This window comes from Mycobacterium sp. 852002-51057_SCH5723018 (genome assembly GCF_001667035.1).
Classification (GTDB): domain Bacteria; phylum Actinomycetota; class Actinomycetes; order Mycobacteriales; family Mycobacteriaceae; genus Mycobacterium.
On sequence record NZ_LZIR01000012.1, the window covers coordinates 1 to 115,343 of the forward strand.

Below are 115,343 nucleotides of genomic sequence, written 5' to 3' on the forward strand. Positions count from 1 at the left end.
TCTCTTTGTGTGCTCCCCCCCCCCGGTGGTGGTGTCACCCCCTTTTTCTCCCTACCCGGGGGGGGGGGGGGGGTGCGCCCCCCCCCCCCCCGCGACCCTGGTGAAGCTCACGATTGCCCAGGACAAGCGCTTGCAGCGGTCCATCTTCAAGTCGCTGTCTGCGAGGGATATGGCAGGCCCTGAGACAGCTGCCGCGTTGAACAGCGTGCCTTCCTAGATGGAGTGGTGCGCAACCATTATGTGATTCAGTCAACACGCTCGCCGCCGTCGAGCCGCCGCTGTGTTGAACCGGTAATTCGTCGGGGACCGTCGGCCTTGAAGCCGCTGTCGTCGACAGTCACGAACTCGAGGGGTTAACGAGCTTGCCGGTGAATGTCTTTTATCCACCAAGTGATCCTTCGCTCGAGGCGATCGCTCGCCAGCTCGGTGAGAAGTGGCTACCCCGGTCGCAAGGGGGCATGGTGAAATCGCGCCGAATCCCGTTCCGGGGGATGACTTTTCGGAGTATCGGTGCGGCCCGTAGATCATCGAGCGGGCCGTCCGCGAGATCCGAGAGGGCATCGGCGGCCCAACTGAGCTTGCCGCCGCAATCGTTCCGCGTGGCCTGTCGCGATCGCGACACATAATCGGTTGCGAAGACACGCCGGCGAGGCTCGCAACGGTTTATGTCTGGCGCAGCGCGCGCCAAAGACGAAACCGCCCGCCCGGCAATCAAACCGGGCGGGCGTCGTCGTCTAGCGGCCTACACGTCGTAGTAGAGCGCGAACTCGTACGGGTGCGGCCGGATCTGGACCGGCAGGATCTCGTTCTCGCGCTTGAAGCTGATCCACGTCTCGATCAGGTCGGGCGTGAATACGCCTCCCTCGGTGAGGTATTCGTGGTCGGCTTCGAGCCGGTCGATGACCGCGGACAGCTGGGTGGGCGCCTGCGGGATGTTGGCGGCCTCTTCCGGCGGCAGCTCGTAGAGGTCTTTGTCGACCGGCGCCTGCGGCTCGATCTTGTTCTTGATGCCGTCGAGCCCGGCCATCAGCATGGCCGAGAACGCCAGGTACGGGTTGCCCGACGAGTCGGGGCAACGGAACTCGAGCCGCTTGGCCTTCGGGTTGCTGCCGGTGATCGGGATGCGCACGCACGCAGAGCGGTTGCGCTGGCTGTAAACGAGATTGATCGGGGCCTCGAAGCCGGGAACCAAACGCTTGTAGGAGTTCACCGTCGGGTTGGTGAACGCCAGCAGCGACGGCGCGTGGTGCAGCAGACCGCCGATGTAGTGGCGGGCGGTATCCGACAGGCCGGCGTAGCCGGTCTCGTCGTACATCAGCGGGCTGCCGTCTTTCCACAGCGACTGGTGGGTGTGCATCCCGGAACCGTTGTCGCCGAACAGCGGCTTGGGCATGAAGGTGACGGTCTTTCCCGCCTGCCACGCGGTGTTCTTGACGATGTATTTGTACAACTGCATGTCGTCGGCCGCGTGGAGCAGCGTGTTGAACTTGTAGTTGATCTCGGCCTGCCCGCCGCTGCCCACCTCGTGGTGGCCCTTCTCCAGGCTGAAGCCGTTCTCGATCAGGTTGTGCAGCATCCTGCTGCGCAGGTCGACGTAATGATCGACGGGGGCGACCGGGAAGTAGCCACCCTTGGGGCGGACCTTGTAACCGCGGTTGGGGCTGCCGTCATTCTCGTTCGGCTCACCGGTGTTCCACCACCCGGAGATCGCGTCCACCTCGTAGAACGAGCCGTTGGTGCGCGAATCGAAGCTCACCGAGTCGAAGATGTAGAACTCGGCTTCGGCGCCGAAGTAGGCGGTGTCGGCGACCCCGGTGCTGATCAGGTAGTTCTCCGCCTTGCGCGCAATGTTGCGCGGGTCGCGCGAGTAGGGCTCGAGGGTGAACGGGTCGTGCACGAAGAAGTTCAGGTTAAGCGTCTTGGCTTCAGTGAACAGGTCGATACGCGCGGTTTCCGGGTCGGGCAGCAGGAGCATGTCGGACTCGTGGATCGATTGGAACCCGCGAATCGACGAGCCGTCGAAGGCCAACCCGTCCTCGAAAACGCTTTCGTCGAAGAACGACACCGGAATCGTGAAGTGCTGCATGATGCCTGGCAAGTCACAGAACCGGACATCGACAAACTCGACGTCTTCGTCCTTGGCGAGTTTGAAGACGTCGTCGGGCGTCATTTCCGTCACAGAGTGCTCCTTTACTTGGTGATCCGCGGCCTGACGCTATGGAGCTGATGTTGCCCGCCAGTCAACCCGATGTTGCGCAGAGGTTACGTGACCACGCGTCCCGCATCGGATCCCGGGTTGCTGGTGGGCTCTATTGTGGGGCCATGGACGGCAAGATCGTATCTGGTCCGGGGCACCCGCGCACCGCCTGGTCCCGCCTGCATATCGAGCCGGCGCCGCAGTCCGGCCGGACGGTCGGAAGCGCCCGATGACCGGGGGTTTGCCGGAGTCGCGATCGACCTATCCCGGCGAGCGGCTTGGGTTGCCCGAAAGCGGCTCGGGATCCCCGGCGCCGATGGGTCGCCGGCTGGCCGCGCTGATGATCGACTGGCTGATCGCCTACGGCCTGGCGGCTCTCGCCATGGCGTTCGGCGCCTTCTCCGACCGGATGCTGGCCACCGCGGTGCTGGTCGTCTGGCTGGTGCTCGGCGTGGTGGCGGTGCGGCTGTTCAGCTTCACGCCCGGGCAGTTGGCACTCGGCCTGCAGGTGGCGGACGTGGACGGGCGTTTGCCGGTGGGGGTCGGCCGTCTGGCGGTGCGGGGGTTGCTGATCGCGGCGGTCGTTCCCGCGCTGTTCACGGACTCCGACGGCCGCGGCATCCACGATCGGCTGACCGGGACGGCGGTGCTGCGCCGCTGAATCCGATGGCCGCGACCCGCTTCGCCCGGCGGCGACCCGCTGCGCGCGGGCGTTACCTGCGCCGCACCGTGCGCTGCACCCCGCGCATCTTGCCGGCGTTGGGCAGCGGCCCCTTCGGCAGGACGGCGGCTCCGGCCCGTGACCCCAGAGCGGCCAGCCGCGACTCCAGCGTGTCCATCTGCTTGACGGTGATGTTGTGCGGCAGGCGGTTGAGATGGCGCTCCAGCTTGCCCAGCGGGACCTCACCCTCGCCGTTGCCGACGATGACGTCGTAGATCGGCGCCTCGCCGACCAGCCGGGCGGTGCGCTTCTTCTCCTGGGCCAGCAGGGGTTTGACGCGGGCCGCCGATCCCTCGCCGACCAGGATGACGCCGGGTCGGCCGAGCACCCGATGCACCGCGTCGAAGTGGCCGGTCGCGGCGACGCCGGGGGTCACCCGCCACTTGCCGCGCAGGTTGTCCAGCACCCACGCCGCGGCGCCGGTCTGGCCTTCGGCCTTGCTGAAGACCGACCGCTGGGCCCGGCGGCTGAAGATGATGAACGTGACCAGGCCGCCCACCAGGACGCCGAGCGGGATGATCGTGATCATGGTGAGCCCGCCGGCCCACACGCCCACGGCCACCGAGATGCCCACGATCAGCACGAAGGCGCCGATCATGTACGGCAGCAGGCGCTTGTCCTCCTGACGCTGCATGTTGAAGGCCTGCCACAACTGGGCGCGGCGCTCCCGCGCGGCGGCCTTGCGGGCGGCCTTCGCCTGCGCCGTGGCGGCCTTGTTCTCGGCGGTCTTGCGGGGTTTAGCCATAGTCAATAAGGATACGTATGCGCGAAGGTGGCTACGGTGCCGCGGCGCGGCTGCGGGCGGCCTGCTCGTAGAGCCGTCCCGCCCGGTACGACGACCGCACCAGCGGCCCGGCCAGCACTCCGGAAAACCCGAGTCCCTCGGCATGCCGCGCGAACTCGACGAACTCCTCGGGCCGCACCCAGCGCTCGACCGGGTGGTGGCGCGTCGATGGCCGCAGGTACTGGGTGATGGTGACGATGTCGCAGCCGGCGCCGCGCAGGTCGGCCAGCGCGGTGCGCACCTCGTCGGGGGTTTCGCCCAGCCCGAGGATCAGGTTGCTCTTGGTGACCAGCCCGAAGTCGCGCGCGGCGGTGAGCACGCCCAGGCTGCGCCCGTAGGTGAAGGCGGGCCGGATCCGCTTGAAGATGCGCGGCACGGTTTCGACGTTGTGCGCCAACACTTCCGGGCGGGACTCGAATACCTCGGCCAGCCGCGCGGGCTCGCCGTTGAAATCGGGAATCAACAATTCGACGCCGGTCGACGGATTGAGCTCCTTGATGGCGCGCACCGTCTCGGCGTACAGCCACGCACCGCCGTCGGGCAGGTCGTCGCGGGCGACGCCGGTGACCGTGGCGTAACGCAGCCCCATCGTTCGCACGCTCTCGGCGACCCGGCGGGGCTCGTCGCGGTCCAGCGCGGCGGGCTTTCCGGTGTCGATCTGGCAGAAGTCGCAGCGACGGGTGCACTGGTCGCCGCCGATCAGGAAGGTGGCCTCGCGGTCCTCCCAGCATTCGAAGATGTTGGGGCAGCCGGCCTCTTCGCAGACCGTGTGCAGGCCCTCCCGCCGGACCAGGCTTTTCAGCTCGGTGTACTCCGGGCCCATCCGGGCCCGCGTCTTGATCCACGGCGGCTTGCGCTCGATCGGGGTCTGCGCGTTGCGCACCTCCAGGCGCAGCAGTTTGCGTCCTTCGGGTGCCGCTGTCACATGGTCGATGCTACGCGGGCGACGGAATGTTCCCGCACTGGAAGGACGCCGTCCAGCGCGTCGCAGACGGCGCCGGCGACGGACGCCCGGACGTCGTCGACAGTGATGGTGCGCTGCAACTCGTCGGACAGCGACGTCACCCCGGCGTCGCTGATGCCGCACGGCACGATGGCGGCGTACGCGCCGAGATCGCAGTCACAGTTGAGGGCGAACCCGTGCAGCGTTGTGGCCCGCGACACCCGCACGCCGATGGCGGCGACCTTGCGCGCCGGCCGCCCACCACTACCCGGCACCCAGACTCCCGACCGGCCATCCACCCGGATCGTGTCCAGGCCCAGCTCGCCGCACACCTTGATCAGCGACTCCTCAAGGCGCCGAACGTAATTCACCACGTCGAGCGGTTCGGCCAGCCCGATGATCGGGTAGCCGACCAGCTGCCCGGGACCGTGCCAGGTGATCTTGCCGCCGCGATCGGTGTCGACAACGGGAGTTCCATCCACCGGTCGTTCGTGCGGCTCGGTGCGCCGGCCGGCGGTGTAGACCGCGGGGTGCTCCAGGAGCAGCAGAGTGTCGGGTCCGCCGGCCACCCGGGCGTCGGCCAGGTCGCGCTGCAGGTGCCAGGCGGTGCGGTAGTCGACGCTCCCCAATTGGCGGACGTCGATCTCGGTCGACTGTGACCGGATAGGAGACCGGATGGAAGGGCTCACGTTCGTGACGGTACTCGGCCGGCCCCGGCCCGGCGATGCGACGTCGGCGGTTAGGGGCTAGTCGTGATCGCGCCGGGCGGTGGCGTACTCGAGCGCCTCGCCAATCGTGTTGTGGTGGAACTGGAAACCGGCGCGCTCGAGCGCCGACGGGATGGCGCGCTGACCGGTGAGCAGCCCCTCGTCGGCGAACTCTCCGAGCAGGCCCCGCACCGCGAACCCGGGCAGCGTCCACGGGGTCGGGCGGTTGATCGCCCGCCCGAACGCGGTGGTGAACTCGGCGTTGGTGACCGGCGCCGGCCCGGTCATGTTCACCGGGCCCGACAGCGACGGGTGTGAGATCGCGAACAGCAGCGCCCGCACCTCGTCCTCGAGGCTGATCCACGACATGTATTGACGGCCACTGCCCAGCCGCGCGCCCAGGCCCGACGAAAAAAGCGGTCGCAGGCGGCGCAGCGCCCCACCCGACCGCGCCAGCACCAGGCCGGTGCGGGCCAGCACCACCCGGGCGCCGGCGTATTGGGCGGGCAGCGTCGCGGCTTCCCAGTCTTCGCACAGCTGGGCCAGGAAACCGCTTCCGGCCCGGTCGTTTTCGTCGACGACGCGGTCCTTGGTGTTCCCGTAATAGCCGATGGCGCTGGCGTTGATCAGGGTTTCGACCCCGGCCTCGGCGACGGCGTTGGCCAGCACCTCGGTGGGCGCGATGCGGCTGTCGCGCAGGCTCTGCTTGAAGGCACCCGACCACCGGCGCTGGCCGATGTTGACGCCGCACAGGTTGACGACGGCGTCGATGTCGGCCAGCGCGTCGGCATCGAACTCGCCGCTCTCCGGATTCCAGTGCAGTTCCTCGGAATTCGCCGGCGCGCGGCGCACGATGCGCAACACCGGGTGGTCGGCCGCCCGCAATGCCGCGGCCAAGGCCGAGCCGATCAGGCCGGACGAACCCGCGATGGCGATGACGGCCTTCGGCACAGTTTTCCAAGCCCCCTAAAGCCCCAAGTCGGCCTCGAACGCTCCCTCTTCGAGCCGGTGCTTGATCGTGGTGAGGAAACGTCCGGCGTCGGCGCCGTCGATCAGCCGGTGGTCATACGTCAGCGGCAGGTAGCACACCGAGCGGACCCCGATGGATTCGTTGCCGAACTCATCGACCACCACGCGCGGCCGTTTGACGATCGCTCCGGTGCCCAGCATGGCGGCCTGTGGCGGAACCAGGATCGGGGTGTCGAACAGTGCGCCCTGGCTGCCGATGTTGGTGATGGTGAAGGTGCCGCCGGACAGCTCGTCGGGCTTGAGGTTGCCCGACCGGGCGCGCGCGGCGATGTCGGCGATCGCGCGGGCCAGCCCCGCCAGCGACAGGTCACCGGCGTTGTGGATGACCGGCGACAGCAGACCCTGGTCGGTGTCCACCGCGAAGCCCAGGTGCTCGGCGTCGTAGTAGGTGATCTCCTTGGAGTCCTCGTTGTAGCTGGCGTTGACGTTGGGGTGAATCTTGAGGGCGTCGATCACCGCGCGGGCGATGAACGGCAGGTAGGTCAGGTTCACCCCCTCGCGCTCGGCGAACGCGCCCTTGGCCCTGGCCCGCAACCCGACGATCTTGGTCATGTCGACCTCGTGGGTCTGGGTGAGCTGGGCCGTGGCCTGCAGCGACTCGCGCGTCTTGGCCGCGGTGATCTGGCGGATCCGGGTGGCCTTCTGGGTGGTGCCCCGCAGGTGTGCCAGCGCCGGAGTCGGAGTTGGTGCCGCGGCGGGGGCGGGCCTGCGGCCGTCGACGGCCGGCGCGGCGGCGGGTGCCGGTGCGGCCGGCGGCGCTTTCTTGGCTTCTTCTCGCTTCTGCGCGGCGGCGAGCACGTCCTGCTTGCGGATGCGACCGCCCACCCCGGTGCCGGTGACCTGCGCGAGGTCGATTTTGTTTTCCGTGGCCAGCTTTCGCACCAGCGGGGTGACATACGGTGCGCCGTCGGGCCCGGATTCCGCCGCCGGCCGGGCCGGCGCGGGTTGGGCCTCCGCCGCGGGCGCCGGCTCCGCCTTGGGCTCGGGCTCCGGTTCCGGCTTGGGCTCCGGGGCGGGCTTGGCGGCCGGCTCGGGCTTGGGTTCTGGTTTGGGTTCCGGCTCGGGCTCGGGCTTGGGAGCCGGCTTGGAAGCCGGCGTTGCGCCGGCCTGTGAACCGGCGCCGATGCGGGCCAGCTCGCCGCCGACCGGCACGGTGACGTCTTCTTCGGCGGTGATGGCCACCAGCACGCCCGCCACCGGTGACGGGATCTCGGTGTCCACCTTGTCGGTGGAGACTTCCACCAGCGGCTCGTCCACCTGGACCGAATCCCCGACCTTCTTGAGCCAGCGCGTCACGGTGCCCTCGGCCACCGACTCGCCGAGCTCTGGCATCAGCACCGGCTGCCCGTCACCCGAATCGCCGCCCGACGCTTGGGGGGCCGGCGCCGCGGGTTCGGGCTCGGGTTGGGCCTCGGGTTCGGGTTCCGGCTGGGGTTCCGGTTCGCTGGGCGCCTCGGACCGGCTCGCGGCTTCGGGCTGGCCCTGGGACTCCTCACCGGCGTCGCCGATGACGGCCAGGTCGCCGCCGACCTCGACGGTGTCGTCCTCCTGGGCGATGATCTTGGTCAGCACACCCGCGGCCGGCGACGGGATTTCGGTGTCGACCTTGTCGGTGGACACCTCGACAAGCGGCTCGTCAAGTTCGACCGTGTCGCCTTCCTGCTTGAGCCAGCGCGTGACCGTCCCTTCGGTGACGCTCTCACCGAGTGCCGGCATCTGGACGGAGAAGGCCATCTCTTTTGACTCCTCGATCGCTCATGGGTCGGGGCGGGTCGAACAATCCAAAACTATCCTGTCACTGCGCGTTCGTCGGCACGCATCCAGGGCGGACCGGGTGAGGGCGCCGTTGCGGCCCGAACATGCTTGCTACGGTGTGGCCACTGCACGCCAGAACGCGGAGGCCCGATGCCGGCAACACCACAGAAACCCGAGCAGTTCGTCGACAGCACCGACGGCACGCGCATCGCGGTCTACGAAGAGGGCAACCCCGACGGCCCGACCGTCGTCCTGGTGCACGGCTTCCCCGACTCGCACGTGCTGTGGGACGGCGTCGTGCCGCTGCTGGCCGAGCGGTTTCGCGTCATCCGCTACGACAACCGCGGCGTCGGGATGTCGTCGGTGCCCAAAGGAGTGTCCGCCTACACCATGGCCCGGTTCGCCGACGACTTCGAGGCGGTGATCTCCGAGCTGAGCCCCGGCCAGCCGGTGCACGTGCTGGCCCACGACTGGGGTTCGGTCGGCGTGTGGGAGTACCTGACCCGCCCGGGCGCCGGGGACCGGGTGGCCTCGTTCACGTCGGTGTCCGGCCCGAGCCAGGACCAACTCGTCGACTACATCTTCGGCGGTCTGCGCCGGCCCTGGCGCCCGCGGACGTTCGCCCGGGCGCTCAGCCAGGCGCTGCGGCTGAGCTACATGGTGTTGTTGTCGATCCCGGTGCTGGCGCCGCTGGTGCTGCGGCTGACGCTGTCGATCCCGGCGGTCCGGCGCAAGGCGGTCGACAACATCCCGGAGGACAAGATCCATCACTCCGCCACGTTGGCAAGGGACGCCGCCCATTCGGTAAAGACTTACCCTGCCAACTACTTTCGCTCGTTTACCCGGAAGCGCCCGATTCATGTGGTCGACGTGCCGGTGCAGCTCATCGTCAACACAAAAGACCCCTACGTGCGGCCCTACGGGTATGACGTCACGTCGCGGTGGGTGCCGCGGCTGTGGCGACGCGACATCAAGGCGGGTCACTTCTCCCCGATGTCGCACCCCCAGGTGATGGCGGCTGCGGTGCACGACTTCGCCGACCTGGCCGAGGGCAGGCTGCCGAGCCGCGCGATGTTGCGCGCCCAGGTCGGGCGTCCGCGCGAGGAGTTCGGCGACACCCTGGTGGCGGTGACCGGCGCCGGCAGCGGGATCGGCCGCGAGACCGCGTTCGCCTTCGCCCGGGCGGGCGCCGAGCTGGTGGTCAGCGACATCGACGAGGCCACCGTCAAGGAGACCGCCGCCGAGATCGCCGCCCATGGCGGCGTCGCGCACCCGTACGTGCTCGACGTGTCGGACGCCGACGCGGTCGAGGCGTTCGCCGAACGGATCAGCGCCGCGCACGGCGTCCCCGACATCGTCGTCAACAATGCCGGCATCGGCCATGCCGGGGGGTTCCTGGACACCCCGGCCGAGGAGTTCGACCGGGTGCTCGACATCAACCTGGGCGGTGTGGTCAACGGCTGCCGGTCTTTTGGCCGGCGTCTGGTCGATCGCGGCACCGGCGGCCACATCGTCAACGTGGCGTCGATGGCCGCCTATGTTCCGCTGCAGTCGCTGAGCGCCTACTGCACCTCCAAGGCCGCGACCTACATGTTCTCCGACTGCCTGCGGGCCGAACTTGATGCCGCCGACGTCGGGCTGACCACGATCTGCCCGGGTGTCATCAACACCAACATCGTCAACTCCACCCGGTTCTACGCGCCCGCGGGCAAGGCCGAGACGATCGACGGCCGGCGGGGCCAGCTGGACAGGTTGTTCGCGCTGCGCCACTATGGCCCGGAAAAGGTCGCCAAGGCGATCCTGTCGGCGGTCAAGAAGAACAAGCCGATCCGACCGGTCGCACCGGAGGCCTACGCGATCTACGGCGTTTCCCGCGTGGCGCCGCAGGCGCTGCGCAGCACCGCGCGGATCAAGGTGATCTGAACCGCCCTAGACCGTCCGCGATCCCGTCGGTCGTCGCACCACCAGGGCACCACCGATCGCCAGGACCCCGATGACCGCCAGCGGGATGGTCCACGAGCGCCGGCCGTTGACCGACGATTGGCATTGCGCCACAAAGTCGGTGTGCGGGATGACTTGGTTCAGGATCGGAATGTTGGAGCCGTTCTTTTCGTTGGCGCTCCGCGCGCTCGACAAGTCCATGGCGATTCCGTTCCCGCACGACACGGAATTGCCGTTGTTGTCCGATACCGACACCGGCACCAGCAACCCGATGACGCCGGCCAGCAAGAGCACGGCACCCACCGCGATGATCAACCGTCGCACCGTCACTGTCTGCCTCCCGTCGAATGCCAATCGTGTAACGGCCTAATAGCCACTGGCCACGCCCCCTAAACCGAGGATCGGCGCGGCCGGCATCTGTCGCGGGCCGATCCGACGCATGGTTTCCACCGGCCGGGGTACCCGTGGGCATCAGGCGGTGCGAAAGGATTCTCAATGACTGCGACCCGACAGATGGCTGCGATCCGCGAGGTGAGGGCGTCCCGCCAGCAGATCTGGGACGCAATGGCCGACGGATGGACATATTCGCAGTGGGTGGTGGGCAACAGCCGGACCCGTGCGGTGGACCCGAATTGGCCAAAGCCCGGTTCGGCCATCAAGCACTCCGTCGGGGTGTGGCCGCTGGTTATCAGCGACCAGACGGTGGTCGAAAGTTGCACGCCCGGTGAAGAACTCGTTCTCCGCGCAGGTCTCGGACGGCTCGGTGCCGCACGGATAACGCTGCGGCTCAGCGACCTTCCGGATGGCGGATGCCGGATCGAAATGATCGAGGTTCCGGTCGAGGGACCGATCAAGCTCATCCCCGACCAGCTGGCCTTGGCCGCTGTGTATCCGCGCAATCGCGAATGCCTGTTGCGGTTGACCGCGCTCGCCGAACGCCTCGAGCCGAGCCAGGTCAAATAGGACATGGCCGCCGAGACGGTCGACGCCGTCGTCATCGGGGCCGGACACCACGGGCTTGTCGCGGCGTCGATGCTCGCCGACGCGGGGTGGGACGTGCTGGTGCTCGAGGCGCAGCCCGAGCCCGGCGGCGCCGTGCGCAGCGCAGAACTGACCCCGGGTTACATCACCGACTTGTTCAGCTCCTTTTACCCGATGACGGTGGCCTCTCCGGCGATCGCGGCGCTGCGGCTGGAGGACCACGGGCTGCGGTGGTCGCGCGCGCCGGCGGTGGTGGGTCACCCCCGCACCGCGACCGACGATGATCCGCCCATCATCTACCCTGACCCCGCCCGCACCGCAGCGGAATTGGCACGCCGCGAACCCGCCGATGGCGAAAACTGGTGGCGCGTAGTGGAATTGTGGAACAAGATCCGTTCGCCGCTGCTGGACGCCATGCTGGCGCCGTTTCCGCCGGTGGGCCCGATGCTGCGGCTGCTGCTCAAACTCGGTACGGCCGAGGCGGTTCGGCTCGCGCGGCTGCTGGTGCAGCCCGCCAACACCATGGCCAGACAGTTGTTCGCCGGTGAGGCTCCGCGAGTATTGTTGCTGGGCAACGCAATGCACGCCGACGTCCCGCCGGACGCGCCCGTCAGCGGCGCGATGGGCTTCCTGATGACGATGCTCGCCCAGGACTGCGGCTGGCCGGTGCCCGTCGGCGGTTCCGGCCAACTGACGGCCGCTCTCGTGGGCCGCGCGCGCTCCGCCGGCGCGCGAATCGAGTGCAACCAGAACGTTTCCCGCATTCAGGTGCAAGGCGGGCGGGCGGTCGGCGTGACGACGACCGCGGGTCGCACGGTGCGGGCGCGGCGGGCCATCGTGGCGGACGTCACGGCGCCGCGGCTGTTTTGCGATATGCTGCCCGCGGATTCGGTTCCGGCGGGCATGCTTCGCGAGCTAGAGCGCTACGACTGGGACCCGCCGGTGGTCAAGGTCAACTACGCGCTGAACGGACCCATCCCGTGGCGGGCGGAGAGCCTGCGGAAGGTCGGCACCGTCCATTTGGGTGCCGACGGTGACGGACTGGTGCGCTGGATGGCCGACCTGAGCACCCGAGTGGTGCCGCAGCACCCCTTCATGTTGTTGGGTCAGACCACCACCGCGGACCCGAGCAGATCACCGGCGGGCACCGAAAGCGTCTGGGCCTACACGCATTTGCCGCGCTACGTCGCCGACGACGCGTCGGCCGAGCAGCTCGCGAAATCGGTGGATCAGGTGATCGAAGAACACGCTCCCGGCTTCGGTTCGGCGGTGATCGACCGGTTCGTGCAACGCCCGTCTGATCTGGAAGCCAGCGACGCCAACCTGCACCTGGGCGCGCTCAACGGCGGGACCGCGCAGCTGCAGCAGATGCTGATCTTCCGACCGGTGTCCGGGATGGGGCGCGCCGAAACCCCGGTCGAGGGGCTGTATCTGGGCAGCGCGTCGGCGACGCCCGGAGGGTCCGTGCACGGCGCGTGCGGGCGCAACGCGGCCAACGCCGCGCTGGCCGCCGCCGGTGTGACCGGCTGGCCGCGCCGCAAGCTGAGCCGAACCGTGATCTCGCTGCTGACGAAGTGACGCCCGGCGGTTACCCGTTGCTCGCGATGTCTTCGAGCACGGCGAACATGGTTCGGGTGGGTACGCCGCTGGCGCCCTTGGGCGTGTAACCCCATGGGCTGCCTGTGTTGTAGGCCGGGCCGGCCACGTCGATATGCGCCCAGCCCACGCCGTCGGCGACGAACTCGCGCAGGAACACCCCGGCCACCAGCATGCCGGCGAAGCGCTGACTGCTGATGTTGGCCAGGTCGGCCACGGTGGACTTCAGGTCGTCCTTGAGCTCGTCGGGCAGCGGCATCGGCCAGCCGTTCTCGCCCACCCGCTGCGATATCGCGGCGACGCGGTCGCGGAACTCGTCGCTGCCCATCACACCGGGTACCCGGGCGCCCAGCGCCACCGTCTGTGCACCGGTCAGGGTGGAGGTCTCGATCAGGTAGTCCGGGTTGTCCTCGCAGGCCCGGACGATGGCGTCGGCCAGGATTAGCCGGCCCTCGGCGTCGGTGTTGAGCACCTCGACCGTGGTGCCGCCGTACTGGGTCAGCACGTCGCCCGGGCGCTGCGCGGTCGCCGACGGCATGTTCTCGGCGATCGGCACCGTGGCGATCACGTCGATGGGCAGCTCTCGCTGGGCGGCCAGCGCGACGGTCGCAATGACCGCGGCGGCGCCGGCCATGTCCGAGGTCATGTAGTGCATCGACGCCGCCGGCTTGATCGAGATGCCGCCGGTGTCGAACGTGACGCCCTTGCCGACCAGCGCCACGCGCTTTGCCTGCTTGGGCTTCTTGGCGAGCCGCGAGCCCCGGTGGGTCAGCCTCACCAACCGCGGTGGGCGCGACGAGCCCTGGCCCACGCCGATGATCCCGCCGTAGCCGGATTTCTGCAGCGCCTTTTCGTCGAGCACCTCGACCTCGAGACCGACGGATTCGCCCAAAGCCTTTGCCCGCCTTGCTAATTCGGCTGGAAATAGATGGCTCGGGGGAGTGTTGACCAAGTCACGCGCGGTGGCGCCCGCGGTCGCCACGGCCGCAGCGTGCGCGGTTTGGTTCTTGGCCTCCTTGGCTGCCCTGGTTTCGGAGGCCAGCACCGTGATCTTGCGCAGCCCTTTGTCTTTCGGGGCGGTCTTGTCGGTGCGGAACGCGGTGAACCGGTAGCTGCCCAGGATCAGCCCCTCGACGGCGGCCGAGCGGACGTCTTCACCGGATTCACCGGGCAGCTCGGTCAGCGTCGTGATCACCGCCTCGGCGCCGCCCAGCGACCGCGCCGCCACGCCGGCCGCCCGACGGATGACGTCTGCCGGCCACTCGGATCGCGGCTTACCAAGACCGATCGTCAGCACACTGGCCACCGGCAGCGACGCCACCACCAACCGGTGTATCTGCTCGCTGCCACCGGTGGCCTCCAGCGCCCGCAGGCCAGCCTCGATCTCGGCGACCGCGTCGGCGGGCAGGAACGGCTCGCCGGCCGCGACAACCGCGCCCGGCCGGTCGTCCTCGCCGGTCGAGACGACCGGCACCAGCAATACCGCGGTGTCCGTGCCGCGTTTGGGCAGCGACGTGGCGACGTTGACGGTGGGGGAGTGGTAGCCCGGTTCGGTGGTCACGGCACACCACCCTAGTCACCGGGTGCGGGGCATTCTGGGAGTGTCTCTGTCGCCGTCCCCGACGTGCAGATCGAAGGCGGTCACCGGATCGTCAAACCCCTTGAGGGTCAACGGGACCTGGGCGAGCGCGGGCCAGTGGGGCAATTCGTCGCGGAACTCGGCCGCGGCCAGGACCTGCCCGGGTGCCGCGGCCGCCACCAGCCGGGCGGCCAGGTTGACCGGGATGCCGAAGTAGTCGCCGTTGATGGCCAGCACCGTCCCGTGCGCCAGCCCGGCGCGCACCTGCAGCCCCTCCTCGCGTGCCCGCGGATGGCCGACCAGGTCGAGCGCCGCCTTCGCCAGCCCCGCGGGCGACGAGCACACCCACATCACGGCGTCGCCGATGAACTTCACCACCCGCCCGCCGGCGGCGTGCACGACATCGGCGACGGTGGCGCCGAATTCGGTGAGCAGGTTCGACAGTTCCGCCGGGGTGAGCGCTTGGGTCAGCGCGGTGAAGCTGGACAGATCCGCAAAACCGACGCCGCACACCACGGTCGCCGACGTGCCGAGAAGGACGCCCTCGAAGTAGGTTCGGGCGCTGGTCAGGTGGTGGCGGTGCACGACATCGATCAGGGTCCCGAGACGCGGGATGAACTCGGCGACCGAGCGATATGCCTGCGCCGTGGCCAGCTCATCGTGGGTGTAGTTCATCTGGATGTCCGGCGTCCCGGCGCGGATCAATGTCCCCTCGGCCTCCGCCAGGCGGGCCATCGCGGCGCCGAGCACTCGCAGCAGTCCGAGCGCGCCGTCCTCGCCCACCACCGCCTTGATCCCGACCCACGTCGAGAGGGCGTCGACGTCGGCCTGGCTCAGCGCGGGAACGTCGGGACCGGCGACGGTCAGGCCGAGCAAGGCCCAGGCCCGTGCCACGTCGTCGGCGGACAGGCCGAGTTCCTCGGCCGCGGACTGCACGGTGTAGACGGGTCGTCCCGACCAGGCCAGGACATCACCGGCAAGCCCGAACAGCCGGCCGCGGCGTTCGGCCTCGACCATCTCGTCGACGGTGAAGCCGAGCCCGGCCAGGTACTTGATCAGGTCGGCCCGCTCGCGCGGGTTGGCGATTCCCGCGGCCTCAAGCTCGTCAAAGTCGAGCGGATCGGACACCTACCCAAGTGTGCCAGCAGCCGGCGACATTAGGGTGAGTCGTCGTGACCGACGACTTACAGCATGGACCGCTGGAAGACCGCCATCGCGACCTGGGCGCAAACTTCGCCGAGTTCAGCGGCTGGCTGATGCCGGTCTCCTATGTCGGCACCGTCAGCGAGCACAACGCCACCCGCAACGCGGTCGCGCTGTTCGACGTCAGCCACCTCGGCAAGGCGTTGGTCCGCGGGCCCGGCGCCGCGGCATTCGTCAACTCCGCACTCACCAACGACCTGGGCCGCATCGGTCCGGGCAAAGCTCAATACACGCTGTGCTGCACCGAATCCGGCGGCGTCATCGACGACCTGATCGCCTACTACGTCGGCGACGACGAGATCTTCCTGGTGCCCAACGCCGCCAACACCGCCGCGGTGGTCGAGGCGCTGCGCGCGGCCGCCCCGGCCGCCCTGACGATCACCAACGAGCACCGCTCTTATGCGGTGCTCGCCGTGCAGGGCCCGCAGTCGGCCGACGTGCTCGGCGAGTTGGGCCTGCCGACCGACATGGACTACATGGGCTACGCCGACGCCTCCTATCAAGGGGTGCCGGTCCGGGTGTGCCGCACCGGATACACCGGCGAGCACGGCTACGAGCTGCTGCCGCCCTGGGACTCCGCGGGCGTGGTGTTCGACGCGCTGATCGCGGGGGTGACCGCGGCCGGGGGCGAGCCCGCCGGCCTGGGCGCCCGCGACACGCTGCGCACCGAGATGGGCTATCCGCTGCACGGCCACGAACTTTCGCTCGACATCTCGCCGCTGCAGGCCCGTTGCGGATGGGCGGTCGGCTGGAAGAAGGAGGCGTTCTTCGGCCGCGACGCGCTGCTGGCCGAAAAGGAGGCGGGGCCGCGGCGGTTGTTGCGCGGGCTGCGGATGCTCGGCCGCGGCGTGTTGCGTTCCGGGCTGACGGTGCTGGCCGGGGGCACCCCGGTGGGGGTCACCACGTCGGGAACGTTCTCTCCGACGCTGCAGGCCGGCATCGGGCTGGCGCTGATCGACACCGACGCCGGCGTCGACGACGGCCAGCACGTCACCGTCGACGTTCGCGGCCGTTCCGTCGAGTGCGAGGTGGTCCGCCCGCCGTTCGTCGCCGTGAAAACGCGCTAGCCGCCACCGGTTCGCGCGGAAAAACCCGTGGCACGCGGATATACAATCGGCCCCATGACCAGCGGCTCACCCGAGTTCACTGTTCTACGTGCGTCTAATCCCGCCACCGACGCCGAACGTGAATCAATCCTGGCCGAGCCCGGTTTCGGCAAGTACTTCACCGACCACATGGTGTCCATCGACTACGCCGAGGGCCGGGGCTGGCACAACGCCCGGGTCATCCCCTACGGCCCGATCGAGCTGGATCCGTCGGCCATCATCCTGCACTACGCGCAGGGAATCTTCGAGGGGCTCAAGGCCTACCGCTGGGCGGACGGCTCGATCGTGTCGTTTCGCGCCGAGGCCAACGCGGCCCGACTGCGGTCGTCGGCGCGGCGGCTCGCGATTCCCGAACTGCCCGAAAACCTGTTCATCGAATCCCTTTGCCAGCTGATCGCCGTCGACAAGGCCTGGGTGCCGCGCGCCGGCGGCGAAGACGCGCTGTACCTGCGGCCGTTCATCTTTGCCACCGAGCCCGGACTGGGCGTGCGGCCCGCCAAGGAATACCGCTACCTGCTGATCGCCTCGCCGGCCGGCGCCTACTTCAAGGGCGGCATCAACCCCGTCACCGTGTGGGTGTCGACGGAGTACGTGCGGGCCAGCCCCGGCGGCACCGGCGCGGCCAAGTTCGGCGGCAACTACGCCGCCTCGCTGCTGGCTCAGGCCCAAGCGGCCGAAAACGGTTGCGAGCAAGTGGTATGGCTGGACGCCGTCGAACGCCGCTTCGTCGAAGAGATGGGCGGGATGAACCTGTTCTTCGTGCTCGGCAGCGGCGGATCGTCGCGGCTGGTCACCCCGGAGCTGTCCGGCTCGCTGCTGCCCGGCATCACACGGGATTCCTTGCTGCAGTTGGCGATTGACGCCGGATTTTCCGTCGAGGAACGCAAGATCGACATCGACGAGTGGCAGAAGAAGGCCGCCGCGGGGGAGATCACCGAGGTGTTCGCCTGCGGCACCGCCGCCGTCATCACTCCCATTTCGCGGGTCAAGTACGGCGACGCCGAGTTCACCATCGCCGACGGCCAACCTGGCGAGGTGAGCATGGCGCTACGCGACACATTGACCGGCATCCAGCGGGGCACCTTCGCCGACACCCACGGCTGGATGGCGCGGCTGGGCTGAATGCCCTTGACGACGTAGCGATGTTCGGGCGGCGGAGCTCGGGCGAACACAGCGCCGGTCGCCGGGTGGCCCCGGCGATCGTGGCGGCGACCGCGACGGCTTGGGCGGCGGTGTATTTCGTCGTCGAGTTGGTCAGGATGCGCCGTGGCGAGCCCGGCTACCTCGACCTACAGGTATATCGCGCCGGTGGCCACGCGCTGCTGACCGGAAACTCGGTTTACGCCGCCGATTTCGCGTCGGTCAACCATTCGCCGAACGGGTTGCCGTTCACTTATCCGCCGTTCTCGGCGCTGACGTTCGTTGCGCTGGCGTTGTTGCCGGCCACGGCCGCGGCGGTCTTGATGGTCGTCCTCAACGCCGCCGCCTGCGTCGTCCTGCTCGGCCTGGTGCTGACCGCGGTGCACGGCACGTGGCGCCGGCCGCCGGTGCCGATACCGGCGCGCGCGGCAACCGCCGTGCTGACCGCCGCGCTGGCGTTCGTGGTGAGCGTGCCGGTCCAGGCCAACTTCACCTACGGGCAGCTGGACCTGATACTGGCGGCCGCGGTCGCGCTCGAGATCCTGCCGCCGTCGGTGCCGTGGCCGCGCGGACTGCTGGTCGGCCTCGCCGCGGCGATCAAGCTCACGCCCGCGGTGTTCGTGGGTTACTTCCTGGTGACCCGGCAATGGCGGGCCCTGGCCGTGTCGCTGGCTGCCGCCGCATCGGCGGTGGCTCTGGGTTGGCTCGCGGACCCGGCGGACACCGTGCGCTATTTCACGTCGACGGTCTTCGACGCGGGACGGATCGGCCGGCTGTCGTTCCACTCCAACCAGTCCTTGCGCGGCGTCATCGAGCGCATCCCCACGCTCGATGCTTCGCGCGGCGTGCTCGTGGTGGCGCTGACCGTCGGGGTGCTCGCGCTGGCCGTCGCCGCCATCGAGGTGAGCCGGCGTTGTCACGACACGGTGGCCGCCGTGCTGTCCGCCGCGTTCCTCGGCCTGCTGTGCTCCCCGGTTTCGTGGGGTCATCAATGGGTGTGGTTGTCGGCGGCGGCGGTGTACTTCCTGATGCGCTGGACGGTGGCCGGCGGCGTGGGCAACGTTGTCGCCGGTCTCGCCGTTGCCCTGCTGACCCTCGCCCCGCCGTGGATGCTGTTGCCTCACGACGGCGGTCGGGAGCGAGGCTGGAACGGGATCGAGCAGCTGCTCGGCAGCGCGTGGGCGCTCACCGCGCTCGCGTTGCTGGTCCGTTTCGCGGTGCCGCGCGGGGCGGCGGCCCGGTCAGCCCAGCCGCACCAGCGCCGCCAGCGCGACCGCCGCCACCGTCGTGGCCGATTCGATCGCGGCGCCGAGGACGTCGCCGGTGATGCCGCCGAACCGGCGCACACAATGCGCCACCAGGGCGGCCCCGCAGCACAGCGCCAATAGGATCGCGACCGGTCCCTGCCACGGCCGAGGACCCGCCGCCGCCGATGCGGCGAGCAGCGCCGCGACCCAGGCCGCCACCACGGGCGCGGGCTGACTCCCGGCGACCCGGGCACCCAGCGCGCTGCCCTCGGCCGCCGGCACCGACCGGCGGCAGGCCAGCACCGCGGCGACCCGGCCGGCAAACACCGCGAGGACGATTCCCGCCGGCCGCAGCGCCGAGAACGCCAGCCCCTGCACCACGATCACCAGCACGACCGCCGCCACGCCGAACGGTCCGGTCGACCCGTCGCGCATCACCGCGAGCGCGCGCTGCGGCGGGCCGTAACAGCCCAGCCCGTCGGCCGTGTCGGCGACGCCGTCGATGTGCAGCCCGCGGGTCACCAGCAGCAGCGCCGCCACGGCCAGCAGCCCAGACAGCGGACTCGACGGGCCGAAAAGCGCTGCGCCACACCACGTGACGGCCGCCGCCAACGCTCCCAGCGTGGCGCCGACCACGGGGAGCGCGGCCATCGCGCCGCTCCCCATCGGGGAGTTCGCGGACCCCGGGACGGGCAGGACCGTTCCAAAAGCGAAAGCCGTTGCCACCGAACGCATCACGACGACGACGGGGACGGGCCGGCCACGCCGGCGTCTTCGAAGGTGGTCATCTCCGACAGCGCCGCCACCGCGGCCCGCAGCACCGGCAGCGCCACCGCCGCGCCGGTTCCCTCGCCCAGCCGCATGCGCAGGTCCAGGATCGGGTCCAGCTCGAGGGCCGCCAGCGCCAGCTCATGCGCCGGCTCGGTGGACCGGTGACCGGCCTGCCACCACTGTCGTGCGCCGGGCGCCAGCCGGTCTGCCACCAGCGCGGCGGCGGTCACCGCCAGCCCGTCGAGAAGCAGCGGCGTGCGCCGCACGGCGGCCTGCGCGCAAAAGCCCGCCAACGCGGCCAAATCCGCGCCGCCGCAGCAGCGGAGCAGCGCGACCGGGTCGGGCAACACCGGTCGCGCCCGAAACAGGGCATCGCGCACCGCGGCCGTCTTGCGGGCCCATCCCGCGTCGTCGATCCCGGTGCCCGAGCCGACCACCGTGACCGGCTCGGCGTTTGTCAGCGCAGCCACCAAAACCGCTGCGGGAGTGGTGTTTCCGATGCCCATGTCGCCCGCGATGAGCAGGTCGGCGCCGGCGTCGACCTCCTCGTCGGCGATGGCCCGGCCCGCCGCGATGGCGGCGACGGTCTCCCCGTCGGTCAGCGCGTCCTGCACCGCGATGTCCCCGCTGCCGCGCCGCACCTTGTGGGCGCCGGTCGACTCCGAGGCCGCGTCGGCGTCGACCGCCAGGTCCGCGACGCGCACCGTCGCGCCGGCGACGTCGGCCAGAACGTTGATCGCCGCCCCGCCGGCGTCGATGTTGGCGACCATCTGGGCGGTCACCTCCGCGGGGTATGCCGACACCCCGGACCGCGCCACGCCGTGGTCACCCGCGAAGACCACCACCCGCGCGCGCTCGAATTGCCTTGGCGGACAATGCCCTTGACAGGACGCGACCCATACCGACAGGTCCTCGAGGCGGCCCAGGGCCCGTCGCGGTTTGGTCAGCGTGTCCTGGCGGGCCCGGGCGGCCGCGGCGGCGCCCGCATCGGGCGGCGACACCGGCGCGAATTCCATCACGTTCCCGACGGCATCGGCTTGATCGGTACCGCCTGCCCGGCCACCACCAGCACCACCCGGTCGCACACCGCGGCGACGCGCTGGTTGAGGCTGCCCAGTTCGTCGGCGAACCGGCGCCCGGACGCCGTGGCGGGCAGCACGGTCAGCCCGACTTCCGGGCTGACCAGCACTAGCGGGGAGCCGAATTCGCGCACCGCGGCGAGCATGTCATCGACCGGACCCGCCACCGATCCGCCGTCCCACGCGTGGTGGCGGTCCAGCGTGGCGGTCAGCCAGCCGCCGAGGTCGTCGACGAGCGTCGGGGTGCCGGGGGACTGAAGCAATTGGCTTGCGATGTCGTGCGTTTCGACCGTCGACCAATGGTCGGGGCGCCGGTTGCGGTGCCGCGCGACTCGGTCCGACCAGGCCGCGTCGCCGTCGTCGGCCGGCCAGGGGGCCAGGTAACAAACCGGCTGTCCGGGCGGCAGCGACTCGGCGATGGCCTCCTCCGCCCACCGGGACTTGCCCGACCTGATCCCGCCCAGCACCAGGGTGCGCACCCGGATCAGGCGGCCTTCGGACGCCGCTTAACCGACACTGCTGCCGCGCTCGACTTGCGGCCGGGGTGCCCGCATCCGGCGTATCTGGGAAGCCCGGCCGGCGGCGTAAAGACCCAGCTTCCAACGGCTTTCGGTGTTGTCTGGGAACTTCGCGTCGACCAGCCTGCTCACCTTGCGGCCCAGGATCAGCCCGTCGACACCCATCACCACCATCAGCACCAACATCGCCGGAGAGGCGTACAACTGCAGCTGCGGCACGGCGAACATGCCGAACATCAGGCCCAGCGTCGCCGGCATGAACAGGCCCAGGACGTTGCGCCGGGAATCCACCACGTCGCGCGCATAGCGCCGGATCGGACCCTGGTCGCGCGCCATCAGGTACGCCTCGTCGCCGGCCATCATGCGGTCCCGGCGATCCGTCATCCGGGCCCGGCCGGCGGTCCGTTCGGCTCGGCGTTCCTCGCGGCTGAGTTTGGGGCCGGACAGTGATTTGCGCCGCGCCCGCGCCTCGGATGCCGTCATCGGGGCCGGCGCGATCGGGCCCTTCCGTGCGTTGCGCCGGGCCTCGTTGCGCTTGGGGGTGGGGCGGCCCTTGGGGCCGGTCCGGCGAGACCCGCGGGCCCCGGTGTCCGCGGAATCGGCGGCGTCGACCGCCGCCTGCGCCGCCCCTTCGGGGTCGTCGTCGCGGCCCTTCTTGCGGCCCATTAGCTTCACAGTGGCCAGGTTACTTCCCGGATGAGCTGCCCCGTCACGGCCCCGCGGTGGGGTGTTATCTGTCATGTGCCAGCGCGCCGATTGGACCTACTCTGGACTGTAATGAATGGCTACCTGTGATGGACGACGGTCACGATGGCCGCGGATGACGGCGGCCTCGCACCCGGCCGTCTGCGGTTGCCGGCCATGCAGGTATTGGTCGCCCCGGATTGCTACGGGGAAAGCTTGTCGGCCGTGGAAGCGGCCGCCGTCATCGCGACCGGCTGGAATCGATCGCGCCCGGGCGATCGGTTCACCGTCGCCCCGCAGTCCGACGGCGGCCCGGGCTTCGTCGAGGTGCTGGCCAGTCGGCTGGGAAAGAAGCGGCGGTCGCGGGTGTGCGGGCCGCTGGACACCACGGTGAGCGCCGAGTGGGTGTTCGACCGGGCCTCGGCGACCGCGTATTTGGAGGTGGCTCAGGCGTGCGGCCTGACGCTGCTGGACGGTCCGCCCACCGCGGAAACCGCGCTGGCGGCCCACAGCAGGGGAGTGGGGCAGCTGATCGCCGAGGCGCTGCGGGCCGGGGCGAAGCAGATCGTGGTCGGGCTGGGTGGCAGCGCCTGCACCGACGGCGGCCAGGGCATGATCGGCGAGCTCGGCGGCTTCGACGCCGCGCGGCGAGAACTGACGAACGTCGACCTGGTCGCCGCCTCGGACACCGAATATCCGCTGGTGGGACCGTGGGGCGCGGCGCGGGTGTTCGGGCCGCAGAAGGGCGCGGACACGGCTGCCGTCGCGGCGCTCGAAGTCCGGCTCGAGGCGTGGGCGCTGGAGCTGGAGGCGGCGGCTGGGCGCGACGTCAGCTCGGAGCCCGGCGCCGGCGCCGCCGGTGGCATCGGCGCCGGCCTGCTCGCGCTCGGCGGCCGGTGCGAGTTGGGCGCCGCCATCATCGCCGAGTCCACCCGCTTAGCCGACGACCTCGAGGTGGCCGACATGATCGTCACCGGTGAGGGCAAGTTCGATGAGCAGTCGTTGCACGGCAAGGTGGTCGGCTTTCTCGCCGAGTCGGCGCGTCCGCTGGGGATTCCCGTGATCGTGCTCGCCGGGCAGGTCGGCCTGGAGAATTCGGCGGTGCGTTCGTCGGGCATCATGTCCGCGCTGTCCATCGCCGATTACGCCGGTTCGGTGCGGTTGGCGCAGGCGGACGCGGCCAATCAGCTCATGGGTTTGGCCTCGGAGGTCGCTGCACGACTCGGGAATAGCGGTCCCGCAATGTACCGTTGATGCAGTGGGCTTTTTCCCGAGCGGGTAGGGCCCGACCATGAGCCATGTAGGAGAAGCAATGACGGTGCAAAACGAGACGACCGCCAAGACCCACGGCGTGGTCCTGACCGAATCCGCCGCTGCCAAGGCGAAGTCGCTGCTCGATCAGGAGGGCCGTGACGACCTGGCGCTGCGCATCGCGGTCCAGCCTGGGGGGTGCGCTGGGCTGCGCTACAACCTGTTCTTCGACGACCGGACGCTGGACGGCGACCTGACCGCGGAGTTCGGCGGTGTGACCCTGACGGTCGACCGGATGAGCGCCCCCTACGTCGAGGGCGCGTCCATCGACTTCGTCGACACGATCGAGAAGCAGGGCTTCACGATCGACAACCCCAACGCCACCGGTTCCTGCGCCTGCGGCGATTCCTTCAACTGATCGCGGTTTAACCGTTCGCGAAACGGTCTCAGTACGAGCCGCCGGTGCGCAGCACGTACGAGCAGACCATGATCTGGCCCCGCTGGAACAGCAGCTGGGCCACGCCCTGCACCTCCCCGCGCGCCGGACCCCCGGTGGCGGGCGTGACCCGCATGGAAAACAGCGCCTGCGCCTGATACTGCGACAGGTACACGATCTTGTCGATCGAGGTCAGCTGCACCTCGGAAAACTGCTTGCGGAACGCGTCGCTGCTCATTTTGGCCAGCGCCTGGTCGGACCGCTTGTCGTGCACCCCGTCGTAGAGGCCGCATAGCGCGTTGCGGACGATGACGTCGATGTCGCGATGCTCGAGCCCGTCCAGGTAGTTCTGGATCGCCGTCTTCACCGTGGCCTCCGAGAACGAGGTGCCGGTATTGGCGCCGTTGGTGCGCACCCCGTACACGATCGCCACCGTCATCGCGGCCACCAGTACGACGGCCACCAGCAGGCCGATGATCAGCCGCCGCTTGGACCGTCGCGCGGGGTACGGCACGGGCGGTTGCCCGGCATAATTGGCCGGAGGCGGTCCAACGGGCTGGTGCGGGAACTCAACCGGCTGGGACTCGGCGTGGGGCGTCGGTCCGTCGGCGCCGACGGTGTGGTCCGGCGAGTGCGGACCGGCCATGTGGTTCTCCTACCGTGGTAGACGGGACCGTGATCCCTTGGCAGGCTAGCGCACGGCGTTGCGCCGACCGCGACGCGACGACGGTCGCACCTGAGTAAGCTAGATAACCTTACTAACGAAGGATGGAGATTTCGTGACGATCGCGGTGACAGGTTCGATTGCGACCGACAACCTGATGCGTTTTCCCGGCAAGTTTTCCGAGCAGCTGCTCGCCGAACATCTGCAGAAGGTGTCGCTCAGCTTTCTGGTCGACGACCTGGTGATCCACCGCGGCGGTGTGGCGGGAAACATCGCGTTCGCCATCGGAGTGCTGGGCGGTGACGTCGCGCTGGTCGGTGCGGCGGGCGACGACTTCGGCGAGTACCGCGAGTGGCTGCAGTCCCATGGCGTGAACTGCGACCACGTCCTGATCTCCGAGAGCGCGCACACCGCGCGTTTCGTCTGCACCACCGACGTCGACATGGCCCAGATCGCGTCGTTCTACCCGGGCGCGATGTCGGAGGCCCGCAACATCAAGCTCGCCGACATCGTCTCGTCCATCGGCACCCCGGACCTGGTGATCATCGGGGCCAACGACCCCGAAGCCATGGTGGTGCACACCGAGGAGTGCCGGAAGCTGGGGCTGCCCTTCGCCGCCGACCCGTCCCAGCAGCTCGCCCGGCTCTCCGGCGACGAGATCCGCCAGCTCATCGACGGCGCCAAGTACCTGTTCACCAACGACTATGAGTGGGACCTGATGCTGTCCAAGACCGGATGGACCGAGGCCGACGTGATGGCCCAGGTCGAGCTGCGGGTGACCACGCTGGGCCCCAAAGGCGTGGACGTGGTCGAGCCCGACGGCGCCACCACCCACGTCGACGTGGTGCCCGAGACCAGCCAGGTCGACCCCACCGGCGTCGGCGACGCGTTCCGGGCCGGTTTCCTCACCGGCCGCAGCGCCGGCCTCAGCCTGGAGCGTTCGGCGCAACTCGGCTCGCTGGTGGCCGTGCTGGTGCTGGAGTCGACCGGAACCCAGGAGTGGGCCTGGGACCACGGCATCGCCAAGACCCGGCTTGCCGGCGCCTACGGCGAGGACGCGGCCGCGGAAATCGCCGCGGTGCTCGCCTGAATCCGCGATTCAGCGGGGTCACGGCGCCCCGAGTGTGAACTCACGGCCTTCAGTGTGAGCTGAGGGCGGCGACACGCCGAAGGTCCGCGCCCAGGGTTCACACGCGAGTCTGTCGGCGCAGGGAACCTAGAGCTGCACCGGGTAGTGCGGCTCGCTGATCTGCGGCACCACGCTGTGCTCGACGAAGATCGCGTGCCACAGCATGAAGATCAGCACGGTCCACAGCCGGCGGCTGTGATCGCTGACGCCGTTGCGGTGTTCGTCGAGCATCCGGCGCACGGCGGCCAGGTCGACCAGATGATCGGCCTGCGACGAGCCCACCAGCCCGTGGGCCCATTCCAGCAGCTCGCCCGTGCGCAGCCAGTGCCGGATCGGCACCGGGAACCCGAGCTTGGGCCGGTGCAGCACGTGCGCCGGAACGATCGGCTCCAGCGCGCGACGCAGGGCGTACTTGGTGGTGATGCGGGTGATCTTCGCCTCCACCGGCAGTCGCGACGCGACCGCGAACACCTCGGGATCCAGGAACGGCACCCGAAGCTCGAGCGAGTTGGCCATCGTCATCTTGTCGGCCTTGACCAGGATGTCGCCGCGCAGCCAGGTGAACAGGTCGACGTGCTGCATGCGGGCCACCGGGTCCCAGCCGGTCGATTCCGCGTACACCGACGCGGTGACGTCGGTGTGGGTCCACTCGTCGCGGAACCCGGGCAGCACGTCGCGCAGCTGCGCGTCCGAAAAGCTGCGGGCGTTGCCGTAGTAGCGCTCCTCGAGCGTCAACGATCCGCGGTGCAGCAGGCTCTTACCGCGCATGCCCTCCGGCAGCGGCTTGGACACCTTACCCACCGAACGCCGCAGCGGCCGGGGCAGATAGTCAAAAGGCTTGAGCGACAGCGGCTCCCGGTAGATCGTGTAGCCGCCGAACAGCTCGTCGGCGCCCTCGCCGGACAGCACCACCTTGACGTGCTTGCGGGCCTCGCGGGCGACGAAGAACAGCGGCACCAGCGCCGGGTCGGCGACCGGCTCGTCGAGGTACCAGACGATCTCCGGCAGGGCCGCGACGAACTCGTCGGCGCTGACCACCTTGGCGATGTGGCGGGCGCCGATCGCCTCCGCCGAGGCCACCGCGACGTCGATCTCCGAGAACCCCTCGCGCTCGAAGCCGGTGGTGAACGTGATCAGCCGGGGGTTGTGCCGAATGGCCAGCGCCGCGATGGCCGTGGAGTCGATGCCGCCCGACAGGAACGCGCCCACGGTGACGTCGGCGCGCATGTGCTTGGCCACCGAATCCTCGAGCACCGCGGTGATTTCGTCGTAGCGAGCTTGCTCGGTGTCGCGGGTGATCGGCGTGGCGGCGAACCGCGGCACGAAGTAGCGCGTGATCTCCGGCTGCTGGCCCGGCCGGATGCGGGCATAGCAGCCCGATTCCAGCCGGCGCACCCCGCAGTGCAGCGTCTCGGGCTCCGGCACGTACTGCAGCACCGTGTAGTGCTGCACCGCCCGCTCATCGATGCCGCTGTCGAACCCGACCAGCTCGGCCAGATCCATCAGGCATTTCTTTTCGCTGGCCACCGCCGTGCCGCCGGCGCCGGTCGCCATGAACAGCGGCTTGATGCCGAAAGGATCACGGGCACAGAACAATTGCCGGGTGACGGTGTCCCACAGCGCGAACGCGAACATGCCCCGCAGCCGCGTCAACACCTCGGTACCCCAGTAGTGATAGCCGGCGACGATGGGTTCGCCGTCGCCGTCGGTGGCGAAGACGACGCCGTGCCGGGCCGTCAGCTCTTCGCGCAGCTCGAGGTAGTTGTAGATCTCGCCGTTGAACACCAGCACGTAGCGGTCGGGCGCCTCCGGCGGCCCCCACCGCAGCGGCTGATGCGAATGCGCGATGTCGATGATGGACAGTCGGTTGAAGCCGAACACCGCGCTTCCTGCGGCGCCGTGGTCGCCAGGGTCCGTCCAGGTGCCCGGCTCGTCCGGCCCACGATGACGCATCAGGTGCGACGCGCGGGCGACGGCGTCCTCGGTCCCGGCCCCGAGGCCCTCAGCACCGGCCGGGACCGCGACGAACGCCAGCAGACCACACACGGCGCCCCAGTATGCCGCACTCGCGCGGCGGGTGGCGGTTGACCGGCCGGGGTTTCGTCGCCGGGCTGAGCGGCGTGGTCTACGCTGCGTAGTATTCGATATCCGAGCAGGAGGCGCCAACGTGACACCTCGCGAGCAGGTCCGTTCGCAACGTTTGTCGCACGGCATGTTTCGGGGGCCTTTTGTACGCCGCTCCGGGGGCGCTGAGCGGGGTCTTTCCCGCCGTCTTCGGCCGCTGGCGCTGGCCGCGACGTTGGGCCTGCTGGCCGTCACCCTCAGCGGATGCAGCTGGACGCAGGTGCTGGGCATGGGCTGGCCCGAGGGGATCACCCCGCAGGCGCACGTCAACCGGGAGCTGTGGATCGGGTCGGTGATCGCCGCTCTGGTCGTCGGCGTCGTCGTGTGGGGCCTGATCTTCTGGTCCTCGGCGTTTCACCGCAAGAAGGCCACCGACACCGAACTGCCGCGGCAGTTTGGCTACAACATGCCCCTGGAGCTGGTGCTCACCGTGACGCCGTTCCTGATCATCTCGGTGCTGTTCTACTTCACCGTGGTGGTGCAGGAGAAGATGCTGCATCTGGCCAAGGACCCCGAGGTCGTCATCGACATCACCTCCTTCCAGTGGAACTGGAAGTTCGGCTACCAGAAGGTCAACTTCAAAGACGGCACGCTGACCTACGACGGCGCCGACCAGGCGCGTAAACAGGCCGTGGCCTCCAGGCCGGAGGGCAAAGACGAGCACGGCGAGGAGCGCGTCGGGCCGGTGCGCGGGCTCAACACCGCCGACCGGACTTACCTGAACTACGACAAGGTCGAGATTCTCGGAACCCCGCAAGAGATCCCGGTGCTGGTGCTGCCGGCCGGCAAGCGCATCGAGTTCCAGATGGCTTCCGCGGATGTCGTGCACACGTTCTGGGTGCCGGAATTTCTGTTCAAGCGTGACGTGATGCCCAACCCACAGGCGAACAATTCCGTCAACGTCTTCCAGGTCGACGAGATCACCAAGACCGGGGCGTTCGTCGGTCACTGCGCCGAGTTCTGCGGCACCTACCACTCGATGATGAACTTCGAGGTTCGGGTGGTGCCGGCCAACGACTTCAAGGCCTACCTGCAGCAGCGGATCGGCGGCAAGACCAACGCCGAGGCGTTGCAGGCGATCGCTCAGCCCCCGCTGGCGGTGACCACCCACCCGTTCGATACCCGCCGGGGTGAAAAGAACACGAGCCCAGTAGGTTAGGACCCTCAATGCATATCGAAGCGAGGCTCTTCGAATTCATCGCGGCCTTTTTCCTTTTGACGGCGGTGCTATACGGGGTGCTGACCGCGCTGTACGCCACCGGCGGCGAGGAGTGGGCGGGCACCACCGCATTGACGCTGACCGGTGGCCTGGCGTTTATCACGGCGACCTTTTTCCGGTTCGTGGCGCGCCGGCTGGATACCCGTCCCGAGGACTACGAGGGCGCCGAGATCAGTGACGGCGCAGGCGAATTGGGCTTCTTCAGCCCGCACAGCTGGTGGCCGATCCTGATCGCGTTGTCGGGCTCGGTGGCCGCGGTCGGCATCGCGTTCTGGCTGCCGTGGTTGATCGCCGCCGGGGTGGTGTTCATCCTTGCGTCGGCGGCCGGGTTGGTCTTCGAGTACTACGTCGGCCCCGAGAAGCACTGATTTGCGACCCAAAGGTCACAATCAGGGCATCAGTTGATCGTTGGCCCGTTTGCCAAGACTTCTTCGCGGTAGCCGGTTCGGTAGGGTTTGCCCAAGCACTATGAGAAGTTCCCAAGCGCGCGCGCAACGGTCTAGCCGCGAAGCCCCGCGCGCTGGTGAGGTAGTTGGACAGGGCAGGCAAACATGAGTGGGCCGAATCCTCCGGGATCAGAACCGGAAGAACACGATTCCGCCGGCGAACCCAGCCACGAACCGGACGCCGGTGGCCACCCCGGCGACGCGTTGTCGCCCGAAGCGGTCGAACCCCACGACGAGCTGGGACCCCTCGACGACGGCGCCGAAATAGCGGCAGCGGACCAGACGGGTCAGACGGACGCGTACTCGCGCGCCTACTCGGCCCCCGAGTCCGAGCATTTCATCAGTGGTCCCTACGTGCCGGCCGACCTTCGGCTCTACGAGTACGACGACTACGACGAGGCCACCGAGGACGACGAGCACCGTGCCCCGCGCTGGCCGTGGGTGGTCGGCATCGCCGCCATCGTGGCCGCGATCGCGCTCGTGATTTCGGTGTCGCTCCTGGTCACCCGAACCGACACCAGCAAGCTCGCCAACCCGGCCACGACCACCACGCCGTCGACTCCGCCGATGCAAGACGAGATCACGACCACCAAACCGCCGCCGCCGGCGACCACCCCGTCGGCGGCAGTGGCGCCGCCACCGCCGACCTCGACCCCCAGCGGTCCGCGCCAGGTCACCTACTCGGTGACCGGCACCAAGGCGCCGGGCGACATCATCTCGGTGACCTACGTCGACGCGTCCGGGCGCCGGCGCACGCAGCACAACGTGTACATCCCGTGGTCGATGACCGTCACCCCGATCTCGCAGTCCGACGTGGGCTCGGTCGAGGCGTCCAGCCTTTTCCGGGTCAGCAGGCTCAACTGCTCGATCACCACCAGCGACGGAACGGTGCTGTCGTCGAACACCAACGACTCGCCGCAGACGAGCTGCTGATGGTCAGCAGATATTCCGCCTATCGCCGCGGGTCCGACACCGTTCCGCCGGGCGTCATCGACCGGATACTGGTCGGGGCGTGCGCCGCGATCTGGCTGGTGTTGCTGGGCGTGGGCGTGGCCGCCGCCGTCGCGCTGACGGACCTGGGCAGCGGCTTTCACAAGATGGCCAAGAACTCCCACACGCCGTGGGTGTTGTACGCCGTCATCATCGTTTCCGCGCTGATCATCGCCGGGGCGATCCCGGTGCTGGTGCGGGCCCGGCGCATGGGCCTGACCGACCCGGCCGCACGATCGACGTCGGCCACAGCACGCGCGAACAGACCCCCGGTGCGGCTGATGTCGCCCGCCCCGCGGACCGCGGCCGATCGGGCGCGCCAGCCCAGGGTGCAGGCGGCGCGGCCGTCGGCCGAGGAGTGGTCCGGTGCGGCCGTGGACCGGGTTTGGTTGCGCGGCACCGTGATTCTGACCGGCACCATAGGTGCGGCGCTGATCGCGGTATTGGCGGCGACGTACCTGATGGCCGTTGGGCACGACGGCGCGTCGTGGATCGGCTACGGGCTGGCCGGGGCCCTCACCTTGGCCATGCCGGTGGTTGAGTGGCTACACATCCGACAGCTGCGCCGGCTCACCGGCGCACAGTAGCTCAGGACTTTTTGGCGTACCTGCGAACCAGCTCGTCCTCACCGAACGTGCTCGTGCGCTGCCGGCCGGTGCCGTCGCTGCTGAAGAAGGTCCACTGCCGCGGAGTCGTCTGCGGCCCGCTGATCAGCTTGACCGTGAGGCGCAGGTCAGTGGGACGCAGCGTGCCGATGACGTCACCGACCTTGACCTGCGATGGATGAATCTGCGGTGCGTCGCACCAGTTCTGTATGGCCACTTCACCTGTTCCTCACGTTGTATCGGTAAGAATACCTGCGATCCGCGTCCCGCGCTGACGGTTGCGCATAGCTGGTGCGCCGCAACGGCTTTGTTGCGATATCACAACGACCGGATTGACGCGGGCGCGCCCGCGCGCGCGTACTCGCGTCACGGCCGTAGCTTCGGCCCTGTCACCTCATATGTCCCGAGATGGCCACAACGGTTTGTGAAGACCTGACACATGGGAGGTGTGGTGAGCAGGTTCGTCGAGACGATGCTGGGCAGCGCGGAGTCCAGTAGTCGCGGCCTGGTGACCGGTGACCCTGGCTCGCCGGTGCGTTCCACCTGGGGCGAGGTCCATCAGCGGGCCCGCCGGGTAGCGGGGGGATTGGCCGCGTTGGGCGTCGGCCCGGGCGATCGGGTCGGGGTGCTGGCCGGCGCCCCGGTCGAGATCGCGCCGACGGCGCAGGGCGTGTGGTTGCGCGGCGCGTGCCTGACGATGCTGCATCAGCCGACGCCGCGCACCGATCTGCAGGTGTGGGCGCACGACACGTTGGCGGTCATCGCCATGATCGAGGCGACGGTGGTGATCGTGTCCGACCCGTTCATGGCCGCGGTGGCGGTGTTGGCCGAGCACGGGCTCACGGTGGTGACGATCGCCGAGCTGCTCGCCGCCGCACCCGTCGACGTCGTCGACAGCGGTGACGACGCTCTGGCGCTGTTGCAGTTGACGTCTGGCTCCACCGATTGCCCCAAAGCGGTGGCCATCAGCCACGCCAACGTGATGGCCAACGCCGAGGCGATGTTCGTCGGCGCCGAATACGACCTGGATACCGACGTGATCGTGAGCTGGTTGCCGCTGTTTCACGACATGGGCATGACCGGGTTTCTGACGGTGCCGATGCTGTTCGGCGCCGAGCTGGTCAAGGTCACACCCATGGACTTCTTGACCGATATCTTGTTGTGGCCCAAGCTGATTGACAAGTACCGGGGCACGATGACCGCCGCGCCGAACTTCGCGTACGCATTGCTGGCCAAGCGGTTACGCCGGCACGCCAGGCCCGGGGATTTCGATTTGTCGTCGTTGCGGTGGGCGTTATCCGGTTCTGAGCAGGTCGAACCGGCCGATGTGGAGGACTTCTGCGCGGCCGGTGCGCCGTTCGGGCTGCGTCCCGAGGCGATCCTGCCTGCCTACGGGATGGCTGAAACCACTGTGGCGGTGTCGTTTTCGCAATGCGGCCTGGGACTGCTGGTCGACGAGGTGGACGCCGACATGCTCGCTGTGCTGCGCCGGGCGGTACCCGCCACCACCGGCAACACCCGCCGGCTGGCCTCGCTGGGGCCACTGCTGGACGGTATCGAGGCCCGCATCGTCGATGAGTATGGCGCCATCGAGCCAACCCGGGGAGTGGGCCTCATCGAGGTGCGCGGCGAGCCGGTCACGTCGGGATACGTCACGGTCGGCGGTTTCGTGGGCGCCCAAGACGACCAGGGCTGGTTCAGCACCGGGGATCTGGGATATCTCACCGAGCACGGGCACGTAGTGGTCTGCGGCCGGGCCAAGGATGTCATCATCATGGCCGGACGCAACATCTACCCCACGGACGTGGAACGTGCCGCCGGGCGGGTCGTCGGAGTGCGTGCGGGGTGTGCGGCGGCCGTGCGGCTCGACGCGGGTCATTCCCGGGAATCGTTTGCCGTCGCGGTGGAGTCAAATCACGTCGACGACCCGGCGCAGGTGCGGCGCATCAAGCACCAGGTGGCCCACGAGGTGGTCACCGAGGTCGCGGCGCGCCCACGCAACGTGGTGGTCCTGGCCCCCGGCGCGATTCCCAAGACACCCTCGGGCAAGCTGCGCCGCGCTTACGCGCTGTCGCTGGTCAGCTGACCCGCTGCCGCGGGGCTAGTGCTCGCTGTGTTCGCCGTTGGGCGAACCGACGATGCCGTCGCCGTTCGAACCGACGATGCTGTTCTGGTATTCGCGCAGCGCGGTCAGGGCGCGTTGCTCACCGGAGTGCGCCGCCTCGCGCAGCGCCGCATCCTGCGACGCCGGGTCGGCGGACAGGAAGCTGCCCGAACCCGGGGTGCCGGCCAAGCCCAGCTTGTTCATCCGCTTGGGCACCGCCGCGCCCTCGTATTCCAGCGGAATCGGGTGACCGTGGCCGTCGACGGGGCCCAGCGGCTGGTGCAGCTCGATGTAGGCGCCGTGCGGCAGCCGCTTGATGATGCCCGTCTCGATGCCGTGCTCGAGCACGGCGCGGTCGCTGCGCTGCAGCCCGATGCACCACCGGTAGGTGATGAAGTAGACCATCGGAGGCAGGATCACCATGCCGATGCGCCCGATCCACGTCGTCGCGTTCAGCGAAATGTGGAACTTGAACGCGATGATGTCGTTCATCGCCGCCAGGGTGAGGATCATGTAGAAGGCGATCGCCATGGCGCCGATCGAGGTGCGCACGGGCACGTCGCGCGGCCGCTGCAGCAAATTATGGTGCGCGTAGTCGCCGGAGAACCGCTTCTCCAGGAACGGGTAGATGATCAGCAGGATGAACACCAGGCCCATGATCAGCGCGACCCAGACCGGGGCCGAGATGGTGTGGTGCCAGAAGTAGAACTCCCAGGGCGGCCAGATACGGGCCAGGCCCTCGGTCCACATCATGTAGAAGTCCGGCTGCGAGCCGGCCGACACCTGAGATGGCTTGTAGGGGCCCAGGTTCCAGATCGGGTTGATCTGCAGCAGGCCGCCCATCAGGCCCAGCACGCCGACGATGGCCGCGAAGAACGCGCCGGACTTGACGGCGAAGATCGGCATCACCCGCACGCCGATGACGTTGTGCTCGGTGCGGCCGGGGCCGGGGAACTGGGTGTGCTTCTGGAACCACACCATCGCCAGGTGAAGCCCGATGAGCGCCAAAATGATCCCCGGCAGCAGCAAAATGTGCAGGGCGTAGAGCCGCGGGATCAAGATGGTGCCGGGGAAGTCGCCGCCGAACAGCGCCCAGTGCAGCCAGGTGCCGATCACCGGCATGCCCAGGGTGATGGACGACAGCGCCGCGCGCAGGCCGATGCCCGACAGCAGGTCGTCGGGTAGCGAGTAGCCGAAGTAGCCCTCGAACATGGACAGGATCAGCAGCAGCGAGCCGATCACCCAGTTGGTTTCACGGGGGCGCCGGAACGCTCCGGTGAAGAAGATGCGCGCCAGGTGCACCATGATCGCCGCGGAGAACATCAGCGCAGCCCAGTGGTGAATCTGGCGGACGAACAGCCCGCCGCGGACTTCGAACGAGATGTTCAGCGCCGACTCGTAGGCGCGCGACATCTCGACCCCGCGCAGCGGTTGGTAGATGCCGTTGTAGGTGACGTCGGTCATGGACGGGTCGAAGAACAGCGTCAGGTACACGCCGGTGATCAGCAGCACGATGAAGCTGTACAAGGCGATCTCGCCCAGCAGGAACGACCAGTGGGTGGGGAAGACCTTGTTGAGCTGTCTGCGGACCGCCGCCGACGGGTGATACCGCGTGTCGATGTCCTCGCCCTGCCGGGCCAGGACGTCACCGATCTTCGGGGGACTCAGTTTTGGACTCATGTTGTCGTCCTCTCCCAAAATGCCGGTCCGACGGGCTCGATGAAGTCACCGTTGGCCACCAGATAACCCTCGCGGTCGATGGTGATGGGCAGTTGCGCCAGCGCGCGCGCCGCCGGGCCGAAGATCGGCTTGGCGAAATGCAGCGCGTCGAACTGGGACTGGTGACACGGGCACAGGATTCGGTAGCTCTGCTCTTCGTACAGCGATGCGGGGCACCCCAGATGCGAGCAGACCTTGGTGTAGGCGAAGAACTCGCCCCAGTTGAAGCTCTCCTGGCCTTGGCGCTTGACCATCCGCGACATGTCGCTGGGCCGGATTCGGATGAGCATCACGGGATTACGGACGCCCATCTTGATCTGGGTCAGCTTTTCGTGGGATTCCGCGGTGGTGCCGTCGCCGTCTGACTCGCGCCACGGGAAGACGGTCTCCATGCCGCCGGCGTCCATGTCCTCCGGGCGCATCTTGAGGAACGGCGCCCCGTTGTGCGAGCCGGTGGCCCGCGCCAGGTAGATGGTTTCACCGTGATAGCGCGGGGTCCAGCCGGACGTCCACAGCTCGGCCTTCAGCCCCTCGGCGGTGGGCACCACCGGCTTCCACGGGTTTTTGATCAGGCCGCCGGCAAAGGCGACCAGGGTGCCGAGGCCAAACGCGCCCAGGCCCATGCCCAACGACAGTCCGACCAGCTTGCGCCGCCCGATCGTCGAACCCTGGAAGGCGTCACCCAGGTTGGCGACCACCGTCTTGCGGTCGATTTCACGCGAGGCGCCGTCGTGGCGGTCCTGGATCGAAATCTCTTCCGGGATAAAGCGTTTCTGGTAGAGAACCGCGCCGATCGCGATGCACAGGATGGACAGCCCGAAGGTCAGGCCATACAGCGGGGTGGCCAGCGTGTAGAGGAAGCTGCCCGCGGCCTCCCGCGGCTTGTACTCCCAGGGCCAGAACAGGAAGACCAGCAGCAGCGCCATGCCGAACCCGCCGCCCAGCAAAAGCCACCGCGCCACCGAACGCTCGGCGCGCTTTTCGGCCTTGGTGCCCTCGATCGGCCAGCGCGGCTCCTTGAAGACGGTCTCGACGCCGTCGAGTTTGCCGCCGAGCGCGACCAGTTCCTGCGGGGACATGGCGGCCAGCGCCGCCTCGTCGGGCTCTTGGTGCGCGCCGGCGCCTCCCGATGCTTTGTCGGTGTCAGAGCCGCGCACGTCTTGCTCGTTGGACAAGTCGCTCATGATGATCGCGCCCCAATCCACAGTGCCAGCCCGATCGCGGCCACCATGCCGATGATCCACATGGCCATGCCCTCGGGTGCGGGTCCGAAGCCACCGAGGCCGTAGCCGCCCGGCTGGCGCTCCTCGCTGACGGTCTTGACGTAGCCGATGATGTCCTTCTTGGCGTCGAAGGACAGCTGGCGGTCGGAGAACTTCGGCATGTTCTGCGGGCCCGTCAGCATCGCGGTCAGGATCTGCTGCTCGTTGGCGGGCTCGAGGTCGGGCGCGTACTTACCGGACGACAGCGCCCCGCCCTTGCCGGTGAAGTTGTGGCACGACGAGCAGTTGAGCCGGAACAGGTCGCCGCCGCGGCCCAGGTCCTCGCCGCGCAGCGAGCGCATCGCGACGCTGCCGTCGGGGTTGCGCACCACGGTGGGGCCGCCGCCGTTGGCCTGCACGTAGGCGCCGATGGCGTCGATCTGGGACTCGTCGAAGATCGGCTCCTTGCGCGGCGCCTGGGCCTCGCCGCGCATGGCGGGCATCCGGCCGGTGGACGTCTGGAAGTAGATGGCCGCCTCGCCGACACCGATCAGGCTGGGGCCGTGGTCGGGCACACCTTGCAGGTTGGCGCCGTGGCAGGACACGCACGAGGTGTCGAACAGCTGCTTGCCGGTGCGGAGCAGCGCCGACGACGACTCGTCGGCCACGGCCACCTGCGGGGTGGGGGTCAGCACGGCGGCCAGGCCGCCGGCGATGGTCAGCGCGACGAGCAGCAGCAGGCCGCCGGACAGTCGCCGGCGCAGGCGCCGCCGCGCGCGATCGTTGCGCGCACCGCGTGGCGTAGCGGATCGGGTAGACCCCAGTTTCTTCAACCGAGCACTCCTGTCCATTCCGTTTCGAAAGCGCCGGCCTTCATCGGATGAAATAGATCACGGTGAACAGCGCGATCCACACGATGTCGACGAAATGCCAGTAGTAGGAGACGACGATGCTAGCCGTCGCCTGCGCCGGGGTGAACTTGCTCATCCCGGTGCGGGCCAGCAGGAAGATGAAGGCGATCAGCCCGCCCGTCACGTGTAGGCCGTGGAAGCCGGTGGCCAGATAGAACACCGTGCCGTAGGCGCTGCCCGGGATGGTCGTGCCGTGCGACATCAGGTGGTAGTACTCGTAGGCCTGGCCCAGGACGAAGAACAGGCCCATCAAGAACGTGATCACGTACCAGCGGCGCAGCCCGAAGACGTCGCCGCGCTCGGCGGCGAACACGCCCATCTGGCAGGTGAATGACGACGCGATCAGCACCAGCGTCACCGGGACGGCCTGATACAGGTTCAGCTCGGTCGGCGGCGGCGGCCACTTCCCGCCGGCCTGCGCCCGCGCGGTGAAATACATCGCGAACAGGCCAGCAAAGAACATGAGCTCGCTGGAAAGCCACACGATGGTGCCGACAGCGACCATGTTGGGTCGATTCAGCGAATGCACTCGCGACGTGATCGCAGTACCCGAGGTCCCCACAGCGCTGGTCACATCCGCAAGTATGACGCTTTGTAGTTGTTGAACTCTACCCGGGTCGCAAATTGGGGTTTTCCGCGGCGCGTTCCGGCCGAAGCGCGCGTGGCCGTGGCAACGGTTGGGGCGCGGTCGATCCCCGTGGGACCATCGGCGCGTGGCCGCGTCACCAGAACCCACGCCCCCCGCGCCCGCCTCGTCGTGGCGGCAGGTCCTGGGGCGCTTGACGGGCGGAGACCCGTTGGCACGGGGACAGGCCGCCTGGGCCATGGACCAGATCATGACCGGCGACGCGAGCGCGGCCCAGATCGCCGCCTTCGCGGTGGCGATGACGATGAAGCGTCCCACCGCGGCCGAAGTCAGTGAGCTTGCCGAGGTGATGCTGAGCCACGCGCGCCCGATGCCCGCCGACGCGATCCCCGACGACGCCGTCGACATCGTCGGCACCGGTGGCGATGGCGTCAACACCGTCAACCTGTCCACCATGGCCTCGATCGTGGTCGCCGCCGCGGGGGTGCCGGTGGTCAAACACGGCAACCGGGCGGCGTCGTCGCTGTCCGGGGGCGCCGACACGCTGGAGGCCCTCGGGGTGCGCATCGACCTGGGGCCCGCCCAGGTGGCGCGCACCCTTGCCGAGGTGGGGATCGGGTTCTGCTTCGCGCCGCTGTTTCACCCCTCGTACCGGCACACGTCTGCGGTGCGTCGCGAGATAGCGGTGCCAACCGTGTTCAATCTGCTTGGACCACTTACCAATCCGGCCAGGCCGCGAGCCGGTTTGATCGGCTGCGCCTTCGCCGACCTCGCCGAGGTGATGGCCGGGGTGTTCGCGGCGCGCCGCTCCAGCGTGCTGGTGGTGCACGGCGACGACGGCCTCGACGAGTTGACCACCACCACCACGAGCACGATCTGGCGCGTGCAGGCCGGCACGGTGGACCGGCTGACGTTCGACCCGGCCGGATTCGGCTTCGCCCGCGCCGAGCTGGACGAGCTGTTGGGCGGCGACGCGGAGGCCAACGCGGCCGAGGCGCGCGCGGTGTTCGCCGGCGCCAAGGGGCCGGTGCGGGACGCCGTAGTGCTCAACGCCGCCGGGGCCATGGTCGCCCATGCGGGCCTATCCAGCCGCGCCGAATGGCTGCCGGCGTGGGAGGAGGGATTGCGGCGCGCCTGCGCGGCCATCGACTCCGGTGCGGCCGAACAGTTGCTCGCGCGATGGGTGCGGTTCGGCCAGGGTCTCTGAATCGGCCTGTTCGCCGGCGACCCGCGCCGAGCGGGCCAACGCCGCCCACGCCGCCCAGGCGCCGGCCGACCGCAGCGGTGAGGCCCATCCGGCATCGCCCACGCCGGCCACCCGGACGATGCGCACCCCGGGGCTCGCCAGCCAGCGTGCGATCAGCGCGGTCTCTTCGACCAGCGCCCCGCCCAGCGGGGCCGTCGTCCGCAGAATCGCCTGTGCGCCAGCGTGAATGGCGTCGATCACCGGCATCGGGGGCACCCCGCGCTTGGCGGTGCCGGCCGCCGCGAGTTGGCCGTAGCGGATGACGACGAGGTGGTAGCCGCCCTGACCATCCGGGCCCTCCGGCTTGGCGGCGATGAGCTCAGGCAGCGCGGCCAGCGCCCCCAGCCGCTGCCCGCGCCACAGCGTCTCGATGGCCGTGGCGGTGCGGTCCCGCAGCCGCGCGGCGCTCTCGAAGAAGCGCTGCTCGGCCAGCGCGCCGACCTGGTCCACGGCGGCGGCCAGGGCGCCGTTGTCCAGCCCGTCGATCAACGCCGCGACGCGCGCGACGGCCGCCGCGTACTGGGTGGCCGTGGCGTCGCGGGCGCCCGGGCACGGCGACACCTCGACCTGTGGGCAGGCCGGCCCGTGCAGCGCCGAGCGTCCTAGTCGCGCGGTGCAGGTCCGCAGCCCGCTGAACCGCGCCAGCAGCGCGGCGGTGTCGGCGGCGTCGGTGCGGGACCGAAACGGGCCGACGGCGCGGTCGTGCCGCGGCGCCCGCACCGCCGACAGCCGCGGAAACGCCTCGTCGGTGAGCGCCACCCACCACCACCGCTGCGGGAATCGCGACCGGCGGTTGTACGGTGGGGCGTGCGCGGCCAGCATGCGCAGTTCGCGCACCCCGGCCTCGAGCGCGTGCGCGCACTCGACGTGGTCGACCGCGCTGGCCAGCGCGACCATCTCCTTCATCCGGCCGCGGGGGTCGGCGCCGGTGAAGTACTGGCCCACCCGGCGCCGCAGGTCAACGGCGGTGCCGACGTAGAGCACTTCGCCGGCGGGGCCGCGGAACAGGTAGACGCCGGTCCGGTGCGGCAGCCCGTCGGCCAGCACCTTCTTGCGGCGCTGGGCCGGCGTCACGTCGGGCAGATACGAGCGCAGGTCGGCGTAGGTGTGCACGCCCTGGTTGCCGACTCGCTCGATGAGGGCATGCAACACCTCGACGGTGGCGCGCGCGTCGTCGAGGGCGCGGTGCGTGGGCTGGGCGGCGACCGCGAACAGCCGCGCCAAGGCGGCCAGCCGCACGCTGGGTGCCTCCTCGCGGCTGAGCACGCGACGAGCCAGCCGCACCGTGCACAGCACCTGCGGCCGCGGCCACGGGATCTCGCAGCGCTGCGCCGCGGCGCGCAGGAATCCGACGTCGAACCCGGCGTTGTGCGCGACGAGCACGGCCCCGAGGTCCAAGCCGGCGAATTCGAGGAACATCGGCAGCACGGCGTCGATCGTGGGGGCGTCGCACGCCATCGCCGTGGTGATGCCGGTGAGCCGCACGATCTGCGGTGGGATGTCGCGCTGCGGGTCGACGAGGGTGGCGAACTCGCCGAGCACGACGCCGCCGCGGACCTTGACCGCGCCGATTTCGGTGATGGCGTCGGGGGCGGTTCCGTCGGCGCCTTTGGCGCTTCCCCCGGTGGTCTCCAGGTCCACGACGACGAAAGTGGTTTCGCGCAAAGGGATTTCGTCGACGGGGCCGGCGGCCGGGTCCCATGGGGCGCCCAGGTCGGCGAAACTCAGCTGAGTCGCACCGCTCGCACTCATGGCGGTGAGGTTAGGCACGCGCACCGACAGCCGGGCGGTTCCCACGCCGGGTCGGCCGCGGAGAGATGTCGGTGGCCGCGGTTAGCGTGCGGGTAGCCCGACGCGGCGTTGGGAAGCCAGACCGAGAGGACCCCCCTGATGACAAGCAACAGTGCTCACCCCGGGTTCGGGGCGCCAGGCAAGGACGGGCCGGTGCTGATTGACTGCGACGACTGCGCGGTGCGGGGCCCGGGCTGCCGCGATTGCGTGGTCAGCGTGTTACTCGGGGTTCCGGAAACGTTGTTGGACGACGAGCGCGCCGCGCTGGAGGTGCTCGCCGACGTGGGGCTGGCGCCGAGGCTGCGTCTGGTTCCGATTCGCCGCGAGCGAGGGTCCGGTGTAGCGTAATCGCCTTGTGCGCCAAAACGACTGGGGTCTTAGACTCCTGCCATCATTCACAAAGTAATGACAGAAATCTATCCATTTTCTTAACGATCCGGTTTGGACAAACGTCGATATCGTTTCGTAACCTGTTTGAGACCTAAACCAGCTCGACGGCGCTCCGACAGGATCCGGCAGCGACCCGTCCAAGGCCGTTTAAGGATGAAATTTTGAGGCTCGACTCTATGTACCCGCGTGCGCGTCTCCTGACACGTTCTGCTATCGGTACGTTAGCGGGCTTGACCGTCTTCGCGGGGGTTTTTGCTGCCAATTCGTTTGCCGACCCGGCCGATGACGCGCTGGCCAAGCTCAACCAGCTGTCTCGCCAGGCCGAGCAGACCACCGAGGCGATGCATAGTGCGCAGCTCGACCTGAACGACAAGCTGGCGGCCCAGCGTGCGGCGGAGAAGAAGCACACCGACGACCAGGCCGCGGTGGACGCGGCGAAGGCTCGCCTGGCCCAGTTCCAGGGCGCCGTCAACAAACTTGCCGCCGCGCAATACATGGGCGGCCGCGTCGACGGCATGTCGGCCATGCTCACGGCGGGATCGCCGCAGGGCCTGATCGACAAGCTGGCCGTGCAGCGCCTGATGGCGACGCAGATGCGCAACCAGATGGCGAGCTTCCGGATCGCCGGTGATCAGGCCGCCAAGGCCGAGCAGGCGTCCGCCAAGTCGGCCGCCGACGCGAGAAGCGCCGCCGAGCAGGCCGCCGCGGTCCGGGCGGCCCTGCAGTCCAAGCAGAGCCAGCTGCAGGTGCAGATCGCCGTGGTCAAGTCGCAGTACCAGACGTTGTCGCCGCAGCAGCGCACCGCGCTCGCCGACCCCGGCCAGGTCCCGGCCGCCGCCCCGGGTCCGGGTGGGCCGGCGCCGGACGCCGTGCCGCCGGGGGCCCCGCCGCCCGACGGGCAGGTTCCGGGTCAGGCTCCGCCGCCGGGCGGATTGTTCGCGCCGGGTCCCGGCGGTGTCGGCGGCGGTGATCGCGCCACCGTCGTGCAGGCCGCGCTGACCCAGGTCGGGTCGCCCTACGTGTGGGGCGGTGCCGCACCCGGTGGGTTCGACTGCTCCGGCCTGGTGATGTGGGCGTTCCAGCAAGCCGGCATCTCGCTGCCGCACTCCAGCCAGGCGCTGGCCCACGGGGGTCAGGCGGTGTCGCTGTCGGACCTGCAGCCCGGCGACGTGCTGACCTTTTACTCAGACGCCTCGCACACCGGCATCTACGTCGGCGACGGGATGATGATCCATTCCTCTACCTACGGCCAGCCCGTGCGGGTGGTGCCGATGGGCGCAGGGGGCCCGATCTACGACGCCCGCCGTTACTAAACGGCCCGGACCGGGGCGGCGGCGCTGGCTCCCGTTCCTGCTGGCCTGGGTTTTCGTCGTCGAGCTGATCGCCGCCGCGGCGGTTCCGGTCAGGCAGGAGCGGGACAGCGTCGCGTTGCGCCCACAGCTGGTCGTCCCGCCCCGTCGGCCGATAAGCGCTCCGGCGGCGCCCATGCTGGTCGGGGACCGCGCCGTCCGGCTGTTCGGGGGTGGGCCGGTCAGCGGACGAGTGCTATCGCGTGTCGCGGCGAACATCGGCGGTGCGGTCGAGGCGGTGGATGCCTTTTGGGGGGTCGATTGGCCGCGCGAAATATCGGTGGTCGCCGCCGGCTCCGACGAGGAGTTTCGCGCGGCCGCCGGCGGCGGGCCGGAAGCGCAGTGGGCCGACATCGCGGCGGTGACGGTCGTCGACCACGTCGACCCCGCGCACCGGGTAGCGATCGGCCAGCGCATCGTATTCGCGCCGGGCGCGGCCAACATGAGCGAACCGGCATTTCGAATTGTGTTGACCCACGAGCTTTTTCATTACGCGGCCCGAGGCGACACCGCCCTGGACGCGCCGCGCTGGCTGACCGAGGGGGTGGCCGATTTCGTCGGCCGGCCGAGCACATCGAAACCCGAGGATGCGCTCACGATCGCGCTGACGCTGCCGTCGGACGCCGACCTCGATACGCCCGGGCCGCAGCGGTCACTGGGCTATGACCGCGCCTGGTGGTTCGCCCGCTTCGTCGCCGACGTCTATGGCGCGCCGAAGCTGCGCGCGTTCTACCTTGCCGCGTGCGGCGTCGGGCACGGCGACCTTGCCAGCGCCATCCACGGCGTCCTCGGCACCGACTACGGGGGCCTGTTCGCGCGCTGGAAGCAGTGGATGCTGCCCTAGACCCTCGCAGCCACGCGTCGACACGCTAGCCTTTCGCACGTGAGCCGGGTCCTGCTGGTAACCAACGACTTTCCACCCCGTCCCGGCGGCATCCAGTCCTACCTGGGCGAGTTCGTCGGCCGGCTGGTGGGCGCAGGGTCGCACGCGGTCACCGTGTACTCCCCGCAGTGGAAGGGCGCCGACGCCTTTGACAACTCGGCCGAGGCGGCCGGGTATCGAGTGGTGCGCCACCCCGGCACGCTGATGTTGCCCGGCCCGGCGGTCGACGCGCGGATGCGCCGGCTGATCGCCGAGCACGGCATCGACACGGTCTGGTTCGGCGCGGCCGCGCCCCTGGCGCTGCTGGCGCCGCGCGCCCGGCAGGCCGGCGCGTCGCGGGTGCTGGCCAGCACGCACGGCCACGAAGTCGGCTGGTCGATGCTTCCGGTCGCGCGGTCGGTGCTGCGCCGGATCGGCGACGGCACGGACGTCGTCACCTTCGTCAGCTGCTACACGCGGTCCCGGTTCGCGTCGGCCTTCGGACCCGCGGCGAGGCTGGAGTACCTGCCGCCCGGGGTGGACACCGACCGGTTCCGGCCCGACCCGGCCGCCCGGGCCGAGCTGCGCGGTCGCTACCGGCTGGGCGAGCGGCCCACCGTGGTGTGCGTGTCGCGGCTGGTACCGCGCAAGGGCCAGGACACGCTGATCAAGGCGCTTCCGTCGATCCGGCGGCGGGTCGACGGGGCGGCCCTGGTCATCGTCGGCGGCGGTCCCTATCTGGACGCGCTGCGCAGGCTCGCCACCGATTGCGGAGTCGCCGAGCACGTGACGTTCACCCGCGGCGTGCCGGCCGATGAACTCCCCGCCCACCACGCGCTGGCCGACGTCTTCGCCATGCCGTGCCGAACCCGCGGCGCCGGCATGGACGTCGAGGGCCTGGGCATCGTGTTCCTGGAGGCCTCGGCCACGGGCGTCCCGGTGATCGCCGGGCACTCGGGCGGGGCACCGGAAACGGTGCGGCACAACAAGACCGGGCTTGTGGTCGATGGCCGCTCGGTGGACGAAGTCGCCGAGTCGGTCAGCGAGTTGCTGACCGATCCCGACCGGGGCGCCGCGATGGGCGCGGCCGGGCGACAGTGGGTGACGTCGCAGTGGCGCTGGGACACCCTGGCCGGGCGGCTGGCCGATCTGCTTCGCAGCTGAACGGCTCGAGCGGCCGCCCGTTACTCCTTCTCGTAGATCGATTCGATGTCGGAGGCGAACTTCTCGGCCACGACGTTGCGCTTGACCTTCATCGTCGGCGTCAGCTCGCCGGTGTCCTCGGTGAAGTCGACCGGCAGGATGCGGAACTTGCGGATCGACTCGGCGTGCGACACCGCCAAATTGGCGTGCTTGACGGCCGCGTCCACCTCGGCGACGAGATCGGGATCGGCGGCCAGATCGCCCACCGACGCGCCGGACGGCTTGTGGTTGCGTTCCTTCCAGCCGCCGAATGCCTCCGGATCGATCGTGATCAGCGCGCCGACGAACGGCTTGGCGTCGCCCACCACCATGGCCTGGCTGATCAGCGCGTGCGCCCGCAGTTGGTCCTCGAGCACCGCGGGAGCGACGTTCTTGCCGCCGGCGGTGACGATGATCTCCTTCTTGCGACCGGTGATCTTCAAGAAGCCGTCCTCGTCGAGCGCCCCGAGGTCGCCCGTCTTGAACCAGCCGTCGGTGAAGGCATCGCTGCTGGCCTGCTCATTGCGCCAGTAGCCGCTGAACACCACGCCGCCGCGCACCAACAGCTCCCCGTCCTCGGCGATGCGCATGCTGTTGCCGGGCAACAACGTTCCGACCGTCCCCATCTTGACCTTGCCGACCTGGTTGACCGTGATGGCCGAGCTGGTCTCGGTCAGCCCGTAGCCCTCATGGATGGTCACCCCCACGCCGCGGTAGAAGTGGCCCAGCCGAGCGCCCAGCGGCGCGCCACCCGAGACGGACGCGTGGCACTCACCGCCCAGTGCCGCGCGCAACTTCCCGTAGACCAGCCGGTCGAACAACGCATGCCGGGCACGCAGCAGCAGCCCGGGCCCGCCGTTGTCCTGGGCCTCGCTCCAGGCGACCGCGGTTTCCACGGCCGCAGCGAAGACCCGGCCCTTGCCGTCGTTGGCGGCGTTTTGCTCGGCCGTGTTGTACACCTTCTCGAACACCCGGGGCACCGACACCACCACCGTCGGCTTGAACACCGCGAACTGCGGCAGCAGGTTCTTGAGGTCGCTGGTGAAGCCGACTGTCACCTTGTTGGCGAACGCGGACAGGGTCAGCGACCGGGCCAGCACGTGGGCCAGGGGCAGGAACACCAGCAGCCGCTGGCCCTCGTCCAGCAGCGTCGGGAGACATTCCTTGGCGCCCCGGGTCTCGTAGAGCAGGTTGGAATGGGTGAGCTGGCAGCCCTTGGGCCGTCCGGTGGTCCCCGAGGTGTAGATCAGCGTGGCCGGGTTCTCGGCCCGCAGCGCCTCGAGCCGGACGGTCAGCTCGGCCGGCTCGACGGACGCGCCCGCCTCGGCGAGCTGGTCGAGCGCCTTGGGGCCGGCACCGTCGATGTGCAGCACCCGGCGCAGCGCGGGCAGCTCGGTGGTGAGTTCGGTGACCATCGCGGCGTGGGCGTCGGTCTCGGCGAACGCCAGCACCGCTTCGGAGTCCTGCAGCACCCAGCGCACCTGCTCGGCCGACGAGGTCTCGTAGATCGGCACGGTGACACCGCCGACCGAGAGGATCGCCAGGTCCAGGATCGCCCACTCGTAACGGGTGGCCGAAAAGATGGACACCCGGTCACCGGCCTGCACCCCGAGCGCGATCAGCCCCAGCGCCGCCGAGCGAACCTGGCCGGCCGCCTCGGCGCACGTGACGTCGGTCCAGACGCCGTCGATCAGACGCCGGAAGATGGCGAAGCCGGGATCGTCTCGCTCGTGCGCGAAGACCATGGCCGCGATGTTGTCGTGCTCGCCGACGGAAAAGCGGGCGGGGACACTGTACTCACGCATGTGGCCCAGCGTAATCCGCGCATTCGCGCAGCACGGCGGCAGTCCGCTGGTCGGACCGCGTTGCCTGACCTGCCCCGACACGGACCATGCGCAGCGGTGTGTGAAGCTGGGGGAATGAACAGCATCCAGGTCGCGGATGAGACGTTTGTCGCCGCCGACGGCGCCAAGGTCGGCGCCGCGGTCTCCGATCCCGCGTCCTGGCGGCGGTGGTGGCCGGACCTGCGGCTGCGCGTCGTCGAGGATCGCGGCGAAAAGGGGATCCGCTGGACGGTCACCGGCGCGGTGACCGGGACCATGGAGGTCTGGCTGGAGCCGTCGCTGGACGGGGTTGTGCTGCACTACTTCCTGCACGCCGAACCCAGCGGCGTGGCGGCCTGGCAGCTGGCCAAGCTCAACTTGGCGAAAATGACACACCGCCGTCGGGTGGCGGGCAAGAAAATGGCCTTCGAGGTCAAAAGGACGGTGGAGCGGTCACGACCGGTCGGCGTTTCTCCGGTAGTTTAACTCGATCAAGGTTTGGCAGGGCGAGTACCGTTTCGGCCCGGGAGCCGGGGTACTCCTGCATATCGCGGGGCCTACCCACATGCGGGAGAGAGGGCAGCAGCCAGGTGGCGGAGAAGACGACGCAGACCATTCACATCGACGCCGATCCGGACACGGTCCTTCAGGTGATCGCCGACATCGACTCATACCCGGAGTGGATCTCGGAGTATAAGGAAGCCGAAGTGCAGGAGCGGGGCGCCGACGGCTACCCGAAGGTCGTGCGCTTCGTGATGGACGCCGGCATCATCAAAGACACCCTGGTCATGACCTACCAGTGGCCCAAAGACCGTAAGTCGCTGAGCTGGAGCCTGGTGTCCAGCTCGCTGCTGAAGTCGCTCGAGGGCTCATACCGCTTGGCGCCCAAGGGATCTGGCACCGACGTCACCTACGAACTGTCGGTCGACCTTGCGCTCCCGATGATCGGGTTGCTCAAGCGCAAGGCCGAGCGCAGGCTGACCGACACCGCCTTGAAGGATCTGAAGAAACGAGTCGAGGCTGAGTGAATCCGCTGAATTCCGGGTGTCCGCCCCGGCCCGGATCAGTCTCTTCGTTGGCAAGGGCGGGGTAGGTAAGTCGACCCTGGCCGCCGCGACCGCGGTCCGTGACGCGGGCGCCGGACAGCGGGTGCTGGCGGTGTCCACCGACCAGGCGCACTCGCTGGGCGACGTGCTGGGCGTCCCGGTCCCACCGAGCGGCCGGGGTGACCTCGTACGCGTGCTCGCCGACCTCGAAACCGGAGGGGCGCAGGCGGGCGGCGGCTTCCTCGACGCGCTGGCGCTGGACACCCTGGCCCTGCTCGAGGCCCGGTGGCACGACGCGGTCAGCGCGCTGGATCGGCGGTTTCCCGAGTCCGAGTTGAGCAGCATTGCCCCCGAAGAACTTTCGGCGCTGCCGGGGGTGCAGGAGGTGCTGGGACTGCACGCCGTCGGCGAGCTCGCCGCCTCCGGGCGATGGGATCGCGTCGTCGTCGATTGCGCCTCGACCGCCGACGCGCTGCGGATGCTGACCCTGCCCGCCACCTTCGGGCTGTACGTGGAACGCGCGTGGCCGCGTCACCGCCGGCTGTCCATCGCCTCCGACGACCCCCGCTCGGCCGCGGTGGTGGAACTGATCGAGCGCATCAGCGCCAGCGTGGAGCGGCTCAGCGCGTTGCTGACCGACGGCGATCTGGTCAGCGCCCACCTGGTGCTGACCGCCGAACGGGTGGTCGCCGCGGAGGCGGTGCGCACGCTGGGGTCGCTGGCGCTGATGGGTGTGCGGGTCGAGGAGCTGATCGTCAACCAGGTTTTGAGCGAAGACGAGTCCTACGAGTACCGCAACCTGCCGGAGCACCCGGCGTTCTACTGGTACGCCGAACGCATCTCCGAACAACGCGTCGTCCTCGACGAGCTCGACGCCACCATCGGCGACGTCGCGCTGGTGCTGACGCCGCACCTGTCCGGCGAGCCGATCGGAGCCAAGGCGCTGGGCGCGCTGCTGGACAGCGCCCACCGACGAGGCGGGGCGGCGCCGCCGGGTCCGTTGCGACCGGTCGTGGACCTCGAATCCGGCTCGGGGCTTGGGTCGATATACCGGATGCGGCTAACGTTGCCCCACCTCGATCCTCGAGGACTTACCCTGGGCCGCGTCGACGACGACCTGATCATCAGCGCCGGCGGCTCGCGGCGCAGGGTCCGGCTGGCGTCGGTACTGAGGCGATGCACGGTGCTGGACGCGAACCTGCGGGGTACCCAGCTGACAGTTCGTTTTCGACCGGATCCGGAGGTGTGGCCTAAATGAACGGGGCTCATCCCGAACTCGGTCCCGAGCTGCGCAGGCTGGCGCAGGCGATCCTGGACAGCATCGACCCCGCCGTTCGAACGGCGGCCGCGCTGACGGCGGGCGCCGGGGTCGGGACCGGCAAATGCCAGCAGGTGTGGTGCCCGGTGTGCGCGCTGGCCGCGTTGGCGACCGGCGACCAGCACCCGCTGCTCACCGTGATCGCCGACCACAGCATGGCCCTGCTGGAAGTCATCCGCGGCATCGTCAGCGACATCAATGACATCGACCGGTCGGGCAAACCGCCACCGGACGGGCCGGCCGGCGGCGGTGCCGACGCCGATGCCGACGCGGGCGCCACCGCCGGCGACACCACCGTGAAGACCCGCTACCAGCCCATCCCGGTCACCGTCGAGGAGTGACCCGCCCGCTTTCGAAGGTGGTCCCTTGCGCTGCGGGTCGGTACAGTTGGCCAGAACACTGATTCGGCGCGGGCGAGAGGGAGGGCCATGTGGTACTGGCTGTTCAAGTACATCTTGCTGGGCCCGTTGCTCTCCCTGCTTGGACGACCGAAAGTTGAAGGGCTGGAACACGTTCCGAGTTCCGGTCCGGCGATCCTGGCCAGTAATCACCTCGCCGTCATGGACAGCTTCTACCTGCCGCTGGTGGTCCGGCGCCGGATCACCTTCCTTGCGAAGGCCGAGTATTTCACCGGCACCGGGCTGAAGGGCTGGCTCAGCCGCTGGTTCTTCACCGCCGTCGGCCAGGTGCCGATCGACCGCGCCGACGCCGACGCCGCGCAGGCCGCGCTGAACACCGCCGAGCGGCTGCTGGGTGAGGGCAAGTTGCTGGGCATGTATCCCGAGGGCACCCGCTCGCCCGACGGCAGGTTGTACAAGGGCAAGACGGGGCTGGCCCGGCTGGCTCTGCACACCGGCGTTCCGGTGATCCCGGTGGCGATGATCGGCACCAACGTGGTCAACCCCCCGGGCACCTCGATGCTGCGCTTCGGGCGGGTCACGGTCCGCTTCGGCAAGCCGATGGACTTCTCGCGCTTCGAAGGCCTGGCCGGGAACCGCTTCATCGAGCGGGCCGTCATCGACGAGGTGATCTACGAACTGATGCGGCTGTCCGGCCAGGAGTACGTCGACATCTACGCCGCCAGTGTCAAGGAAAGCGGCAACGGCGCCCATCCGGCAACCGACGACGCCGCCACCCGCATCCCAGAGACCGCCGTCGTCTAGCTGGTCGCCGCCACCGGCGTCAGCGCGGCCGTCGCCTCGTCTTCGCGGCTGGTGCGGACCGTCACGGTGAGCCCCGCCGCGACGATGACGGCGAGCGCCCACCACACGTAGGACGACCCGACGATCTGGCGCCACAGGTTCGCCGTCGTCTCGTGATGCTTGGGCAGCAGGTCGATCGGCGTCCACCGCATCAGCACCACCCCGACGGCGCTGAGCGCGCCCAGCGCCAGATTGCGGCGCCGCCACGCCAAAACCCCGATCATCAGCACCGCCGGCAGCATCCACACCCAGTGGTGCGACCACGAGACCGGCGAAACCACCAGTCCGAACAGGGCGACGCAGATCACCGCCAGGGTCGGCTCGCCGGCCCGTAGCACCCGCCGCATCGCCCAGACGGTCACGGCAAGCACCAGCAGGGACGCGACGACCCATAGCGGGAAGCGTTCGTGCTCGTCGAGGCCCAGCCGGGCCAGCGCCCCCGCGATGTTCTGGTCGGTGTTCAGCGCGGCCTCACCGATCCGGTCGGTGTGGTGGACGGTGTGGGTCCAGTACTCCCACGAGTCGCCCCACGCCAGCACGAAGCCAAGCAGCGTCGCACCCGCGAAGGACGCCAGCGCGGTCAGGGCCGCGCGACCGTCGCGGCGCAGCAGGAAATAGAGCAGAAAGACGGCCGGAGTGAGCTTCAGGGCGATCCCGAGGCCCATCAGCAGCCCGCGCGGCCAGGGCGTGCGGCGCGGCACGCAGTCGGCGATCACCAGGGTCATCAGCACCACGTTGATCTGGCCGAACGCGAAGTTCGACGTGATCGGTTCGAGCCAGATCGTCGCCGCGGCCGCGATCAGCACCGCCAGCCACAGCCGGCGCAGCCACGCGGGCCCGGGCACCAGGGCCGAGGAGTTCCACACGTCGAGTCGGGCCAGCACGATCGCCGTCGACACGATCAGCAGCACCAGCGTCAACACGGTGATCGCGACGCTGGCGGCCGGCATGTGCAGCCAGGAGAACGGGGAGAAGACGATGGCCGCCAGCGGGGGATAGGTGAACGGCAGGTTCAGCCCGATGGGGGTGTGGAACAACACGTCCCCGCGATACAGCGGGCGCCCGTCCAACCAGGCCTGACCGCCCATTTGATAGACGTCGATGTCGATCCGGTACGGCGTGTGCCCGAACAGGCGCCAGCCGACGTAGTACCAGGCCGCGGCGGCCAGCACCCAGAGCAGGAGCCACACGAACGCCCGCCCGGATTGACTGCCCACGCCGGGCGCACGCCATCTCCTCATGTCGCAGAACAGCGTAATCGGTGCCGGACTCCGCGACGTGCCCCCAGCGCGGCTCCCGCGGTGACGCGACGGGCGGGCGTAGCTTTTCAAGGGTGTTCCACTGGTTCGTGTATGGGGTGTCCCGCTGGTTCACGCACGACATCGTCGACCGCGGCCGGCTGCCCCTGCTGTGCTGCCTGGTCGCGTTCATCCTGACCTTTTTCGTCACGCGTACGTCGGTGCGCATGATCCGGCACCGGGCCAGGACCGGCCGAGCGACGCGATGGTGGCAGCCGCGCAACGTGCACATCGGGGGAGTGCACATCCACCACGTGACGTTCGGGGTGGTCCTGGTGATGCTGTCCGGGCTGACGCTGGTGACCCTGGCAGTCAGCGGGCAGGAACCCGAATTTACCTTGGCGGCAACGCTTTTCGGTGTCGGAGCCGCGCTGGTTCTCGACGAGTACGCGTTGATACTGCACCTGTCGGACGTCTATTGGGAAGAGGACGGCCGCGCCTCGGTGGACGCGGTGTTCGCCGCGGTGGGGTTGGCGGGGTTGTTGATCATGGGTCTGCACCCGCTGATGTTTTTCCTGCCCGTGTGGCACAGCGCCGACTCGGTGGCGCTGCGCGCCGGCGTGGGCGGCCTGCTGGCGCTGGCGCTGCCGCTGTCCGTGGTGGTGGTGCTCAAGGGCAAGGTGTGGACCGGCCTGCTCGGCATGTTCTTCGTCGTGCTGCTGGTCATCGGTGCCATCCGGCTGTCCCGCCCGCACGCCCCGTGGGCGCGGTGGCGCTACACCAGCCAGCCCGACAAGATGCGCCGCGCGCTGCAGCGGGAACGCAGGCTGCGCCGCCCGGTGGTGCGGGCCAAGCTGTGGGTGCAGTGCGCCATCGCGGGCACCCCGCACCTGCCCGACGAGCGCACGGTTGACGCCGAGCTCGACCAGGAGGTGCACGCGGCGCCGGCGCCCACCGGGCCCATCCTGATCAGCAGGTAGGCGGCCCGTACCGGCACTTGTCGTCGGCGGCCTGGGCCTGATTGGCCGCCTCCTTGTTCGTGCCGTACCGGCACTCGTCGTCGGCGGCCTGAGCCTGATTGGCCGCCTCCTTGTTCGTGCCGTACTGGCACTCGTCGTCGGCGGCCTAGGCTTTCTCCGGTGCGGTACTTCTACGACACGGAATTCATCGAGGACGGCCGCACCATCGAACTGATCTCGATCGGGGTGGCCGCCGAGGACGGCCGCGAGTACTACGCGGTCTCCACCGAATTCGACCCCGAGCGCGCCGGAGCCTGGGTGCGGGCCAATGTGCTGCCCAAGCTGCCGTCCCCGTCGTCGCCGTTGTGGCGTTCGCGTAAGCAGATCCGCCTCGATCTCGAGGAGTTTTTCCGGGTCGACGGGACCGAGCCGATCGAGCTGTGGGCCTGGGTGGGCGCCTACGACCACGTCGCCCTGTGCCAGCTGTGGGGACCGATGCCGGCCCTGCCGAAGGCGATACCCCGCTTCACCAGGGAATTGCGTCAGTTGTGGGAGGAGCGCGGATCGCCCCGGATGCCGCCGCGGTCCCGCGACGCGCACGACGCGTTGGTCGACGCACGCGACCAGCTGCTCCGATTCCGGCTGATCACCTCCGGGTGAGGGCGTTCGCCCTGATCAGCCGTGACTAGCCCATGTCTGGGCCCGGTTACCATGGACCGATGAACTGGACCGTCGACATCCCGATCGACCAGCTGCCATCGCTGCCGCCGCTGCCGACCGACCTGCGGGCGCGATTGGACGCCGCGCTGGCCAAGCCGGCCGCCCAGCAGCCCAGCTGGGACGCCGAGCAGGCCGCGGCGATGCGCACGGTGCTCGAAAGCGTGCCGCCGGTGACGGTGCCGTCCGAAATCGTCCGGCTGCAGGACCAGCTGGCCCAGGTCGCCAAGGGTGAGGCCTTCCTGCTGCAGGGCGGCGACTGCGCCGAGACGTTCGTGGACAACACCGAACCCCACATCCGCGGCAACATCCGCACCCTGCTGCAGATGGCCGTGGTGCTGACCTACGGCGCGAGCATGCCGGTGGTCAAGGTGGCCCGGATCGCCGGCCAGTACGCCAAGCCCCGCTCGGCCGACATCGACGCGCTGGGGTTGAGGTCATACCGCGGTGACATGATCAACGGCTTCGCCCCGGACGCCGCCGCACGCGAGCACGACCCGTCGCGGCTGGTGCGTGCCTACGCCAACGCCAGCGCGGCGATGAACCTGGTGCGGGCGCTGACGTCGTCGGGGCTGGCGTCGCTGCACCTGGTGCACGACTGGAACCGCGAATTCGTCCGCACCTCGCCGGCCGGGGCGCGGTACGAGGCGCTGGCCAGTGAGATCGACCGCGGGCTGAAGTTCATGAGCGCCTGCGGGGTGGCCGACCGCAACCTGCAAACCGCCGAAATCTACGCCAGCCACGAAGCTTTGGTGCTCGACTACGAGCGCGCCATGCTGCGGCTGTCCGACGTGGAAGACGGGGAGCCACAGCTGTACGACCTGTCGGCGCACACCGTATGGATCGGCGAGCGCACCCGACAGCTCGACGGGGCGCACGTCGCGTTCGCCGAGGTGATCGCCAACCCGATCGGCGTCAAGATCGGCCCGACGATGACCCCGGAGCTGGCCGTCGAATACGTGGAGCGGCTCGATCCGCACAACAGGCCCGGCCGCCTGACGCTGGTGAGCAGGCTGGGCAACAACAAGGTGCGCGACCTGCTGCCGCCGATCGTCGAGAAGGTGCAGGCGACCGGACACCAGGTGATCTGGCAGTGCGACCCGATGCACGGCAACACCCACGAGTCGTCCAATGGGTACAAGACGCGGCACTTCGACCGCGTCGTCGACGAGGTGCAGGGATTCTTCGAGGTGCACCGGGCGCTGGGCACCCACCCCGGTGGCATCCACGTCGAGATCACCGGCGAGAACGTCACCGAGTGTTTGGGTGGGGCGCAAGACATTTCGGACACCGACCTGGCCGGCCGCTACGAGACCGCCTGCGACCCGCGGCTCAACACCCAGCAGTCGCTGGAGTTGGCGTTCCTGGTCGCCGAGATGCTGCGCGACTAGTTCCCTTTTGCCGCGAGCGTGCGCGTTTGTACGGCGACACGCCGGCTCCGGCGTACGACTGCGCACCCTCGCGGAACAGAAGCTACAGCAGGCCGCTCAGGTTGTTGCCGATCGTCCAGGCCGCCGTCGCGACCAAACCGGTGAGCGCCAGCACGACCGCCACCCACACCAGCACCATGCGGCGCGCGTGTTGACGGGCCCAGACGAATTCGCTGAGCGCGATGCCGGCGAAGTCGCCTGAGACGGGCTGGTATTCGTAGTCCTCGGGCTCGGCTTCGGCTTCGGCCGGGCGTGCCGGCTCGGCCCAATCCCCGGGGTCGCGGGTCAGCTGACGGGTGGGGTCGCGGACCGGCGCCTGCGCGGGCGGGGGCGGTTGCTGGGCGGTGGCCGGGCGCTGGCTCATCCGGCTGTGGTGCAACGCCGCCGATCGGTGCTGGGCCGAGTTGCGCGGCGCCGGCACCCGAAAATCCGGCAGGCCGAGTTCGTCGGCGATCGCATCGAGTTCGGCGCCCATCTCGATCGCATCGGCGTATCGGTCGGCCGGGTCGCGGGCGGTCGCGCGCTGCACGAAATCGTCGAACTGCGGTGGCACACCGTCGATCGCCAGGCTGGCCGGCGGCACGTCGGCATCCAAACGTTGGTAGGCGATCGAGAGCGCCGAGTCGCCGGTGAACGGTGTGTGCCCGGTCAGCAGCTCATAGGTGAGGACCCCGGCGGAGTAGACGTCGCTGCGCGGGCCGGCGTTGCCGTCGCGCACCTGCTCAGGCGACAGGTAGGCGGCAGTGCCCAAAATGACGCTGGTGGAAGTGATTCCGGCGGCCGCGACGGCGCGGACCAACCCGAAATCGGCGATCTTGACCTCGCCGTCGTCGGAGATCAGCACGTTCTCGGGCTTGACGTCGCGGTGCACCAGGCCGGCCCGGTGCGCGGCGGCCAGCCCGCCGAGCACGGGGCGAAGCACCGCCGCGACGGCATGGGGTGGCATCGGACCGCGCTCGGCCAGCAGCTCGCGCAGGGTGCCGCCCTCGATGAGCTCCATGACCAGAAACGGGTGCCGGGCGTCGAGGCCCTGGTCGTAGACGGCAACAAGCCCGGGGTTTTTCAGCCGGGCCACAGTGCGGGCTTCGAGCTGGAAGCGGGTCAGGAATTGCTCGTCGCCGGCGTAACGAGAATCCATGACCTTTACCGCGACCGGGCGGTCGAGCCGGGTGTCGAGCCCGCGATACACCGTCGAGGTGCCGCCGCTGGCGATCTTGGACTGGACCAGGTAGCGGCCATCCAGCAACGTGTCCTCCAACGGATCGCCAGACCATGCTTGGGCCCGGTGACGATGCGGGCCGGCACGGCCTGAGGAGGAGCCGGGCAAATCTGCTTCGGCCCGGTGACGATGCGGGCCGGCACGGCCGGAGGAGGAGCCGGGCAAATCTGGTTCGGCCACGGGGCCATCGTAGGTGCGGCGGTGAAATCCGGTGCGGAACCTGGTTCCAAAGACGGGACCAGGGCCTACACTTGCGCTGATGAGCAGTATCCCGGCCGGCGACGATGTATTGGACCCTGACGAGCCAACTTACGATCTGCCCAGGGTCGCGGAGTTGCTCCATGTTCCGGTCAGCAAGGTGCAGCAGCAGCTGCGGGAGGGCCACCTGGTCGCGGTGCGGCGCGGCGGCGGCGTGGTGGTGCCAAAGGTGTTTTTCACCAATTCCGGTGAGGTGGTCAAGAGCCTGCCCGGGCTGCTGACGATCCTGCATGACGGCGGCTACCACGACACCGAGATCGTGCGTTGGCTGTTCACGCGGGACCCGTCGCTGACCGTCACGCGCGACGGCACCCGCGACGCGATCAGCAACGCCCGCCCAGTCGATGCCCTGCACGCCCACCAGGCTCGGGAAGTCGTGCGCCGGGCACAGGCTATGGCGTACTAGGCGATTCGGATTGCCGCTCCGGCGCGCGGTACAGCGCGTACCAGGCGGCCAGCGCGCAGGCCGTGGCCAGCGAAAAGTGCAGCCATGAATACATGCCGTGCGACCCGTCGGGCTTGAAGATCACCATCACCCAGGTAGACAGGCCGGCGATGGCCGCGACCGCCCGCCGAGACTGGGCCAGCGGCGCCACCACCGCCAGCGGCCACGAGTAGTACCACGGCAGCGCGGCGGGGACGAAGAGCACCACGATCAGCATCGACCATGCGATCCCGGTCAGCGCGGCGCGGTCGTCGCGCCGAAACCGCCACCACAGCAACGGCAATGACACCGCGATGATCGCTATGCCGATAATCCGGGTGATCCGCAGCGTGGCGTAGAAGTTGACCGGGAAGAACCCGCTGCCCAGGGCGTGGATGAGGTTGGCAACCGCGGTGGGCACGGTCAGCCAGTTGATGATCTTGACCGATCCGGCCAATGCGGTCAGCCAACCCAGGCCGACGCCGGCCACGGCCGACAGGATCGCGAACACGACGGCGAAGATCAGCAGGGTTGCCGCGGTGGCCGCCAGGAACGCGCGCACGGGGTGATATCCGCGCCGGTCGCGCAGGTGCCGCATCCACACCCACACCAGGAAGGGCAGCGCGATCCCGGCGGTGGCCTTGACCGCGATCGCCACGGTGATCAGGACGATGCCCACCACGTGGCGGCCCTGGAACGTCAGCGCGATCCCGGCGGCCATCAGGCCGACCATCAGCATCTCGTTATGCACGCCACCCATCAGGTGGATCAGCACCAGCGGGTTGAGAACGCAGATCCACAGCGCCAGCGCGCCGTCGGTGCCCAGGTGATGGGCCAGCCGGGGCGCGGCCCAGATCAGGAGCGCCAGCCCGGGCAGCATGCACAGGCGCAGCAGCATCGTCCCGGCGATCACGTGATTGCCGACCAGCATGGTGACGACCTTGGCGATCAGGATGAACGCCGGCCCGTAGGGAGCAGTGGTGATGCTCCAGATGGGGCTGACGTTGTCCAGCAAGGCGTTTGGGTTGGCGACGGGGCCGACGGCGTAGGGGTCCAAGCCGTCGCGCAGCAGCGCGCCCTGGGCCAGATACGAGTAGGTGTCGCGGCTGAACACCGGCACCGACAGCAGCAACGGCGCCAGCCAGAAGGCGGTGGTGGCGCGCATTATGAACTCGGACGCTTTGCCCGCCACCGCGCGCCGGCCCAGCAGCACCCACGCGATCAGCATGAGAGCTACGCCCGCCCACAGCAGGATGGACGAGAGCACCAGCCCGTGCCCGAAGCGCAGCCAGGACAGGTGCAGCGATTCCAGCAGGGGGTCGTGCGGCTTGGTGCTGCCCGCTCCCAGCCCGCCCGCGGTGATCAGCACCGAGCCGACGAAGCCCAGCTTCGCCGGCCGGGCCTCCGGTGTGGCGGCGAACGCTCTCAGTCGTGAAAAATACTGCGCCACAGTAACTTTGGTTGCGAGAGAGTCGGCCACCGGGGCGTCCGTCGGCATGGTCATCGGCCTAGGCAAATCGATCCGTGGCCATCTTGGCCAGCCCGGAGAGCCCCGCCTTGGCCGCCGCGTGGATGGGTGCGGCCGCGAGCGTGGCCAGCGCCCGTTCGGTCAACTCGGCGATGCGTCGCTCCGCGGCGGCCAGGGCGCCCACCGACTCGATGACGTCGCGCAGCTCGGCGACCTGCGCGTCGGTCAGCTGCGCGCCGATCGAGGTGCGTAACACGTTGGCCGCCAATGGATCCGACTTGTCGGCCAGCTCGACCGCCTCGGCCAGCAGCACGGTACGCTTGCCGGAGCGCAGGTCGTCACCGGACGGCTTGCCGGTCACCGCCGGATCGCCGAACACGCCCAGCACGTCGTCGCGCAACTGGAACGCGACGCCCAGATCGGTTCCGAATTGACCGAAGGCGGCCTGCACGTCGGGCCGGTCCGCGGCGGCCGCCGTGCCCAGCTGCAACGGCCGCGCCACCGTGTAGCAGGCGGTCTTGAAGGTGTCGACGTTCATCGCCGACGCGATCGACTCGGCGCCGCTGGCCTCGGCGACGATGTCGAGGTATTGCCCGCCGAGTACCTCGGTGCGGATCTCGGCCCACACCCGCTGGACGCGGGGCCTGGCGTCGGGGGGCAGGTCCACCCCGAAGACGATGTCGTCGGCCCACGCCAGCGCCAGGTCGCCGAGCAGGATGGCCGCCGATACCCCGAACCGCTCGGGGGAGCCCCGCCAATTCCGGTCGCGGTGCAGGGCCGCGAACCGGACGTGGGTCGTCGGTTTGCCGCGCCGGGTGGCCGAGTCGTCGATCACGTCGTCGTGCACCAGCGCACAGGCGTGCAGCAGTTCCAGGGCGGAAAACAGCAGCAGCACTTCGGGATCGGGTTCCGCGGTCGCCACGGCGCGCCAGCCCCAATAGGCGAACGCCGGCCGCAGCCGCTTGCCGCCGCCCAGCACGAAGTCCTCAAGGGCGCCGATGAGCACGTCGTAGTCGCCGCCTTCGGAGCTTATGTAGGCGGTCTGGGCGCGCCGGTCGTGCAGATACCGCCGAAGTCGCTCGGTGATGGCACCGGTCAACTCGACGGTTGCCGCTGTTTCTGCGGCTTTCGGGCTCAGCGCGGCGCCCCCTTTCTGCTCGGCGTGACGGGTAGTTGTTCTCGGGCCGACAGTTTATGTCGCTTCGGCGCGCCCAGTTGCTTCGACTGCCTCAGTAACCCGCCCCTATGCTGGCGGGGGTGTCCGCGCGCCGCGTTGCGCTTAATCGTCTGAGGGAGAGGAGCCGCGTGACCCTCAACACCATCGCGCTCGAGTTGGTGCCGCCGAACTCGGAAGACGGGCGGGAGCGGGCACTCGAAGATGCGCGAAAAGTGGTGCGGTACTCGGCCGAAACCGGCCTCGACGGCCGGATCCGGCACGTGATGATCCCAGGGATGATCGCCGAAGACGACGATCGCCCCGTCGCCATGAAGCCGAAGCTCGACGTGCTCGACTTCTGGTCGATGATCAGTCCGGAATTGCCGGGGCTGCGCGGCCTATGCACCCAGGTGACGGCCTTCATGGACGAGGCCTCGCTGCGCCAACGGCTCACCGACCTGTGCGCCGCCGGGATGGAAGGCGTGGTGTTCGTCGGCGTGCCCCGCACGATGAACGACGGCGAAGGCTCCGGCGTGGCGCCGACCGACGCCCTGTCCATCTATCGCGACCTGGTGAGCAACCGCGGCGTGATCGTGATCCCCACCCGCGACGGCGAACATGGCCGGTTCAACTTCAAATGCAACCAGGGCGCGACCTACGGGATGACCCAGCTGTTGTATTCCGACGCGATCGTGGGCTTTTTGACCGAGTTCGCCAAGAACACCGATCATCGGCCCGAGCTCCTGCTGTCGTTCGGGTTCGTGCCGAAGGTCGAGGGCCGCGTCGGCCTGATCAACTGGCTGATTCAGGACCCCGGCAACGCCGCGGTGGCCGACGAGCAGGCGTTCGTCAAGCGGTTGGCCGGCAGCGAACCCGACCAGAAGCGCAAGCTCATGGTCGACCTGTACAAGCGCGTCATCGACGGGGTCGGCGAGCTCGGCTTTCCGTTGAGCATCCACTTCGAGGCGACCTACGGGGTGTCCGGGCCCGCGTTCCAGACGTTCGCGGAGATGCTGGCCTACTGGTCACCGGTCGCTCAGAGCTAGCCGCGCGGAGCGCCCCTCGGCGGCTGGTCGCCGGGTGCGGTGAACCGCGGGGAGCGGTCCCGGCTGACCCAGGCGAGCAGCGCCACCACGCCGGCGGCCGCGAACGACGCGATACCCAGCCACACGCCGGCCCCGGTGAAGTTGCGGGTATTGGGATCGGTGTAGCGCGCGTTGGCCGTCATGGTGCTCACCACGCCCGGCTTGAGCTTCCACGACACCACGTCGGGCTCGACGCGGTCACCGTTGGTCGAGGTGACGACGCCGGGAAAGGCGACGGTGAGCTCGACGTCGGCGTCGTTATCGGTCACCGAGGTCAGGTCCGCGCGCCCTTCGAGGATCACCAGGTTGCCGTTGCGGCGCAGCGACAGGCTCACCCCGGAGGCGTCGGAGTTCATGTTGGCCAGCTGCGGCAACTCGGCGAAGGTCAGGTCGGAGAACACCGCCTGTGACCCCACGTAGCCGTCGCTGTCGTAGTTCGACACCGCCACCTTCTGGCTGAACGGCAGGTTATTGCTGTCGAGCTGCGGGCCGGTGTCCTTGGACGTTCTCGGCTTGGCCGCGGCGATGATCTCGCCGGACACCAGGTCGTCGGGGGAGACGGTGAGCGACGCCCTGACACGCAGGCATCCGGTGGCCAGCGGCACGAGCAGCAACAGCAGGGTCGCCATGGCCACCACGCGACGCCGCCGGCGAGTGAACCCACGGGCTTTCAGCGGGTGAGGGCTGGCGCGCACCAGGTCATCGTGCCAGATCGGGCGTGGCACCTCGGCGCGCCGTGCCGCTAGCGGGTCGTCACAGGGGCAGCGCGCGGCCCAGGATCGCGAAAGCCCGTGGGTCACCGGCGAAGTGGTAGCGACGGATGATGTCGGTGAAGCCCAGCCGCCGGTACAACCGCCACGCCCGGTTGGCCTCCCCGTTGGTTTCCGGAGTCGAAAGCAGGACGTTCTTCTCGGCGCGCCCGGCCAGCAGCCGGCGGGCCAGCGCCTCGCCGAGGCCATGGCCCTGCACCCGCGGATGGATGTGCAACTCGGTCAACTCGAAGTAGCTGCTCATCAGCCGGGCGATCTCGGTGGCCGGCAAGCCACCGCGTTGCAGGCCCAGGACGACCTGCTGCTGCCACCACTGCCCGGGCGCCCCGGGGTAGCCGTACGCCACGCCGAGCAACGGCGCGCTGCTCAGCTCTCGGGCCGGCGGCGGCGGCTCGTCGCCGGCGCCCTCGACTTCGACGACGGCCGCCCCCTGCCAGCCACTTCGGCGGACGTGTTCCAGCCACATCGCGGCGCGCTGATTCTCGGTGCCCCGCGGGTATCGCATCGCTTCGACATACACCCCGAGGGCGTCAGTGAGACGGCGCTCCATATCGCTCGGCAGCAGATCGATGAGGAATATCGCCAACTCGCGGTGCCCTCCTCATCCGGTGATCCGGTCGCGTGCGGGTGCGTTTGCTTTCGTGCGGTCGGTCGGCCCCGTGCGCTACCCGCCATTATCGGACCACCATGGCTCCGGTCGGCGACCGGTCGCGGCAACGCACCCGCGAACCGTCCGCTTCCGCAAGCGAGTTGCAGCGCACCGTGTTGCGGCCCACACGAGTTCCGGAGCGCGGCCGGGATAGAATCGCTGCCGAACCAGTGGTACGGCGCAGATTGACCTCGTATCATTTGATTTAGTTGCCCTTGCAACGGGCATCCGCGTGCTATCGATAGTTACGTGCCAAACTGTCGGCAAGGAGGGACGAATGCCACTCTCCGATCATGAACAGCGGATGCTCGATCAGATCGAGAGCGCTCTCTACGCGGAAGACCCCAAATTCGCGTCGAGCGTCCGCGGCGGAGGGTTCCGCGCACCGACCGCGCGGCGGCGCCTGCAGGGCGCGGCGTTGTTCGTCATCGGCCTGGCGATGCTGGTTTCCGGCGTGGCGTTCAAGGCCACGATGATCGGAAATTTCCCGATTCTCAGCGTTTTTGGCTTCATCGTGATGTTCGGCGGTGTCGTCTACGCCGTCACCGGCCCGCGGCTGTCGGGCAGGCCCGACCATTCCTCGGCCCCCGGATCGGCGCGCCAGCGGCGCAACCGGGGCGGCGGCTCGTTCACCAGTCGGATGGAGGATCGGTTCCGCCGGCGCTTCGACGACTAGCGGCAGCAACATAAGAAGTCACACGGGGTAGCTAGATCGGCTACCCCGTTTTTTTGTGCGCCGAGCCTGCGGTGAGAGCGTGGATCGGTGCCGTGCCGGCGCTCTGTGCGCAGTCTCGCCGCGCTGGTTGCAGGGTCGGACGGGTAGCCCACCGGCGTGGGACGCCGATTCCCTTCCGAGTCCCAATCGAGCCGCAATCGAGCCGTGGGGCTCGATTCATGCCCCACTGCGCCCCACATTTGCGCCCCACTACGCCCCACCCGGCAGCTTTAGCGCACTGAAGTGCGCTTTTGTGGCCTCGTCAACGGTTTACTACGTCATAACGGCCACCCTCGAACGACCGTGGGCCGGCGCCTGGTGGCAAGTAGCCGGGAAAACTCCGACGCGACACCCCAGCAATGGGGCGGAGTGGGGGATTGTGGGGTATGGTGGCCGAAGTGTTTGGGTGACCCCGACGGGGAGGTGAGCTGGTGTTTCTCGGCACCTACACGCCCAAACTCGACGACAAGGGGCGACTGACGTTGCCCGCCAAGTTCCGCGACGCGCTGGCAGGGGGGTTGATGGTCACCAAGAGCCAGGACCACAGCCTGGCCGTGTACCCGCGGGGGGAATTCGAGCAGCTGGCTCGCCGGGCTAGCAAGGCCTCGCGCAGCAACCCGGAGGCGCGGGCGTTCCTGCGCAACCTCGCCGCCGGCACAGACGAGCAGCATCCCGACGCCCAGGGCCGCATCACCTTGTCGGCCGACCACCGCCGCTACGCCAACCTGTCCAAGGACTGCGTGGTGATCGGGGCGGTCGACTACCTCGAAATCTGGGACGCCCAGGCCTGGACGGACTACCAGCAGACCCACGAAGAGAACTTCTCCGCGGCCAGCGATGAAGCACTCGGCGACATTATCTGAGGCGCGTGCCCGTGCATCGTGGCCTCTGCCCGAACCGACCCTGGCGTACTTCCCCAACGCCAGGTTCGCGACTTCGGACAGGGACCCGGGTGCAGGGGCCACGTCTTTAAGATCCGCCGGGGCGGCTCCGGGGCTCGACGGGTGCCGCCAGACCCGGGGAGGCGTTGCGGTGGCTGAGAATTCAGACGATCACGGGCACGTGCCCGTCCTGCTGGAACGCTGCCTCGAGTTGCTCACCCCCGCCCTGACCCGCCACCACCCCGACGGGTCGGGGGCGGTCCTTGTCGACGCCACCCTGGGCGCGGGCGGGCATGCGGAGCGCTTCCTGACCGAATTGCCGGGGCTGCGCATCATCGGACTCGACCGCGACCCCAGCGCCCTGGACATCGCCGGGACTAGGCTGGCGCCCTTCGCCGACCGGATCACGCTGATGCACACGCGGTACGACGGCCTGGTCGCCGCGTTGGCCGAATCCGGTTACGCCGCAGCCGGATCGGTCGACGGGGTGCTGTTCGACCTCGGGGTCTCATCCATGCAGCTCGACCGCGCGGAGCGGGGTTTCGCGTATGCGCAGGACGCGCCGCTCGACATGCGGATGGACCCGGCGGCGCCGCTGACCGCGGCCGACATCGTCAACACCTACGACCAATCGGCGCTGGCCGACATCCTGCATCGCTACGGCGAGGAGCGGTTCGCCCGCCGCATCGCGGCCCAGATCGTCCGCCAGCGCGCCCGCACCCCGTTCACCTCGACCGCGGAGTTGGTTGCCCTCCTGTACCAAGCGATTCCGGCGCCGGCCCGGCGCACCGGCGGGCATCCGGCCAAGCGGACCTTCCAGGCGCTGCGCATCGCCGTCAACGACGAACTGAGCTCGCTGCGAGCGGCCCTTCCCGCCGCCCTGGAGGCGCTCGCCACCGGCGGACGCATCGTCGTGCTGGCCTACCAATCGCTGGAAGACCGGATCGTCAAGAGGGCTTTCGCCGACGCCGTCGCGTCGCGCACGCCGGTTGATCTTCCGTTCGAACTGCCCGGCCACGAGCCGAGATTCCGGTCGCTGACGCGTGGCGCCGAACGCGCCGATGCCGCCGAGATCGAACGCAACCCACGCAGCGCCGCGGTCCGATTACGGGCGCTGCAACGTCTGGAGCACACGGCACAAGCACGGCAGGTCAGCGAGAAGGGCGGCTCATGAAGGTAAAGCGCGAGGCGCCCAAGCGCCGCGGCGGCGGAGGGGACCGTTCCGCCCGGAAGGGCGGGCGCGCCCCGGCCGACTCGGCGTCGACGCGCCGCGCCCGGTCCTCGGCGCCCACCCGCGAGGCGCGGGCGCCCAAGTCCGCCCCGCAAACCGGCCCCATCGCCCGGCCCGCCGAGCGGTCGGCCCGGCCCAAGAACGCGAGCCAGGCCAAGGCGCGGGCCAAGGCGCGTAAAGCCAAGGCCCCCAAGATTATCCGGCCGTCATTGACCGAGCGGTTGGCCACCCGGCTGGCGGCCATCGACCTGCGGCCCCGGACGCTGGCGAGCAAGGTCCCGTTCGTCGTGCTGGTCATCGGGGCGCTGGGCCTCGGGCTGGGGCTGACGCTGTGGTTGTCCACCGCCTCCGCCGAGCGTTCCTATCAGCTGAGCCACGCCCGGGAGAAGAACCGGATGCTGCAGCAGCAGAAGGAGTCGCTGGAACGCGATGTGCGGCAGGCGGAGTCCGCGCCGGCCCTGGCCGAGGCGGCCCGCAAGCAGGGCATGATCCCGACCAGGGACACCGCACACCTGGTCCAGGACCCGACGGGTAACTGGGTGGTCGTCGGCACGCCCAAGCCCGCCGACGGCGTCCCGCCGCCGCCGCTGAACAGCAAGATTCCCGACGCGGCTCCGCCGCCGCCGCCCCCACCGCCGGCGCCGCCGGCCGAAGTCCCGGTGCGGGTGCAGCCGCTCCCGGGCGGCCCGCCGGTGCCGGGCCGGTCCGGACCCGAGGCCCTGCTGCGCGCCCCCGACGGCGCATCGACGGTTGGCGGTCAGCACCTGCCCCGGACCGCCCCCCAGCTTCCGGGCATGCCCACCGCGCCGATCACCGGCCAGCTGCCTGTGCTGTTGCCGACGCCGGGGCTGCCGGCTCCCGCGGCCCCGGAGCACGCCCCGATGCCCGCCGAAGTGCCGATTCCCTTGGGCGGCCTGCCCGTCCCCCTTCCCGGCCAACTGCCGGCGCCACTGCCCGCTGAGGTGCCGATCCCGGTGCGGCCGGGACTCGCGCCGGCGGTGCCGCAACAGGCGGTGGTACCGGGCGTCCCCGTCGCCCCGGGACCGGTACCCGGCGCGACGGCCGGTGTGCCCCGGTGAGCCGCGGCGAGGCGCGACGGACCCGCCGGTCGCAGCCGGGGCGACCGACCCGCGGTCCCCGTAAACCACAGGAGGCCAAGGGGGTCCGCCAACCCAAGCGGGCTCGCAAGGCCCAGCAGGCGGCGGACGCCAAGTCACCCAAGGGATTCCGGAAAGGCAAGAACGCCAAGGACGCCCGCGCGGCCGAACGGCCCGACGCCGTAACCGCCGGCCATTCGGCGCGGGAGCGGCGCACCCGCCAGGTCGTCGAGCTGGGCTCGCGCGGCGCGTCGTTCGTCTTCCGGCATCGAGCCGGCAATGCCGTCATCCTGGTGCTGACGGTCGTCGCGGCGGTGCAGCTGTTCTTCCTGCAGGTGACGGAAGCCCCGAAGCTGCGGGCCCAGGCGGCCGGCCAGTTGAAGGTGACCGACGTCGAGAAGGCGGTCCGCGGCAGCATCGTCGACCGCAACAACGCACAACTCGCGTTCACCACCGAGTCGCGTGCCCTGACCTTTCAGCCCAAGCGAATTCGCCAGCAGCTGGAGGAGGCGAAAAAGAAGAACTCGGCCGCCCCGGATCCGCAGGAGCGGCTGCGCGACATCGCCAAGGAGGTCTCAACCCGGCTGAACAACAAGCCGGACTTCGCGACGGTGCTGAAGAAGCTGCAAAGCAACGACAATTTCGTCTACCTGGCGCGTGCCGTCGACCCCGCCGTCTCCAGCGCGATCTCCGACAAGTTTCCCGAGGTCGGTTCCGAGCGGCAGGATTTGCGGCAGTATCCGGGCGGATCGCTGGCGGCCAACATCGTCGGCGGCATCGACTGGGACGGTCACGGGCTGCTGGGGCTCGAGGATTCGCTGGACTCCGTGCTGTCCGGAACCGACGGCTCGGTCACCTACGACCGCGGATCCGACGGCGTCGTCATCCCGGGCAGCTACCGCAACCGGCACCGGGCGGTCAACGGCTCGACCGTCCAGCTGACCATCGACGACGACATCCAGTTCTACGTGCAGCAGCAGGTCCAGCAGGCCAAGGATCTGTCTGGGGCGCACAACGTTTCGGCCGTCGTGCTGGACTCCAAGACCGGCGAAGTGCTGGCCATGGCCAACGACAACACCTTCGACCCCTCCCAGGACATCGGTCGCCAGGGCAATAAGCAGCTGGGCAACCTGGTGGTGTCCTCGCCCTTCGAGCCGGGATCGGTGAACAAGGTGATCACCGCGTCGTCGGTCATCGAGTACGGCCTGTCCAACCCCGACGAGGTGTTGCACGTGCCCGGCTCGATCCAGATGGGCGGTGTCGGCATCCATGATGCCTGGGACCACGGCGTGATGCCCTACACCACCACCGGGATATTCGGGAAGTCGTCCAACGTCGGCACGCTGATGCTGGCGCAGCGCGTCGGCCCGGAACGCTTCTACGATATGGTCCGCAAGTTCGGCCTGGGCCAGCGCACCAACGTCGGGCTGCCCGGTGAAAGCGCCGGGCTGGTACCGCCCATCGACCAATGGTCGGGCAGCACCTTCTCCAACCTGCCCATCGGGCAAGGCCTTTCGATGACGCTGCTGCAGATGACGGACATGTACCAGACCATCGCCAACGACGGCCTGCGGGTGCCGCCGCGGATCATCAAGGCCACCATCGCGCCCGACGGCACCCGCACCGAAGAGCCGCGCCCCGAGGGGGTGCGGGTGGTGTCGCCGCAGACCGCGCAGACCGTGCGGGGCATGTTGCGCGCCGTCGTGCAGCACGACCCGATGGGCTACCAGCAGGGCACCGGCGCGGCCGCCGCGGTGCCGGGCTATCAGATGGCCGGCAAGACGGGCACCGCCCAGCAGATCAACCCAGGCTGCGGCTGCTACTTCGACGACGTGTACTGGATCACCTTCGCCGGGATGGCCACCGTCGACAACCCCCGCTACGTCATCGGCATCATGATGGATAACCCGCAGCGCAACGCCGACGGGACGCCCGGGCACTCGGCGGCCCCGCTGTTCCACAACATCGCGGGCTGGCTGATGCAGCGGGAGAACGTCCCGCTGTCGCCGGATCCGGGGCCGCCGCTGACCCTCCAGGCCACCTAGGCCCACGGCCCGGGAAGGCCTCATGGCCGGTCGCGCTAGGTAGGGTGTCATGGCCGATCATGAGGATCACGCGGGTGGACGGGAGGTGTGAACAGCGGTGTCGATGCCCACTGGTTTGCGCCCCACCGCCGGCTCGGGCGTCAGCTTGTCGGTGCTGGCGGCACAGATCGGGGCGGTGCTCGCAAACCAGGGTGTGACCGTCCCCGACGTGCCGGTGACCGGCGTGACGCTGCGCGCGCAGGACGCGCTGCCCGGTGACCTGTTTGCCGCCCTGCCCGGCTCGACCACGCACGGCGCCCGGTTTGCCGGCGACGCGATCGAACGCGGCGCCGTCGCGGTGCTCACCGACGCTGCCGGGGTCGCCGAGATGGGCGACCGTGCCCGAGCCGTGCCGACGCTGGTGCACCCGGGCCCGCGCGGCGTGCTCGGCGGCCTGGCCGCCACGGTGTACGGAAACCCGTCCGACCGGGTCACGGTCGTCGGGATCACCGGAACGTCGGGCAAGACGACCACCACCTACCTGGTCGAGTCCGGTCTGCGCGCCGCAGGGCGCACGGCCGGGCTGATCGGCACCATCGGCATCCGCATCGACGGCGCCGACATTCCCGGGACGCTGACCACACCCGAGGCCCCGGACCTGCAGGCGATGCTCGCCGCGATGGCCGAGCGCGGCGTGGACACCGTGGTCATGGAGGTGTCCAGCCACGCGCTGACCCTGGGCCGGGTGGACGGGACCCAGTTCGCGGTGGGCGGCTTCACCAACCTGTCCCGCGACCACCTCGACTTTCACCCCACCATGGCCGACTACTTCGAGGCCAAGGCCCTGCTGTTCGATCCCGGCTCGCCGCTGCGTGCCCGGCGCGCCGTGGTGTGTATCGACGACGACGCGGGGCGCGCGATGGCCGCCCGGGCCGGCGACGACGCGATCACCGTCAGCGCGTCGGGTCAGCCCGCACACTGGCGCGCCGCGGCCGTTGGGCCGATGGGTGCCGGGGGGCAGGAATTCACCGTCGTCGACCCCGCCGGGGTGCACCACCTCGTCGGCATCCGGCTGCCCGGCCACTACAACGTCGCCAATTGCCTTGTCGCGCTGGCCATTCTGGACACGATCGGGGTCTCGCCGGAGCAGGCCGCGCCGGGCCTGCTGGAAACCCGGGTGCCCGGGCGGCTCGAAGAGATCGACTGCGGCCAGGATTTCCTGGCGCTGGTCGACTACGCCCACAAGCCGGGCGCATTGCGGGCGGTGCTGACCGCCCTGCGGCGCCCCGAGGGCCGGCTGGCGGTGGTATTCGGCGCCGGCGGCGAGCGTGACCCGGGCAAGCGCGCCCCGATGGGCGAGGTGGCCGCCGATCTGGCCGACCTGGTCGTCGTCACCGACGACAATCCGCGCGGAGAGGATCCCGCGGCCATCCGCCGCGAGATCCTGGCCGGCGCGGCGCAGCGCGGCGGAGCGGCCGAGGTCGTCGAGATCGCCGACCGGCGCGAGGCCATCGGACGCGCGGTGGCCTGGGCCCGCCCCGGCGACGTGGTCGTGGTCGCCGGCAAGGGCCACGAGACCGGGCAGCGTGCGGCCGGGGAGGTCCGCGCCTTCGACGACCGGGTTGAGCTGGCGGCGGCGGTCAAGGCCCTCAAGGCACCGCGATGATCGACCTGACCGTCGCCCAAATCGCCGAAATCGTCGGCGGCACGCTGGCCGACATCTCCCCGGAGGCCGCCGCCGAACTCCGCGTCACCGGCACCGTCGAATTCGACTCGCGCGCCGTCGGACCGGGCGGGCTGTTCTTGGCGCTGCCCGGCGCGCGCTCGGACGGGCATGACCACGCGGGCTCGGCGGTGTCGGCCGGCGCGGTGGCCGTGCTGGCGGCCCGACCGGTCGGGGTGCCCGCCATCGTGGTCGAACCCCAAGCCCGCACAACCGAGGGCGCGCTGGCCAGCGTCCTGGAACACGACGCCGACGGCTCCGGCGCGGCCGTGCTGGCGGCGCTGGCCAGGCTGGCCAAGGCGGTGGCCGCCGAACTGGTGGCCGGCGGGCTGACCATCATCGGGATCACCGGCTCGTCGGGGAAGACCTCGACCAAGGACCTGGTGGCCGCCGTGCTGGAACCGCTGGGCGACGTGGTGGCCCCGCCCGGGTCGTTCAACAACGAACTCGGTCATCCCTGGACGGTGTTGCGCGCGACGCGGCGCACCGACTACCTGGTTCTCGAGATGTCGGCGCGCCATCCAGGCAACATCGCCGCGCTGGCCGACGTCGCCCCGCCGGCGATCGGGGTGGTCCTCAACGTCGGCACCGCCCACCTGGGTGAGTTCGGCTCCCGCGAGGCCATCGCCCGCACGAAATCTGAACTGCCACAAGCTGTTTCGCCGTCCGGCGTGGTCGTACTCAACGTCGACGACCCGGCCGTCGCGGCGATGGCCAGAGTCACCCGGGCCCGGGTGGTCCGGGTCAGCCGGGAACGCCACACCGACTCGGGACCCAGCGAGGTGTGGGCCGATGCGGTGGCCCTGGACGAAGTGGCCAGGCCGCGCTTCACCCTGCACGCGTCGGACCGCACTGTCGAGGTGCGGCTCGGCGTGTTCGGCGACCATCAGGTCACCAACGCGCTGTGCGCCGCCGCGGTCGCCTTGGAGTGCGGCGCGACCGTCGAGCAGGTGGCCGCCGCGCTGGCCGCGGCCGGGCCGGTGTCGCGGCACCGCATGCAGGTGACCACCCGTCCCGACGGGGTGACGGTGATCGACGACGCCTACAACGCCAACCCCGACTCGATGCGAGCCGGGCTGCAGTCCCTGGCGTGGATTGCCCATCGGGGCGGCGCGCAGAGCCGGCGTAGCTGGGCGGTGCTCGGCGAGATGGCCGAGCTCGGTGAGGACGCGATAGCCGAGCATGATCGCATCGGCCGGCTGGCGGTGCGCTTAGATGTGTCTCGACTCGTTGTCGTGGGAACCGGGAGGTCGATGAGCGCCATGCACCACGGGGCGGTCATGGAGGGCTCATGGAGCGCTTCTGGCGATCGAGGGGCCGCGAGCGTGCCCGACGGCGACGCCGCCCTGGCGTTGCTGCGGGCCGAGCTGCGGCCCGGTGACGTCGTGCTGGTCAAGGCGTCCAACGCCGCCGGGCTCGGGGCGCTGGCCGACGCGCTGGCAGCCGACGGGTGGGAAGACTCCGGCGGGGCAGGCCCGTGAGGCAGATCCTCATCGCCGTCGCCATCGCGCTGACCGTGTCGATCCTGTTGACGCCGGCGCTGATCCGGCTGTTCACCAGGCAGGGGTTCGGCCATCAGATCCGCGAGGACGGGCCGCCCACCCACCACAGCAAACGGGGCACCCCGTCGATGGGCGGGGTGGCGATACTGGCCGGCATCTGGGCGGGTTACCTGGGCACCCACCTCGCCGGGCTGGCGTTCGACGGCGAAGGCATCTCCGCGTCGGGCCTGCTGGTGCTCGGTTTGGCCACCGTGCTGGGCGGCGTCGGGTTCCTCGACGACCTGATCAAGATCCGCAGGTCGCGAAACCTCGGGTTGAACAAGACGGCCAAGACCGCCGGGCAGATCGTCGCCGCGGTGCTGTTCGGTGTGCTGGTGCTGCGGTTCCACAACGCCAGCGGCCTGACCCCGGCCAGCGCCGACCTGTCCTACGTGCGCGAGATCGCCACCGTCGCACTGGCTCCCGGGCTGTTCGTGCTGTTCTGCGTGGTCGTCGTCAGCGCCTGGTCCAACGCGGTCAACTTCACCGACGGGCTGGACGGGCTGGCCGCCGGCAGCATGGCGATGGTCACCGCCGCCTACGTGTTGATCACGTTCTGGCAGTACCGCAACGCATGCGTCACCGCGCCGGGCCTGGGCTGCTACAACGTCCGCGATCCGCTGGACCTGGCGATTATCGCCGCCGCCACCGCCGGCGCCTGCATCGGATTTCTGTGGTGGAACGCCGCGCCCGCCAAGATCTTCATGGGCGACACCGGGTCGCTGGCGCTGGGCGGCATCATCGCGGGCCTGTCGGTCACCAGCCGCACCGAGATCCTCGCCGTCGTGCTCGGTTCGCTGTTCGTCGCCGAGGTCACCTCCGTCGTGCTGCAGATCCTGGCCTTCCGCACCACCGGGCGCCGGGTGTTCCGGATGGCGCCCTTTCACCACCACTTCGAGTTGGCCGGGTGGGCGGAGACCACGGTGATCATCCGCTTCTGGCTGCTCACCGCGATCACCTGCGGCCTGGGGGTGGCGCTGTTCTACGGTGAGTGGCTCGCCGCGATCGGTGCGTAATGAGCGGCCTTGAGCCTTTGGCGGCGGGCGCGCCCGTGCTCGTTGCCGGCGGCGGCGTGACCGGCAAGGCGGTGCTGGCCGCCCTGAGCCGCTTCGGCGCGGCGGCCACCCTGTGCGACGACGACCCCGCCACGCTGCACCGGTACGCCGAGACCGGGGTCCCGACCGTTACCGCGGCGACGGCCACCGGCCAGATCGCCAATTACGCGCTGGTGGTCACCAGCCCCGGCTTCGCACCGACGACGCCGCTGCTGGCCGCCGCCGCGACGGCGGGCGTGCCCATCTGGGGTGACGTGGAGCTGGCCTGGCGGCTCGACGCGGCGGGCCGCTACGGCCCCCCCCGCCGCTGGCTGGCGGTCACCGGGACCAACGGCAAGACGACGACGACGTCGATGCTGCACGCCATGCTGATCGCCGGCGGGCAACGCAGCGTGTTGTGCGGCAACATCGGTAGTCCCGTGCTCGACGTCCTGACCGAACCCACCGACCTGCTGGCCGTCGAGCTGTCCAGCTTCCAGCTGCACTGGGCGCCCTCGCTGCGGCCCGAGGCCGGCGTGGTGCTCAACATCGCCGAGGACCACCTGGACTGGCACTCCACGATGGCCGCCTACACCGCGGCCAAAGCGCGGGTGCTGGACGGCCGCGTGGCGGTGGTCGGGCTCGACGACGGCCGCGCCGCCGCGCTGCTGAGCACCGCGGCGGCGCCGATCCGCGTCGGGTTCCGGCTCGGCGTACCCGCCGCCGGAGAACTCGGCGTGCGCGACGGCCAACTGGTCGACCGCGCCTTCGCCGACGACCTGGCGCTCGTGCCGGCCGAATCGATCCCGGTGCCGGGGCCGGTCGGGATCCTCGACGCCCTGGCCGCCGCGGCGCTGGCCCGCAGCGTCGGGGTGCCCCCCGACGCGATCGCGGCCGCGATCGCGTCGTTTCGGGTGGGCCGGCACCGGGCCGAGGTGGTGGCCGTCGCCGACGGGATTCGCTACGTCGACGACTCCAAGGCCACCAATCCGCACGCCGCCGAGGCGTCGGTGCTGGCATACCCGCGGGTGGTATGGGTAGCCGGCGGTTTGCTGAAGGGCGCGTCCGTCGATGCGGAGGTGGCCCGGATGGCCCCGCGCCTGGTCGGCGCGGTGCTCATCGGCCGAGATCGCGCGGAGGTTGCAGAGGCGTTATCGCGACACGCGCCGGATGTCCCGGTCGTCCAGGTTGTGACAGGCGAGGATGCTGGTATGAATGCGACTGCTGTGGTTTCTGATACAGATGTGACAGAAGTGAGACATTCGGGCGGGGACTTGGGCGCTCGCGTCATGGCCGCAGCCGTCGCGGCGGCCCGCGACCTGGCGAAGCCGGGTGACACCGTACTGCTGGCGCCGGCCGGCGCGTCGTTTGACCAGTTCAGCGGCTACGCCGACCGTGGCGACGCCTTCGCGGCCGCCGTGCGCGCGGCGACCCAGTAGGCGAGTGTGGCTAACGCGCTGAACCGGCTGCGTCGCAACAAGGGCCGGGGCAAGGGGAGCGACGGCGCCGCCACGCCCGAACCGGGCGAGGGCGCGGCATCGGACGCCTCAGAAGCCGAGGCCGCGACGGACGCCATCGAGGCCTCGGGGCCCGCGGAAACCGCCGACAAGCCCGCCGCGTCCGACATCCCGGCCGCGGCGAAGGCGGAGGTCGCGGCCCAACCGGGCGGTCTGCGCCTCCGGTTCGGGGCCTGGCTGGGCCGGCCCATGACCTCGTTTCACCTGATCATCGCCATCGCCGGGGTGCTGACCACGCTCGGCCTCATCATGGTGCTGTCGGCCTCCGGTGTGCGCTCGTATGACGCCGACGGGTCGGCGTGGGTGATTTTCGGCAAGCAGGTCTTGTGGACGGTCATCGGCCTCGTCGCGGCCTACATCGCGTTGCGGGTGTCGGTGCGGTTCGTCCGGCGGGTGGCCTTCACCGGCTACGTGATCACCATCATCTTGCTGGTGCTGGTGCTGGTGCCCGGAATCGGCAACCTGGCCAACGGTTCTCGCAAGTGGTTCGTGATCGCGGGCTTTTCCATGCAGCCCTCCGAGCTGGCCAAAATCGCCTTCGCCATCTGGGGCGCGCACCTGCTGGCGGCCCGGCGCCTGGAGCGGGCCTCGCTGCGCGAGATGCTCATCCCGCTGGTCCCGGCGGCCGTCATCGCGCTGGCGCTCATCGTCGCCCAGCCCGACCTCGGCCAGACCGTGTCGTTGGGCATCATCCTGCTGGCCCTGCTCTGGTACGCCGGGTTGCCGCTGCGCGTGTTCGTCACCTCGCTGGCGGCCGTCTTCGTCGCCGGCGCGGTGCTGGCGATGTCGGCGGGGTACCGCTCGGACCGGGTGCGGTCCTGGATCAACCCCGAAAACGACCCGCAGGACACCGGCTACCAGGCCCGGCAGGCGAAGTTCGCGCTGGCCCACGGCGGCATCTTCGGAGACGGCCTCGGCCAGGGCGTCGCCAAGTGGAACTACCTGCCCAACGCCCACAACGACTTCATCTTCGCGATCATCGGCGAGGAGCTGGGCTTCATCGGCGCGTTCGGGCTGCTGGCCCTCTTCGGGCTGTTCGCCTACACCGGGATGCGGATCGCGCGCCGGTCGGCCGACCCGTTCCTGCGGCTGCTGACCGCGACCACCACCATGTGGATCCTCGGGCAGGCGTTCATCAACATCGGCTACGTGATCGGCGTGCTGCCGGTGACCGGTCTGCAGCTGCCGCTCATCTCCGCCGGCGGAACTTCCACCGCGGCAACCCTTTTCATGATAGGCATCATGGCCAACGCGGCTCGTCACGAGCCGGAGGCGGTGGCCGCGCTGCGCGCCGGCCGTGACGACAAGATGAACCGGCTGCTGCGGCTTCCGCTGCCTCAGCCGTACGTGCCGAGCCGCATCGAGGTATTCCGCGATCGCAAGCGGGGCCCGCGGCCGGCCGGCGCCAAAGCGGGCCAGAAGGGTGCGCAGGCGCCCGCCCGGAAGGCGTCCCGCAAGGCCGATGCTCCGCTTCGGCCGGCAATCGGGCGAACAGCTGCCCGTCCGGCCCGGCGCACGAGGCATCATGTATCTGGCCAGCGTCGGACACGGCGATCTCGCGCATTGGAAGGTCAGCGTTACGGGTGAACGGCACGATCAATGAGCCGGCCGGCGGGCTGGGGGCAAGCCCCTCGCCCGCCGGTGCCGCATCATCGGTCAAATCCACCGTCTCGGTCGTGCTCGCCGGTGGCGGCACGGCCGGGCACGTGGAGCCGGCCATGGCCGTCGCCGACGCGCTCAGCGCGCTGGATCCGCGGGTCCGCATCACCGCGCTGGGCACCCCCCGCGGGCTGGAGACCCGCCTGGTGCCGCAGCGCGGCTATCACCTCGAACTGATCACGCCGGTGCCGCTGCCGCGCAAGCTCAGCGGCGACCTGGCCCGGCTGCCGCCGCGGGTGTGGCGCGCGGTGCGGGAGACCCGCGCGGTGCTCGACGCCGTCGACGCCGACGTCGTGATCGGTTTCGGCGGGTACGTGGCCCTGCCGGCCTACCTCGCCGCCCGCGGCATCCCCGGGCGCCGGCGTGGGCGCATCCCGGTGCTGATCCACGAGGCCAACGCCCGCGCGGGGCTGGCCAACCGCGTCGGCGCCCGCAGCGCGGACCGCGTGCTCTCGGCGGTGCCCGACTGCGGGCTGGCGCGCGCCGAGGTGGTCGGCGTGCCGGTCCGGGCGGCCATCACCGCGCTGGACCGCGCGGCCCTGCGCGCCGAAGCGCGCAGGCACTTCGGCTTCGCCGACGACGCGCGGGTGTTGCTGGTGTTCGGCGGTTCGCAGGGCGCGGTCTCGCTGAACCGGGCCGTCTCCGGGGCCGCCGCCGAGCTTGCCGCCGCCGGGGTTTCCGTGCTGCACGCGCACGGGCCCAAGAACACCCTCGAGCTGCGCGAGCCGCAGCCGGGCGACCCGCCCTACGTCGCGGTGCCCTACCTTGACCGGATGGACCTGGCCTACGCCGCCGCCGACCTGGCGATCTGCCGGTCCGGCGCGATGACCGTCGCGGAGGTCTCGGCCGTCGGCCTGCCGGCCATCTACGTGCCGCTGCCGATCGGCAACGGCGAGCAGCGGCTCAACGCGCTGCCGGTGGTCAACGCCGGCGGCGGCATGCTGGTCGCCGACGCCGACCTGACACCGGCCGCGGTCGCCGAGCGGGTGGGCGCACTGCTCACCGACCCGCCGCGGCTGGCGGCGATGACGGCGGCCGCCGCCCGGGTGGGACATCCGGACGCGGCGCGCCAGGTGGCGCAGGCGGCGCTGGACATCGCCGGGCGGGCGGTGGCAACCGGGGGACCGCGGTGAACGGCGAGCAGCTGCCGCCCGAGCTGCGTCGGGTGCACATGGTCGGCATCGGGGGAGCCGGAATGTCGGGCGTCGCCCGCATCCTGCTCGACCGCGGCGCGCTGGTGTCCGGGTCCGACGCCAAGGAGTCGCGCGCGCTGCACGCGCTGCGGGCGAGGGGCGCGGAAATCCGGATCGGCCACGACGCGTCGTCGCTGGACCTGTTGCCCGGCGGCCCCACGGCCGTCATCACCACGCACGCCGCCATCCCGAAGACCAACCCCGAGCTGGTGGAGGCCCGCCGGCGCGGCATCCCGGTGATCCTGCGCCCGGCCGTGCTGGCCAGGCTGATGGAAGGCCGCACCACGTTGATGGTCACCGGCACCCACGGCAAGACGACGACGACGTCGATGCTGATCGTGGCCCTGCAGCACTGCGGGCGCGACCCGTCCTTCGCCGTCGGCGGGGAACTAGGGGAGGCGGGCACCAACGCCCACCACGGCAGCGGCGACTGTTTCGTCGCCGAGGCCGACGAAAGCGACGGCTCGCTGCTGGAATACACGCCCAACATCGCGGTGGTCACCAACATCGAGACCGATCACCTGGACTTCTACGGCAGCGCCGACGCCTATGTCGGCGTGTTCGACTCGTTCGTGGAGCGGCTGGCCCCCGGCGGGGCGCTCGTGGTGTGCACCGATGACCCCGGGGCCGCGGCGTTGGCCGAACGCACCGCCGCGCTGGGCATCCGGGTGCTGCGATACGGATCAGCAGCCGAGCAGGCGTTGGCCGCCCGGCTGCTGTCCTGGGAGCAACACGGCACCGAGGCGGTCGCGGTCTTCCAGCTAGACGGTGAGCCGCAACCGCGCGTGATGCGGTTGTCGGTGCCTGGGCGACACATGGCGCTCAACGCGCTCGGCGCGCTGCTGGCGGCGATGCAGATCGGCGCCGAGGCCGACGAGGTGCTCGACGGGCTGGCCGGCTTCGAGGGCGTTCGCCGCCGGTTCGAGCTCGTCGGAGCCTCAGCAGTCGGCAAGGGCTCGGTGCGGGTGTTCGACGACTACGCCCATCACCCCACGGAGATCAGCGCCACCCTGGCTGCGGTGCGCGCGGTCCTCGAGGAGAGCGGAGACGGCCGCTGCCTCGTGGTGTTCCAGCCCCACTTGTATTCCCGCACAAAGGCTTTCGCCGCCGAGTTCGGTCGCGCACTCGACGCCGCCGACCAGGTTTTCGTCCTCGACGTCTACGGCGCGCGCGAACAACCGCTGGCCGGCGTCAGCGGGGCCAGCGTGGCCGAGCACGTCAGCGTGCCGGTGCGCTACCTGCCGGATTTCTCCTCGGTCGCCCAGGAGGTGGCCGCGGACGCCGCCCCCGGCGACGTCATCATCACGATGGGTGCGGGCGACGTGACCTTGCTGGGGCCGGAGATCGTGACCGCGCTGCGGGCGCGGGCCAACCGCAGCACGCCGGGCCGTCCGGGGGTGTTGCGATGACCGAGCCGAGCGACGACGCCGACGGCGTGATCACCGAACCGCTTGCCACCGCGGCGCCTGAGGGCCAGACACCCGCGGAGGAAACCGAATTCGAGGGTCCACGCCGGCGCGCCCGGCGTGAAAGGGCCGAGCGCCGCGCCGCGCAGGCCCGCGCCCGGGCCATCGAGGATGCACGCCGCGAGGCCAAACGCCGGGCCAGCGGGCGCATCGCCAACCAGCCCAAGCCCCCTGCGCGCGGGGTGGTTCGGGGCCTGAAAATGCTGCTGGCCAGCGTGGTGCTGGCCGTCGTCGGCGTCGGGCTCGGATTGATTCTGTATTTCACGCCGGCGATGTCGGCGCGCAACATCGTCGTCACCGGGATCGGGACGGTGAGCCGCGAGGAAGTGCTCGACGCGGCGCGGGTGCGGCCCGGCACGCCGCTGCTGCAGATCAACACCAACCAGATTGCCGATCGGGTGGCCGCGATCCGGCGGGTGGCCAGCGCGCGGGTCCAGCGCCAATACCCGTCCGCGCTGCGGATCACCATCGTCGAACGGGTTCCGTTGGCGGTGAAGGACTTTCCCGACGGTCCGCACCTGTTCGACCGTGACGGCGTGGACTTCGCGACCGCCCCGCCGCCACCGGCGCTGCCCTACATCGATGTCGCCGATCCCGGGCCGAACGACCCGGCGACCAAGGCCGCGCTGCAGGTGTTGCTCGCGCTGCGTCCCGAGGTGGCGAGCCAGGTCGGCCGGATCGCGGCGCCGTCGGTGGCGTCGATCACCCTGACGCTGAACGACGGGCGAGCGGTGATCTGGGGGACCACCGACCGCGCCGAGGAGAAGGCCGAGAAGCTGGCCGCGCTGTTGACCCAGCCCGGCAAGGTCTACGACGTGTCGAGCCCGGACCTGCCGACCGTCAAGTAGTCGGCGGCAAAAATTTGCGTGCCGCGCCTCGGCGCGCCTGCCGGGTTAGCGCGCGTCGTACCCATACCGTTCTGTTTGCGCCGAACTACTTGACATAACTCTAACCCTATGGTTGAGGTTGAGGGTTTGCCAGGCGGAGACACCGAATCCCACCAGGGAGGAAGAGACATGATGACCCCCCCGCACAATTACTTGGCCGTGATCAAGGTTGTGGGTATCGGTGGCGGCGGCGTCAACGCCGTCAACCGGATGATCGAACAGGGCCTCAAGGGCGTCGAGTTCATCGCGATCAACACCGACGCGCAGGCGCTGTTGATGAGCGATGCCGACGTCAAGCTCGACGTCGGCCGCGATTCCACCCGTGGGCTGGGCGCCGGGGCAGATCCCGAGGTCGGACGCAAGGCGGCCGATGACGCCAAGGACGAGATCGAAGAGCTGCTGCGCGGGGCGGACATGGTGTTCGTCACCGCCGGCGAAGGCGGCGGCACCGGCACCGGCGGGGCGCCCGTCGTCGCCAGCATCGCCCGCAAGCTGGGCGCGCTGACCGTCGGTGTGGTCACCCGGCCGTTCTCGTTCGAGGGCAAGCGCCGCGGCAACCAGGCCGAAAACGGCATCGCTTCGCTGCGGGAGAGCTGCGACACCCTGATCGTGATCCCCAACGACCGGCTCCTGCAGATGGGCGACGCCGCGGTGTCGCTGATGGACGCGTTCCGCAGCGCCGATGAGGTGCTGCTCAACGGCGTGCAGGGCATCACCGACCTGATCACCACGCCGGGGTTGATCAACGTCGACTTCGCCGACGTCAAGGGCATCATGTCCGGAGCCGGCACCGCCCTGATGGGCATCGGCTCGGCCCGCGGGGAGGGGCGGTCGCTGAAGGCCGCCGAGATCGCCATCAACTCGCCGCTGCTGGAGGCCTCCATGGAGGGCGCGCGGGGTGTGCTGATGTCGATCGCCGGCGGCAGCGACCTCGGCCTGTTCGAGATCAACGAGGCGGCCTCGCTGGTGCAGGACGCCGCCCACGCGGACGCCAACATCATCTTCGGGACCGTCATCGACGACTCGTTGGGCGACGAGGTGCGCGTCACGGTGATCGCGGCCGGCTTCGACGCGGCCGGACCTGGCCGCAAGCCGGTGGTGGGAGGCGCGGCCGAATCCGGCACCGGCGGGGCGCACCGGATCGAGTCGGCGAAGGCCGGCAAGCTCAGCTCGACGCTGTTCGAGCCCGTCGACGCCGTCAGCGTGCCGCTACAGACCAATGGCGCGACGCTGAGCATTGGCGGCGACGACGACGACGTCGACGTGCCGCCGTTCATGCGCCGCTGATCCCGTGGCCGTGACCCCGAAGGCGGCAGAGCTGGCGCCCCCTGACCGACAACGACGGTTTCCGGATACTGGTCACGTGAGCGTTCGAATCCGGCGGGTGACGACCACCCGCGCGGGCGGTGTGTCCAAGCCGCCGTTCGACACCTTCAACCTGGGCGACCATGTCGGCGACGACCCGGCGGCCGTGACGGCCAACCGGGCGCGCCTGGGCGCCGCCACCGGCCTGGGCGCCGACCGCGTGGTGTGGATGAACCAGGTCCACGGCGACCGAGTCGAGGTGGTCGAGGGGCCGCGGGGGACCGCGGTCGACGGCACCGACGCGTTGGTGACCGCCACGCCGCGCCTGGCTCTGGCGGTGGTGACCGCCGACTGCGTGCCGGTGTTGATGGCCGACGCGCGCGCCGGTGTGGTCGCGGCGGTGCACGCCGGCCGCGTCGGCGCCCAGCGCGGCGTGGTGGCCCGCGCGCTGGAGGCGATGCTGGGGCTGGGCGCGCAGGCCGGCGACATCTCCGCGCTGCTCGGGCCGGCGGTCAGCGGCCGCAACTACGAGGTGCCCGCGGCGATGGCCGACGAGGTCGAGGCCGCGTTGCCGGGCAGCCGCACCACCACCGCGGCCGGCACCCCCGGGCTCGACCTCAGGGCCGGAATCGCTTGCCAATTACGCGAATTGGGCGTCACCTCGATCGACATTGACCCGCGCTGCACGGTGGCCGACGCCGCGCTGTTCAGTCATCGCAGGGACGCCCCGACTGGGCGGCTGGCGTCGCTGGTCTGGATGGAGTGACCGGAATGGCGGTGGACATGCCGGCCCATAGAAGCGAGGCAAACCATGGCGACCGCGAATCGGAATTGACCCATGCGTTGGCCGGTGTCCGATCGCGACTTGCGGCGGCGGCGGAAGCGGCGGGACGCAATGTCAGCGAAATTGAACTTCTCCCTATTACCAAATTCTTTCCGGCAACCGATGTTGCGATTTTGTCTCGATTGGGTTGTCGGTGCGTTGGCGAATCGCGCGATCAGGAAGCCGCCGCGAAGGTCGCGGAAGTCGCCCGGTTGGCAAGTAGTTCCGCGCGGCCGGACTTGCGGGATATGCACTGGCACATGGTGGGCCGGATTCAGCGGAACAAGGCGCGGTCGCTGGCCCAGTGGGCCCACACCGCCCACTCGGTCGACAGTCCACGGTTGGTGACCGCGCTCGATCGGGCGGTGTCGACGGCCCTGGCCGACGGCCGTCGGCCAGCGCCGCTGCGCGTGTACGTCGAGGTCAGCCTGGACGGTGACGTCTCCCGCGGCGGCGTCGACGTCACGGCGTCCGGCGCGGTGGACCAGGTCTGCGCCCAGATCGAGGACTCCAAGAGCCTGGAACTGGTCGGGTTGATGGGCATCCCGCCCCTGGACTGGGACCCTGACCGGGCCTTTGACCTGCTGCAATCCGAGCACCGTCGGGTCCTGCAAGCGCACCCGAACGCCGTCGGCCTCTCCGCCGGCATGTCCAGCGACTTCGAAATCGCCGTTAAACATGGTTCGACTTGTGTGCGTGTCGGTACCGCGCTATTGGGTCCGCGGCGGCTACCGTCACCGTGAATAGTCACTGTAGTCACACCTTCATCACAGACACCACAACTCCCAGGGGCTAGAAGGGGTTAGCGATGAGCACACTGCACAAGGTCAAGGCCTACTTCGGTATGGCTCCCATGGAGGATTACGACGACGAGTACTACGACGACCGGGCTCCCTCCCGCGGCTTCCCGCGTCCCCGGTTCGACGAGAATTTCCAGGGGTATGGCCGCTACGAGGGCCGCGAATACGACGACCCGCGTGGCGAGCCGGCCGACTACCCGCCGCCCAGCAGCTACCGCGGCGGCTATGGGGACGACCCCCGCTACAGTCCCGTCCACCCGCGCGAGTTCGAGCGGCCCGAGATGACCAGGCCGCGCCTCGGGTCGTGGCTGCGCAACTCCTCCACCCGCGGAGCGCTGGCGATGGACCCGCGCCGGATGGCGATGATGTTCGAAGAAGGCCACCCGTTGTCGAAGATCACCACGCTGCGCCCCAAGGACTACAGCGAGGCCCGCACCATCGGTGAGCGGTTCCGCGACGGCACCCCGGTCATCATGGACCTGGTGTCGATGGACAACGCCGACGCAAAGCGTCTGGTCGACTTCGCGGCCGGCCTGGCCTTCGCGTTGCGCGGCTCTTTCGACAAGGTCGCGACCAAGGTGTTCTTGCTCTCGCCCGCCGACGTGGACGTGTCGCCGGAGGAGCGCCGCCGGATCGCCGAAACCGGCTTCTACGCTTACCAGTAGCCACACCCGTTCCGCCGCAGGCGGGTTTAGCCATCACCCTGCTGCTCGCCGCCGCCCGCGCGAGAAGTGTGCCCGCACATTAGAGTCGGTACGCTGGCGATTGCCGCACTAGCGCGCGGCTGACATCTCATCGGTAAGGTCGGGCTTCAACGTTGGTGCTGTTCTTTCAGATCCTCGGGTTCGCGCTGTTCATTTTCTGGCTGCTGCTCATCGCCCGGGTCGTCGTCGAGTTCATCCGCTCGTTCAGCCGTGACTGGCGCCCGACCGGGATCACCGTGGTAATCCTCGAGATCATCATGTCGATCACCGATCCCCCGGTGAAGCTGCTGCGCCGGCTGATCCCGCAGCTGACCATCGGAGCCGTCCGCTTCGACCTGTCGATCATGGTGCTGCTGCTGGTCGCTTTCATCGGCATGCAACTGGCATTCGGCGCCGCGGCGTGAGCGCTCTGGCCCGCCCGCGGCACGGGCGGGGAGACGGTTCGGCCACGTTTTAGCCTCAGTTCGGCGGCCGCGATTTAAAAATTTTAAGGATTTGGATTTTATTGGTCTTACTGTGTGAAATTGGTTCTTATTTATTGGCCTAATCGGCTACCGCAGGGTCTGGTGTGACAGGATGGACGGCAGTTGCACGACGGCAACCACTCCGTTCTACACTTTGCAGATCGTTTGACAGGAACTCGAGGGGACGAACAATGCCGCTTACACCAGCCGACGTCCACAATGTGGCGTTCAGTAAGCCGCCGATCGGCAAGCGCGGTTACAACGAAGACGAGGTCGACGCCTTTCTCGACCTGGTGGAGAACGAGCTGACGCGGCTCATCGAAGAGAACTCCGATCTGCGCCAACGGATTGAGGAATTGGACCGCGAGCTGGCCGCCGCCGGCGGCGCCGGCGGTGCGCAGCCCACCCAGGCGATTCCGACCTTCGAGCCCGAACCGGAGCCGGTCAAGCCGGCGCCGGCCCCGATCGCGGCTCCCGCCCCGGCCCCTGCCGCGGCGGGGACCAATGAGGAGCAGGCCATGAAGGCCGCCCGGGTGCTGACCCTGGCGCAAGACACCGCCGACCGGCTCACCAGCACCGCCAGGGCCGAATCCGACAAGATGCTGGCCGACGCCCGCGCCAACGCCGACCAGATTCTCAGCGAGGCCCGTCACACCGCAGAGACCACGGTCACCGAGGCGCGTCAACGCGCCGACGCGATGCTCGCCGACGCCCAGAGCCGCTCGGAGACCCAGCTGCGCCAGGCCCAGGAGAAGGCCGACGCGCTGCAGGCCGACGCGGAGCGCAAACACTCCGAGATCATGGGAACCATCAACCAGCAGCGCACCGTGCTGGAAGGCCGCCTCGAGCAGCTACGCACCTTCGAACGCGAGTACCGCACCCGGCTCAAGACCTACCTCGAATCCCAGCTCGAGGAGCTGGGCCAGCGAGGATCCGCGGCACCGGTCGACTCGAGCGCCGACGCCGGCGGGTTCGAACAATTCAATCGGGGTAATAACTAGCCTCAGAATTGTGCCCGCACTGAACCTGGCACTCCCGCACGTCGGCTGGAGGGATGACCGATGCTGATCATTGCCCTGGTCCTGGCCCTGATCGGCCTCGTCGCACTGGTATTTGCGGTCGTCACCAGCAACGAGCTGGTGGCCTGGGTGTGCATCGGCGCCAGCGTTTTGGGCGTGGTGTTGCTGATCATCGACGCCCTGCGGGAACGCCAGCGGCGCGGCGTCGCCGGCGAAGATCACGAGCCGGCCGACGCCGGCGACGACGCGAACGCGCCGGTCGACTACCCCGAGGAAGCCCCGCCCGAGGGCGAAGAGCACGCCGCCGCCCAGGACACCACCACCGACGAGTCGTCGCAGGGCATCGAAACCAGCGGGGAGTCGGCGGTTCCGGCCGACGGCCGCAGCGACGACCGCGCCAAGTAACCCAGCCACGCGACAAGCGCAGCGCCTTCTAACGGGTCGGCGTGCCGAGCAGCTCGCGGACCTCGTCATCGCTGACCTGGTGAAAGTCGGCATAGACCTGCCCGACGGCCTCGAACCCCGGCGGCATCGTGGCGCACACCACGTCGTCGGCTTCCAGGGCGAGTTCGCGGCACGTGGAGGGCGGTCCGACGGGGACCGCCACGACGATCGCTTCAGGACCGGCGTCCCGCACCGCCCGGACGGCGGCCAGCATGCTGGCGCCGGTGGCGATGCCGTCGTCGACCAGGATGACGGTCTTACCGCGTGGGTCCGCGAGCGGGCGCCCGCCCCGGTACGCCTGCTCGCGGCGGATGAGCTCGGCCGTCTCGCTGGCGATCACCTCGCGGACCTGCTCGTCGGTGATGTGCAGGCTGGAAATCACGTTGTCGTTCATCACCACCCCGCCGCCGCTGGCCAGCGCGCCCATGGCGAGCTCCGACCAGCGCGGGACCCCGAGCTTGCGGACCAAGAACACATCGAGCGGGGCGTGCAGCGCCGCGGCGATTTCCCAGGCCACCGGCACTCCACCGCGGGCCAGCCCGAAGACCAGCACATCGTCTTTATCCGGGTCCTTCTGGCGGTAGGAGGCCAGCTCGTCGGCCAGCAGGCGACCGGCCTCCCGACGATCGCGGAACGTGCGCGTCGAAGTTCGCCGGAGAAAGCCGCTCGGTGGGTTCATGGGTCGCATTCGCCAGGCCATTGCCTTACACCAAGCCTACGTGCGGCGTCGAGGGCCTGACACGTCCGCTCACTCGGATTCTGGTTGTGAGTTAGATAACGTTGTGCGCAAGGGGATTTGGCGGCGACACGAGAGGATGCGCGAAATGAGCCGGCGTTCCAACACCTACATGGGCTACAGCATCGCCTGCGCGATCGTATGGGCTGTCATCCTGGCCGCTGTTTCGGTGGCGGCCGACGACGCCACCCGGCACAAGTTGTTCTTGGTCTTTGGGGGATGGGTGATCGGTTGGCTGTCGGCCACGATCGCCCGAGCCGTCTACCCCCCGCCGAAGCGGCGGGTCCAGCCGTAACTTTTTGTGTCCGAGGGGGGACTTGAACCCCCACGCCCATTAGTAGGGCACTAGCACCTCAAGCTAGCGCGTCTGCCATTCCGCCACTCGGACGAGACCAACCGGATGGGTTGGCAGCTAAGGCTATCGGATCGGCCCGCGCGGACCCAACTCCGCTCGCCGACGATGCGGGCCGCGAAGCGGCCCGAGGAGGAGGCGGGCGAATCCAACCGAGCTCGCCGACGATGCGGGCCGCGAAGCGGTCCGAGGAGGAGGCGGGCAATTCCAACCGAGCTCGCCGACGCTGGGGCGCAGGCAATGGTAGGAAAGGTGGTTGTGACCGTCGAGAGCCGGGCGAGCGAGGTTCCCACCAATCCAAGCGACGATGTGGTCGAGGTCGTCAGCAGGTTGATCCGGTTCGACACCACCAACACCGGCGATCCCGAGACGACGCGAGGCGAGGCCGAGTGCGCGCGGTGGGTCGGCGAGCGGCTCGCTGAGGTCGGCTACCAGCCCGAATACGTCGAATCCGGCGCACCCGGCCGGGGCAACGTGATCGCCCGCCTGCAGGGCGCGGACAGCACCCGCGGCGCCCTGCTGATCCACGGGCACCTCGACGTCGTGCCGGCCGAGCCCGCCGATTGGAGCGTCCACCCGTTTTCCGGAGCGATCGAGGACGGCTTCGTCTGGGGGCGCGGCGCGGTCGACATGAAGGACATGGTGGGCATGATGATCGTCGTCGCCCGGCACCTGCGACGGTCCGGCATCGTGCCGCCACGCGATTTGGTGTTCGCGTTCGTCGCCGACGAGGAGCATGGCGGCACTTACGGCGCGCAATGGCTGGTGCGCAACCGGCCCGACCTGTTCGAGGGTGTCACCGAGGCGATCGGCGAAGTCGGCGGGTTCTCGTTGACGGTGCCCCGCCGCGACGGCGGCGAGCGCCGGCTCTATTTGATCGAGACGGCCGAGAAGGGGCTGTCGTGGATGCGGCTGACCGCCCGCGGCCCGGCCGGACACGGCTCGATGGCCCACGACCGCAACGCCGTCACCGCCGTCGCCGAGGCGGTCGCCCGGCTGGGGCGGCACCGGTTCCCCCTCGTGGTCACCGACACCGTCGCCCAGTTCCTCGCCGCCGTCAGCGAGGAGACCGGGCTGACGTTCGACACCGAGTCAGACGACCTGGAGGGAACGATCGAAAAGCTCGGCCCGATGGCCCGCATGCTGAACGCCGTGCTGCACGACACCGCCAATCCCACGATGCTCAAGGCCGGCTACAAGGCCAACGTCATCCCGGCGACCGCGGAAGCGGTGGTGGACTGCCGCATCCTTCCGGGCCGAAAGCCGGCGTTCGAGGCCGAGGTCGACGAGCTTATCGGCCCCGACGTGACCCGGGAATGGATCAAGGACTTCGACTCCTACCAAACCGCCTTCGACGGTGACTTGGTGGACGCCATCAACGCCGCAGTGTTGGCGCTCGACCCCGACGCCCGGACGGTGCCGTACATGCTTTCGGGCGGGACCGACGCGAAAGCGTTCGCGCGCTGGGGTATTCGCTGTTTCGGTTTCAGCCCGCTGCGGTTGCCGCCAGACCTGGATTTCGCAGCGCTGTTCCACGGCGTCGACGAACGGGTACCCATCGATGCGCTGAGGTTCGGCACCGACGTGCTGACGCATTTCCTGACGCACTGCTAGTGAACGAGACACGAGAGGATCGCCGATGAGCTTGCCACCTGACCCGTATGACGCGCTGCCCAAGTTGCCCTTGTTCAGTCTGAAATCGAACTCGATCACCAACGGTCAGCCGCTGGCCACACCGCAGATCAGCGGGATCCTGGGCGCCGGGGGAGAGGACGTGAGCCCGCAGCTGAGCTGGTCGGGTTTCCCCGACGAGACCCGCAGCTTTGCGGTCACCGTCTATGACCCGGACGCCCCGACCCTGTCGGGCTTCTGGCATTGGGCGGTGGCCAACTTGCCGGCTGACGTGACGGAGTTGCCCGACGACGCCGGCGACGGCGGTGAGCTTCCCGGCGACGCGCTGACCCTGGTCAACGACGCCGGGATGCGCCGGTACGTCGGTGCCGCGCCGCCTCCCGGCCACGGCCCACATCGCTACTACGTCGCGGTGCATGCCGTGGACGTCGACAAGCTCGACCTGTCCGAGGACGCCAGCCCGGCTTTCCTGGGGTTCAACCTGTTCCAGCACGCGATCGCGCGGGCCTACATCCACGGCACCTACGAACAGACGTAAACACCGCGGGGCCTGACGGGCCCGACCGCGCGTTACCAGTTGACGAACCCCTTGGCGCCGGACGCTGGCACGGAGAGGGCGCTTAGCAGGCGTCCCTTTTGCCACTTTGGTTTCACTGGTCCCATGGCGAATTGTTTTGTCGGTGCGCCGCAATATCATTCGAACATGCGTTCGAGTAGCCGCGAGGAGATCCAGGAGGACTTCGACGCGCTGCGCGCCGTGGTGTCCCGAATCGTCGGGCATTCGTATGACGCGTTGACCACCCCGGAGCGGCTGGGGTTGCTGGAACGGCTCGAGCACGAGACGCGCCGGCTACCGGTGCCCGGCCACGCACTGATCAATCAACTGGTGCAGCAGGCCACGCCGGCAGAGTTGGGAGGCAGGCTGCCCCACGTGTTGGCTGACCGGCTGAGGATCACCCGCGGCGAGGCCACCCGGCGGGTGGGCGAGGCCGCCGATTTGGGGCCGCGCCACGCGTTGACCGGCGAGCCGCTGCCTGCACGGCTGGCGGCCACCGCGGCCGCCCAGCGCGCCGGGCAGGCCGGCGCCGGTCATGTGGTGGTGATTCGCCGGTTCCTCGAGGAGTTGCCGTGCTGGGTCGACGCGGCGACCCGCGAACGGGCCGAGGCCGATCTGGCCAAGCTGGCCGCCCAATACCGCCCCGAGCAGGTGCGCGAGCGGGCCGATTTGCTCGCCTATTACCTCAACCCCGATGGCACCTACACGGACGAGGAACGCGCCCGCCGCCGCGGGCTGATCCTGGGCAAACAAGGGGTCGACGGCATGTCACAGTTGCGCGGCTGGCTGACGCCTGAGGCGCGCGCCACCGTGGAGGCAGTGCTGGCCAAGACGGCCGCCCCGGGCGTGTGCAACCCCAACGACGACACCCCGGTGGTCGACGGTCCCGCCGATGAGCAGGCTCAGCGGCGCGATACCCGCAGCGCCGCCCAGCGCAACCACGACGGCCTCACCGCGGGCCTACGGGCGCTGCTGGCCAGCGGAAAACTGGGACAACACAACGGGTTACCGGCGTCAATCATCGTGACCACCACCCTGCAGGATCTCGAAGCCGCCGCCGGCAAGGGCCTGACCGGCGGAGGCACCGTGCTGCCGATGTCGGATGTCATTCGGATGGCCCGCCATGCGCATCACTATCTGGCCATCTTCGACAAGGGCAAACCCCTGGCGCTGTATCACACGAAACGGCTGGCTTCACCCGCTCAACGAATCGTGTTGTACGCGAAGGATCGCGGCTGCACCCGCCCGGGCTGCGACGTGCGCGGGTATTGGTGCGAAGTCCACCATGTCGAGGATTGGGCTACCACGCACCACACCGATGTCGACAAACTCGCCCTGGCTTGCGGAGCCGATCACCCACTGGTCGAACCCGGCGGCTGGACCACCCGAAAACGCCACGACGGCACCACCGAATGGATCCCACCACCCCATCTCGACTACGGGCAGCCGAGAATCAACACCTTCCACCACCCCGAAAAACTCCTGGTCGACGAAGACGACGAAGACGGAGCGGCGTGATCTACTCCCGTTTCGCGTCCGCCGACCCGATGACATCGCTGAGCTAGGCGAACCCTCCGTCCCGCAGGCGACGGGCGATGCCGTCGTGAATGCTCTTGGGCCACAAGCCTTCGTGGATCATTTCGGCGTCAACTTATAGCGATGCTCCCGGTCAATGAGTCGCCGCCAGTGTTCGTTTATGTGGTCGGACTGACGCTCAAGCGGGGGTTTGGGCACGCGAGCGGCGTGTGCGGGATCAGCGCCGAGGAACTGCAAGACTCGCGCAATCTCGCCGCGATAGTTGGCGTCGAACTCTTCATACCGGACCGTCAGCGCCTTGACACGCCGGGTGCTGAAGTAATTGGTCCACGCTGCCTGTTCGGCGTCGAGGCTCTGTTCGATCCCGATAATCTGCTCGTACGTCGGCGCAACACAGGTGAGATCGACCGCGGCGCGGCTGGGGGTGGGCCGGGCCAGGTAGAGCCCCCACGGACGCGCCCTGGCCGAGGGGCCGGGAGAACGAAACCACTCGCCGGTCGTTTCGGCACGAAACAGCGATATGGCCTGCGCGCGCCGATCGGCACGGACGATATTGACGAAAACTGCTGTAGGGAAAAGCTTCTCGAGAACCAACCCCGGATCGCTACGAAAATCCAGGGCCCGCGCCAGCACGACGACATGCCGCCAATGAATTTTGATGCCCCGAACCCCGTTCCCCGTCGCAGCGAACTCCATAACCTTCGTCACATATTCGGGCCACGAGCAATTCATCGGCAGTTTCAAATCTTGCTTGTACGAACCCATGTAGTCGGGCGTGAAGTACTCTTCGGGCCGCCCGGCAACTCCAGTCGCGACGAGGCCGGCGGCCAGGAGCGAACTACCCGAACGAGGAGTGGAAGCGATGACATAGGTTGCGCCTCTCATAACCCCCTCCGGGATTGCTCCAAGGCTCGCACGCCCTTGGCTCGAACAGAAGAATAGCCGCGGAATTCGTCACCGCGCACCAAGATCATGGTGTCCACCAAGAAAAGCTCCGGGCCGATGGGGATGACCAGGGCGACCAAGGCGGGCGGCCGCCCCGGTTTGGGGGCCGCCGACCCGACCGTATCGCTGAGCGAGGCGCACCCGCCGTCGCGCAAGTGGCGAGCGATGTCGTCGTGAATGTGCTTGGGCCACAAGCCTCCTCCGTAGATAAGGCCGGTGTAGCCCTGCAGCAGCGACGCGCCCGCGGTGATCCGCTCCCACGCGCCACCACCTACGGTGCGATAGCCTCGGCGATCTGCCGGGGCATGAAGTTCAACAATTCGGGGATCAGGCCGCCGAATTGCGTTCCGCCCAAGGTGAGGGTGACGACCTGAACGGGCTGTCCAATACCTTCGGAGACGTCCAGCGTCGCCGAAATCTGTTGCGGCGGAGTGAGGATCCCGGAGAAGGGCATGTGCACCACGATCGGTGTGTTGGCGGGCACGATGGTGATGCCCGGGAGGAGGGGCGGGATGGCGCCGATAGTCACCGTCTCGGTCACCGGAATTGTCAGGTCGATGACGGTTTGGCCGTTGAGGAAGCCGTTCAGGGCGTAGGCGGGCATGTCAGCGAGCGCGCCGATCGCCGCTACTCCGTTTCCGGTCTGAAGTGCCGCCCCGAACACCGTGGCGCCCGTCGCGAGCCCGTCCAGTGCGGCGATCGGCGGACCGATGATCGCGAAGCCCAACGGAAGGGTGGACGTGTTGAGCGCAGTGACAAAGTTCTGCGCCATCTGCGCGGGGATCGAGCCCGGCGGCAGCAGGTTGACGAGGGACTGTTCTTGCGCGGCCGAGATGGAGGTCGCGGGGAGAAGGTCTCCCGCCGGGCCCTCCACCTTGTATGACGGCGCGCTGAGGAGCGACGGGTTGCTGGGGTCGACTCCGATGAGGTTGATGTCGACACCGCTGAGGAAGAGGTTCAGAAACGCGCGCGGGATGGCCTGGACCGCGCCGTGGTAGTCACCCGTCACGAGCGATTGGCCGGCCATTCCCATGTCGTACTCGAAGACCGGGAGGGTTTTCTGCAGGTCCGCGCCGGCCTTCTGCAGGCCCGCGTTGCTCGTCTGGTTGTAACTGTTCTGCTGGTTGATGAACGACTGCATCGCGGGCGCGAAGGTCGATGTTCCCTGGATGCCGATCTGGATGTTCGCCGGAATGTTGGCCAACGTGGTGGGGAAGTCTTGCAGCTGAGTGGCCAGCCCCGTCCCGACAATGTGCGCGTACCCGTTCTGGTTGCTGAAGACCTGGTGCAGGACGGGGAACGGGTCGGACATCCAGTCGTTGAAGATGGTTTGCAGGTTGGCGCCAGTATTGGCGAAGAGCGCTTGCCAGGGGTCGCCGGCGGCGGAAATGGTCGCGTTGGTCGCGAACAATGCTGGCAGCAGCCTGATCTCGAACCCGTCCCATTGAGCGGTCAAAAGGGAACCGATTTGCTGGCCGACTCCGCCGAGCAGACCGCCCAGGGGACTACCGCCGCCGAGCAGGCCGCCCAGAATCCCGCCGCCACCACCGCCGAGGATCGGGCCCAGGCCACCGAGAATCGGATCCGTGGCCGCAGCGACGCCCGCGGCGGGCGCGCTCATCGCGTCGGCTGTGTTGGCGATCTCGGTGCCGAGGTACGCCGCCGCCGTGCCGTTCAACAGGTTCGAAAATTCGTTGTGAAACGTCGCCGCCTGAGCGCTCAAAGCCTGAAATTGCTGACCGTACAAGCCGAATAGTCGCGAGATCGCGGTCGACACGTCGTCGGCGCCCGCGGCGGCGACGCTAGTGGTGGAGCCCGCCGCGGCCGAGGTGGCCTCGTTCAGGGTCGAGCCGATCCCCGCCAAACTCCCGCCCGCCGCTGACACCATTTCCGGCGTGGCGACTAGAAAGGACATACCTTCCCCCTCGACTTACGCCCTCGCGCATGCGTGACCATGCTCGCAAATGCGGGGGCTACGCGCACCCGGAATGCCGAGTCTTGAAACCTGTCTAAGCAGTCCGGCTAGCCGGTGGGTGTGATGGCCGCGGCTATCGCTTCCGGAATGGTGTTCAGCAGCGTCGGGAACAGACCCCCGAATTCCGTGCCGCCGAGGGTGGCGTTGATTGGAATAGTTATTCCGGCGACGCCGGCGGGGATGGTGACCGTTAGCGGTTCGGGCGGGGTGAGAAGCCCGTCGAAGGGGACGTGGGCTATGGCCGGCACGACGAGAGTGCCCAGCAACGGCGCCGACACAGCTATGGGCAGCGGCAGGTCCACGAGGAGTTGGCCGTTGAGGAAGCCGTTCATCGCGTAGGCGGGCATATCGCCGATCGCGTTCAGCATTCCCAAGACGTTGCCGGTCTGCGCGGCGGCACCGAAGGCCGTTGCCCCCTGGGCGATTCCGTTCGCCATGGCGAACGGTGGGCCCAGTATCGCGAAGCCCAGCTGCAATGGCAAGCCGAAGACGGCGGCGCCAGCCAGCGTTCCCCCGACGCCTATGGGGTTCAGGGTCGCGCCGACGTTCAGCGCGAAGTTCGCTGTGACATTTGCGTTGACGAGGGTGTCGATCGCGTTGGCGAAGTTGCCCAACATCATTCCGGGGATGGACCCGTGTGCGGCCAGGCTCGCAAGGCCTACCGGCTGCTGTCCGAGGGCGGTCAGGATGGGGAGCAACTCGGCGGCGGGGCCCTCCAACCCGACGGGTCCCGCGATGGAGACCTGGAAGTCGGGAGGGATCAGAGTGACGACATTGCCGCCGATCGTCAAGTGGCTGGTGTCGAATCCCGTGATGAAGAGATCGATTGGGGCGTGCGCCGCGTCCTGCACCGCGCCGTAGTAATCGCCCATCTGAATCGCCTGGCCGGCCATCGCCATGTCGTTGCTGGCGGTCGGAATCGTCAGCTGCAGATCCGAGCCCATCTTGTTGAGCGACGAGCCGACCGTCCCCCAGAAGCCGCTCGTGCCGTTGACGAAGTCCTGTCCGATGGCAGCCGGGTTGAACGTCGAAGCGCCTTGCAGGGTGAGTTGAATGTTCGCCGGCACGTTCGCGGGGAAACCCTGCAGATCCGTCGCGACCCCACTCGAGAAGATCAGCGCGTAGTGATTCTGGTTGATGACAATCTGATTCAGGACCGGGAACGGGTGGCTCGCGAATTGCGAGCCCATGAGGTTCAGATTCATCACCGTAGTGTCGAACAGGACTTGGTACGGGTTCGGGGCAGGACCCGGGCCCGACGGTGCCGGCCCGAACAGCCCCGGTAGTAACGAATTCAGCAGAGGTTGAAGTCCCTGAAGTGCCGGCACGTCCTGGAAGAGCCCGGTGCCAGCGCCTAAAAGGTTGGACAGGGTTATGCCGTTGACCAGCTCGTTGGACACGAAGTTACCCAGGTCCAAACCGACGCCGTTGAGGGTCGGCCCCAGCAACGCGCCGAGTGGTCCCGAGGTGAGGCTCAAGCCCGGGGTTAGGTTGCCGAGGTTTATCGGCCCGATGAAGTCGCTCAGGGTCGGGAAGGCGTTAAGAATCGCAGGGTTGAATAGCGAGCCAAAGCCGTTGGCGAATTGGGCCCCGATGCTGTTGAAGCCGCCCAGGAGCTGGTTCAGCCCGCTGCCCAATCCGCCGAGCAGCCCGCCCCCTGCGCCGTTCAGGCCGAGCAGGCCGCCCGAACCGCCGCCGAGTAAACCGCCGAGGAGACCGCCAAGGATGGGATCGGACGCGGCGGCCGCGCCGCCCGCGGTGAAGCTGCCGACCGCGAAGTTCGCGCTGGTGATGGCCTGCTGGGCATTGGCGATCTCGGTGTTGAGGTAGGCCGCCGCCCCGGCGTTCAACAGGCTCACAAACTCGTTGTGAAATGCCGCCGCCTGAGCGCTCAACATCTGGAATCGCTGCCCGTACGTGCCGAACAACTCCGAGACGGCGAGCGACACATCGTCGCCGGCGGCGGAGGTGATGGCGGTCGTTTGCCCCGCTGCAGCCGCGGTGGCCTCTCGCAGTGTGGAACCGATGCCCGCCAAATCGCCGGCGAACGCACCCACCGTCTCCGGCGCAGCAACTACAAAAGACATGGTCGTCTCCCCTCGAAGACTCTACCCATTAGCCAACTACGTCGTACCGGTCACACTGTTCGATAAATTGTGACGCACTAAACACACGTGTGTGTGCTGTTTCTAGCAGCTCGCTGTAGAAATACACAACCCTGGATGGGCGAGGCATTCAACCTTTATTAATCGACACACGCGCAATACGGACTCCCCGAGCTGGCCTGCTCTATCCCTTCGGTCTGCCTGGGCCGATGGCCGCGGACCCCACCGCCTCGCCGAGCGAGGCGAACCCGCCGTCGTGCAGGCGTCGGGCGATACCGTCGTGAATGTGCTTGGGCCACAAGCCCCCGCCGTAGATGAAGCCGGTATAGCCCTGCAGCAGCGACGCGCCCGCGGTGATCCGTTCCCAGGCGTCGTCGGCGGTCTCGATGCCGCCGACGCTGATCAGTACCAGGCGGTCCCCGACCCGGCCGTAGAGCCGCCGCAGCACCTCGAGCGCTCGGCGCGCCACCGGCGGCCCGGAGATGCCGCCCGAGCCGAGCTCGCTCACCCCCGGCGTGGCCAGGCCCTCGCGCGACACGGTGGTGTTGGTGGCGACGATGCCCGCCAGGCCCAATTCGACGGCGAGGTCCGCGATGTCGTCGACGTCGGAATCGGAGACATCCGGTGCGATCTTGACCAGCACCGGCGTCGAGGTTTCGGCCAGCACGCCGGACAGAATGGGCCGCAGCGCCTCGACCGCCTGCAGGCCGCGCAGACCGGGCGTGTTCGGTGAGCTCACGTTGACCACAAGATACGACGCCAGCGGGCCGACCAGTCGAGCGCTGGCCCGATAGTCGGTGACCGCTTCGGCGACGGGCGTCGCCTTCGTCTTGCCGATATTGACCCCGATCGGCACCTCGGGCCGGTGGCGCGCCAGCCGGATCGCCAGCTCCCCGGCGCCGCGGTTGTTGAACCCCATCCGGTTGAGCAGGGCCCGGTCGGCGGGCAGCCGGAACAGCCGCGGGGCCGGATTGCCCGGCTGGGGGTGCGCGGTGACGGTCCCGAGTTCGGCATAGCCGAAACCCAACGCGCCCCAGGTCAACAGCCCCAGGCCGTCCTTGTCGAAACCGGCGGCCAGCCCGAGCGGTCCGGGGAAACACACCCCGAACACCGTGCTGGCCAGCACCGGATCGGTCGGTGCGAGCAGTCGGCGCAGCACCCGCCGCCCCGCGGCGACGGCCGTGCCGCCGCGCAGGACGGCGAAAACAAGCGTGTGGATGCGCTCGGGCGGGATTAAGAAAAATAGCCGGCGTAGCAGCCGGTACATCACAACTCCGGCTGGTCGGGCCGCCGGCTTTCCACGCGAGGTTTCTTGCGGCGCAATAGAACCCGCCGGCTGCCGTCGTTGTAGAGCCGTACCCGCGTCAGCTCCCAGCCGCGGTATTCGGCCTCGATGGACAGCCGGGTGGACGCGCTGAGCCGGGTCACCTCCGGCGGCAGCCGCAACGGTATCCACTCGTATTCGTCGGACATCTCGGTGTCCCAGCCCACCGGCAGCCGACCCCACCGCGGCGTGGTCAACGCGCACCCGCCGCGTGCTCGATGATCTGAACGCCCGCACCGGATCCCGACACCACGTACAAGGTGTCCGACGCTTCGTCAAAGGCCAGCGAGTTGGGCTGTTGCACGGTTGGGTATCGCACCCTTTCGACGGGAATTCCGGTTGACAGATCGTAACCAATGACGACGTTCGCAGCGGTCTGGGACACCCACGTAAGTCCGTGCGACCCGGCCAGGCCGTAGGGTGCCTGCCGCACCGGGAACGCCTGACGCAAGATGAGCGGGCCGACGCCGTAGACCAGCAGCTGGCCGCCGCGGGTGTCGGCGACCAGCACCCGGCCCTGCGGATCGGCGGCCAGGGTGGTCGCGCCCTCACCGGCCCGCAGGGCCTGCTCGACGCGGCCCTCGGCGCCGATCGTCGTCACCGACGTCTGCCCGCGGTCCAGCACTACGGTTGTATTTCCCTGTGTGGCAAGGTAATCCACGCGCGCAAAGATCTTGTTTCGACTCCCGATGGTGGCACTCCTGGCCGAGTCCGGTGTCCGGGAGGTAAAGGTATAGATGGCGCCGTCGGCGCTGCCCAGCACCAGCCTGCCGTCGGCGCGTTGGGCGATTGCGGTGAACTCCGTTTGCTGGGCGTTGGCGACGGGGACCGGTGTCGTGTGACCCGCGGCCAGGTCGACCGCGAAGTAGCCGCCACGGGTCGCCAGGTAGGCGGTGCCGCGGCCGTCGCCGGTCAGCGCGGTCGCCGGCCCCGGCAGCGCGATCACGCGCGGCGTGACCTGGGGGTCGCCGAACTCGGCGAGGCTGGCGGGCGCCGCCGGGTCGGCACCGGGAACCAGGACGGCCAGTTGGTGGGTGCCCCCGTCGAAGATCGCCGCGGCGGCGTTTCCGTGCAGCGGCCGCACCGAGCCGGCCGGGGTTTGCGCCGCCGGCGGTGACTGGGCCGCCTGCGCCGGTTCTATCGTCGGCGGGGCGCCACTGAGCGGATTCTTCGAGCCGCCTGCACAACCGGAGAGCAGGACCAGCAAAGGCAGCAACACCACAAAGTGCCGATAAAGCGCTAGTTTGTCGCACCCATGCGGTCTCAGCAACGATTCTCCCTCGCGTTATCTACCTGAAAGTCAAATTTTAAGGAACGGTTTCGCACCCAATATGGCCATGTTGCCTGCATCCGGTCGGGCTGGAGAGGTATTGTCGCGTCATGACCGTCATCGCTGACCGGCATACCGCAGATAGAGAGTTTGCTGTCGAAGACCTCACGACAGGAATTTTCGCCAGCGGGTATGGACAAGTCGGTGACGGACGCAGTTTCTCGTTTCACATTGAGCACCGGTCGCTCGTCGTCGAAGTTTACCGGCCGCGCCTGACCGGCCCGGTTCCACAGGCCGACGACGTCGTCGCCAGGGCGGTCCGCAGCCTGGTCGACATCGACCTGACCGACGAGCGGAGCCTGACCGCCGCGGTGCGCGACTCGGTCGCCCACGCGGTACCGGTTTCAAGCCAGTGGTGATCGCAAGCGCGGCGTAGCCGGGCGCAGCGGGTCGCCACCATCGGGCCAGTGGTGATCGCAAGCGCGGCGTAGCCGGGCGCAGCGGGTCGCCACCATCCAGCCAGGTCGCGGCCGCCCCAGACCAGGTACGGTCGTCGTCGTGAGTGCGGTTCCGGTGATGTCTTGGTGGCGTCCAGTGACGGGCGCGGCGACATGACCGTGATCCTGTTGCGGCACGGCCGCTCCACCTCGAACACCGCCGGCGTCCTGGCCGGGCGCTCCGAGGGCGTCGACCTCGACGACAAGGGCCGCGAGCAGGCCGCCGGTCTGATCGATCGGCTCGGTGACCTGCCGATCCGGGCGGTGGTGACATCGCCGCTGCTGCGCTGCCGGCGCACCCTCGAACCGCTCGCCGAAGCGCTGTGCCTCGAGCCGCTGATCGACGACCGGCTGGCCGAAGTGGACTACGGGGACTGGACGGGCCGCAAGATCGGCGAGCTGACGAAGGAGCCGTTGTGGGGTGTGGTCCAGGCCCACCCCAGCGCGGCGGTGTTCCCCGGCGGCGAGGGTCTGGCCCAGGTGCAGGCGCGCGCGGTGGCCGCCGTGCGCGAACACGACCGGCGGCTGGCGCAGGAGCACGGCGGCGACGCGCTCTGGGTGGCTTGCACCCATGGCGACGTCATCAAGTCGGTCGTCGCCGACGCATACGGCATGCACCTGGACGGGTTTCAGCGGGTCACCGCGGACCCGGGGTCGGTGAGTGTCATCCGCTACACCCCGCTGCGACCGTTCGTGTTGCACGTCAACCACACCGGCGCGCGGCTGGCCGCCGCACTGGCCGCCGGGCCACCGCCCAAGGACGAGCACAAGGACGAGTCCAAGGGCGAGTCCAAGGACGGACAGGCTCAGGGTGAGGCGAAGAGCGAGGCGAAAACCGGGGCGGCCGAAGCGGTGCCGTCCAGCGACGCGGTGGTCGGCGGATCGACCGATTAAATCCGCGGAGGCGGGGCAACCGAATCGCACGGCGGCGGCAACAGCCGGTATTTTGGAGGTGCCATGGCCCGCGCAATTCATGTCTTTCGCACACCCGACCGCTTCGTGGCCGGGACCGTTGGCCAGCCCGGAAACCGCACTTTCTACATCCAGGCGGTCGGCGACTCCCGGGTGGTGTCGGTGATTTTGGAGAAGCAACAGGTCGCGGTCCTCGCCGAACGCATCGGTGCGCTGCTGCTCGAGGTGAATCGCAGGTTCGGCACGCCGGTTCCTCCCGAGCCCGCCGAGATCGAGGACCTCAACCCGTTGATCACGCCGGTCGACGCGGAGTTTCGGGTCGGCACCATGGGGCTGGGCTGGGATTCGGAGGCTCAGACCGTGGTGGTCGAGTTGCTGGCGGTCACCGACGCCGAGTTCGACGCCTCGGTGGTGCTCGACGACACCGAGGAGGGTCCCGACGCAGTGCGGGTGTTCTTGACGCCGGAGTCGGCGCGGCAGTTCGCCACCCGCTCCAACCGCGTCATCTCGGCCGGACGTCCGCCGTGCCCGCTGTGCGACGAACCGTTGGACCCCGAGGGCCACATCTGCGCCCGCACCAACGGCTATAAGCGCAGCGCGCTGCTCGGGCCCGACGATGACGCCGAGGAATAACCAGCCTGACGAGCGCGAGGTGTTGCGGGACGGCGAGCTGACCGTCCTCGGACGCATCCGCTCAGCCAGCAACGCCACCTTCTTGTGCGAGTCGAAGCTCGGCGAGTCCAGCGTGCACTGCGTCTACAAGCCGGTCGCCGGTGAAGCGCCGCTGTGGGATTTTCCAGACGGGACGCTGGCCGGCCGCGAACTCGGCGCCTACCTGGTGTCGACACAGCTGGGGTGGAACCTCGTGCCCTACACGGTGATTCGCGATGGGCCGGCGGGTCGGGGGATGCTGCAGCGGTGGGTGCAGCAACCCGGTGACGCGGCCGATTCCGATCCCAGGCCCGGCCCCGACCTGGTCGACCTGTTTCCGGCCAACAAACTGCAGCCGGGCTACCTGCCGGTGCTGCGCGCCTACGACTACGCGGGCGACGAGGTCATCCTGATGCACGCCGACGACACCCGGCTGCGGCGGATGGCGGTGTTCGACGTGCTGATCAACAATGCCGATCGCAAGGGCGGCCACATCCTGTTCGGCATAGACGGCGGCGTGTACGGCGTCGACCACGGCGTGTGCCTGCACGTCGAGAACAAGCTACGCACCGTGCTGTGGGGTTGGGCCGGCAAGCCGATCGACGAGGAGATGTGCGAGGCGGTCGCCGGGCTCGCCGAAGCCGTCACGGGCTCGCTCGGCGACGAGCTGGCCGGGCACATCACCCGCGCCGAAATCGCGGCGCTGCGCAGGCGCGCACACGCGCTGCTGGCCAACCCCGTCATGCCCGGACCCAACCGTCATCGCCCCATCCCGTGGCCGGCGTTCTAGGGAGGGCTTGGTCGTCGGCGATACTGAACCGGTGACGAGCGGCCCGGAGGACCTGACGGACGCCGCCCTGGCCGCCGATCTCGCCGCGGACGCGGGGGAACTCTTACTCAAGGTGCGCGAGGAAATCGGCTTCGGGCATCCGTGGGCGCTCGGCGATGCGGGGGACAGCCTGGCGAACGCCCTGATCCTGCGGCGGCTGCGGGACGAGCGGCCGAGCGACGCGGTGCTCAGCGAGGAGGCCTACGACGACCTTTCCCGGCTCAACCACGACCGGGTGTGGATCATCGACCCGCTGGACGGCACCCGCGAGTTTTCCACGCCGGGCCGCGACGACTGGGCGGTCCACGTCGCGCTGTGGCAACGTCCCACCGGCGACCCAACCGACGGCCAGCGCGAGATCACCGACGCGGCAGTGTCGTTGCCCGCCCGCGGAAACACCGTCTACCGCAGCGATACCGTGACCGACGGCGCGGCGCGCGTCGGCGTGCCGCATACGTTCCGGATTGCGGTCAGCGCCACTCGGCCACCCGCCGTGCTGCACCGCATGCGCCAGACGCTGCACATTCAGCCGGTGGCGATCGGCTCGGCGGGCGCCAAGGCGATGGCCATCGTCGACGGCGACGTCGACGCTTACGTGCACGCGGGCGGCCAGTGGGAATGGGATTCGGCGGCGCCGGCCGGGGTGGTGATGGCGGCGGGCATGCACGCGTCGCGGCTGGACGGCTCGCCGCTGCGCTACAACCAGCTCGACCCATACCTGCCCGACTTCGTCATGTGCCGGGCCGAGCTGGCGCCGATCCTGCTCGACGCCATCCGCCAGGAATTTCGCTGATCCGGCGCGCGTTTAGAGTCGACGTTATGCAGTCCTGGTCTTGCGCAGACGTTCCGGTGGTGCCGGGGCGCGGCCCGGAGCTGCGGCTGTATGACACCGCCGACCGGCAAGTGCGCCCGGTGGCGGCCGGGTCGAAAGCCACCATGTACGTCTGCGGGATAACGCCCTACGACGCGACGCACCTGGGTCACGCGGCCACCTACCTTGCGTTCGACCTGGTGCACCGGCAGTGGCTGGACCTCGGTCGCGACGTGCACTACGTGCAGAACGTCACCGACATCGACGATCCCTTGCTGGAGCGCGCCGAGCGCGACGGCGTCGACTGGCGCGAGCTCGCCGAGCGTGAGGTCGCCCTCTTCCGCGAGGACATGACGGCGCTGCGGATACTGCCGCCGCGCGAGTACGTCGGCGCGACCGAGGCGATTGCCGAAGTGGTCGAACTCGTCGAGAAAATGCTGGCGTCGGGAGCGGCCTACGTCCTCGATGACGAATATCCGGACGTCTACTACCGGGCCGATGCCACCATGCAATTCGGCTACGAGTCCGGCTATGACCGGGACACCATGCTGCAGCTGTTCGCCGAGCGCGGCGGCGACCCGCGCCGCCCCGGCAAGACCGACGAGCTCGACGCCCTGTTGTGGCGGGCCGAGCGGCCGGGCGAGCCCAGCTGGCCCTCACCGTTCGGCGCCGGCCGGCCCGGCTGGCACGTCGAGTGCGCGGCGATCGCGCTCAGCCGCATCGGCAGCGGCCTGGACATCCAGGGCGGCGGCAGTGACCTGATCTTTCCACACCACGAATTCACCGCCGCCCACGCCGAATGTGTCCGGGGCGAGCGACGATTCGCCCGGCACTACGTGCACGCCGGGATGATCGGCTGGGACGGGCACAAGATGTCCAAGAGCCGCGGCAACCTGGTGCTGGTGTCGGGGTTGCGCGCCCAAGGCGTCGAGTCGGCGGCCATCCGGCTGGGCCTGCTAGCGGGGCATTACCGCTCGGACCGGTTCTGGAGCCGACAAGTGCTCGACGAGGCGACCGGGCGGCTGCGGCGCGGGCGCGCCGCGACCGCTCTGCCCGCCGGCCCGGACGCCACCGACGTCATCGCCCGGGTGCGAGGATACCTGGCCGACGACCTCGATACACCGAAAGCCCTTGCTGCACTTGATGGTTGGTCGACCGACGCGCTCGAGTACGGCGGTCATGACGCCGGGACGCCGCAGCTGGTGGCCGCCGCGGTCGATGCGCTGCTCGGAGTGGACCTATAGTTGCGGCACAGGTGCCATTTGCACTGGGAACACCGTTACCGGGGGACGGGATAGCGCACGGGCGTCATGCATCGCTTCAAGGCGTGAGCTGGCCGTTGGCGCAGGTATTGTCTCCGTCCCATCCGCCCCACCAGTGACATGTCGGGATATCGCTTTCCGCATGAATGTCACACAAAACCTCACAGGTGGCTAACAAAAGTACGTAGTGAATTTACACATTCGTAAGGGGTGCTTTACGGCGCGTTTAGACAGAGCGCCTTGGTCACAGTCCCCGGAAGCGGAAGTCTCAGCAAACTTGGCAGCGTTGGGATGTTTGCTGGGATTCTTCCTCGAAGTGCTATGCACCCGCACGAAACACCTGTATATGCGGAAAACCAATTGCACAGGTGTTGAGCCGGGGTCGGGTCCAATGTATTTGCTGGAAGCGCTGGTACTGAGGTATAGTGGCCACAGACCGGGCTTTAGCAGTGTGAGGTCCGGTCTACGCGAGATTGCGTGTGGGGTGGTCGTCGATGGGTCGTTACGACGAGGTTGGCCAAGCGTTTACGGCGCTCGGAGACAACGCGGAACACCAAGGCGTCGCCTTTCAGGCGGTCCCGGGGCCGGCGAATCGATGCTCACTTGCGCTCTGGCCGGGGTTCGGCCCGGGACGTAGGGCTCTGCCTGCGGGGAAGCCCTACCGCATTTACTAGAACACGGGACGTCTGATGCAGCCTCACCAGGGCCTGGAGTTACATCGTCCAGTGCAGCGGGAAAGCGGTGAGACGTGGCCCGTGGTGGCGCGGGATATGGAGCTTCGAAGGGCGCTGGCCGCACTTGGCGACGCCGAGTTCCAGGGGGTCGCGTTAGTCGGCGACAGCGGTGTTGGCAAGTCGACGCTGGCCCGCATATTGGCAAAGACGGCCGAGTCGGCCGGGCAAACGGTGCGTTTTGTCTTGGGGACTCACACAGGTCGCGCCGTGCCGCTGGGCGCGTTTTCTCGTGCGGTGACTTTAGACGCGGTAAACGAACCGGCCATTATGCTGGCTGCCGCGCACAAAACCCTGGCGAAAAACGACAAGCTCGTCGTCGTGGTCGACGACGCGCAGCTACTCGATCCGTTGTCAGCGACACTCGTGCATCAGCTCGCGGCCAGCGGCAGGGCTCGGCTGATAGTGACGATCAGGTCGGGCGAGTCAATTCTTGACGCGGTGACGGCGTTGATGAAAGAGCGGCTGTTGGTGACGGTTCACGTCGACCCCCTCACTCGAGAGCAGGCTGAAGTGCTCGCCGGGGCGGTTCTGGGTGGTTCGGTGGAGTCCCGGCTGGTCGACGAGTTGTACGAGCGAAGCGCTGGAAACCTCCTGCTTATGCGTAGCTTGCTGAGCGCGAGTCTCGAAAAAAAGGTCTTGGTCCGCGCGGGTGACCGGTGGCAACTGCGGGGACCCCTGCGCGCGGATCGCGAACTTTGCGATCTCTTGGAGTTTCGGTTGGACACGCTTGCCCCCGAGGAGTTGGACGTCGTCGAGGTCTTGGCGACCGCGGAGGTGTTGGAGTGGGAAATCTTACGTGAGATCTGCGATACCGACGCGGCGGCGAAATTGGAGCGCGGCGGCTTGATTCAGTTGGTCGCCGACGGATCCCATACTTTGGCGCAATTGAATCACCCGGTGCTCGGTGATGTCGCAACTCGACGTGCAGGGATCGTCCGCTCCCGGCAACTCAACGGGAAACTGGCACAAGCGTTCGGCAACCACCTTGAGGAGCGGGGGCGGGACGCGAGGTCGCCCGATGTGCGGGGTCGCATTCGACTTGCGCGGTTTATGGTCCGCAGTGATCTGACGCCGGACCTCGGTGTGATCATCGCTGCGGCTGCCGACGCGGTCGCGATGTCGAATGTAGCTCTCGGTGAGGAGTTGGCGAGATTTGCGGTCGATCGCGGTGCCGGTTTGGAGGCGGTGATCGTGTTCGCGAAGGCGCTGAGTTGGCAGGGACGCGGCGACGAGGCTGAGGCCGAGCTTGCCGACGCCGATCTGGATGGTTCTACCGAGTGGCTGATCGCTCAGTGGGGCTGTCTGCGGACAGCGAATCTATTCTGGGTGTGCCGGCGCGTCGAAGCGGCCCAGCGCGTGCTGGCCGACGTGAAGAACCGTGTTACCTCAGAGGCGAGTATCCGTCTCGCCAACGCCCTTGACGTGTCAATTCGTTTCTGCCTCGGCGACGTTGCGGGAACGCTGAAGACTGGGCCGAGCTTGTGTGAGTCCGACCTGATGCCGGTTGCGACCGTGTGGGCAGCCGTCGCGACTGCGAGTGCGTTGGCGGTCGCCGGGCGATTCGCCGAAGTTTCCCGGGTTACCGAAACCGCGCTACGTGCCGCCGTGCCCTCCGGCGTTGGGCTGCAACGGTTGAACATCGGGATGGCTGAGGTCATGGGCGCGACGGCCGCCGGTGACCTTCTGGCGGCAGACCGGTTGTGCAAGCGTTACGCCGCGATGGCTGCTGGTGTGCCTCAGGCAGAGGCACACGTGCAGGCGATGCTCGGACTCCTTCGACTCGCCAGCGGGGCACTGCCATCCGCTAGCGCTGCACTCGAAGCTGCGGAATCCCCGTTACGACAAGGGTATCCGTCGCCCTGGCTGATCCTGGTGGCAGCCAGGCACGCTCAGGCGGAAGGGGCGCGGGGAGACAGCGAGGCAGCCGCCGCCGCCTTGAGCACCGCGGAGAACGCCTATGGACCGCATGTCGCGGTGTTCCTACCGGAATTGCAGCTCGCCCGGGCTTGGCAGCGGGCATCGGCAGGCGAAACGAAAGAGGCCCAAGGCAACGCAATGCAGGCGGCACATAACGCGCAAAGAGCCGGGATGTACGCCGTCGAAATGCGCGCCCTCCATACGGCTGCCCGCTTCGGCGATCGTTCGCACAGCACGCGGTTGGCGGAACTCGCCAGCATTTTGAGGACCCCGTTCGCGAACGCGGTCGCAGACCACGCGCGCGGCTTGTTCGAGCAGGACGCCGGCCTGCTGGGCGCTGCGGCACGTCGGTTCAGCGAGCTGGGCGCACAGGCTCTGGCCGCCGACGCGGCTGCGCAGGCGGCAGGCGAGCACGCGCGCCAAGGCGACCGCAACAACACATTCGAGTTGACGATTTGGGCATGCTCTGTGGCCAACAAATGCGGACTCAACACACCGGCGGTCAATAGTGTGGCGCGTCCGCTACCGCTCAGCGGCCGCGAGCGCGAGATTTCGACGCTCGTTGCGGCCGGTTTGTCCAACCGCCAGATCGCCGAAAAGCTCGTGGTCTCGGTGCGAACCGTCGAGGGACACCTTTATCGCCTCTTCGCAAAAGTCCACATCAATAATCGGGACCAGCTCATCGACCTAATGAGCCGGCAGCCAACGGGGCGAAACAGGTCGTTAATACGTTGCGACAAGGACGCTGCCGATGAGGCCCTCGACCACAAACGAGCTGACTGACTTTGTCGTGCCGGTGACTTCCCCGACACGGACGGGGCGACACGCTACTCGCGAACCCAACGGCTTAGCTGCACGCGAGCATTGTCTTGCGTCGCTACTCTATGTGCGCACGCTCACCACTCGACTTGTATTAACTCTGTCGATGCACGCGCGAAAGGCCAATACGCTCCCGCCCATGGTTTGTAAGTACGTGGAGTGGTACCGATCCTCGGTGGTAGTGGATCACGGCGTCGGATTGGGGGATTTGCAGAAGGTTAGCCCGTCGATTTCCGGGTAGCCAGCGACCAACGCTACTAAGCGTTTCCTCGTCGGCCACGAACGTGGGCGTCGTTCAAACTCTTTCGGCTCTAGATAGGGCGGCGGCAAACCCGGCATGGGTCGTCGTCTAGGACGGCGGCACTTGATTGCGACGGATGGTCGGCAGACGAGATGCCTCTGGTCTCCGGCGCCCGTGCGATCGCGATGAGAGGGCGGAGGTGCGTCAGCGGTGCAGCCGGAAAGTGGTTGGGCGTGGCCCATAGTGGGGCGCGACGTCGAATTCCGACGGGCGTTGGCGGCACTGAACAACGGCGAGTTTCAAGGGGTCGCGCTGGTCGGGGACAGTGGGGTGGGCAAGTCGACGCTGGCCCGCATGCTGGCGAAGGCAACCGCGTCCGCCGGGCGGACAGTGCGTTTCGCCTTGGGCACCCAAACGGGTCGCGCTGTGCCACTGGGCGCGTTCTCCCGCGCGGTGACGTTGGGCGTTGCGTACGAGCCAGCCATCATGCTGGCTGCAGCGCACAAGACCCTGGGTCAGGACAACAACCTGGTGGTTGTGGTCGACGACGCACAACTACTCGATCCGCTGTCCGCCACACTCGTAAATCAGCTTGCGACCAGTCGCGCTGCACGCTTAATCGTGACCATTGGTCTGGGGGAATCAGTACTTGACGCGGTGAGCGCTCTTATCAAAGAACGCTTATTGCTGAGCATCCATATCGACCCGTTCACCCGCGAGCAGACCGGGGTACTCGCCAGCGCCGTTCTCGGCGGGCCCGTCGAGGCCCGATTGACCGACGAGCTATACGAACGCAGTTCGGGGAACCTTCTGGTGCTGCGCGGTTTGCTCAGTGCCAGTCGCGACAATGGGGCATTCGCCCGCACGGACGCTGGGTGGCAACTACGAGGGCCGCTGCTCGCAGACCGCGAACTTCACGATCTCATCGAGTTCCGGCTGCGAACCCTCGCGCCCGAGGAATTGGAGGTCGTTGAGTTCCTGGCCACGGCGGAGTTACTGGAGTGGGAGGTGCTGAGGGAGATCTGTGACGCCGACGCGGCGGCGCGTCTCGAACGCCGCGGCATGATCCAGTTGTTCGCCGACCGATCACAGACGATGGCGCAGTTGAACGACCCCGTCGTCGGTGAAGTGGCACTTGAGCAGGCCGGGGTGGTGCGGTCGCGGCAACTGAACGGCACGTTGGCACAAGCTGTCCGAAGATATCTGCAAGCCGAAGGGAAGCGCGTGCGCTCACCCGACTTGCGCGGCCGGATCCGGTTGGCGCAGTTCATCATGCGAAGCGACCTTGAGCCCGATCTCGACCTGGTCATCAAGGCGGCGGCGGACGCGATAGCACTGTCGAACTCGGCACTAGGGGAAGAACTGGCCCGATTCGCTTTCGAGCGAGGGGGCGGTCTGCGCGCGGCACTTCTGCTTGCCGAGGCGCTGAGTTGGCAGGGGCGTGGCGAAGAGGCGGAAGCCATTTGCCTGGACGTCGACCTCGACGATGCTGACAGGTGGCTGGTCGCGCGGTGGGGCTGTGCGCGAGCCGCGAACCTGTTTTGGCTTTGCCGAAGTGTCGAAGCGGCCAAACGGGTGCTGGCTGAGGTAAGAGATCGCGTTGCGTCCGAGCCGAGTATCGGTCTCATTTTCGATGCGCTGGAATTGTCTTTCGCATATTTCGGCGGCGATGTTGCGCGGACGGTTGCGAAGGGGCCGGACTTGTGTGGGCCCGATGCGCCACCGGCCGCGACGATTTGGGCGGCGGCCCCGACTGCCAGTGCGTTGGCCTTAACCGGGCGACTGCGCAGTGTTCAACCCATTGTCAACGCTGGGCTGCGCGCCGCGAAGCTGTGCAAAGCGGGGCCGCAGATATTCGGCATCGGGATGGCCGAGCTTGCGGTCCCGACGGCCGCTGGGGATTATGCGGAGGCGGAGCGGGTCTGCAATCGTTACGCCTCCATGGCTGCGGGTTTACCGACAGCTGAGGCGATGGTCCAAGCGATGTTTGGGTTCACGCAGCTTGCCCGGGGCGAATTGCGAAGCGCCTGTAGCTCATTCACACAATCGATCTCGGAGCTCTCCTTTTTCCCGTCGCCCTGGCTAATGCTGGTGGCAGCGCGGCACGCACAGGCGGAAGGCGCGCGGGGAGAGAGTGAGGCAGCCGCTGCCGCTCTACGAATCGCGGAGGATGCGTACGGACCGCATATGGCGGTATTTTTGCCGGAACTCCAGCTCGCCCGCGCCTGGCATCGGGCATCCGTCGCCGACACGGCGACCGCTCAGGCCCATGCCACGCAAGCGGCACAAACTGCCCGAGCCGCCGGGCTGCACGCCTTTGAGATGAAGGCACTGCATACGGCTGTCCGCTTTGGTGATCGCGCGCACGCTGCGCGACTGGAGGAACTCGCTGGAGCGCTGAAAACTTCAATCGCGGAAGCGGTCGCCATGCACGCCCGCGGTCTCGCCCGTCATGACGGCGATCTGATCGATGCTGCGGCGCACCGGTTCGACGATCTGGGCGCCTGTGCTTTTGCCGCCGACGCGTCCGCTCAGGCGGCCAGCGAGCACGCCCGCCGAGGCGACCGCAGCAAGGAAGTCGAGTCGTCGAACTGGGCCTACCGGCTGGCCGGCCAATGTGAACTGCGGACACCCGCGCTCGAGGCCGCGGCGCGCCCGCTTCCGTTCAGCGGGCGTGAGCGCCAGATTGTGATGCTTGTGGTGGCCGGGTTGTCCAACCGTCAGATCGCAGATCGATTGGTTATCTCGGTGCGGACGGTCGAGGGACACCTCTACCGTATTTTTACCAAACTCGGCATCAACACTCGCGACCAACTTGTCCACCTTATAGGCCGGGATCCGTCCGGACGCAACGGGTTACCCGGCGATGACGACGGCCCACTGAACAACGGGCCGCACGACCGCCCCGCCGCTGGCTGAGCTTTCCGACGCGGCCATTTTCGTCGCCGACGGAAAGGCAACGACAACGCAATACGGGCGGGGCGCCGCATCACGAGCGGAATCCCTGTTGCCGTGCGCATCCGAAGCCCACAGGCGCGTTCGGCGTCCATTCATTCACCGAGCGAAACCGGGTATATACGCATCTCCGCCGATTACTAGGCGCGCCATACTCGATCTGCGCGCGTTCACCACTCGAGTCATATCAAAAGCGGCGCCGAGCCTGTCCGGCCGACCATACGCTCGCGCGCATGACATTCATTCCGAACCACGTAGCCGGTCGCTACCGCGTGACGGCGGACTACCCGGTCGCCTCCGCTAAACGCGTTGCGCCCGCCGGCCGGTGGCGGCCGACGACCTCAGCTGGGTTCGCTTCACCCGATCGAGCGGCCCTTCGCCATGCACCGCTCCCGGCTTGCCGGCGGCGCCGTTGCTCGGAGCGTGATGGTGTGACGGGAACCATCGGCGACGCAGCCGTTGTGCATGAGTTGGCACCGCAGCCAAGCACTTTGGTGCTCTTTGGTCGAACCCCGGAACGGATCGCGTCGATGGCCCGCTTGCTGGCACAGTGGCTGACCGGTGCGGGTGCCCGGGTGCGGTTGGCCGACGTCGCCCACACACTCAACCACCATCGCGCCTGGCACCCCCTCTTCGCCACCGTGTGCGCGCGCGACCATGCCCAGGCAATAGTCGGATTGACCGCATTGGCGGAAGGTCGGCCTGCGGCAGGCGTGGTAGGGCCACACGAGGGGCCCTGTGGGACCGGGACCGTGTTTGTCTATTCGGGTGAGGGTTCACAGTGGGCCGGCATGGGTCGGCAATTGCTGGCCGACGAGCCGGACTTTGCGATCGCTCTGGCCGAGCTGGAGCCGATTTTCGTTCAGCAGGTCGGCTTTTCGTTGCAGCGCGTGCTGGCTGCCGGAGAACCGGTGGTCGGGACCGAGCGGGTGCAGCCAGTACTGATGGGTCTGCAGCTGGCCCTCACCGAGTTGTGGCGGGTTTATGGGACGATTCCCCAAGCAGTGGTTGGGCATTCGATGGGTGAAGTGACGGCGGCTGTGGTGACCGGCGCGTTGAGCGTCGCCGAGGGGCTGCGGGTGATCGCAATCCGCTCGCGGTTGATGGCGAGGCTTGCCGGGCAAGGAGCGATGGCGTCGCTCCAACTCGGTGCCGCGAGCACTGCACGACTGATTGCTGACTATCCCGGTGTTGCGGTGGCAAGTTTCTCCTCGCCGCGCCAAACGGTAGTCGCCGGACCGCCGGCGCAAGTGGATGCGGTGATCGCGGCAGTACGACGAGAGAATCGGCTTGCCCGACGGCTGAGCACAGAAGTCGCCGCCAGCACGCAGCAGATGGATTCGATTGCGGCTGAGCTACGGTCGGCGCTGGCTGACATAGCACCCAAAAAGCCGATAGCGCGGTTGATCTCCACGGTGACCGATCCCTGCATCGCCCCGATTCTCGACGCCGAGTATTGGGTGGAGAATGCGCGCCGGCCGGTGGAATTCCGCAAAGCTATCACCATCGCGGGGCGTGACAATGCCACGTTTATCGAAATCAGTCCGCACCCGGTTCTCACGCACGCTGTCACCGAGACACTGGGCGGTACGCATCACCACAGCGTCGGAACACTCTGGCGCGACGGCGATGACACGGTCAGCTTCCGCACCAATGTCAATGCGACGCATAGTATTTACCCGCCCGAGACGCCGCACCCCGCGGCACCGCGTCCAGTGTTACCCACCATGCCTCCGCGGCGCACGCCCCTCTCGATCAGTGCCGCGCGGGTCGAGGACCGGCGCTGATCACGTGCAATTGCATGCCGATGCGGGGCGACGGGCCCGTTCCCTGCATTCGATCACGCTAAGACGCTATTGAAGGATCGAAGGATGCCCGGAAAGCAGCGGGTGGCCGACCACATCGTGGGGTACCTCGCGACAGTCGGAACCGACCACATCTTCGGCGTCGACGGCGCCAACATCGAGGACCTTTTCGACGCGGCATTCCTGCGCTCGGATGTCACTGCCGTGTTGGCGAAGCACGAATTCTCTGCCGCTGCGATGGCCGACGGCTACAGCCGCAGCGGCAGCGGCTTGGGTGTCGTTGCGGCGACATCCGGCGGAGGTGCGCTCAACCTTCTTCCCGGCCTTGGCGAATCGTTCGCCAGCCGCGTTCCGGTATTGGCTGTCGTGGGCCAGCCGCCGACCACGATGGATGGGCGCGGCAGCTGTGAGGACACCAGCGGTCGCAACGGGTCGCTGAACGCGGAGGCGGTGTTTTCTGCGGTTTCTGTTTTCTGCCGACGCGTGTTGACCCCTGCCGACATTGTCTCGGCATTGCCGGCCGCGGTGGCCGCGGCGCGAGCGGGCGGGCCCGCAGTGCTGTTGTTGCCCAAGGATGTTCAGAAGGCATATTTGCGGCCCAGCGCTTGCGTCAGAGGGGAAGCTGTCGAGCGGCCTCGCGCTATTGGTGACCCACATCCCATCGTGCAGGCGCTGCGCAGGGTGCACGGACCGATCACGATCATCGCGGGCGAGCAGGTGGTTCGTGAGGATGCGCGGGCGGAACTGGCGGCGCTGCGGGCGGTGCTCCGCGCGCGGGTGGCGGTTGTTCCTCATGCTAAAGACGCTGCGGGCACACCAGGTTTCGGCTGCTCGTCGGCCCTCGGCGTCACCGGCGAAATGGGCCATCCCGGTGTGGCCGAAGCGGTGGCCGGCAGCGCGTTGTGTCTGGTCGTGGGCACCCGGCTGCCAGTGACGGCGCGCGCCGGGCTCGAGGATGCGCTGACGAAGGTGCACACACTCTCGATCGGGGCGGAACCACCATATATACCGTGCACCCACGTCCACAGCGACGACCTGCGCACATCGTTGCGAACTCTGACAAGTGCCCTTATCGGCCGCGGACGGGCTGCGGGCGTTCGAGTTCCTGATGCGGTATCGCGCGGGGAGTTGAGTCCGCCGCGGTTCGACGGGCCGGGGGTACGTTACCGCGATGCCATGAACGTCCTTGATCGCGTACTGCCCGACGGTGTCGACATTGTCGTTGACGGCGGTAACACCGGCGCGGCGGCCGTCCACTACCTGCCTGTGCGGCGCATGGGCCGATTCGCCGTCGCACTGGGAATGGGCGGCATGGGGTTCAGCTTCGGGGCCGGTATCGGGATGGCGTTCGCCCGCGCGAAGGCGCAGGCGCCGTGTGGCCGCGTGGTGGTGATCGCCGGAGACGGTGCGTTTTTCATGCACGGCATGGAGGTCCACACGGCCGTGCAATACCGGCTGCCGGTGACGTTTGTGTTGTTCAACAACAATTCTCACGCGATGTGCGCGACCAGCGAGAAATTGTTCTTCGGCGACCGGCACAGATACAACCGGTTCACCGCCAGTCGGCTCGGCGCCGGTCTGGCCGCCATGTTTCCCGGTCTTGCGTCGGTCGACGTCACGGACAGGGACGGATTCGGCGCGGCTATGCGCACGGCCCTCGAGGTCGATGGCCCGTCAGTGGTGAGCGTCGAGTGTGCGGCCGAGGAGATCCCCCCGTTCGCACCGTTTCTCGAACCATTGACATCGAAAACAGTTGTCCAGAAGGGGGATTCACTCCCTCAAGGCAGCAACGGAGTTGCTGCCAACGCTCGCTGATACCGCTGCACTACTCGCACAGTTGCGCCGACATCGGCTGAACCCGTGCAGGAGGAAATTGTTGCTACCCGCAGACGAAGGCATCCCATCCCGCGGTAATTACCGCACGCCGAGTTGCGCCGAGAGATTACTCTATCCGGCCGGCCACGCCTCTCTAATCGAGCCAATTGTGGCTAGCTCGATTGCAGCGGCCATAGGCTTCCGGCTATCGGGCGTCTCGACCACTACGCTGGGGAGGATTAAGCCGTGTCCATTGTGATCATCGATAATTATGATTCGTTCACCTACAACCTCTTTCAGCTCGTCTCGAGCGTAGCCACCACTGACGTTCGAGTGATCCAAAACGATGACTATCTAACGTGGCATTCGATCGATTTTCTTGCAAGCCTCGATGCGTTGATCATCTCGCCCGGTCCGGGGCGGCCGGAGTTCGAGTCCGACTTCGGCATCAGCCGGTTAGCCCTCGGTTATGACGTTCCCCTGCTCGGTGTCTGCCTGGGGCACCAGGGGCTTTGTTACTGGGACGGAGGCGCTGTAACGACCGCGCCCGAGCCATGGCACGGGCGGATCAGCTCCATTGCGCACGACGGTAGCGGGATATTCGCCGGAATACCGTCACCTTTCCTCGCCACCCGATATCACTCCCTTATGGTGGGCGACGTGCCGGATTCCTTTCGGATCACGGCTTGCACGACGGATCGTTCTGGCAAGAAGCTCGTCATGGGCGTGGAGCACCGCACCCGTGCGCAGTGGGGTGTCCAGTTCCACCCGGAGTCAATCGCAACGCAGTATGGGCGCGAATTAGTAGACAATTTCCTGCAGTTGGCTCGTTGTCGCTCGCGTCGACGCATCTCCGTTAAGGCTTCGGGCGCACGGGCGCACGCCGAGTGTCTGGCTCTGCCCGCCGACGGTCCGACCCCGACAGGGCGGTTTCAGCTGATCAGTCGGCGACTGCTGCGGCGACCCGATTGCGAGCAACTGTACTCACAGCTTTTCGCCAACCAGGAGGGCGCATTCTGGTTGGACAGCTCCCGTGTCATCGAAGGGCTGTCGCGCTTCTCAATCCTCGGTGGATGCGGCCCGCTCGGTGAGTGGGTGACCGCGGAGGCCAATAGTGGCGTGACGGTCCGTGCTGGCAACGGCGCCATCACTCATCTTGAGCAAAGCATTTTCGACTATCTCAAACAGCAAACCGCCGAGCGGGCTGTGACTGCACTTGATAATGAATGTGACTTCGCGCTCGGGTACGTCGGCTACTTGGGATACGAGATGAAGTCCGAATGTGGCGGCGATGCCGTTCACCAATCCGACCTGCCCGATGCCGGATTCGTGTTCTGTGATCGCGCCGTGGTGGTCGACCACAACCTCGGTCAGACTTGGCTGCTGGCCCTCGCGTGCGAGGACGGCGGCGACGAGGCTCAGGCGGTGTCGTGGCTGGATGGGGCGGAACGGGCCGTGCGCGAGTCGCTCAACGGCCGGTGCGTCGAGTCGGAACACAGCTCGGCCCGGGCTTTCGTCCCCGTGATTGAACGGGAACCTCCGACCAAGTACGCCAGCAACATCAGACAATGCATGAAGGAAATCCGTGCCGGGGAGACCTACGAAGTCTGCTTGACGACAACCCTAACGGTCGACGCCACAATCGACACCCTGGAAACATATCGCGATCTTCGGCGGCGCAATCCCGTACCCTACGGCGCGCTCCTGCAGTTTCCCGCAGTTGATGTGTTGTGCGCATCTCCGGAGAGATTCGTGAAAATATCCGCCGACCGCGTGGTCGAAGCGAAACCGATCAAAGGCACTCGCCGCCGCGGCTGCACCCCCGACGAAGACGCGATGCTGGCTTACGAACTGCGCACCGCGGAAAAGGACCGGGCGGAGAACCTCATGATCCTCGATCTGCTCCGCAACGATCTGGGGCAGGTTGCCAAGGTGAATTCCGTGCATGTCCCTCGAATGTTCGCCGTCGAGACCTACGCCACGGTTCATCAGTTGGTCAGCACGATCAGAGCCCGGTTGAGGGACGACGTGTCGCCAGCTGAATGTGTGCGAGCGGTTTTCCCGGGTGGATCCATGACGGGCGCGCCCAAGCGGCGGACGATGCAAATCATCGACAGACTTGAGGGCGGCCCTCGCGGGATCTATTCCGGCGCTATCGGATACTTCTCCCTCTCGGGGGCCGTCGACCTCAACATCGTCATCCGGACGATGGTCGTCCACGATGGTCGAATCACCATCGGCACCGGCGGCGCAATAGTCGCTTTGTCCGACGCCGAGGAAGAATTGGCGGAAATACAGCTCAAAGCGCATGCCCTCGTGGAATCCATACGAGCGACGGCCCGAACCATCGCTTCCCATCCAGAGGCGGGGGACGCCGAAAAGGAGGCCCAGGAGAAGCGGCGCGTTGATGCCTAGGTTGTCCTGCACGCCGAGGCATTTCCCGGCTCAACTCACCCGGTGATAGAAACGGAGATTCGCCGTGAAAGATAATCGTATTCCAACGGCAGATGTCGGCGTCGCGATGGGGAGTTGCCGTCAGCGCCTTGATCAGCTCGATACGGCCATGATCGCGGTAATTGCGCAGCGCATGCGGTTGTGCGCAGAGATCGCGGAGCTGAAGCGCAAGGAAAACATCCCGATGATGCAACCACACCGACTGGACCACGTTCGCGCGAAGTCCATCAAGGAGGGCCGCAAGTTGGGCCTCGACAAGGCCTTCGTTGAGCGGCTTATCGATGTAATTACTCAGGAATCCTGCCGTTTGGAAGACGTGATTATCGGCGATGACGGGACTCGTAGTTAACGCTACCGCTTTCGCGGACAAAGGAGACGCCGGCTGTGTTGCTGATCGCTCTGCGAATGGTCCCAGTAGGAAGTGCCGCACGATCCGACGAAGTCGCCGACCGCGCCCATGCCTTCCGAGACCGTTGGCGGCCGTGGCCGCCACGCACCGACCGTCAGCCATCACACCCGTTGTGGCACAACACATTAACGTCATGCGTTGCCCCGACCGATGGCATCGTAGACACCGTAGCACCCGCGTTCCGGACAGCAGTTTTGCGCCATCCACTCAAAGCAAACGCCCCAATACTCGACCTGTCTGGGCTAACTACTCTACCGGTTTCAAACGTGCTGCCACGAGTTGGAAGGACCATAGGCTCCTCCGCAATAGGTAGTCCTGTCATACGAATAACGCCAGACGTGTAAGCAATTCGTTTAGCTCGAGGTGAGTGATGAAATCCGAAAGTGCAGTGCTGCAGTCAGTTTCCGAAATTGCCGTCGGTTCGGTGTTTGTGGACCTGTGCGAGCGGATCGAGGGTAGGTCGACTGCCCTACCTGTCTTCCGTGCCGGCGAGACGCTGGACGCAAGAGATCTGGTGGCCGCCGCCCGGCGGAAGGCCGCAGTTGCGCCGGACCTGACCGGCACCGTCGTCCCGATCCTGGTCGACCAGCCGCATGACGTGCTGACCGCCGTTCTGGCCGTAGCGCTGGCCGGCGGAGTGCCGTTGGTGCTCAACGGACCCCGACCGTATGAGTCCGCGGATTCGGTGCGAAACCGAGCCAACGATGTCAGCGAATCGGTCAACGCCCGATTCATCTACAACCACGGAACGTGGCAGCACGTGTCTGACCGGCCGGTGCTTGACATCGCTCAGGAAGACGTCGCCTATCTGCAGTTCAGCTCCGGAAGTACCGGCAGTCCGCGGCCTCTGCGGATCTCCAATCGCGCCGTCCGTGCGCAGTTGCGAATGATTGCAGATGCCGTGAACGTGACGCCGGATTCTGTGGGTGGGTCGTGGCTGCCGCTGTCGCACGACATGGGCCTTGTGAGCGTTCTGCTCAGCCTGTCGGTTGGCTTCCCACTGCTGTTATGGAGGCCCGAGGAGTTCATGATCGCGCCAGCGCACTGGCTCGGGCAAATGGCAGAGCACCGAGTGGGATTCTGGCCGGTCATTCCTGCCGGACTGCACATCGCCACCAAGGCGCTTCAGACGCGCGACGTGCGCCTCGACGCGTTGCGATCCGTGCTCGTCGGCGCGGACGTCATACGTCCAAAAGTATTGGCCTCCTTCGAATCTGTCGCCGGCTGCGCGCCGGGAGTGGTGCGGCCCTGCTATGGCCTCGCAGACGCGACGTTGATGGTCACCTGCGCGCCACCGGATCGGCACTGGCGCACCGTCGCAGTTC

Annotated in this window: 99 protein-coding genes, 1 tRNA gene and 4 pseudogenes (1 of these 104 running past the window's edge); 67 read left to right on the plus strand and 37 right to left on the minus strand. The window is 68.5% G+C overall.

Annotated features, from left to right (window positions below; all coding sequences use genetic code 11):
- Nucleotides 1-742: 742 nt before the first annotated feature.
- The gene (gene glnA / locus A5764_RS03800; protein WP_067108818.1) at nucleotides 743-2,179 is read right to left on the minus strand and encodes a type I glutamate--ammonia ligase; all 1,437 of its coding nucleotides are present in this window, start codon (nucleotides 2,177-2,179) and stop codon (nucleotides 743-745) included.
- A gap of 247 nt (nucleotides 2,180-2,426) precedes the next feature.
- Between glnA and A5764_RS03805 the strand changes: the two genes are divergently transcribed.
- The gene (locus tag A5764_RS03805; protein ID WP_067108820.1) at nucleotides 2,427-2,858 is read left to right on the plus strand and encodes an RDD family protein; all 432 of its coding nucleotides are present in this window, start codon (nucleotides 2,427-2,429) and stop codon (nucleotides 2,856-2,858) included.
- Nucleotides 2,859-2,910: 52 nt separating this feature from the next.
- Here A5764_RS03805 and A5764_RS03810 read toward each other — a convergent pair whose 3' ends face one another.
- The 5 genes from A5764_RS03810 to sucB form a co-directional block, all read right to left on the minus strand.
- The gene (locus tag A5764_RS03810; RefSeq protein ID WP_067108826.1) at nucleotides 2,911-3,663 is read right to left on the minus strand and encodes a DUF4191 domain-containing protein; all 753 of its coding nucleotides are present in this window, start codon (nucleotides 3,661-3,663) and stop codon (nucleotides 2,911-2,913) included.
- 31 nt (nucleotides 3,664-3,694) lie between these two features.
- Entirely contained in the window at nucleotides 3,695-4,627 is a 933-nt protein-coding gene (gene lipA, locus A5764_RS03815; RefSeq protein WP_067108828.1) for a lipoyl synthase, read from the minus strand.
- The gene (lipB, locus tag A5764_RS03820; RefSeq protein ID WP_067109116.1) at nucleotides 4,624-5,322 is read right to left on the minus strand and encodes a lipoyl(octanoyl) transferase LipB; all 699 of its coding nucleotides are present in this window, start codon (nucleotides 5,320-5,322) and stop codon (nucleotides 4,624-4,626) included. The genes lipA and lipB overlap by 4 nt, the downstream gene beginning before the upstream one ends.
- 69 nt (nucleotides 5,323-5,391) lie before the next feature.
- Entirely contained in the window at nucleotides 5,392-6,303 is a 912-nt protein-coding gene (locus A5764_RS03825) for a TIGR01777 family oxidoreductase (protein ID WP_067108830.1), read from the minus strand.
- A 15-nt stretch (nucleotides 6,304-6,318) separates the two neighbouring features.
- Nucleotides 6,319-8,115, minus strand: coding sequence for a 2-oxoglutarate dehydrogenase, E2 component, dihydrolipoamide succinyltransferase (gene sucB / locus A5764_RS03830; protein ID WP_067108833.1), 1,797 nt, complete (start codon nucleotides 8,113-8,115; stop codon nucleotides 6,319-6,321).
- 171 nt (nucleotides 8,116-8,286) lie between these two features.
- On the opposite strand from sucB, the gene A5764_RS03835 reads away from it, so the two are divergent.
- Nucleotides 8,287-10,059 (plus strand): SDR family oxidoreductase, encoded by a 1,773-nt coding sequence (locus A5764_RS03835; RefSeq protein ID WP_067108839.1) that lies wholly within the window; start codon nucleotides 8,287-8,289, stop codon nucleotides 10,057-10,059.
- 6 nt (nucleotides 10,060-10,065) lie between these two features.
- Here A5764_RS03835 and A5764_RS03840 read toward each other — a convergent pair whose 3' ends face one another.
- Complete coding sequence (locus A5764_RS03840) at nucleotides 10,066-10,407, minus strand: aminopeptidase (protein WP_067108841.1); 342 nt, start codon at nucleotides 10,405-10,407, stop codon at nucleotides 10,066-10,068.
- A 165-nt stretch (nucleotides 10,408-10,572) separates the two neighbouring features.
- Here A5764_RS03840 and A5764_RS03845 point away from each other — a divergent pair, with 165 nt between their 5' ends.
- Together A5764_RS03845 and A5764_RS03850 are read left to right on the plus strand one after the other, a co-directional pair.
- The gene (locus A5764_RS03845) at nucleotides 10,573-11,040 is read left to right on the plus strand and encodes an SRPBCC family protein (RefSeq protein WP_231989599.1); all 468 of its coding nucleotides are present in this window, start codon (nucleotides 10,573-10,575) and stop codon (nucleotides 11,038-11,040) included.
- 3 nt (nucleotides 11,041-11,043) lie between these two features.
- Nucleotides 11,044-12,636: an NAD(P)/FAD-dependent oxidoreductase gene (locus A5764_RS03850; protein ID WP_067108847.1), complete on the plus strand. Its 1,593-nt coding sequence runs from the start codon at nucleotides 11,044-11,046 to the stop codon at nucleotides 12,634-12,636.
- Nucleotides 12,637-12,646: 10 nt separating this feature from the next.
- Here A5764_RS03850 and A5764_RS03855 read toward each other — a convergent pair whose 3' ends face one another.
- Nucleotides 12,647-14,215, minus strand: a complete 1,569-nt coding sequence (locus tag A5764_RS03855) for a leucyl aminopeptidase (protein WP_067108858.1) — start codon at nucleotides 14,213-14,215, stop codon at nucleotides 12,647-12,649.
- Between the two features lie 15 nt (nucleotides 14,216-14,230).
- The gene (locus A5764_RS03860; RefSeq protein WP_067108861.1) at nucleotides 14,231-15,361 is read right to left on the minus strand and encodes an adenylate/guanylate cyclase domain-containing protein; all 1,131 of its coding nucleotides are present in this window, start codon (nucleotides 15,359-15,361) and stop codon (nucleotides 14,231-14,233) included.
- 44 nt (nucleotides 15,362-15,405) lie between these two features.
- On the opposite strand from A5764_RS03860, the gene gcvT reads away from it, so the two are divergent.
- The 3 genes and pseudogenes from gcvT to A5764_RS29175 form a co-directional block, all read left to right on the plus strand.
- Entirely contained in the window at nucleotides 15,406-16,503 is a 1,098-nt protein-coding gene (gene gcvT / locus A5764_RS03865; protein WP_067108864.1) for a glycine cleavage system aminomethyltransferase GcvT, read from the plus strand.
- A gap of 54 nt (nucleotides 16,504-16,557) precedes the next feature.
- A complete protein-coding gene (locus A5764_RS03870) occupies nucleotides 16,558-17,664 on the plus strand; it encodes a branched-chain amino acid aminotransferase (RefSeq protein WP_067108867.1) in 1,107 nt (368 codons plus the stop codon).
- A 137-nt stretch (nucleotides 17,665-17,801) separates the two neighbouring features.
- Nucleotides 17,802-18,644 (plus strand): annotated as a pseudogene (locus A5764_RS29175) (glycosyltransferase 87 family protein); the annotation flags it as partial.
- 279 nt (nucleotides 18,645-18,923) lie between these two features.
- Here the strand turns inward: A5764_RS29175 and A5764_RS27140 are convergent.
- The 4 genes from A5764_RS27140 to A5764_RS03890 are packed head-to-tail and all read right to left on the minus strand — an operon-like array spanning nucleotide 18,924 to nucleotide 21,972.
- Nucleotides 18,924-19,667, minus strand: a complete 744-nt coding sequence (locus A5764_RS27140) for an adenosylcobinamide-GDP ribazoletransferase (protein ID WP_082951471.1) — start codon at nucleotides 19,665-19,667, stop codon at nucleotides 18,924-18,926.
- Nucleotides 19,664-20,719 (minus strand): nicotinate-nucleotide--dimethylbenzimidazole phosphoribosyltransferase, encoded by a 1,056-nt coding sequence (gene cobT / locus A5764_RS03880; protein ID WP_197501198.1) that lies wholly within the window; start codon nucleotides 20,717-20,719, stop codon nucleotides 19,664-19,666. Before cobT ends, A5764_RS27140 begins: the two co-directional genes overlap by 4 nt.
- Nucleotides 20,716-21,258 carry a bifunctional adenosylcobinamide kinase/adenosylcobinamide-phosphate guanylyltransferase gene (locus A5764_RS03885; protein ID WP_067108875.1) on the minus strand — a complete coding sequence of 181 codons (543 nt, stop codon included), beginning with the start codon at nucleotides 21,256-21,258 and terminating at the stop codon, nucleotides 20,716-20,718. The genes cobT and A5764_RS03885 overlap by 4 nt, the downstream gene beginning before the upstream one ends.
- Nucleotides 21,259-21,285: 27 nt before the next feature.
- The gene (locus tag A5764_RS03890; protein ID WP_067108878.1) at nucleotides 21,286-21,972 is read right to left on the minus strand and encodes a DUF3043 domain-containing protein; all 687 of its coding nucleotides are present in this window, start codon (nucleotides 21,970-21,972) and stop codon (nucleotides 21,286-21,288) included.
- A 186-nt stretch (nucleotides 21,973-22,158) separates the two neighbouring features.
- Here A5764_RS03890 and A5764_RS03895 point away from each other — a divergent pair, with 186 nt between their 5' ends.
- Together A5764_RS03895 and A5764_RS03900 are read left to right on the plus strand one after the other, a co-directional pair.
- Entirely contained in the window at nucleotides 22,159-23,235 is a 1,077-nt protein-coding gene (locus tag A5764_RS03895) for a glycerate kinase (protein ID WP_067109119.1), read from the plus strand.
- 58 nt (nucleotides 23,236-23,293) lie between these two features.
- The gene (locus A5764_RS03900; protein WP_067108882.1) at nucleotides 23,294-23,650 is read left to right on the plus strand and encodes an iron-sulfur cluster assembly accessory protein; all 357 of its coding nucleotides are present in this window, start codon (nucleotides 23,294-23,296) and stop codon (nucleotides 23,648-23,650) included.
- Between the two features lie 28 nt (nucleotides 23,651-23,678).
- Here the strand turns inward: A5764_RS03900 and A5764_RS03905 are convergent, their stop codons facing one another.
- Complete coding sequence (locus tag A5764_RS03905) at nucleotides 23,679-24,314, minus strand: hypothetical protein (protein WP_067108884.1); 636 nt, start codon at nucleotides 24,312-24,314, stop codon at nucleotides 23,679-23,681.
- Between the two features lie 133 nt (nucleotides 24,315-24,447).
- Here A5764_RS03905 and A5764_RS03910 point away from each other — a divergent pair, with 133 nt between their 5' ends.
- On the plus strand, nucleotides 24,448-25,422 hold the full coding sequence (locus tag A5764_RS03910; RefSeq protein ID WP_067108886.1) for a carbohydrate kinase family protein: 975 nt from the start codon (nucleotides 24,448-24,450) through the stop codon (nucleotides 25,420-25,422).
- Between the two features lie 126 nt (nucleotides 25,423-25,548).
- Here the strand turns inward: A5764_RS03910 and asnB are convergent, their stop codons facing one another.
- A complete protein-coding gene (asnB, locus tag A5764_RS03915; RefSeq protein ID WP_067108889.1) occupies nucleotides 25,549-27,507 on the minus strand; it encodes an asparagine synthase (glutamine-hydrolyzing) in 1,959 nt (652 codons plus the stop codon).
- Between the two features lie 121 nt (nucleotides 27,508-27,628).
- Between asnB and A5764_RS03920 the strand changes: the two genes are divergently transcribed.
- The 4 genes from A5764_RS03920 to A5764_RS03935 all read left to right on the plus strand — a co-directional run bounded on the left by A5764_RS03920 (nucleotide 27,629) and on the right by A5764_RS03935 (nucleotide 30,827).
- Nucleotides 27,629-28,744 carry a cytochrome c oxidase subunit II gene (locus tag A5764_RS03920; protein ID WP_067108892.1) on the plus strand — a complete coding sequence of 372 codons (1,116 nt, stop codon included), beginning with the start codon at nucleotides 27,629-27,631 and terminating at the stop codon, nucleotides 28,742-28,744.
- 8 nt (nucleotides 28,745-28,752) lie between these two features.
- The gene (locus tag A5764_RS03925; RefSeq protein WP_067108895.1) at nucleotides 28,753-29,172 is read left to right on the plus strand and encodes a cytochrome c oxidase subunit 4; all 420 of its coding nucleotides are present in this window, start codon (nucleotides 28,753-28,755) and stop codon (nucleotides 29,170-29,172) included.
- Between the two features lie 183 nt (nucleotides 29,173-29,355).
- Nucleotides 29,356-30,183 (plus strand): MmpS family transport accessory protein, encoded by an 828-nt coding sequence (locus tag A5764_RS03930; RefSeq protein ID WP_067108898.1) that lies wholly within the window; start codon nucleotides 29,356-29,358, stop codon nucleotides 30,181-30,183.
- Nucleotides 30,183-30,827, plus strand: coding sequence for a DUF2561 family protein (locus tag A5764_RS03935; RefSeq protein WP_067108901.1), 645 nt, complete (start codon nucleotides 30,183-30,185; stop codon nucleotides 30,825-30,827). The genes A5764_RS03930 and A5764_RS03935 overlap by 1 nt, the downstream gene beginning before the upstream one ends.
- Nucleotide 30,828: 1 nt before the next feature.
- Here A5764_RS03935 and A5764_RS03940 read toward each other — a convergent pair whose 3' ends face one another.
- Nucleotides 30,829-31,062 (minus strand): hypothetical protein, encoded by a 234-nt coding sequence (locus A5764_RS03940; RefSeq protein WP_067108904.1) that lies wholly within the window; start codon nucleotides 31,060-31,062, stop codon nucleotides 30,829-30,831.
- 234 nt (nucleotides 31,063-31,296) lie between these two features.
- Between A5764_RS03940 and A5764_RS03945 the strand changes: the two genes are divergently transcribed.
- Complete coding sequence (locus A5764_RS03945; protein ID WP_067109122.1) at nucleotides 31,297-32,931, plus strand: fatty acyl-AMP ligase; 1,635 nt, start codon at nucleotides 31,297-31,299, stop codon at nucleotides 32,929-32,931.
- Between the two features lie 15 nt (nucleotides 32,932-32,946).
- Here the strand turns inward: A5764_RS03945 and A5764_RS03950 are convergent, their stop codons facing one another.
- The 4 genes from A5764_RS03950 to A5764_RS03965 are packed head-to-tail and all read right to left on the minus strand — an operon-like array spanning nucleotide 32,947 to nucleotide 37,355.
- Nucleotides 32,947-34,629 (minus strand): cytochrome bc complex cytochrome b subunit, encoded by a 1,683-nt coding sequence (locus tag A5764_RS03950; protein ID WP_067108907.1) that lies wholly within the window; start codon nucleotides 34,627-34,629, stop codon nucleotides 32,947-32,949.
- A complete protein-coding gene (locus A5764_RS03955; RefSeq protein WP_067109125.1) occupies nucleotides 34,626-35,852 on the minus strand; it encodes a ubiquinol-cytochrome c reductase iron-sulfur subunit in 1,227 nt (408 codons plus the stop codon). The genes A5764_RS03950 and A5764_RS03955 overlap by 4 nt, the downstream gene beginning before the upstream one ends.
- On the minus strand, nucleotides 35,849-36,703 hold the full coding sequence (locus A5764_RS03960) for a cytochrome c (RefSeq protein ID WP_067108911.1): 855 nt from the start codon (nucleotides 36,701-36,703) through the stop codon (nucleotides 35,849-35,851). The genes A5764_RS03955 and A5764_RS03960 overlap by 4 nt, the downstream gene beginning before the upstream one ends.
- A gap of 40 nt (nucleotides 36,704-36,743) precedes the next feature.
- The gene (locus A5764_RS03965; RefSeq protein ID WP_067108914.1) at nucleotides 36,744-37,355 is read right to left on the minus strand and encodes a heme-copper oxidase subunit III; all 612 of its coding nucleotides are present in this window, start codon (nucleotides 37,353-37,355) and stop codon (nucleotides 36,744-36,746) included.
- Between the two features lie 139 nt (nucleotides 37,356-37,494).
- Here A5764_RS03965 and trpD point away from each other — a divergent pair, with 139 nt between their 5' ends.
- The gene (trpD, locus tag A5764_RS29180) at nucleotides 37,495-38,574 is read left to right on the plus strand and encodes an anthranilate phosphoribosyltransferase (protein ID WP_156664479.1); all 1,080 of its coding nucleotides are present in this window, start codon (nucleotides 37,495-37,497) and stop codon (nucleotides 38,572-38,574) included.
- On the opposite strand, the pseudogene A5764_RS03970 reads toward trpD, so the two are convergent.
- Nucleotides 38,512-40,365 (minus strand): annotated as a pseudogene (locus A5764_RS03970) (DEDD exonuclease domain-containing protein); the annotation flags it as partial. The gene trpD and the pseudogene A5764_RS03970 overlap by 63 nt on opposite strands.
- Before the next feature lie 138 nt (nucleotides 40,366-40,503).
- Here A5764_RS03970 and A5764_RS03975 point away from each other — a divergent pair.
- The 4 genes from A5764_RS03975 (at nucleotide 40,504) to pimB (ending at nucleotide 44,169) form a co-directional block, all read left to right on the plus strand.
- A complete protein-coding gene (locus A5764_RS03975; RefSeq protein ID WP_231989600.1) occupies nucleotides 40,504-40,752 on the plus strand; it encodes a hypothetical protein in 249 nt (82 codons plus the stop codon).
- A gap of 218 nt (nucleotides 40,753-40,970) precedes the next feature.
- Nucleotides 40,971-42,107: a peptidoglycan hydrolase RipC gene (gene ripC, locus A5764_RS03980; RefSeq protein ID WP_369807272.1), complete on the plus strand. Its 1,137-nt coding sequence runs from the start codon at nucleotides 40,971-40,973 to the stop codon at nucleotides 42,105-42,107.
- A 64-nt stretch (nucleotides 42,108-42,171) separates the two neighbouring features.
- Nucleotides 42,172-42,987: a hypothetical protein gene (locus A5764_RS03985; RefSeq protein WP_067108920.1), complete on the plus strand. Its 816-nt coding sequence runs from the start codon at nucleotides 42,172-42,174 to the stop codon at nucleotides 42,985-42,987.
- 39 nt (nucleotides 42,988-43,026) lie between these two features.
- On the plus strand, nucleotides 43,027-44,169 hold the full coding sequence (gene pimB, locus A5764_RS03990; RefSeq protein WP_067108923.1) for a GDP-mannose-dependent alpha-(1-6)-phosphatidylinositol monomannoside mannosyltransferase: 1,143 nt from the start codon (nucleotides 43,027-43,029) through the stop codon (nucleotides 44,167-44,169).
- A 20-nt stretch (nucleotides 44,170-44,189) separates the two neighbouring features.
- Here pimB and A5764_RS03995 read toward each other — a convergent pair whose 3' ends face one another.
- Nucleotides 44,190-45,992, minus strand: coding sequence for a long-chain fatty acid--CoA ligase (locus A5764_RS03995; protein ID WP_067108926.1), 1,803 nt, complete (start codon nucleotides 45,990-45,992; stop codon nucleotides 44,190-44,192).
- A 114-nt stretch (nucleotides 45,993-46,106) separates the two neighbouring features.
- Here A5764_RS03995 and A5764_RS04000 point away from each other — a divergent pair, with 114 nt between their 5' ends.
- The 5 genes from A5764_RS04000 (at nucleotide 46,107) to A5764_RS04020 (ending at nucleotide 49,537) form a co-directional block, all read left to right on the plus strand.
- Entirely contained in the window at nucleotides 46,107-46,496 is a 390-nt protein-coding gene (locus A5764_RS04000; RefSeq protein WP_067108929.1) for a polyketide cyclase / dehydrase and lipid transport, read from the plus strand.
- A 104-nt stretch (nucleotides 46,497-46,600) separates the two neighbouring features.
- A complete protein-coding gene (locus A5764_RS04005; protein ID WP_067108932.1) occupies nucleotides 46,601-47,038 on the plus strand; it encodes an SRPBCC family protein in 438 nt (145 codons plus the stop codon).
- Nucleotides 47,039-47,054: 16 nt separating this feature from the next.
- Entirely contained in the window at nucleotides 47,055-48,314 is a 1,260-nt protein-coding gene (locus tag A5764_RS04010) for an ArsA family ATPase (protein ID WP_082951473.1), read from the plus strand.
- The gene (locus tag A5764_RS04015) at nucleotides 48,311-48,715 is read left to right on the plus strand and encodes a hypothetical protein (RefSeq protein WP_067108935.1); all 405 of its coding nucleotides are present in this window, start codon (nucleotides 48,311-48,313) and stop codon (nucleotides 48,713-48,715) included. Before A5764_RS04010 ends, A5764_RS04015 begins: the two co-directional genes overlap by 4 nt.
- Nucleotides 48,716-48,802: 87 nt before the next feature.
- Nucleotides 48,803-49,537 carry a 1-acyl-sn-glycerol-3-phosphate acyltransferase gene (locus tag A5764_RS04020; protein WP_067108938.1) on the plus strand — a complete coding sequence of 245 codons (735 nt, stop codon included), beginning with the start codon at nucleotides 48,803-48,805 and terminating at the stop codon, nucleotides 49,535-49,537.
- Here the strand turns inward: A5764_RS04020 and A5764_RS04025 are convergent.
- Nucleotides 49,534-50,817 (minus strand): glycosyltransferase 87 family protein, encoded by a 1,284-nt coding sequence (locus A5764_RS04025; RefSeq protein WP_067108940.1) that lies wholly within the window; start codon nucleotides 50,815-50,817, stop codon nucleotides 49,534-49,536. The two genes, A5764_RS04020 and A5764_RS04025, sit on opposite strands and share 4 nt — an antisense overlap.
- A 92-nt stretch (nucleotides 50,818-50,909) precedes the next feature.
- Between A5764_RS04025 and A5764_RS04030 the strand changes: the two genes are divergently transcribed.
- From A5764_RS04030 to A5764_RS04040, 3 genes are all read left to right on the plus strand, one after another.
- Nucleotides 50,910-51,794, plus strand: a complete 885-nt coding sequence (locus A5764_RS04030; protein ID WP_067108950.1) for a hypothetical protein — start codon at nucleotides 50,910-50,912, stop codon at nucleotides 51,792-51,794.
- A 159-nt stretch (nucleotides 51,795-51,953) separates the two neighbouring features.
- Nucleotides 51,954-52,433, plus strand: coding sequence for a polyadenylate-specific 3'-exoribonuclease AS (locus tag A5764_RS04035; protein WP_067108953.1), 480 nt, complete (start codon nucleotides 51,954-51,956; stop codon nucleotides 52,431-52,433).
- 59 nt (nucleotides 52,434-52,492) lie between these two features.
- Entirely contained in the window at nucleotides 52,493-53,881 is a 1,389-nt protein-coding gene (locus A5764_RS04040) for a class II 3-deoxy-7-phosphoheptulonate synthase (protein ID WP_067108956.1), read from the plus strand.
- A gap of 82 nt (nucleotides 53,882-53,963) precedes the next feature.
- On the opposite strand, the gene A5764_RS04045 is transcribed toward A5764_RS04040, so the two are convergent.
- On the minus strand, nucleotides 53,964-55,247 hold the full coding sequence (locus A5764_RS04045) for a protein kinase (RefSeq protein WP_197501201.1): 1,284 nt from the start codon (nucleotides 55,245-55,247) through the stop codon (nucleotides 53,964-53,966).
- 151 nt (nucleotides 55,248-55,398) lie between these two features.
- On the opposite strand from A5764_RS04045, the gene A5764_RS04050 reads away from it, so the two are divergent.
- The gene (locus tag A5764_RS04050) at nucleotides 55,399-55,803 is read left to right on the plus strand and encodes an Rv2175c family DNA-binding protein (protein ID WP_067108962.1); all 405 of its coding nucleotides are present in this window, start codon (nucleotides 55,399-55,401) and stop codon (nucleotides 55,801-55,803) included.
- Here A5764_RS04050 and A5764_RS04055 read toward each other — a convergent pair.
- Nucleotides 55,790-57,325 (minus strand): alpha-(1->6)-mannopyranosyltransferase A, encoded by a 1,536-nt coding sequence (locus tag A5764_RS04055; protein WP_067108965.1) that lies wholly within the window; start codon nucleotides 57,323-57,325, stop codon nucleotides 55,790-55,792. The genes A5764_RS04050 and A5764_RS04055 overlap by 14 nt on opposite strands.
- Nucleotides 57,326-57,329: 4 nt before the next feature.
- Nucleotides 57,330-58,388: a bifunctional (2E,6E)-farnesyl/geranyl diphosphate synthase gene (idsA2, locus tag A5764_RS04060; protein ID WP_067108968.1), complete on the minus strand. Its 1,059-nt coding sequence runs from the start codon at nucleotides 58,386-58,388 to the stop codon at nucleotides 57,330-57,332.
- Nucleotides 58,389-58,594: 206 nt separating this feature from the next.
- Between idsA2 and A5764_RS04065 the strand changes: the two genes are divergently transcribed.
- Nucleotides 58,595-59,491: a mycobacterial-type methylenetetrahydrofolate reductase gene (locus A5764_RS04065; RefSeq protein ID WP_067108971.1), complete on the plus strand. Its 897-nt coding sequence runs from the start codon at nucleotides 58,595-58,597 to the stop codon at nucleotides 59,489-59,491.
- Here A5764_RS04065 and A5764_RS04070 read toward each other — a convergent pair.
- Together A5764_RS04070 and A5764_RS04075 are read right to left on the minus strand one after the other, a co-directional pair.
- Entirely contained in the window at nucleotides 59,488-60,159 is a 672-nt protein-coding gene (locus A5764_RS04070) for a DUF3153 domain-containing protein (RefSeq protein WP_197501202.1), read from the minus strand. The two genes, A5764_RS04065 and A5764_RS04070, sit on opposite strands and share 4 nt — an antisense overlap.
- A 124-nt stretch (nucleotides 60,160-60,283) precedes the next feature.
- A complete protein-coding gene (locus A5764_RS04075) occupies nucleotides 60,284-60,886 on the minus strand; it encodes an N-acetyltransferase (protein ID WP_067108974.1) in 603 nt (200 codons plus the stop codon).
- A gap of 340 nt (nucleotides 60,887-61,226) precedes the next feature.
- On the opposite strand from A5764_RS04075, the gene A5764_RS04080 reads away from it, so the two are divergent.
- The 20 genes from A5764_RS04080 (at nucleotide 61,227) to A5764_RS04175 (ending at nucleotide 83,437) form a co-directional block, all read left to right on the plus strand.
- Complete coding sequence (locus A5764_RS04080; protein WP_067108979.1) at nucleotides 61,227-61,625, plus strand: DUF3040 domain-containing protein; 399 nt, start codon at nucleotides 61,227-61,229, stop codon at nucleotides 61,623-61,625.
- Nucleotides 61,626-62,095: 470 nt separating this feature from the next.
- A complete protein-coding gene (mraZ, locus tag A5764_RS04085; RefSeq protein WP_067108982.1) occupies nucleotides 62,096-62,527 on the plus strand; it encodes a division/cell wall cluster transcriptional repressor MraZ in 432 nt (143 codons plus the stop codon).
- A complete protein-coding gene (rsmH, locus tag A5764_RS04090) occupies nucleotides 62,502-63,719 on the plus strand; it encodes a 16S rRNA (cytosine(1402)-N(4))-methyltransferase RsmH (protein ID WP_156664481.1) in 1,218 nt (405 codons plus the stop codon). Before mraZ ends, rsmH begins: the two co-directional genes overlap by 26 nt.
- Complete coding sequence (locus tag A5764_RS04095; protein WP_067108988.1) at nucleotides 63,716-64,855, plus strand: hypothetical protein; 1,140 nt, start codon at nucleotides 63,716-63,718, stop codon at nucleotides 64,853-64,855. The genes rsmH and A5764_RS04095 overlap by 4 nt, the downstream gene beginning before the upstream one ends.
- Entirely contained in the window at nucleotides 64,852-66,918 is a 2,067-nt protein-coding gene (locus A5764_RS04100) for a penicillin-binding protein 2 (protein WP_067108991.1), read from the plus strand. The genes A5764_RS04095 and A5764_RS04100 overlap by 4 nt, the downstream gene beginning before the upstream one ends.
- Nucleotides 66,919-67,021: 103 nt before the next feature.
- Nucleotides 67,022-68,563 (plus strand): UDP-N-acetylmuramoyl-L-alanyl-D-glutamate--2,6-diaminopimelate ligase, encoded by a 1,542-nt coding sequence (locus A5764_RS04105; protein WP_067109138.1) that lies wholly within the window; start codon nucleotides 67,022-67,024, stop codon nucleotides 68,561-68,563.
- Nucleotides 68,560-70,101: a UDP-N-acetylmuramoyl-tripeptide--D-alanyl-D-alanine ligase gene (gene murF / locus A5764_RS04110; RefSeq protein ID WP_067108994.1), complete on the plus strand. Its 1,542-nt coding sequence runs from the start codon at nucleotides 68,560-68,562 to the stop codon at nucleotides 70,099-70,101. The genes A5764_RS04105 and murF overlap by 4 nt, the downstream gene beginning before the upstream one ends.
- Nucleotides 70,098-71,177, plus strand: coding sequence for a phospho-N-acetylmuramoyl-pentapeptide-transferase (mraY, locus tag A5764_RS04115; RefSeq protein ID WP_067108997.1), 1,080 nt, complete (start codon nucleotides 70,098-70,100; stop codon nucleotides 71,175-71,177). Before murF ends, mraY begins: the two co-directional genes overlap by 4 nt.
- On the plus strand, nucleotides 71,177-72,634 hold the full coding sequence (gene murD / locus A5764_RS04120; RefSeq protein WP_067109000.1) for a UDP-N-acetylmuramoyl-L-alanine--D-glutamate ligase: 1,458 nt from the start codon (nucleotides 71,177-71,179) through the stop codon (nucleotides 72,632-72,634). Before mraY ends, murD begins: the two co-directional genes overlap by 1 nt.
- Before the next feature lie 6 nt (nucleotides 72,635-72,640).
- A complete protein-coding gene (ftsW, locus tag A5764_RS04125; RefSeq protein WP_067109003.1) occupies nucleotides 72,641-74,299 on the plus strand; it encodes a putative lipid II flippase FtsW in 1,659 nt (552 codons plus the stop codon).
- Nucleotides 74,296-75,504: an undecaprenyldiphospho-muramoylpentapeptide beta-N-acetylglucosaminyltransferase gene (murG, locus tag A5764_RS04130; RefSeq protein WP_067109006.1), complete on the plus strand. Its 1,209-nt coding sequence runs from the start codon at nucleotides 74,296-74,298 to the stop codon at nucleotides 75,502-75,504. Before ftsW ends, murG begins: the two co-directional genes overlap by 4 nt.
- Nucleotides 75,501-76,973: a UDP-N-acetylmuramate--L-alanine ligase gene (gene murC, locus A5764_RS04135; RefSeq protein ID WP_082951474.1), complete on the plus strand. Its 1,473-nt coding sequence runs from the start codon at nucleotides 75,501-75,503 to the stop codon at nucleotides 76,971-76,973. Before murG ends, murC begins: the two co-directional genes overlap by 4 nt.
- Complete coding sequence (ftsQ, locus tag A5764_RS04140) at nucleotides 76,970-77,878, plus strand: cell division protein FtsQ (RefSeq protein ID WP_067109009.1); 909 nt, start codon at nucleotides 76,970-76,972, stop codon at nucleotides 77,876-77,878. The genes murC and ftsQ overlap by 4 nt, the downstream gene beginning before the upstream one ends.
- 171 nt (nucleotides 77,879-78,049) lie before the next feature.
- Nucleotides 78,050-79,204, plus strand: a complete 1,155-nt coding sequence (gene ftsZ / locus A5764_RS04145; RefSeq protein WP_067109144.1) for a cell division protein FtsZ — start codon at nucleotides 78,050-78,052, stop codon at nucleotides 79,202-79,204.
- 76 nt (nucleotides 79,205-79,280) lie between these two features.
- Nucleotides 79,281-79,988: a peptidoglycan editing factor PgeF gene (pgeF, locus tag A5764_RS04150; RefSeq protein ID WP_067109012.1), complete on the plus strand. Its 708-nt coding sequence runs from the start codon at nucleotides 79,281-79,283 to the stop codon at nucleotides 79,986-79,988.
- A gap of 5 nt (nucleotides 79,989-79,993) precedes the next feature.
- Nucleotides 79,994-80,788: a YggS family pyridoxal phosphate-dependent enzyme gene (locus A5764_RS04155; protein WP_067109146.1), complete on the plus strand. Its 795-nt coding sequence runs from the start codon at nucleotides 79,994-79,996 to the stop codon at nucleotides 80,786-80,788.
- A 65-nt stretch (nucleotides 80,789-80,853) separates the two neighbouring features.
- A complete protein-coding gene (sepF, locus tag A5764_RS04160; protein ID WP_067109015.1) occupies nucleotides 80,854-81,510 on the plus strand; it encodes a cell division protein SepF in 657 nt (218 codons plus the stop codon).
- 152 nt (nucleotides 81,511-81,662) lie between these two features.
- Nucleotides 81,663-81,953, plus strand: a complete 291-nt coding sequence (locus A5764_RS04165; RefSeq protein ID WP_067007636.1) for a YggT family protein — start codon at nucleotides 81,663-81,665, stop codon at nucleotides 81,951-81,953.
- Between the two features lie 251 nt (nucleotides 81,954-82,204).
- Nucleotides 82,205-83,014 carry a DivIVA domain-containing protein gene (locus A5764_RS04170; RefSeq protein ID WP_067109018.1) on the plus strand — a complete coding sequence of 270 codons (810 nt, stop codon included), beginning with the start codon at nucleotides 82,205-82,207 and terminating at the stop codon, nucleotides 83,012-83,014.
- A gap of 60 nt (nucleotides 83,015-83,074) precedes the next feature.
- Nucleotides 83,075-83,437 carry a hypothetical protein gene (locus tag A5764_RS04175; RefSeq protein ID WP_067109021.1) on the plus strand — a complete coding sequence of 121 codons (363 nt, stop codon included), beginning with the start codon at nucleotides 83,075-83,077 and terminating at the stop codon, nucleotides 83,435-83,437.
- A gap of 28 nt (nucleotides 83,438-83,465) precedes the next feature.
- On the opposite strand, the pseudogene A5764_RS04180 reads toward A5764_RS04175, so the two are convergent.
- Nucleotides 83,466-84,164, minus strand: a pseudogene (locus tag A5764_RS04180) (phosphoribosyltransferase); the annotation flags it as partial.
- Nucleotides 84,165-84,300: 136 nt separating this feature from the next.
- Here A5764_RS04180 and A5764_RS04185 point away from each other — a divergent pair.
- Nucleotides 84,301-84,507: a hypothetical protein gene (locus tag A5764_RS04185; RefSeq protein WP_156664483.1), complete on the plus strand. Its 207-nt coding sequence runs from the start codon at nucleotides 84,301-84,303 to the stop codon at nucleotides 84,505-84,507.
- Nucleotides 84,508-84,514: 7 nt separating this feature from the next.
- On the opposite strand, the gene A5764_RS04190 is transcribed toward A5764_RS04185, so the two are convergent.
- A tRNA-Leu gene (locus A5764_RS04190) sits at nucleotides 84,515-84,600 on the minus strand.
- 222 nt (nucleotides 84,601-84,822) lie between these two features.
- On the opposite strand from A5764_RS04190, the gene A5764_RS04195 reads away from it, so the two are divergent.
- The 3 genes from A5764_RS04195 to A5764_RS04205 all read left to right on the plus strand — a co-directional run bounded on the left by A5764_RS04195 (nucleotide 84,823) and on the right by A5764_RS04205 (nucleotide 88,270).
- On the plus strand, nucleotides 84,823-86,178 hold the full coding sequence (locus A5764_RS04195; protein WP_082951482.1) for a M20/M25/M40 family metallo-hydrolase: 1,356 nt from the start codon (nucleotides 84,823-84,825) through the stop codon (nucleotides 86,176-86,178).
- Nucleotides 86,179-86,203: 25 nt separating this feature from the next.
- Nucleotides 86,204-86,734 carry a YbhB/YbcL family Raf kinase inhibitor-like protein gene (locus A5764_RS04200; RefSeq protein WP_067109034.1) on the plus strand — a complete coding sequence of 177 codons (531 nt, stop codon included), beginning with the start codon at nucleotides 86,204-86,206 and terminating at the stop codon, nucleotides 86,732-86,734.
- Nucleotides 86,735-86,899: 165 nt separating this feature from the next.
- Nucleotides 86,900-88,270, plus strand: coding sequence for an HNH endonuclease signature motif containing protein (locus A5764_RS04205; RefSeq protein WP_067109149.1), 1,371 nt, complete (start codon nucleotides 86,900-86,902; stop codon nucleotides 88,268-88,270).
- A gap of 117 nt (nucleotides 88,271-88,387) precedes the next feature.
- Here A5764_RS04205 and A5764_RS04210 read toward each other — a convergent pair whose 3' ends face one another.
- The 7 genes and pseudogenes from A5764_RS04210 to A5764_RS04240 form a co-directional block, all read right to left on the minus strand.
- Nucleotides 88,388-89,173, minus strand: a complete 786-nt coding sequence (locus A5764_RS04210) for a Stf0 family sulfotransferase (RefSeq protein WP_082951475.1) — start codon at nucleotides 89,171-89,173, stop codon at nucleotides 88,388-88,390.
- A 152-nt stretch (nucleotides 89,174-89,325) separates the two neighbouring features.
- A pseudogene (locus tag A5764_RS29185) lies at nucleotides 89,326-89,499 on the minus strand (dihydroorotate dehydrogenase (quinone)); the annotation flags it as partial.
- Nucleotides 89,500-89,504: 5 nt separating this feature from the next.
- Nucleotides 89,505-91,148, minus strand: a complete 1,644-nt coding sequence (locus tag A5764_RS29645; RefSeq protein WP_067109043.1) for a PE family protein — start codon at nucleotides 91,146-91,148, stop codon at nucleotides 89,505-89,507.
- Between the two features lie 107 nt (nucleotides 91,149-91,255).
- On the minus strand, nucleotides 91,256-93,295 hold the full coding sequence (locus A5764_RS04225) for a PE family protein (protein WP_067109046.1): 2,040 nt from the start codon (nucleotides 93,293-93,295) through the stop codon (nucleotides 91,256-91,258).
- A 202-nt stretch (nucleotides 93,296-93,497) separates the two neighbouring features.
- A complete protein-coding gene (locus tag A5764_RS04230) occupies nucleotides 93,498-94,580 on the minus strand; it encodes a quinone-dependent dihydroorotate dehydrogenase (protein ID WP_067109049.1) in 1,083 nt (360 codons plus the stop codon).
- Nucleotides 94,580-94,786 carry a DUF5703 family protein gene (locus tag A5764_RS04235; protein ID WP_156664491.1) on the minus strand — a complete coding sequence of 69 codons (207 nt, stop codon included), beginning with the start codon at nucleotides 94,784-94,786 and terminating at the stop codon, nucleotides 94,580-94,582. The genes A5764_RS04230 and A5764_RS04235 overlap by 1 nt, the downstream gene beginning before the upstream one ends.
- 44 nt (nucleotides 94,787-94,830) lie before the next feature.
- Nucleotides 94,831-95,853 (minus strand): YncE family protein, encoded by a 1,023-nt coding sequence (locus tag A5764_RS04240; protein WP_067109152.1) that lies wholly within the window; start codon nucleotides 95,851-95,853, stop codon nucleotides 94,831-94,833.
- Nucleotides 95,854-96,017: 164 nt separating this feature from the next.
- Between A5764_RS04240 and A5764_RS04245 the strand changes: the two genes are divergently transcribed.
- From A5764_RS04245 to A5764_RS04305, 13 genes are all read left to right on the plus strand, one after another.
- Nucleotides 96,018-96,326, plus strand: coding sequence for a hypothetical protein (locus A5764_RS04245; RefSeq protein ID WP_067109055.1), 309 nt, complete (start codon nucleotides 96,018-96,020; stop codon nucleotides 96,324-96,326).
- A gap of 192 nt (nucleotides 96,327-96,518) precedes the next feature.
- Nucleotides 96,519-97,298, plus strand: coding sequence for a histidine phosphatase family protein (locus tag A5764_RS04250; RefSeq protein WP_067109059.1), 780 nt, complete (start codon nucleotides 96,519-96,521; stop codon nucleotides 97,296-97,298).
- Between the two features lie 63 nt (nucleotides 97,299-97,361).
- Nucleotides 97,362-97,949, plus strand: coding sequence for a DUF3090 domain-containing protein (locus tag A5764_RS04255; RefSeq protein ID WP_067109062.1), 588 nt, complete (start codon nucleotides 97,362-97,364; stop codon nucleotides 97,947-97,949).
- Nucleotides 97,933-98,757: an SCO1664 family protein gene (locus A5764_RS04260; protein WP_082951476.1), complete on the plus strand. Its 825-nt coding sequence runs from the start codon at nucleotides 97,933-97,935 to the stop codon at nucleotides 98,755-98,757. Before A5764_RS04255 ends, A5764_RS04260 begins: the two co-directional genes overlap by 17 nt.
- 31 nt (nucleotides 98,758-98,788) lie before the next feature.
- Nucleotides 98,789-99,589, plus strand: coding sequence for a 3'(2'),5'-bisphosphate nucleotidase CysQ (locus A5764_RS04265; RefSeq protein ID WP_067109154.1), 801 nt, complete (start codon nucleotides 98,789-98,791; stop codon nucleotides 99,587-99,589).
- 26 nt (nucleotides 99,590-99,615) lie between these two features.
- Entirely contained in the window at nucleotides 99,616-100,851 is a 1,236-nt protein-coding gene (gene mshC, locus A5764_RS04270; RefSeq protein WP_067109067.1) for a cysteine--1-D-myo-inosityl 2-amino-2-deoxy-alpha-D-glucopyranoside ligase, read from the plus strand.
- Nucleotides 100,852-101,627: 776 nt separating this feature from the next.
- Nucleotides 101,628-104,303, plus strand: coding sequence for a LuxR C-terminal-related transcriptional regulator (locus A5764_RS04275; RefSeq protein WP_369807273.1), 2,676 nt, complete (start codon nucleotides 101,628-101,630; stop codon nucleotides 104,301-104,303).
- A gap of 520 nt (nucleotides 104,304-104,823) precedes the next feature.
- Nucleotides 104,824-107,499 (plus strand): LuxR C-terminal-related transcriptional regulator, encoded by a 2,676-nt coding sequence (locus A5764_RS04280; protein WP_067109072.1) that lies wholly within the window; start codon nucleotides 104,824-104,826, stop codon nucleotides 107,497-107,499.
- 467 nt (nucleotides 107,500-107,966) lie between these two features.
- Nucleotides 107,967-109,322 carry an acyltransferase domain-containing protein gene (locus A5764_RS04285; RefSeq protein WP_067109075.1) on the plus strand — a complete coding sequence of 452 codons (1,356 nt, stop codon included), beginning with the start codon at nucleotides 107,967-107,969 and terminating at the stop codon, nucleotides 109,320-109,322.
- Nucleotides 109,323-109,406: 84 nt separating this feature from the next.
- On the plus strand, nucleotides 109,407-111,155 hold the full coding sequence (locus A5764_RS04290; protein WP_067109078.1) for a thiamine pyrophosphate-binding protein: 1,749 nt from the start codon (nucleotides 109,407-109,409) through the stop codon (nucleotides 111,153-111,155).
- A gap of 246 nt (nucleotides 111,156-111,401) precedes the next feature.
- Nucleotides 111,402-113,570 (plus strand): aminodeoxychorismate synthase component I, encoded by a 2,169-nt coding sequence (gene pabB / locus A5764_RS04295; protein ID WP_067109081.1) that lies wholly within the window; start codon nucleotides 111,402-111,404, stop codon nucleotides 113,568-113,570.
- Nucleotides 113,571-113,634: 64 nt separating this feature from the next.
- Entirely contained in the window at nucleotides 113,635-113,958 is a 324-nt protein-coding gene (locus A5764_RS04300; RefSeq protein ID WP_156664485.1) for a chorismate mutase, read from the plus strand.
- A 430-nt stretch (nucleotides 113,959-114,388) separates the two neighbouring features.
- Nucleotides 114,389-115,343, plus strand: partial view of an AMP-binding protein gene (locus A5764_RS04305; protein WP_067109086.1) — the 5' portion only. It continues 587 nt past the right edge of the window; 955 of the gene's 1,542 nt are visible here — the first part of the coding sequence; its start codon is at nucleotides 114,389-114,391; its stop codon lies off the right edge, out of view.

Excerpts from the sequence above, each read along its gene's own strand:
- A5764_RS04175 (WP_067109021.1), top strand. The coding sequence starts at position 83,075 with ATGCTGATCATTGCCCTGGTCCTGGCCCTGATCGGCCTCGTCGCACTG.
- A5764_RS29645 (WP_067109043.1), bottom strand. The coding sequence starts at position 91,148 with ATGTCCTTTCTAGTCGCCACGCCGGAAATGGTGTCAGCGGCGGGCGGG.
- A5764_RS04000 (WP_067108929.1), top strand. The coding sequence starts at position 46,107 with ATGAACAGCATCCAGGTCGCGGATGAGACGTTTGTCGCCGCCGACGGC.
- A5764_RS03905 (WP_067108884.1), bottom strand. The coding sequence starts at position 24,314 with ATGGCCGGTCCGCACTCGCCGGACCACACCGTCGGCGCCGACGGACCG.
- A5764_RS03955 (WP_067109125.1), bottom strand. The coding sequence starts at position 35,852 with ATGAGCGACTTGTCCAACGAGCAAGACGTGCGCGGCTCTGACACCGAC.
- ftsQ (WP_067109009.1), top strand. The coding sequence starts at position 76,970 with ATGACCGAGCCGAGCGACGACGCCGACGGCGTGATCACCGAACCGCTT.
- A5764_RS04245 (WP_067109055.1), top strand. The coding sequence starts at position 96,018 with ATGACCGTCATCGCTGACCGGCATACCGCAGATAGAGAGTTTGCTGTC.
- ftsZ (WP_067109144.1), top strand. The coding sequence starts at position 78,050 with ATGACCCCCCCGCACAATTACTTGGCCGTGATCAAGGTTGTGGGTATC.
- A5764_RS03950 (WP_067108907.1), bottom strand. The coding sequence starts at position 34,629 with ATGAGTCCAAAACTGAGTCCCCCGAAGATCGGTGACGTCCTGGCCCGG.
- murD (WP_067109000.1), top strand. The coding sequence starts at position 71,177 with ATGAGCGGCCTTGAGCCTTTGGCGGCGGGCGCGCCCGTGCTCGTTGCC.
- A5764_RS04235 (WP_156664491.1), bottom strand. The coding sequence starts at position 94,786 with ATGTCCGACGAATACGAGTGGATACCGTTGCGGCTGCCGCCGGAGGTG.
- A5764_RS03995 (WP_067108926.1), bottom strand. The coding sequence starts at position 45,992 with ATGCGTGAGTACAGTGTCCCCGCCCGCTTTTCCGTCGGCGAGCACGAC.
- A5764_RS04225 (WP_067109046.1), bottom strand. The coding sequence starts at position 93,295 with ATGTCTTTTGTAGTTGCTGCGCCGGAGACGGTGGGTGCGTTCGCCGGC.
- A5764_RS04170 (WP_067109018.1), top strand. The coding sequence starts at position 82,205 with ATGCCGCTTACACCAGCCGACGTCCACAATGTGGCGTTCAGTAAGCCG.
- A5764_RS04255 (WP_067109062.1), top strand. The coding sequence starts at position 97,362 with ATGGCCCGCGCAATTCATGTCTTTCGCACACCCGACCGCTTCGTGGCC.
- A5764_RS03870 (WP_067108867.1), top strand. The coding sequence starts at position 16,558 with ATGACCAGCGGCTCACCCGAGTTCACTGTTCTACGTGCGTCTAATCCC.
- A5764_RS04095 (WP_067108988.1), top strand. The coding sequence starts at position 63,716 with ATGAAGGTAAAGCGCGAGGCGCCCAAGCGCCGCGGCGGCGGAGGGGAC.
- A5764_RS04020 (WP_067108938.1), top strand. The coding sequence starts at position 48,803 with ATGTGGTACTGGCTGTTCAAGTACATCTTGCTGGGCCCGTTGCTCTCC.
- murF (WP_067108994.1), top strand. The coding sequence starts at position 68,560 with ATGATCGACCTGACCGTCGCCCAAATCGCCGAAATCGTCGGCGGCACG.
- A5764_RS03900 (WP_067108882.1), top strand. The coding sequence starts at position 23,294 with ATGACGGTGCAAAACGAGACGACCGCCAAGACCCACGGCGTGGTCCTG.
- sepF (WP_067109015.1), top strand. The coding sequence starts at position 80,854 with ATGAGCACACTGCACAAGGTCAAGGCCTACTTCGGTATGGCTCCCATG.
- A5764_RS04080 (WP_067108979.1), top strand. The coding sequence starts at position 61,227 with ATGCCACTCTCCGATCATGAACAGCGGATGCTCGATCAGATCGAGAGC.
- A5764_RS03845 (WP_231989599.1), top strand. The coding sequence starts at position 10,573 with ATGACTGCGACCCGACAGATGGCTGCGATCCGCGAGGTGAGGGCGTCC.
- A5764_RS04025 (WP_067108940.1), bottom strand. The coding sequence starts at position 50,817 with ATGAGGAGATGGCGTGCGCCCGGCGTGGGCAGTCAATCCGGGCGGGCG.
- A5764_RS04210 (WP_082951475.1), bottom strand. The coding sequence starts at position 89,173 with ATGAGAGGCGCAACCTATGTCATCGCTTCCACTCCTCGTTCGGGTAGT.
- A5764_RS03835 (WP_067108839.1), top strand. The coding sequence starts at position 8,287 with ATGCCGGCAACACCACAGAAACCCGAGCAGTTCGTCGACAGCACCGAC.
- A5764_RS04230 (WP_067109049.1), bottom strand. The coding sequence starts at position 94,580 with ATGTACCGGCTGCTACGCCGGCTATTTTTCTTAATCCCGCCCGAGCGC.
- A5764_RS03975 (WP_231989600.1), top strand. The coding sequence starts at position 40,504 with ATGACAAGCAACAGTGCTCACCCCGGGTTCGGGGCGCCAGGCAAGGAC.
- A5764_RS03895 (WP_067109119.1), top strand. The coding sequence starts at position 22,159 with ATGCAGGTATTGGTCGCCCCGGATTGCTACGGGGAAAGCTTGTCGGCC.
- A5764_RS03935 (WP_067108901.1), top strand. The coding sequence starts at position 30,183 with ATGGTCAGCAGATATTCCGCCTATCGCCGCGGGTCCGACACCGTTCCG.
- A5764_RS04015 (WP_067108935.1), top strand. The coding sequence starts at position 48,311 with ATGAACGGGGCTCATCCCGAACTCGGTCCCGAGCTGCGCAGGCTGGCG.
- A5764_RS03925 (WP_067108895.1), top strand. The coding sequence starts at position 28,753 with ATGCATATCGAAGCGAGGCTCTTCGAATTCATCGCGGCCTTTTTCCTT.
- A5764_RS04260 (WP_082951476.1), top strand. The coding sequence starts at position 97,933 with ATGACGCCGAGGAATAACCAGCCTGACGAGCGCGAGGTGTTGCGGGAC.
- A5764_RS04290 (WP_067109078.1), top strand. The coding sequence starts at position 109,407 with ATGCCCGGAAAGCAGCGGGTGGCCGACCACATCGTGGGGTACCTCGCG.
- A5764_RS04250 (WP_067109059.1), top strand. The coding sequence starts at position 96,519 with ATGACCGTGATCCTGTTGCGGCACGGCCGCTCCACCTCGAACACCGCC.
- A5764_RS04070 (WP_197501202.1), bottom strand. The coding sequence starts at position 60,159 with ATGGCGACCCTGCTGTTGCTGCTCGTGCCGCTGGCCACCGGATGCCTG.
- A5764_RS04200 (WP_067109034.1), top strand. The coding sequence starts at position 86,204 with ATGAGCTTGCCACCTGACCCGTATGACGCGCTGCCCAAGTTGCCCTTG.
- A5764_RS03805 (WP_067108820.1), top strand. The coding sequence starts at position 2,427 with ATGACCGGGGGTTTGCCGGAGTCGCGATCGACCTATCCCGGCGAGCGG.
- A5764_RS04050 (WP_067108962.1), top strand. The coding sequence starts at position 55,399 with ATGAGCAGTATCCCGGCCGGCGACGATGTATTGGACCCTGACGAGCCA.
- A5764_RS04185 (WP_156664483.1), top strand. The coding sequence starts at position 84,301 with ATGAGCCGGCGTTCCAACACCTACATGGGCTACAGCATCGCCTGCGCG.
- mshC (WP_067109067.1), top strand. The coding sequence starts at position 99,616 with ATGCAGTCCTGGTCTTGCGCAGACGTTCCGGTGGTGCCGGGGCGCGGC.
- A5764_RS04205 (WP_067109149.1), top strand. The coding sequence starts at position 86,900 with ATGCGTTCGAGTAGCCGCGAGGAGATCCAGGAGGACTTCGACGCGCTG.
- A5764_RS03930 (WP_067108898.1), top strand. The coding sequence starts at position 29,356 with ATGAGTGGGCCGAATCCTCCGGGATCAGAACCGGAAGAACACGATTCC.
- ripC (WP_369807272.1), top strand. The coding sequence starts at position 40,971 with ATGTACCCGCGTGCGCGTCTCCTGACACGTTCTGCTATCGGTACGTTA.
- A5764_RS04105 (WP_067109138.1), top strand. The coding sequence starts at position 67,022 with ATGCCCACTGGTTTGCGCCCCACCGCCGGCTCGGGCGTCAGCTTGTCG.
- rsmH (WP_156664481.1), top strand. The coding sequence starts at position 62,502 with ATGAAGCACTCGGCGACATTATCTGAGGCGCGTGCCCGTGCATCGTGG.
- A5764_RS03810 (WP_067108826.1), bottom strand. The coding sequence starts at position 3,663 with ATGGCTAAACCCCGCAAGACCGCCGAGAACAAGGCCGCCACGGCGCAG.
- A5764_RS04040 (WP_067108956.1), top strand. The coding sequence starts at position 52,493 with ATGAACTGGACCGTCGACATCCCGATCGACCAGCTGCCATCGCTGCCG.
- A5764_RS03850 (WP_067108847.1), top strand. The coding sequence starts at position 11,044 with ATGGCCGCCGAGACGGTCGACGCCGTCGTCATCGGGGCCGGACACCAC.
- A5764_RS04155 (WP_067109146.1), top strand. The coding sequence starts at position 79,994 with ATGGCGGTGGACATGCCGGCCCATAGAAGCGAGGCAAACCATGGCGAC.
- A5764_RS04055 (WP_067108965.1), bottom strand. The coding sequence starts at position 57,325 with ATGACCATGCCGACGGACGCCCCGGTGGCCGACTCTCTCGCAACCAAA.
- sucB (WP_067108833.1), bottom strand. The coding sequence starts at position 8,115 with ATGGCCTTCTCCGTCCAGATGCCGGCACTCGGTGAGAGCGTCACCGAA.